Raw genomic sequence first — 111866 nt, 5'->3', positions numbered from 1 at the left:
TTCCATCGTGTCGACCATCCGGTCAGTCGCATGCTCGTGATACTCGTCCACGATTGCGCAGGACGGAGAGGCACCATCGCCGGGATCGCCGATCAGAGGCTCGAACTTCGATCCGTCGCCCAGCCGGTGCACGCTCTTCGCTCCGACCGTAATGCCGAAGTGGTCGAGCAGGGCCGGCGTCTTTATCGCCATCAGCCGGGCCGGCTTGAACACCTCCCATGCCTGCTTTTCGGTCGTCGCGCCGGAATAGACCTCTGCGCCGTGGTCGCCGTCGATCGTCATCATGCCGAGGCCGACGCCGGCCGCCCATGTCGACTTCGCGTTCTTGCGCGGCTCCAGGATCAGCGCCTTGCGGAAGCGCCGGAGCCCGTCCTGCTTGCGCAGCCAGCCAAAGATGCAGATCGTCTTGAAGCACTGCCACGGCTCCAGCCGCAGCTTCTCGCCTTTCCTCGCCCACTCGCCCTTGATGTGCGGCAGCAGTTCGACGAACTGGCACCACTTCTCCGCCGCCTTCGGATCGAACCGATAGGGGAAGTTGTGGCTGGCCGAGGCCTCCAGGTCGTCGAGATGGCGCTTACAGGCGAGAACCACCCATTTGCAGGCCGGGACCTTCCCGGCGGCTACATCCCTTGCATACTGGTTGCCAGCATCGACATGCGGATGATCAGCCGAGCGCCGCGAACGGGTTTTCATTGGTGCTCTTGTTCGCCGACACTTTCGAGCGAGCCGCCGGCGACAGGCCGAATTCGACCAGCAGCGACTGCGCGTGCCTCATCGCCTCGCTGCGCTGCGCCACCGCCGGATGTCCCTTGATCTGCTGGCTGATGACCCGGCCTTGCTCGTCATACTCGGCCGAGCTGACGAACGTGCGCCCGCCGTCCTCGATGATGGCCGTACAGATTTCCACTTCCTCGAGCCTCGACGCCGCCATCGCAAGCATCGCCGTGTCCGACGCAGAGCCCACACCCATAGAGCCGACGATGCCGACGAGCTGATCGAAAATTTCCGCTGCCCGCGCCGACAGCCATTCGGGTGCAGCCGGCAACTCCGACAACGGCACCGGCGCATCCGGGTTCGTTCGGTCGGGCCGGTCCGTGCCGGCGACCACCTTGAGATGGTCGGGCTTGCGCTTCCTGCCGGCCATGGAAAATCTCTTTCATTTTGACGGCGCGAAAATCTGGCGGGGCGCCGGTCTAGCCGGGAGAGGCTCTGGACTTTTGACCCACCCCCCTGGATTGTAGATGCAGCAACCGTTCGATGTGCCAAAGGGTTTGGGGGGAGTGGGGTCGTGATCAGGCATCATCGACGCGCCACAGTTGTGTTGCTGCTCATCTCGGGGCTGTTGGCAGGCTGCCTATCTGCAAGAGACGATCACGACGGGCGGTGGTTGCTTCTCGATGCAGCCGCTCGTGAAGGCGAGGTCATGAAGGCCCGGGGCATGAGGCCCGCGACCGTCAAATGCCGGCTCGATAGCTGGTTTGTCGGGCGACCAATTCCTTCGGTCAAGATCAAGTGGGTTCCTAACAGGCCAGAGGTTGGCTGGATGCTGTCCGTCGGAGACACTGTCTACATCGGAGAGAGAGCGTTACGGGCCAAGCGTGTGGGCGCGCGGAAGGTTTCGTCGTCGTTCTTCAGCACGCTCTATAACCGAACTGGCATCTGCACGATCTGGTACGTGGACCTTCCATAGGCCGCCGGAACGCGGAAGCCTCATGGTCGCAGGTAGGCTGCTTCCTCTCGCTGCTTCTGGCTTGAGTGGCACCGCCACGGCGACTGGTCGCATAACGATTGCAGCGGCTGGTTCCAGAACAGATCGTAGTCGCCTCGGTGGGGGATCGGATGGTCGGCTACCGTTGCCGGCGTGATCCGTCCTTCCTTCAGGCAGTTGGCACAGAGTGGCTCGCGCATGAGTTGGTCTGCTCGGATCGCCTGCCATCTTGCTGTCTTGTACCAGCGGCGCCAGGGCTGCTGGTCGCGCTGCCTATCAAACACTCGGCGCTGGTGTTGGCGGTTGCCCGAGCCGATCGGACGATGAGTGGGTGACTTACTTGGCATCGTTCTTCAGCTGGAACAAATGCTCGTTCTCCAGCTTGGTACCAAGGCAACCCGATGGGAGAACAAAATGAACGGCCTCGGACGTCTCGCGCTCATTGCTCTGGGCGTGCTCGCATATAAGAACCGCGACAAGCTTGGCGAACTAGTCACCGGGGGTGGATCATCCTCGAACTCAGACCCGAACTCGCCAAACCAGGGTGGGCTTCTCGACCAGTTGCGGAGCGGCGGTTTGGGAGAATTGCTAGAACGCTTCAGAGGAGCCGGGAAAGGCTCTGCCGTAGATTCTTGGGTGGGCTCTGGACCGAACGAACCCCTCGACAAGTCGAATGTCGAAGCAGCGATTGATCCCGAAACTCTAGACTCGTTGAGCCGTCAGACCGGATTGTCCAGGGAAGAGATACTGGAAAGACTGGCCATCAACCTTCCCGAGGTTGTCAACGACCTGACCCCGGAAGGACACCTTCCGGAAGAGCGGACGACGGAAGGCGAGCCGGGAAGACCGTCGGAGCCGACGCTCCTCGATCCAGTGCCTCCTCGAAAGGGTTGAGCGGACTGCCTGGGAGCTGTGTGGCTCGATGCTCACAGCGCCCGGGAACTAGGGGGTTCCCAGCCGGTTAGATTTGCTCAATCGGAGACAACTGTCATGCCTCGTTTAACAGCCTATGAAACCGGCGGCCGGGTTCCGAAGCCCAAGTCGCATCCCGACCCGAACGATGAATTCTCTCAAGAGGCTGCCGAGAACAAGAAGCCGCCGCTAGGTATGGGTCTGACCGAGCGAAGCTCTGAGGAACGAAGCGAAACCGACAAGTCCGATCTGACGGATGCGTCAACGCGCGAGAGCCAGGCTGAAGGTGTCGACACGTCGAGCGAAACTCGTCACCAACGCATCAGGCAACGTGCCTACGATTTGTGGGAACGCGAAGGCCGCCAGGACGGTACTCTCGAAAAACGCTGGCACGATGCTGTGCGCGAGATCGACGACGAGGACGGGCGATCGAACGATTGACTGGCAAGCCTCCGGCGATATCCAACCCGATGCTCTGCTGCTATAGAACTGACGTCTGCACTCGGCATCGGGATGTTTCGCTTTTGGCCACCGCAATCACTGTTTCTGCGCTGCTCGCCTTGGTCACCGTCCTTCTGAACTTCGAAGTGTTGAGCATAGTTGGCGCGATGCGCCGACGGTTCTCGCTGCCTATGCGTGTCGAGGTGCTATACCTGATTGTTGCCGCCGTATTCGCGCACCTAGTCAGTATCGGCCTCTATGCGCTGGCGTATGCATGGATGGCACAGCATCCAGAACTCGGGTCATTGTCCGGCGAGACCACCGGCTCGGCGGGAGATTTCTTCTACTTCTCCGTCGCATGCTACACGACATTGGGTTTCGGCGAGATTTTCGCCATCGGCCCGATCAGGATCGTTGCGGCTCTCGAAGGCCTCAACGGACTTGTTTTGATCACGTGGTCCGCTTCCTTCGCCTATGCGGCGACTTCCGGCCTTTGGGATCGTGAGGGAGGTTAGCTCGTTGTCGGGCGCCGACTTCTCGAACAGACCCAGCGCCCCCCAACTAGGCGGTGCACAGGGGGCTTGCTGGGCATTGGTGCTGCTAGTCTTTGCACTGATCCCAAGCCCTCCAAGTTCGTGCTGCATCCCGTGATTGCAGTGCGCCTCGGTGGATGTTTTGATCAGCCGGGCAATGCGAGGGGCAAGATGGATGAGTCCGAGCCGGACGGCGTTTTGGTCGAGGAGATCGGAGGACGATGGACCGTGAAAGTGATTGAGCAAGGGAAGGTAGCCCAGGAGGTCTTCGAGAGCGAAGAAGCTGCCCGAGATTACGCCTGGCGACAACGCCTTCGACTCCATCCCGTGACACGTCCTAGAGGGCGGTGACCGGCACCCGACCAGGGAGTAGCGTCTGTTAAGGATGCATTAATTGCACCGACAATTCGGTCTGGACCAACATACCCTGCCAAGGCAGAGAGCACGCCATGCAACGGATGGCACTTGTTCCAGCTCTCATCGTTTCACTAGTCGCTGGGCTGGGGATAACATCGACCACTGTCTACCTTGCAAACGGATCGTCCCCGTTTGTCGCGGTTGTGATGATTGTCGGAGTGCTGCTGGCGGTTGTCTGTGCTGCCGGGATAGTGGCAAGATAGACGAGTTTGCACGCGCCCGAACGGGCCCTCCTGAATGGGAGTGTCGAACATCCGTCTAAACTGCGAACTATCTCTCTGGGATCTCGCCGATCCATCTGCAGCTGCCCAGGCGGCAATCGAGGTGTATGGGCCGGATGCGGCGACAGCTGCTGCACATTGCGCGCTAGCTGCGCATTTCGATGGACGCGACGCCGACTACCGCTTCTGGTGCAAGGTTTTCGCTCATCTGGAGGGCAGACGGCCTGCGGGTGAGCCGGGAAGATGGTTGCACAGGTCAGATTTGAACTGACGACCTCCAGCTTATGAGGCTGGCGAGCTACCGGACTGCTCCACCGTGCATGAAACTTCTAAGCGGGCATGCGAACCCATTGCACCCAAGCGCTTGCTGGGGCCGGGTCCGCTCCGCTGGCAGCGCCCGAAGGCCTCCAATCAGACGAGCAAGGTCATCCGCAAGCACGTATAGCTGATTTGCGCAGGATCAACAACCCCGCGCACTCGCTGTGCGCACATGATCATCATGCTGCTTTTGTTCCGCTGCGCTGCGGCGCCTTCTCCAGCTGTCCGGGCTCGAACTCGACTGGCGTTTGCCGGTTGAATATGTCGACCAGCGCGCGGACCCGGCCATCATGCGTCAGTTCGTCGACGACGGCGAGGAACGAGGTGAACGGACCATCGGTGACGATGAACTGCTCGCCAGCTCGGAACCGCGCCCCCAATCTGTCCCGATCGGATTCGCCGCGGAAACGTTTCCCGGCCGCTGTGTCGTCATAGGCGCTGCTGAACTCGGCTGCCATCAACGTCTCGATGACAGCCTGGGGGATGCGCAGCGGGCCGTCGGCGCCACCCAGCGGGCCAACCACTTCCTTCAGCGATCGTACCTCATCCCAGTTGTCGACTGCGCAACCAGGCCGGGGATGCACGATGAACATGTATCCGGCAAGAAGCGGTTCGGACCACTCGGCCATAACACGCAGCCGCCGGTTGAAGCGGTCGACCCGGCGGCGGGGCAGATAGCTGTCGTACCCCATTTCGCGAAGGGAGTTGAACGCGATATCAGAGGCACCAGCCTTCTGCCGTAGGTCATAGGTGGGGCGGAGCCGCAATGCGAACCAGCGTCGGTCGTGGATCGCGATGGCGAGGCAGCCGGGAACATTGATCTTCAATCGTCAGCCCTCCAGTAGAGCTTGTATTGCCGGGGTTTTTGGTAGCGACGGCCGCCGCGATACTCATGCGTGCCGTACTCGGCGCGGGCGATCACCGATCGCATGCGATGCTTGGCGATGGTGAAACCGGTCGACCGGTATTCGACCAACGGTTCAAAGCGATGCACGACCTTGGGAGGCTCGATGCGATACCACTTGCCTTCGTGCAGAAAGAACCGGGCCGCCCCCATATCGGCAGCAGCACCGTGATGGCTGACGCGCAGCTCGCAGATCGAGCCGTCTTCCTGAGCCTCGCCTATCGGTAGCCAAGGATTTTTGCGGTCGTACTCTTCGCGAGCACGGCGTTCGGCGATCGTCATGCCTGGCCCCCTGCGAAAATCCAGTCGCGAAGCCCGCGTCGACCTGCTGCGCGCGCCGATCCATGAACATCGTTGACCGTCTTCAAGTCTTCAGTCCTCGATTTTTGATTGCCTTCAGCCACGAGACGGGTGTCGCGGGACACCTTCCATGTCTCTTGAACATGTTTTTCCCTCGTCGTTTGCCCATTTTGGCAGTTGGTGAGGGAGGAGCAGACACACTTCGCCCAGCAGGGGGGGACGAAGCGTGTCTAGCGGACCTTGGCAGTCGGAGCCGGGTATCGCTTTCAACAATCAGGTGCCGGGTTTCCCTTAGCGGGAGCGGACTGGGGTCAGCCTGTCAGTCCTGCCGGCGCTTCATTCTGGCGGCACCGCATCAAAGCCACCTGATCGACAGATGACGCGGCTGCACCTCATTTTCAGGGTGCGTCCTGTGTGGGTAAGGGTGCCTCTGCTATCGGAGCCGGTCTCGTATCCCGGATTGTCTCCGCCACGGCGACCGTGGGCTTGGTGCAGAATATGTTGTCGCTGTTGCCGGCGCAACGAACGGCTTTACCAGACCGCTCCCGGATGCAGCTTCAGGCGATAACGCCATCACTGCATGGACCTTGGCACCTTACGGTCCCGGATCGTCTACATGGCCGCCTCCCGAAGAAATTTCGACACGAGGCGCTGAACGACGAAGATGCCGTCCCGGCAATGCAGGTCGTTGAGATCGTCGCCGAGCTTAGGCGGCATCAGGTAGGGGACACCGGACAGCCTGGCGTAGTGCTCACCGGTTCCCAAGCCGTCGAATTGAGGCAGAGGCTTATCGTTGTCGGTGGCGATGGCACGTCGGCCGTTCGCGGCCCTCGCCATCGCCGCGGCGTTATATGCCGAGAAGCCGCATAGAATGCAGTCCCGCCTGTTCAACGAGTGCAAGGCAATCCGCAGCGACAGACCGGTAGCGAAGCCGTCGCAGAACCACGTGAAGGAACCGCTGGCGAGCCGATGGCAGGCCCGCTCCATCTCGCCGCCGTAAAGGAACTTCTTCGTTCCGTCTTCCCATATCAGCTGGGCGCTGGACACCCGGTCCCCAATGCGGGCCGGGACCACAATCGCGCACTGTGCACCCTGGGGAATGAGGTAGCTATTGGATGGACCGGCAAGCTCGGCAACGATGTCTGCGCCGCAAACCAGCGCCTTTTCAAGTTCAAGGCCTTTTCTGAACAGGTACGGATGCGGCGACAGCTTGGCAGCCGCGACAAGACGCTTCGCGATAGACGCCGCCTTCTCGGCGCGCTGGATCCTCGCCCGGCGCTCGTTCTCGATATCCTTGGCAATCTGCCGCCTCTGACCGAGGGACAATTCCCCTTTGATCCCGACGCTGGCCTTCTCGCCCGTCTGCCAGTTCCAGGCGGTGACGAAGGCATCGTTGACGATCACGCGGCCGTCGCCCTTACCGTTCTTGCCTGATAGAGTGTCGGTCTTCTGCCACTTGCCGACCTTGTACCCGCCCTTTGGCGGGTAGACGCCGACGGATGAACAGGCCTCGCGGATCGCCTCGTCGATCGTCATGCCGCTCTCCTCCGCATCGTCTGGCGGTTCCGGCGGACTTCCCGTTCGATCAGGCTGATTTCGTCAGGTGCGACAATCTTATAGCTGGGGGCGATATCCCACAGGCCGTGCGGCAATTTGCTGTTCGGATAGATGGCCCGCCATATTGCGTAGGCCCACTTGCGGATCGTCTCCGGGTCCTTCCTGCTGTGCTCCCAGCAGTAGCAGAGCGCGGCATTCCAAACGGCGCGGGGATTCTTGATGCAATCGGCCCGAAGGCCGGCGCGCGGCTGGTAGGCCGACAGGATGCTGACCTCGACGTCAACCAACTCGCCCTCGACTGTCTTGATCTCGCCCCGGCGGGGACGCTGCCATCCGCACCCGGCACAGACATCGGATGCGCCTTCCATCTGGAGGCCGCAGTCGCCGCAGAAATATTTCTGCTTGATGCGCTCGACCGGCTCGCGCGTCTCGCTGTCCTTTTTCTGGGCGTCCGACAGGCTGTCGACGCCGTGCTCGAACAGCCAGGCGGTATCTTCGGCGAAGGAGATGCAGTTGCCGGTATGATCAAGCCACAGGCCGAATTGCTTGTCCGGCGCGATCCGCATGACGCGGCCGAGTTCCTGAATGTGAGAGGAAAACGACTTGGCATAGGGCCGGCAGGATATGCCGCAGAGCACGTCCGGAACGTCGAAGCCCTTCGTCAAGACAGCGCACGACACGAGCCCATGGATGGCGCTGTCCGGCTTGCGGAGCTCCTCGATCTTGTCGCGCCTTTCCTTGTCGGAAGCGTCGAGATAGCTGATCTGCTGGAAATTGAAGCCGGCGTCTGCGAACTGCCGGCACAGCTCCTCGCCATGCTTGACAGAGGGCGAAAACACGATCGTCTTGACCGGCCCGCCGAAGAATTTCGCGGTCTGCGATATCCAGGTCTGCACGACGTCGCCGATGATGGTGATACCGCGCTGGCCGGCATCGTCGTCATCGTACTCGCCGGTGAATTTCTTCCTGGCGCCCTTCATGTCGGGCGTGACGCATGCCTTGATCTTCAGGGGTGTCAGGAAGCCCTTATTCAGGAGATGGTTGACGGTCGCGCCGTTGACCACGCCATCCCAATGCTGCGCCATGCCGGCGGTGAATGGCGTCGCGGTCAGGCCGATCACCTTCGACCGGCCGGCAGCCTCTACCATCTCGACGATCTTGCGGAACTCGCAATGCGCCTCGTCTATGACGATCAGGTCAGGGAACGGCAGTCCCTGCCGGTTGATAACCGTTTGCGCCGAGCAGATTTGCACCGGCTTGCGGGGATCGGTCAGCCAGTGATCAGCCTGGATGATGCCGTGATCGATCCCGTATCCGGCGAAGCGCTCGCTGGTCTGATCGAGCAGGGTGATGCGGTCAACGATGAACCAGGCTGTCGCACCCTTCACCTGGCTTTGCTGGATGATGAATGCGGCACATTCAGTTTTGCCAAAAGCAGTCGGGGCGACCAGGATTTGCCTGCGAAGGCCACGACGAATGCCATCGCGCAGCTTCTCGACGGACTCGATCTGATAGTCGCGCAGCTGGATCGGCTTCATGCGGCCCGCCTTTCGACGATCTCAGCCGCCTTGCCGCAGAACCATGTCCAATCGGCCGGGGTTACTCCCCGGGGCGCCGACGCGAGCAAAAGCCGCGCGAAGTCTTCGGCCATCGGTCGGGGCAATCCACCGTCGTATTCGAGGATGGCCGCTCTTTCCTCGAATGCCGCTTCCCGATCGAGGTAGTCGGCGATGGCCCTGGCGTTCGCCCTGATGAAGGCGATGGAGCCGGCGGGCAGCTTATGGCTGTCGACGATCGTCAGCTTGCCGGCGTCGATGGCGACGTTCGCGCCGCGGTCCCGGATTCGGGATATGATCTCGGCGGCATCAGCCATCGACGATCTCGCCGGTGTTGATGTCGATGGATACGGTTCCGAGGCTCTCGGCTTTTTTCTTCCATGCATTGGCGCTGCGGCGCCACGAATCCTTGTCCTCGCTCTCGCGGGCGACGCGTGTTTTCAGAACACGGATTTCCTCGTCCTTGTCGGCGAGTACCTTTTCGAAGCCGCCCTGTTCGAACTGGACCCGCATCTCGCCGTACTTGGCGATCTCTGCCTTCAACTCGGCGTTCTCGGTCTCCAGAGCGCTTACCTGTTCCTCCAGCTCAGTGATCCGGTCCGTCAGCCTGTCGATATCCGCCGGCGCAGTTTTGCGCCGATCGATTGCCTCGGCTTTGGCCGCCTCCATATCGCGGATGGCCTGGGGCTTTTCGGCCACGATCTCGGCTCGGATCGCATCGGCTTCGGTGAGGCCAGAACCGGCATCATCGACGGGCGGCTGGGCGATGGAAGCAGGAGAGGGGACTTCGGCGGGCGCGGCCGGCTTTTTGCCTATGGCCCTCGTGTTCATCTGATAGGTGGTTTCGCAACGTTTGACGGTCCGGCTATCTGGAATTTCTTCCAGATGGTGAGGGGCGTGTTCGGCACGTATCTTTGCGACGAAAGGGTGCCCGACGTTGCATTGACGGGCGATTTCACGGTCGGACCACTTCGACCATTCTTCATCGTTCAGCAGGCGCAGAACTGCGCAGCCTTTGTCCGAATTGGAACGACGGAGCCCATGCGTGTGGTTCGCGCCGACGCTGTACAAGATGGCATCGCGACAGGTTCCACTGAGGACTAGGGCGCCAACCTTCCGCTTGCCGGCCTGCTGGTGAGCCTCGACGCGGTGGAAGCCGTCAGCCAGCCAATAGTGCTTGCCGTCGTGAAACACGGTGACGGCAGGAAACGTCGCACCCGCGGCAATGGCTTCTGCGTACTCCAGCACGGTATCGTGATTGCACTGCCATCGCGACTGAGTTCCGCCGTCGGTGCGGATCTCGGATATGTTGATGGTGGTGGTCTTGCCGATCGGCAACGTCGCTTTGGCGTTTGGCACGCTAGCCGTCACGCGGCTGCCCCGATCTTCATTTGCAGCCCAAGCTTCTTGGCTATCGGTGCAACGGGGACGACGATCCTGCCGCCGATCCGGATCGTATCGAAGTCGCCGCGGCGCGCAGCCTCATACGCACCGTTACGGCTTAGTCCATAAAACAGAGCGCCCGCGTCGGTCACAGAAATGGTCGGTCGTCCCAAGGCATCATCCAATGTCATGTGGTATGTCCTTGCTTTGTTCGATACGGATGTCATACATCGCACTGCCACATAAGTACGTAATCGGACGAGAAGGTCAAGGGGAGCGCACCTGGGTGATCCGGCGTTTTCACCAACAATTTCGCGTTACCGAAGTGACGGATTGCCATGGTTCGCGCGCCGGTGTACCGCTTGAGCATTACTAAGGAGTCTTTGGCATGGCAAAAGAGACGGTGCGAGGCAGCAAAACCGAAACGCTCACCATTCGGCTTGACCCCAAGACTCGATTTGTCTTGGAGTACCTCTCGCGCTTGAAGGGGCAGACCATCACGACCGTGGTAGAACGCGCGATCGTAGCCGCCGCGTCACAAGAGGTGGTGCAGGATCCCAGATATCCCAATCAGCCGGATGGCTGGCAACAGTTCTGGGACGTCAGTGATGGGGTTCGGGCCCTACGAATGGCAGAACGGCCAGAATTCTTCCCGACATATGAAGAGGATCGACGCCTTGCTTTTGCACGTGAGCACTGGCCGTTTTTCTACCAGACTCCCGAGAAGATGCGGTTCATCAACCACTACATAGACGTGCTGTGGCCTCAAATTGATTACTTTGTACAGATGCACGAGGATCAAAGGACATCTGACTATTATGCAGCTGGCAAGGCAATGCAGCAGGCGTTGAGAGCGGCGAAGCTCGGTCCTCCTGAGTGGCCAATCAACTTCGATAAAGACGAAATTCCATTCTAGGGGAAAGTTCCAACTGAAAGGCCGCGTCCGCGAACGCAGCCAAAGCAAATAGATGGATGGCAGGGATGCGAGGCAACATCACGCGACGCGGAAAATCGTCATGGCGCCTGAAATTTGATCTCGGGACCGATCCCGTCACCGGCAAACGCCTGACGCAATACGTGACGGTGCGAGGGACGAAGAAGGAGGCCGAGGCTGAGCTGAGCAAGCGGCTTAACCAAGTCAATGCCGGAGGGTACGTTCCCGTTTCGAAAAAGACAGTCGCCGAGCACGTCCGAAGTTGGCTTGAAGGCAACCTTGATCTGGCGCCGACGACAAAGGAACGGTTCTCCCGATTGATCGAAAAGCAGATCGTCCCGCACCTTGGGAATACCCTGCTTCAGCGGCTCCGGCCGTCTCAGATTACAGAATGGCATTCAACCTTGCGAAAGAGGGGCGGCAAACACGAGCGCCCGCTGTCTCCTGCAACCGTAAGGCAGGCTCACCGCGTGTTGCATCTCGCACTTGGACAAGCTTTCGAGCATGAGGAGGTTACGCGCAATGTCGCGTCAGGAAGAAAGCTCCCCAAATCGAAGGATCCGGATATCCAGATCCTGAAGGAAGGCCAGATATCGCCGGTTCTCACAGCCTTGGCCGGCCATTGGTTGCTGCCGATCGCCACTGTGGCCGTAGGAACTGGTATGCGCCAGGGCGAGATCATGGCGTTGCAGTGGGGAGACGTCGACCTCAAGAAAGGGACGCTGAACGTTCGCCGTACTCTGGAGGAGACAAAGGCCCACGGACTGCGATTCAAGGTTCCGAAGACGAAGAACGGCGTTCGGACGATTTCGCTTCCCGGCAGTGTAATCGAGGTGTTGACCCAGCATCGCAAGCAGCAGCTTGAGCAGCGCCTTGCCTTGGGCATGGGGAAGCCTTCCTCCGATACGCTGGTGTTCTGCGAACCGGATGGAGCACCAATCGCTCCGTCGCGTGTTTCTGGTGCCTGGCGCGACACCGTAGAGCGGCTGAAACTGATCAAGGTCCGCTTCCACGACCTGCGCCACACCCACGCGTCGGCGTTGATCGCCAGCAAACTAGATGTGGTTGCAATCAGCCGCCGGCTCGGGCATGCATCGCCTGTGGTTACGTTGTCGATCTATGCCCACCTGTTCAAGCAGACTGACGACGGCGCGGCCTCAGCGATCGAAGACGCAATGAGAACGGGCGCGGAACGGTAAAGGAACCCCTTCGGTGCCAATCCGGTGCCAAATCGGCACCAGACCCGATTATCTCGTGTCCTAAGCGTTTGAAATATCTATGTGCGGGCGTGGCGGAACCGGTAGACGCAAGGGACTTAAAATCCCTCGGGCTTGCCCGTGCGGGTTCGATCCCCGCCGCCCGCACCATTGTCACGCCTCCTCCTCGACGAACACTTCGTCGCGCTTCTTGCGCACCGACGGAAGCAGCACGACCACCAGCACGGCGACGGCGATGGCGAGCAGCGCGGCGCTCAGCGGCCGCGTGATGAAGGTCGTCGGGTCGCCGCGCGACAGGATCATGGCGCGGCGCAGGTTTTCCTCCAGCAGCGGCCCCAGCACGAAGCCGAGCAGCAGGGGCGCCGGCTCGCAGCGCAGTTTTGTCAGGATGTAGCCGAGCAGGCCGAACAGGGCCACGGCATAGAGGTCGAAGACGTTGGAGTTCACCGAATAGACGCCGATCGAGCAGAACGCCATGATGATCGGGAACAGCACGTAGTAGGGCACCGTCAGCAGCTTCACCCACAGGCCGATCAGCGGCAGGTTGAGCACGATCAGCATCAGATTGCCGATCCACATCGAGGCGATGATGCCCCAGAACAGCGCCGGCTGCTCGCTCGCCACGTTGGGACCGGGCACGATGCCCTGGATGATCATGGCGCCGATCATCAGCGCCATCACCGGATTCGCCGGGATGCCCAGCGTCAGCATCGGGATGAAGGAGGTCTGCGCCCCGGCATTGTTGGCCGATTCCGGACCGGCGACGCCGGCGACGGCGCCCTTGCCGAACTCCTCGGGGTTTTTCGAGACACGCTTCTCCACAGTGTAGGAGGCGAAGGCGGCCAGGATGGCGCCGCCGCCCGGCAGGATGCCGAGGATCGATCCGATCGCCGTTCCGCGCACGATCGGCGCGGCCATGGCGCGAAAATCCTCGCGGGTGGGAAGCAAGCCGGAGACTTTCGCCATCAGCACCTCGCGCGTGCGTTCGTTCTCCAGGTTGCGGAGGATCTCGGCGACGCCGAAGACCCCGACGGCGACTGCGACGAAGTTGAGCCCGTCGGCATATTCGCGGATGCCCAGCGTGAAGCGCGGCGAGCCGGAGATCACGTCGGTGCCGACGAGGCCGAGCAGCAGCCCGAGCACGACCATGGCCAGCGCCTTGACGACCGAGCCATGGGCGAGCGCGATGGCCGAGACGAGGCCGACGATCATCAGCGAGAAATATTCGGCCGCGCCGAATTCCAGCGCGATCGCCGTCAGCGGCGGCGCGAAGATGGCGACCAGGAAGGTCGAGACCGTGCCGGCGAAGAAGGAGCCTATGGCCGCGATGGCGAGCGCCGCGCCGGCGCGGCCCTTGCGGGCCATCTGGTAGCCGTCGATCGCCGTGACGGCGGATGAGGATTCGCCCGGCATGTTGATGAGGATCGCCGTGGTCGAGCCGCCATACTGCGCGCCGTAATAGATGCCGGCGAGCATGATCAGCGAGGACACAGGGTCGCCGATCTGGAAGGTGAGCGGCAGCAGCATGGCGATGGTCGCCGTGGCGCCGATGCCCGGCAGCACGCCGATGAGGGTGCCGAGCAGCACCCCGATCAGGCAGAAGCCGAGGTTCCAGATGGTCGAGGCGGTCGAGAAGCCGAGCGCGAGATTGTCGAGCAGATCCATGGCGAGCCTCAGAAACCGATCCAGGGGCCGAAGCGGCGGAAGGGCAGGCCGAGCGCGTAGCTGAACACGGCGACCGAGAAGATGGTCACCGCGGCAGCCAGGATGAGCGCCGCGGCGGGCTTCATGCGGTGGCTGGCGAAGGCGGCGATCAGGCAGGTGAGGAACAGCGCCGGGACGAAGCCCAGGCCGCGCACCGTGAGCCCGAAGAAGATCGGCGCCGGCAGGATGAACAGCGCGCCGCGCCAGGCGATGGCGCCGATCGGCTCGCCGGCGACGCGTGTCGCCTGGATGACGATGACGACGCCGAGCACGATCAGGATGCCGGCCAGCACCAGTGGGAAATATCCGGGCCCCATGCGGAAGGTCGTGCCGATGTCGAGGCCGAACGACTGGATGGCGAAGAACGCGCCGAAGGCGATGAAGATCGCTCCGCAGGCGCCGTTGGTGGGATCAATCTTGAGCGAGTTCATGGCCTCCCCCTCGTGTTCGAGGCGTGGTTTCCGGGTCGCCTTCCGGCAAGACATTTCCGGCATTGCCGCCGAAGAGCGTCTTGGACCGCCGCCCCCCGGTGGAAGCGCGGGGCGCGTTCGTCGTGGCCGCCCTCTGCCTTTCCTTCGGCCGCGGGTGCAGAAAAGATCCCGCGGCCGCGGCCGTTGCGCAAGCCGAAAGGGCTCAGTCCAGCGAGACGCCCGCCTCCTTGACGATCGGCGCCCACTTGGCGGTCTCGCTCTTGACGTGCTCGGCGAGCTTTTCGGGGCTCGACCCGACGATCTCGGCGCTGAAATCGCCCATGCGCTGCACGACGGTCGGATCGGCGAGCGCCGCCAGCGCCGCCTTGTTGAGCCGCGCCACCACGTCCGGCGGCGTCGCCGCCGGGGCGAACAGGGCGTTCCACGTATAGGTCTCGTAGCCCGGCACCGTCTCGGCCACCGTCGGCATGTCGGGGAAGGAGGCGGCGCGCTTGGCCGTGGTCACCCCCAGCCCTTTCAGCGTGCCGGACTTGATGTGTCCGGACGAAGACGGGAGGTTGTCGAACATGATCGGCACCTGGTTGGCGATCACGTCGTTCAGCGCAGGCCCTGCGCCCTTGTAGGGCACGTGCTGCATCTCGACCCCGGCCATGCTCTTGAACAGTTCGCCCGACAGGTGCAGCGGCGTGCCGTTGCCGGACGAGGCATAGGCATACTGGTCCGGATTGGCTTTCAGCAGGTCGATCAGTTCCTGCACCGTGTTGACCGGAAGCTGCGGGTTGACCACCAGCACGTTCGGCACCACGACCAGCAGCGAGATCGGCGAAAAATCCTTCTCCGGATCGTAGGGCTTGGTCTTCAGCATCAGCGGGTTGAGCGCATGGGTGGCGACGGTGCCCATCAGGATGGTGTAGCCGTCCGCCTCGGCGCGCGCCACCTGGTCGGCACCAAGGTTGCCGCCCGCACCCGCCACGTTCTCGACGATGACCTGCTGGCCGAGGTCCTTGGACATGCTCGCCGCGATCAGGCGCGCCACCAGGTCGGTCGAGCCGCCGGCCGCGAAGGGTACGACCAATGTGACCGGCCGGTCCGGAAAGCCTTGCGCCGAAGCCGGGCCTGCCCAGGCCAGGCCGGCGCCCAGCGCAAGGCCGAGCGCGGTTCTTCTGGTGATTTCCATGGTTTCCTCCTTGGGGTCGTCGATGTCGATCCGGGCGACGCGCCTTGCAACCTGTCTCTGAGCCGGACAGTCTCCCGCGTCGTGTCGGCCTGCAATGGCCGTCCAGCGCGAAACCGCCCGGCGGAAGGCGTCCGCCAGGTGGTTCCGGCGTTGCGTCAGTCGGCGTACTGGCCGGCCGCCTCGATGATCGGCTTCCAGCGGGCGATCTCGCTCTCCAGCTTGGCCTTCAGCGCCGCCGGCGTGGCGTCGGCCTCCGATGAGGGCGCGGTGCCGAGTTCGGCGAAGCGGGCGACCACGTTCGAATCCTTCAGCGCCACCTGCAGCGACTTCGACAGGCGCTCGGTGACCTCCGCCGGCGTGCCCTTCGGCGCGTAGATGCCGTGCCAGATGCCGACCTGCATGCCGGGCAGGCCGGCTTCGTCGGTGGTGGGCAGGTCGGGCAGCGCCTCCAGCCGCTGCGGGGTGGTTACCGCATAGGCCTTGATGGTTCCGCCGGTGATCTGCTTGGCGGTGTTGGTGGTCTGGTCGCACATGATGTCGACCTGGCCGCCGAGCAGGTCGGTCATGGCCGGCCCGGTGCCCTTATAGGGGACGGTGACCAGTGGCGTCTGGATGGCGCTCATGAACAGCATGCCGCACAGATGCGAGGCCGCGCCGATGCCGGCATTGGCAACGGTGACGGTATCCTTGTTGGCCTTGGCGTATTCGACCAGGCCCTTGAGATCCGTCGGCTCAAGGTCCTTGCGCGCCACGATGGTCATCGGCACCTCGGTGACGAGGCCCACATACTCGAAAGCGCCCAACGTGTCGTAGGCGAGCTTGCGGTAGAGCGTGGCCGATGTCGCCATGCCGATGTGGTGGAGCAGCAGCGTGTATCCGTCGGGATCGGCGCTCGCCACCCGTCCGGCGCCGAGCGTGCCGCCGGCCCCGCCGACATTCTCGACCACGATCTGCTGCCCGAGGTCCTTCGACATCGCTTCCGCCACCAGGCGGGTCACGGTATCGGTCGGACCGCCGGCCGCGAACGGCACCACGACGGTGATAGTGCGGTCGGGATAGGTCTGGGCGACGGCGGCATTGGTCGCCATCGCAAACGACGCGGCCACGGCAAGGCTCGCGAGCAGCTTCTTCATCGGGCATCCTCCCTGGACTTTCGGAACACACGCCGGATCGGCCAGCAAAAAACCTCCCTGCGGCCGGCGGCGGATGAGGCATTGCAATGCGCCGAGCCTACAGGAATGCAATCACGCTGGCGAATTTTTGCCGGCTTGCCGCGACACAGGCCGGAGTGGCGGGTGGAAACCGGAACATCGGGCCCAAAAATGGGTGGAATTCCACCCATTGCTCGGGCTGTACCTAGGCCGGCCTTTCCTCGGCGGCGTGGTCGCGGCGGTCGAGACCGTATTTCTGCATCTTTTCGTAGAGCGTCTTTCGGCCGATTCCGAGGCTCTCATAGACGGGCTTCAGGCTGCCGCCATGAGCGGCAAGCGCACTCTCGATCAGCTTGCGCTCATAGGCGGAAACGCGCTCGGCCAGCGTTCCTCCGCCTTCGTTGTCCGGCTCGCCCTGCGGCTGAAGGCCGAGGCCGAGCACGAAGCGGTCGGCTGCGTTGCGCAGCTCGCGCACATTGCCCGGCCAGTCGCGGCGCGCCACTTCCGCGATCACCGCGGGCGGGGCGTCGACCGGTTCGCGCCGATAGCGCGCCGCCGCCTCGTTGACCAGATGCAGGAACAGCAGCGGCACGTCCTCGCGCCGCTGCGTCAGCGACGGTACCCGCAGCGTGACGACGTTCAGCCGGTAGAACAGGTCGGCGCGGAAGCGGCCCGCCGCCACCTCGACCTCAAGGTCGGCCTTGCTGGTGGCGATGAAGCGGATGTCGAGCGGCACCTGCTCGTTGGAGCCTAGCCGGGTGATGGCACGATCCTGGATGACGCGCAGCAGCCGCGCTTGCAGTTCGAGTGGCATCGAGCCGATCTCGTCGAGCAGCACGGTGCCGCCGCGCGCATGCTCGAACTTCCCGTAGCGGGCGCGCAGCGCGCCGGGGAAAGCACCGGCCTCGTGGCCGAACAATTCGCTTTCGATGAGGGCGCCGGGCAGGGCGGCGCAGTTGATGATCAGGAACGGTTTTGTCGCCCGCTGGCTGATGTCGTGCAGCAGGCGCGCCGCGACCTCCTTGCCGGCGCCGGTGTCGCCGATGATCAGCACGTCGGCGTCCGTCGCTCCCACGGCACGGATGCGGTAGCGCAGGTCGACCATGGCGGCGGTGCGGCCGGGCAGCCGCGCCTCGACGTCGTCGCGTTTGCCGGCGACGGCGCGCAACTCGCGGTTCTCCAGCACCAGCCGCCGTCGGTCCATGGCACGGCCGGCCATATCCGCCAGATGCTGCGATGTGAACGGTTTTTCGATGAAGTCGTAGGCGCCCTCGCGCATGGCGCGCACCGCGAGCTGCACGTCGCCATGGCCGGTGGTCAGGATCACCGGTATCTCGGGATCGATGTCGCGGATGCGCCCCATCAGCGTCATGCCGTCCATGCCGGGCATGCGGATGTCGGTGATGACGACACCGTTGAATCCCTGGCTGACGAAGTCGAGGACGCGCTCGGCTGACGGGAAGTCGCGCACGGCGAGGCCGGAAAGGTCGAGCGACTGCGCGGCCGAACGCCTGAGTTCGTCCTCGTCGTCGACGAGCAGGACGGTCGCGGCCTTCATTCGGCGGCTACCGCTGCGGCCGACGCGGCCGCGTCGAGTTCGATCGTGAACACCGCGCCGTCCTCGGGATGGTTTTCGGCCGACAAGCTGCCGCCGAAATCCTTGACGATGTTGTAGGAGATGGAGAGCCCGAGCCCGAGCCCCTTGCCAACGCCCTTGGTGCTGAAGAAGGGATCGAAGATGCGCTCGGTGATTTGCGGGGCTATCCCAGGCCCGCGGTCGCGGATGGCGATTGTCACCTTGCCGCCCTGCTGCCGCGCGGTCAGCGTTATCGTCCGGTCGTCCAATCCCTGCACGGCGTCGGCGGCATTGGAGACGATGTTCACCAGCACCTGCTGCAGGCGCACGGTGCCGGCGATCACCACCGGCGGCACCGCGCCCAGATCAACCTCGAGCGTGGCGCCGGCGCTCTCCAGCCGCCGCCCGATGATCTCCAACGTATCGTCGACCACCTCGGCGAGCGGGACGGGCCCGAGCCTCTGGTTGGGCTTGCGCGCGAAGTTGCGCAGATGGCGGCTGATCGTCGCCATGCGGTCGGCGAGGCTGGATATGCGCGAGACGTTGTCGCGGGCTTCAGGCACGCGCGCGCGGTCGATCAGCACGGCCGCGTTGTCGGCATAGGCTTTCACCGCAGCCAACGGTTGGTTGAATTCGTGGCTAAGCGCCGCTGACATCTGGCCGAGCGCCGCCAGCTTGCCGGCCTGCACCAGGTCCGATTGGGTCTGCCGCAGCCGCTGCTCGGTCGTCCGGCGTTCCGCCACTTCCAGCTCCAGCTGGGCGTTGACGGTGGCGAGGTCGGCGGTGCGCTCCTCGACCCGGCGCTCCAACTCCTCGCGCGCCTGCTTCTGCATGAGCATGCGCTCGGCCTGGCGAGCCCGTCGCTGCAGGATGATGGCGCCGATCAGCGTCGCCAGGCCGAACAGCAGCACCGCCGCCGTCGCGCTGGTCAGCGCCTGGGCGCGTGCCGACGCAGTGTCCATCAGCACGCTCACCGTCCAGCCGGCATCCGCCATGTTCTCGGAGACCTGCAGGAACTCGCGCGTGGCGCCGCCGTCCCTGATGGTTACGAACTCGTGGCCGTCTTCGGGGGCGCCGCGCGTGATCGGCAGCTCGCGCAGCACGGCGTCGGCGTAGCGGCGCGACTGTCTCGTGCGGGCGACGCGCTCCGGCGTCAGCGGCAGCAGGCCGGCATAGAGCCATTGCTCGCGGCCGGCCATGAAGATGATGCCTTCCGGGTCGGCGACGATGATCTCGTTTTCGCCGCCCCGCCAGGACGCCTCGACCGCGTCGATCTCCACCTTGAACACGACGACGCCGCGAATCTCATCGCCGACCAGGACCGGCGATGAGAAGAAGTAGCCGCGCCGCAGCGACGTCGTGCCGATGGCGAAGAACCGGCCGCGCCTCCCAGCTGCCGCCTCCTGGAAATAGGGACGGTAGATGAAGTTCTCGCCGACGAAGGTCAGCGGCAGGTCGTAATTGCTGGCGGCGATGGTGTCGCCGTTCGGAACCATCACATAGATGTCGGACGATTGGAGCAGCGTATTGATTTCCTTGAGGTATTCATTGGCCTGAGCGCGCCGGACCGGGTCGTCCGGATGGCTGACGAGATCCTTGATGTCGTCGTGGTCGGCGATCAGCGCCGGCAGCGGCTCGAAGCGGCTGATGTGGCCGCGCAGTGCCGCCACCGCGAGCCGCAGCGTCGTCTGCCCGCGCGATGCCGCCTCGTCGAAGGCGGTGCGGGTGGCGATCCGGTGGCCGAGCATGGCGATCGCGACGGCGGCGGCCGCAAGCACCAGCGCGATCCAGAATTTTCGCAGGCGCAGGACCCGGAGGGCCATCGAACATCCTCATACGCGACTTGCTATTAGATGGCGGGCGGTAACGAATGCAATGGCCGCGTCGAGGCGGTGCGCATTGGCTTTGCGCCGCGAACCGGGAGCGGTATGGTTGAAAACTCCGAAAGGGAATGGGAAATGTCATGAGAGCCGTCGTCTACGAGCAGTTCGGCGCGCCGCCGGCCGTGAAAACCGTTCCCGACCCCGAGCCGACGCCCGACGGCGTGGTCGTCAAGGTCGAGGCGACGGGGCTCTGCCGCAGTGACTGGCACGGCTGGATGGGACACGATCCCGACATCGTGCTGCCGCATGTGCCGGGCCACGAGCTCGCCGGCACCATCGCGGCAGTGGGCAGCCGGGTCACCGGCTGGCGCGTCGGCGATCGCGTCACGGCGCCCTTCGTCTGCGGCTGCGGCCGCTGCTTCGAATGCCATTCCGGCAATCATCAGGTCTGTGAGAAGCAGTCGCAGCCGGGTTTCACCGCCTGGGGCTCCTTCGCCGAATATGTGGCGCTCGACTTCGCCGACACCAATCTGGTGCGGCTCCCTGACGAACTCGACTTCGCCACCGCGGCCAGCCTCGGCTGCCGTTTCGTCACCTCCTTCCGCGCCATTGTCGACCAGGGACGGGTCAGGCCCGGCGAATGGCTGGCCGTGCACGGCTGCGGCGGCGTCGGCCTTTCCGCCATCATGATCGCCACAGCCATGGGCGCCAATGTCGTCGCCGTCGATCTCACCAAGGAAAAGCTCGATTTCGCCCGCGAGATGGGCGCGGCGGCGACCGTCAATGCCTCCGAGGTGGAAAACGTCCCGCGCGCCGTGAAACAGATCACCAAAGGCGGCGCGCATGTGTCGATCGACGCGCTCGGCCATCCCGTCACCTGCTTCGACTCGATCTCCAACCTGCGCCGGCGCGGCCGCCACGTCCAGGTCGGCCTGATGCTTGGCGAGCACAGCGAGGCGAAGGTGCCGATGGCACGCATCATCGCGCACGAGCTCGAGATCTACGGCAGCCACGGCATGCAGGCGTTCCGCTATTCCGCGATGATGGACATGATCGCGGCGGGCCGGCTGAAGCCGCAGAAATTGGTCGGCCGAACGCTTTCGCTCGACGAAGCGCCGACCGCGTTGATGGCGATGGACCGCTTCGAGGGCACGGGCATTGGGGTGATTACGCGGTTTTGAGCAAACGAGCGCGGCGGGCAGTTACCTTCTTTCGGCAGAAAGGCGCAGCAGTCCAGAAGTCATGCGAGCCGAAAAGGAAACTGTCCCCGCCATGCGCCGTCTCTGTCGCGGACTTCCTGCGCCAATTTCGGGTATCGGGGTAGGCCGGGTAAAACGGTCCCGGCGCTTGATCTGCATGGCGCTGGCCAAATCGCGTGCGCCTTGGCACAGTCTCGCGCAAACAGGAGTCGTCCATGGCCAAGAAGCCGGGTTTCCCGAAACCGAAATCCTGGGCGGAGATGGCTCCGCTGCTGGTCGATGTCGCCACCGGCCGCAGGCCGGCTGACCTGGTGGTGCGCAACGGCCGCTGGGTCAACGTGCATTCCGGCGAGATCATCGCGGGCACCGACCTCGCGATCACCGGCGGCCGCTTCGCCTATTGCGGACCGAATGCCGCCCACGCCATCGGCGAGGGCACAAAGGTGGTGGACGCCGCCGGCCGCTATCTTGTGCCGGGCCTCTGCGATGCGCACATGCATGTCGAAAGCGGCATGGTGACGGTGACCGAGTTCGCTCGCGCCGTTATCCCGCACGGCACCACCTCCATGTTCGTAGACCCCCACGAGATCGCCAACGTGCTCGGGCTCGACGGCGTGCGGCTGATGCATGACGAGGCGATGGCCATGCCGATCAACGTGCATGTGCAGATGCCGAGCTGCGTGCCGTCGGCGCCCGGCCTCGAAAATGCCGGCGCGTCGCTCGCCGTCGCGGACGTCGCCGAGGCGATGACCTGGCCGAACATCATCGGGCTGGGCGAAGTCATGAACTTTCCCGGCGTCATCGCCAACAATGCGGTGATGACCGGCGAGATTGCCGCCACCGTGCGCGCCGGCAAGACCGTCGGCGGCCACTATGCCTCGCCCGATCTCGGCACTGCCTTCCACGGCTATGTCGCGGGTGGGCCGGAGGATGACCACGAGGGCACGCGCGCCGAGGACGCCATCGCTCGGGTTCGCCAGGGCATGAAGGCGATGCTGCGGCTGGGCTCGGCCTGGTACGACGTCGCCAGCCAGATCAAGGCGGTGACGGAGCAGGGGCTCGACCCGCGCAACTTCATCCTGTGCACCGACGACAGCCATTCCGGCACGCTGGTGCATGAGGGTCACATGGACCGCGTCGTGCGCCATGCGATCGCCCAGGGGCTGAAGCCGGTCACCGCCATCCAGATGACGACCGTCAACACCGCCGAGCATTTTCGCCTCGGTCGCGAGCTAGGCTCGATCGCGCCCGGTCGGCTGGCCGATTTTCTGATCGTCTCCGACCTGCCGACGCTGAAGATCGACGAGGTCTATGGACGCGGCGTCAAGCTCGCCAAGGGCGGCAGGCTCACCGTGGACATCCCGGCCTACGACTATCCCCGCAAATCCAGGAACACCGTGCGGCTCGGCCGGAAGCTCAAGGCGGCGGATTTCGACATCGCCGCGCCGGCGGGCGCCAACGAGGTGCGGGTACGCGTCATCGGCGTCATCGAGAACCAGGCGCCGACCCGCGCCCTGCAGGCCGATCTTGCCGTCGAGAACGGGCTGGTGGCGATGGACCGGCCCAACGACGTCTGCCAGATCGCACTGGTCGAGCGCCATCGCGGCACCGGCGCCGTCACCAACGCCTTCGTCTCCGGCTTCGGCTATATGAAGGACTGCGCGATCGCCTCGACCGTGGCGCATGACAGCCACCACATGATCGTCGTCGGCACCAACAAGGCCGACATGGCGAAAGCCGCCAACCGGCTCGGCGAGATAGGCGGCGGCGTGGTGCTGATCGCCGAGGGCCGGGAGCTGGCGCTGGTCGAGATGCCGATCGCCGGCCTGATGTCGGACGAGCGCGCCGAGATCGTCGCCGAAAAGGCCGATCGCCTGACCAGGGCGATGCGCGACATGGGCTGCAGCTTGAACAACGCCTACATGCAGCATTCGCTGCTGGCGCTGGTGGTCATCCCGGAGCTGCGCATCTCCGATGTCGGGCTGGTCGACGTGACGACGTTCCAGAAGGTCGACCTGTTCGTCTGAGCGTGTTGCGCGCTACTGCCCGACCGCGATCCGCAGCACGTTGATCGGCGTGGTGATCACGACCTCCGCCGCCGAGGTGAGCGTGCCGGTGATGCCGCGCGTCAGCGATGCGACGCGCTCGTTGGCCTCTTCCTCGTTCGTGGCCAGTCGGCCGTTCTGCGCCAGCCTCTCGCCGAGAATCTTGATGAGCACCGGGTTCTCGGCGAATTTCGTGTGGTTCAGCCTGTCTTCGGTCTGAACCTTCGACAGGTCGACGGCGACGACGCCCAGCTTGGCGATCTCCTCGGCATTGCTGTAGTCGCCGAGGCGCGGCCGTCTGCCCGCGATCAGGCTGGAAATCTGCAAGGCCCGGTCGTCGCTCGACAGGAACAGGATGAACGGCTTTTCCGGCACGCCGTAGCGGGCCATCTGCGCCTTGAACACGTCGACGTCGATGTCGGGCGAGGCCAGCACCACGTCGCCGAGCTTGCCGCCCAGCGTGCGGTCGCCGGAGATGGCCAATTGCCGCAACGCCTCCACCGTCACCCAATTGCCCATCGAATGGGCGATGATGTCGACACGCTTGGCGCCGGACTTGGCGACCAGCCGCAGCGTCGCCTCGAGCGCGTCACGGGCGGCGCTGGCGCTGTTGCTGTCGTAGACATAGTCGACCGTGCTGCCACCTGACGCCCAGGTGAACAGCACCGGCGTTCCCTTGTAGCCGGCGTCGTGCACGATCTGCGTCATCCGGTAGACGGCGCCGTCGAAGGCGGTGTTGTAGCCGTGGATGAACACCAGGGCGCGGCCCTCGTGGCTGGCGATGTCCTTGCGTAGCGCTGCGCCGAACGCGTCCTCCCCGCCATAGGCGGTGACGGCCTCGGCGACGAAGAACTTGGCCGGATCGGCCGGCTGGCGCGCCTTGCGGCGCTCGATCGCGCCGGTCTTGTGGATGGCCGGAACGGTGATGTCGACCTTGGCGTAGCTGGTGTCGGGCGAGCGCCGCCCGTCGAACACCTCGGCGGCTTTGTCGGATTTGTGCCGGGTGGTGGCGACGAAAATCTCGTGCCGCCCGGCGATGGCGCTGGCCGGAGCCGCGACGACCTTCTGCGCCAGCAGGTCGCGCGTCTGCTGTCCGGCGCAGCCGGCAAGGGCGAGCGCGCAGGCGATCACCGCCAGTCTCGCCAGACGTCCCCCGAACATGTCCCTCGGCATCGACCCTACGCTCTGCCCTCTCCAGACTTCTGTATCCCGCCGCGAAGCCGCGGTCCAGCCGCGCGCCGCGCATGCCGCGCATTGCCGGTCAGCGAATCCAGAAGGCCGGCGAGAACAGCACCAGCACGGCAAGGATCTCCAGGCGCCCGAGCAGCATCAGGAAGGACAGGATCCATTTCGACGTGTCCGGCAGCGAGGAGAAGTTACCGACCGGGCCGATGATCGGTCCCAGCCCGGGGCCGACATTGGTCAGCGCCGTCAGCGCCCCCGTCGTGGCGGTAATGAAGTCGAGCCCGGTCGCGCCGAGCAGGATCGTGCCGATCGCCCAGATGACGAAGAAGGAGGCGATGAACAGGATCACCGTGCGCTGCATGTCGGGGTCGACCGAGCGGTCGCCGTAGCGCACCGGCAGCACCGTGTGCGGATAGATCAGGCGCTGGATGCCGTTGGCCATGAGCTCGAACAGGATGAGGAAGCGGTAGGCCTTGATGCCGCCGGTGGTCGACCCCGAGCAGCCGCCGAGGAAGGTTGCGACGAAGATGCAGGCGACGGCGAACGGCCCCCACAGGGTATAGTCGTCGCTGGCGAAGCCCGCCGTGGTGATGATCGACACCAGGTTGAAGGTCGAATGGGTGAGCGCGTCGAAGAACGGCATGTCGAGTCTGACCCGCAGGTAGATGGCGATCGCCAGCGAGAAGACGATGCAGTAGCCGGCGAACACGCGGATCTGCGGGTCGCGCAAGGCGTCCAGCCGGCCGCGCACGGCGAACAGGATCATGATCGAGAAGGGCAGGGCGCCGATGAACATGAAGATGCTGCCGGTCCACAGGATCGCCGGCATGTCGGCATAGCGCAGGAAGGAAGTGTCGTGGGTGGAGAAGCCGCCGGTCGCCACCGTCGACATGGCGTGGTTGACCGCGTGGAAGGGCTCCATGCCGCCTGCCGCGTAGGAGATCGCACAGGCGGTCACCAGCGTACCGTAGATGCCGATCAGGCTTATGGTGAAGGTCTGGAAGCGCTCGAACGGGCGATCCTCGATGTCGGAGGATTCGATCTTGAAATAGGAGACGCCGCCGATGTTGAGGAACGGCAGCAGGAACAGGCCGAGCACGATCACCCCGAGACCGCCCATGAAGGAGAGCAGCGAGCGCCACAGAAGCAGGCCTGGCGGTGCCTGGTCGAGCCCGTTGATCACGGTGCCGCCGGTGGTGGTCACCCCCGAGACCGACTCGAAGAAGGCGTCCGTGAAGCTCAGTTCGAGCGAGGAGGCCATGAAGGGCACTGCGCCGGCGACGGCCATGGTCAGCCACAGCAGGTTGACCAAAAGAAAGCCGAAGCGCGTGTTCACCTGCGGCGCGCGGCCCTGTGTGGCGAGCGCCACGGCCAGCGCCAGCCCGCCCAGGAACAGCGCCGAGAAGGCGAAGGCCTTCCAGTCGTCATTGCCGTAGTAGAGGTCGACAAGCGCCGGCAGCAGCATGGCGACCGACAGGTAGATCGCGAAAACCGCTGCGACGTGGACGGCTGCGCGGACGGCAGATCTGTTCACGGAAAAGCGGACCCCACTCGCGATCGGACGGCATACCCGCCGCCTTGCAGGGGCGGACAGTGGCTTCGACAAAGCGAATATGCAATAGCGCCGAGCAGCACTCCAAAGGAAATGAGCTTGGGCGGAACGATGCAATGACCGACTTTGCCGAAGGCGTCGCAGCGGCGGCTATCGCGCTGCGCGACCTTTTCCCGGAGACGCCGCTGCAGGAGAACGTCTACCTGTCGCACAAGACCGGCGCACGCATCTTCCTGAAGCGCGAGGATCTGTCGCCGGTGCGCTCCTACAAGATCCGTGGCGCCTTCAACTTCTTCCGCAAGGCGCTGGAGGCGGGCAGCAGCGCCGAGCTGTTCGTCTGCGCCTCGGCCGGCAACCATGCGCAGGGTTTTGCCTTCGTCTGCCGCCATTTCGGCAAGCGCGGCGTCGTCTTCATGCCGACCACCACGCCGCAGCAGAAGATCGACAAGACGAGACATTTCGGCGGCGGCTTCGTCGAGATAAGGCTGATCGGCGACTTCTTCGACGATTGCCTGCGGGCCGCGCTCGCCTTCGCGGACGAAGCCGGCGGCCACATGGTGCCGCCTTTCGACCACAGGGACATCGTCGAGGGCCAGGCGACGGTCGCGCTGGAGATCGCGGCGCAGATGCCGGAGGCACCCGACATGGTGGTGCTGCCGGTCGGCGGCGGCGGGCTGGCCGCCGGCGTAACCCGCTACCTGACCGGCCTGGGGCAGACGCCGCGTTTCGTCTTCTGCGAACCGGCCGGCGCTCCGAGCTTCAAGGAGACGCTGCGCACCGGCAAGCGCGTGAAGCTTGCAAAGGTCGACAACTTCGTCGACGGCGCGGCGGTGGCCGAGATCGGCCGCGAGCCCTTGCGGCATCTGAAGGACTTTCCGGAGGATGCGGTGCGGCTGATCCCGGAGAACCGGCTCTGCGCCACCATGATCGAGATGCTCAACGTCGAGGGCGTGGTGCTGGAGCCGGCCGGCGCGCTCGCCATCGACGCGCTCAAGGATTTTTCCAGGCGCGAGCTCAAAAACAAGACCATCGTGTTGGTCGTCTCCGGCGGTAATTTCGACTTCGAACGGCTGCCCGACGTCAAGGAGCGGGCGTTGCGCTTCGAAGGGCTTAAGAAGTATTTCGTGTTCCGCTTCCCGCAGCGCCCGGGCGCGCTGCGGGATTTTCTCGCGCTGCTCGGCCCCGACGACGATATCGTGCGCTTCGAGTATCTTAAGAAGTCGGCGCGCAACTTCGGCTCCGTGCTCATCGGCCTGGAAACGAAGGATTCCAGGAACTTCGGCGTTCTAGCGAAACGGTTCCACGAAGCCGGCTGGGCCTATCAGGACATCACCGACAACGAGACGCTGGCGGGGTTCATCATATGAGCGGCAAGGTCAGGATGCGATCGCTCGATCACGTCGTGCTTTGCGTGACGGACGTGGCGGCCACGATTGCCTTCTATCGACGGGTACTCGGAATGGAGGCGCGCCAGGAGCGGCCGGGAAAATGGTCGCTGCATTTCGGCTCGAACAAGATCAGCCTGCAGGACGCGGGCACGTCGCCATCGATTGCCGCTGTGACGGTGCCGGGAAGCGGCAATTTTTGCCTGCTCACTGACATGCCGATAGGCGAATTTGTGGCCCATCTGGAGCGGGAGGGCGTCATGATACTGGAAGGGCCTGCCCAGCGGCATGGTGCGGTCGGGCCGATCCTGTCGGTCTATTTCAACGATCCGGACGGCAATCTCGTCGAGGTCAGCAATCAGCTATGATGGGCGCTTCTGCTTTTCCGAACGGAGACTTGGTGCCGTGACCGTCTACATCCTCTTGTTCCGTGGCGTCGGCGGCGCGACGCAGCTGCCGACCGCGCCGCTGCGCGAAGCCCTCAGCGCGGCGGGTTTCGAGAATGTCGCGACCTACATCAACAGCGGCAACGCAATCGTGCGGACCAGCCTGTCGCGCGACAAAACCGTTGCCAAGGTTGCTGAGATCTGCCGCGAAAAGTTCGGCTTCACCAAGGCGATCCATGCGCCGACCCTGCAGGAATGGTCGGAGCTGATCGCCAAAAATCCGTTTCCGGATGCGGTCTCGGTGCCGAAATTCCTGCACGCCGCCGTGCTGGCCGAGGAGCCGGACGAGAAGAATGTCGAGGCGATTCGTGCCCTTGCCGGGGACGGCGAGCGCATCGCGGTTGTTGGCAAGGTCGCCTATATCCACACGCCGGGCGGCTTCGGCGTCTCCAGGATGGCGGAAAAGTTCGACAAGCTCATCGGCGTCGAGAACACCGCCCGCAACTGGAACTCGGTGCTGAAGCTCGAGGAGCTGGCGAAGAAGGCGGCGGCCTGACTTGTTCATGCGCAGCCCCTCGGCGACGCTCGCAGCGTCTCGCCATGGCCGGCGCCATGCGCGGGCCCCGAAACCCGCGCGAAGCGCCGGTGGCTGTTGCACCCACGGCGCCCTGCCGGTATAGCCGCAGAAACGCCCTGCCGGTCTGCCGGAGTTTCAACATGTCCGTGGATACCACCACCGTGAAGCGCGTCGCGCGCCTTGCCCGCATCGCCGTCACCGACGAGGATGCCGAGCGCATGACCGGCGAGCTCAATGCCATCCTCGGCTTCGTCGAGCAGCTCAACGAGGTGGATGTGACGGGTGTCGAGCCGATGACCTCGGTGACGCCGATGGCGATGAAGAAGCGGCGGGATGCCGTCACCGACGGCGGCAAGGCGGCCGACATCGTCGCCAATGCGCCGGCCACGGCCGAGCACTTCTTCCTCGTGCCGAAGGTCGTGGAATGACGACGGCCGTCGAGATCGCCGTCGAAAGCCCGCTGCAGGACGAGGTGAGGGCGCTGATCGCCGAGCTCAATGCCGCGCTGCTGGAGCTGACGCCGCCGGAACACTGCTACCACATGACCGCCGAGCAGATGGCGGAACCGGACACGACCGTGTTCATCGCGCGCGAAGACGGCCAGGCGGTCGCCTGCGGCGCGCTGAAGCGCCATGCGGGTGGAATCGGCGAGGTGAAGCGCATGTATACCCGCCCGGCATTCCGCGGCCGTCGCGTCGGCGCCGGCATCGTGTCGCGCATCGAGCGCCTTGCGCGTGACGAAGGGCTGACGCGGCTGGTGCTGGAAACCTGCGACCGCCACCCGGCCGCCTGGGCCGTCTACGAGCGGGCCGGCTTCACCCGCTGCGGGCCGGTGCTCGACTACCCCGCTTCTTCCTATTCGGTCTTCTACGAGAAGACCCTGGCCAACTGAGCGCGACGACCATGACCGACCTGACCAGACTGACGATCGCGGACGCCCGCGACAAACTGCGCGGCAAGGAGATCACCTCGGCCGAGCTGACCGACGCCTATCTCGATGCGATCGACGCGGCGAATGCCACCCTCAACGCCTATGTCGCGGTGACCCACGACAAGGCCCGCGACATGGCGAAAGCCTCCGACGCGAAGATGGCGAAGGGCGAGGGTGGCGCGCTGGAGGGCATTCCGCTCGGCATCAAGGACCTGTTTTCGACCGAGGGCGTGCACACGCAGGCCTGCAGCCACATCCTCGATGGGTTCAAGCCGCGCTATGAATCGACCGTCACATCCAACCTTTGGGCCGACGGCGCCGTCATGCTGGGCAAGCTCAACATGGACGAGTTCGCCATGGGCTCCTCCAACGAGACCTCGCATTACGGCCCGGTCGTCAATCCGTGGCGGCGCCAGCGCCTCGAGCAGAGCGTGACGCCGACGATCCATCTGGACGAAGGTGGGTTCGTCCCGGCCGGCGGCGGGGTGCGGGAAGCGCGCACGCTGGACAATGCGCGGCTGGTGCCGGGCGGCTCCTCGGGCGGCTCGGCAGCGGCGGTCGCCGCCTTCCTGTGCGCCGGCGCGACCGCGACCGACACCGGCGGCTCGATCCGCCAGCCGGCAGCCTTCACCGGCACGATCGGCATCAAGCCGACCTACGGGCGCGTGTCGCGCTGGGGCGTGGTGGCCTTCGCCTCGTCGCTCGACCAGGCCGGACCCATCGCCCGCGACGTGCGCGACGCGGCGATCCTGCTGAAATCGATGGCCTCCGTCGATGCGAAGGATACGACGTCCGTCGACATGCCCGTGCCCGACTACGAGGCGGCCATCGGTCGCCCGATCAAGGGCATGAGGGTCGGCATCCCCAAAGAATACCGCGTCGACGGCATGCCCGAGGAGATCGAGGCGCTGTGGCAGAAGGGCATCGCCTGGCTGAAGGATGCCGGCGCGACAATCGTCGACATCTCGCTGCCGCACACGAAATACGCGCTGCCGGCCTATTATATCGTCGCCCCGGCGGAAGCCTCGTCCAACCTCGCCCGCTACGACGGCGTGCGTTACGGGTTGCGCGTGCCGGGCAAGGACATCGTCGACATGTACGAGAAGACGCGCGCCGCCGGTTTCGGCCGCGAGGTCAAGCGCCGCGTCATGATCGGCACCTATGTGCTGTCTGCCGGATATTACGACGCCTATTACCTGCAGGCGCAGAAGGTGCGCACGCTGATCAAGCGCGACTTCGAGGCGGTGTTTGACGCCGGCGTCGACGTCATCCTGACGCCGGCGACACCGTCCGCGGCCTTTGGCATCGCCGACGAGGACATGGCCTCCGACCCGGTGAAGATGTACCTCAATGACATTTTCACGGTCACCGTGAACATGGCCGGCCTGCCGGGCATCGCCGTTCCCGCGGGCCTCGACGCGCGCGGCCTGCCGCTCGGTCTCCAGCTCATCGGCAAGCCGTTCGACGAGGAGACGCTGTTCCAGACCGCCCATGTCATCGAGCAGGCGGCCGGGCGGTTCCAGCCGGAGAAGTGGTGGTAGGCCAATCCGGCATTGGCAGGAAAGGTTCGCGCGAAGCAGCGTGGCCTTTCGACAGATGCTGTCCGGCGGTCTGAGCCATGTTCTTCTACCTCTCCAAAATCTTCTGGTTCTTCGCCCAACCCCTCAATCTCGTTATCTTTCTGCTGGCGGCGGGGCTCGTCTTCGGCTTTTTCCGACGTAAGCGGCTGATGCAGGCAGGCATGGCGGCCGCCTTGGTCATCCTGGCGATTGCCACCTGGACCTCATTTGGCCAGACCTTGCTCAATCCGCTAGAGGAACGCTTCCAGCGCCCGAACCCGGTACCAGAAAAGGTCGACGGCATCGTCGTGCTCGGCGGCGGGCTGGAAGGGGCGATCAATCTTGTGCGCGGCGGCTACGAGCTCAATGCCGGCGGCGACCGCTACGTCGAGGCGGCCATCCTGGCGCGACGCTATCCCAAGGCACGGATCGTGGTGACCGGCGGTGCCGGCACGCTCGTGCTCGAAGGCGAGGGCGATGGCGCCACCGCGCCGCGGCTGCTGACGGCGCTCGGCGTCGATCCCGCCCGGCTGGTGCTGGAGAATGAATCGCGCAACACCTATGAGAACGCGGTCTTCACCAAGCGCCTGGTTTCACCGGCTCCAGGCGAGACCTGGCTGTTGGTGACCTCGGCCTTCCACATGCCGCGCTCGATGGCGCTGTTCGAAAAAGCCGGCTTCGCCATACTGCCCTGGCCGGTCGACTACCGCACCAGCGGCCGCGAAAGCCTGTTCTTCGCCGACAATGCCATCGATTCGGTTCAGGCCACCACGCTTGGCATCCGCGAATGGATCGGGCTTCTCGCTTATTGGCTGTCGGGGCGCATCGATTCACCGTTTCCTGAAGCGAGGCAAGTAGGGCAGTAGGGCGACCGTACTCAGCCGCCCCGAAACTCATGTAAAATGGAAAACTGTAACGCGACCCATTGACTGTACGGCAAGGTCGCGTTCCCCTCCTACTGCCCTACTGCCCTACTGCCCTACTGCCCTACTGCCCTACTGCCCTACTGCCCTACTGCCTGATCCCTACTGCCTTCCCCCAACGCTACCCGTCGCGCCTCGGAGAAGAACTGCCGGTGCAGGAGCACGGCGAACAGCAGGCAGGTGGTGAGCGCCAGGGCCGCCGGATTGATGAACCAGCCGAGATAGGCGATCGAAAAGAAGATGGCGCGCAGCCCGGCGTTGAAATGCGCGCCGGCCAGCATGTTCATGCACGCGGCGCGCTCGATGCCCGCCTCCAACTCGGCCGGATCGTGGGCGGCGTCCTTGTGCATGGGCACGGCGCCGACCAGGATCGAGCAGTAGTTGAACAGCCGGTAGGACCAGCCGAACTTGAAGAAGGCGTGGGCGAGGATGGCGATCAGGCCCAGCACTTTGAACTCGAAGGCCTGGCGCGACGGCTGCGCTGCCAGCGGCACGTCGGCGACGATCATCAGCACATGATCCGAGGCGTTGAGCAGGGCGAAGCAGCCGCCGATGGCGATCAGCGCGCTGGACGCGAAGAAGGCCGTACCCTGCTGCAGGCCGACCATGATGCTGGTGTCGATCATGCGCAACTCGCGCCGGCCCATGGTGCGCATCCAGGCAAGCCGCTGCGCATTCATGGCGGTGGTGAGCGATACGCGCCTGGTTATGTGGCCGCCGGCCGCCAGCCCGTGCACCACCCAGACCGCCAGGAAGAAGGCGAGGGCGACGAGATCCCCGAGCGTGAGAGGCAGCGATTCGGCCATGCCGCCAGCGTAATGCGGCGAATGCCGGAAAGGGAGCGGGCATTGCCGGGATTTCCAGCGCATGGCCATCCGGACCGGACACGCCTCGAATCCGCCTCACCAGTAAAGGCATGGTTTACCGCGAGGTGCCGGTAAATCGCTGATTTTGTTAAAATGCATAGTGCTTGAGACACAATGGCCCGCCTGCCTGCCACGGTTTCGCCGTTTTTCCCGTTGCGAAAGTGGCGCCGAAGGCGTATTGAGCCGGCTGATCGGGGCCCGCCAGGCGATGCGTCGGCGGGACCAGCAACAACAGGAATATCATGGACGACGGAATTCAGAAGTCCTGCTGGGGCCTCACCGCCAAGGCGGTCATCGGCTTCGCGGGCATCGTGCTTCTCGCTTGGTTGGTCGGAGGCAACGCGCTTCTCGCTACAGGTTGACCGGCGGCCGAATACTCCTCTCCGAAGGCGCGGGCGACCGCGCCTTTTTCTTTGCCGAAAGACGCTTCTGCGCTGGCCATGTCGCGGCCGGAGAAGCGGATTTCGGCCTGAGCCTAGTCCCAGCCTAGCAAAAGCCCGATATGTAGCCAAAGGGCGTCGGCACGCCCTCAGCCAGGGAGCGCCGCTTGTTTCTGTCCGTGTTCGACCTGTTCAAGATCGGGATCGGCCCTTCGAGCTCGCACACGATGGGGCCGATGACGGCGGCGCGGCGCTTTCTCGACGAGGTCGCCGGCAGCGACTGGCCGCGCCCGGCCGGCACCAGGGTCGGCCGCCTCGGCGCCAGCCTGCACGGCTCTCTCGCCTATACCGGGATAGGGCATGGGTCCGATCGCGCGGTCATTCTCGGGCTCGCGGGCGAGACGCCGACGACGGTCGACCCCGACAAGGCTGATGCGCAGATCGAGGCGATCAAGGCGGCGAAACGCATTTCGCCGCCCGGCCATCCCTCCTATCGCTTCGACCCGGCCGTCGATCTGGTGCTCGACAGGAAAACGGCGCTGCCCGGGCACGCCAACGGCATGACTTTCTACGCTTATGACACGGATGACCATCTGGTGCTGCGCCGTGTCTTCTATTCCATCGGCGGCGGCTTCGTCGTGTCGGAGGAGGAGTTGCAGCGCATGAAGGGCGGGACGGCGAAGGCCGCCGGACCGGACGTGCCATATCCCTTCGCCGATGCGGCCGAAATGCTGTCCATGGCCGATGCCAGCGGCCTCTCCATCGCCGAGATGAAGCGCGCCAACGAGGAAACGGTGACCTCACGCGAAAAGCTCGACGAAGGGCTGGACGCCATTTGGTCTGCCATGCGCGGCTGTATCGAGCGGGGCCTTAGCCAGGAGGGCATCATGCCGGGCGGCCTGAAAGTGCGCCGCCGCGCCAAGATGCTGCACCAGAAGCTCGACGAGGAGTGGCGACAGAACCGGCCGAACCCGCTGCTCGCCAATGACTGGCTGTCCGTCTACGCCATGGCCGTCAACGAGGAGAACGCCGCCGGCGGCCGCGTGGTGACTGCGCCGACCAACGGCGCGGCCGGCACGCTGCCGGCGGTGCTGCGCTACTGGCTGCATTTTCATCCCGATTCGGATCACCACGGCATCCGCGACTTTCTGCTCACCGCCGCTGCCATCGGCGGCATCATCAAGACCAACGCCTCGATCTCCGGCGCCGAGGTCGGCTGCCAGGGCGAGGTGGGCTCCGCCTCGGCGATGGCGGCGGCGGGGCTGGCGGCAGTCATGGGCGGTAGCCCGCGGCAGATCGAGAACGCTGCCGAGATCGCGCTGGAGCATCATCTCGGCATGACCTGCGATCCCGTGGCCGGGCTGGTGCAAGTGCCGTGCATAGAACGCAACGCCCTGGGTGCGGTGAAGGCGGTGACGGCGGCCTCGCTCGCCATAAAGGGCGACGGCACGCATTTCGTGCCGCTCGACGCGGCGATCGAGACCATGCGCCAGACCGGCCTCGACATGAACGAGCGCTATAAGGAGACCAGTCTCGGCGGGTTGGCCGTCAACGTGGTGGAGTGCTGAGCGCCTCACGGTGCCGCGTGCCCGCGGACCGCGTCGCTCTCCTGTCGGCTCGACGTGAGACGGGCCCCTCTTAGGCGTTGGCCGCTGGTTTTCGATCCGAAGTGGAGCGCACCGAGTGGCAGCCGCGCCTTCCGGGGCCGACGCGGGCCGATCTCGGCCAGCCGGGCCGGAGCTGATGGAGATTCCGCCGAAGCTGCGGCGGGAACTGGCCGAGCTCGGCCTTCTTAGACCGGTTGCGCGAGGCTCACGCCGCCGCTGGCAGAATACCGGCAAGTGTCGGTCCAAGGTCGCCGGCGGGCAATACCTCGACGCGCTCCAGACCCAGCCAGTCGCGCATCAACTCCAGCTCTTTCGCGAGTTCGGCGCCCGTGTGCGACGGTGCTCCCGGTTCCGAATAAGCGGCCATCACACGCAGCACGCCGGCCGGCCGGTCGGCCTTGAGGTCGACGCGGCCGACGATGGTGTCGCCGAGCAGGAAGGGCAGGACGTAATAGCCGTACTGGCGCTTCTCGGCGGGCGTGTAGATCTCGATGCGATAGTGGAAGTCGAACAGCCTCTCGGCCCGCGAGCGCTCCCACACCAGCGGATCGAACGGGGCAAGCAGGGCGCGCGCCTCTACCTTGCGAGGCATGCGCGCGCCGGCGAAGAGATAGGCCGGGTTCCGCCAACCCTCGACGGCGACCGGCAAGAGGTCGCCCGTCTCGACCAGTTCCTCGACACGGCCCTTAATGTCGGCCGGCGACAGGCGAAAATAGTCGCGCAGGTCGCTCGCGGTGGCAATGCCGAGGGCGCGCGCGGAGCGCCGCAGCAATTCGCGATGCGCGTCCTCCGGCGCCGGCTCCGGCAAGGCGAGCACCTCCTTCGGCAGCACACGCTCGGGGATGTCGTACAGGCGTTGGAAGCCGCGGCGGGCCGCCGTGGTTATCCTGCCGGCCCAGAACAGCCATTCGAAGGCGTGCTTCTCGTCGCTCCAGCCCCACCAGCCGCCCTTGCCCTTCGCTCCGTCTATGTCGGAGGCGGCGATCGGGCCCTCCTCGGCGACGCGCCGGTAGATCAACTCGATCAGCGGGCGGTTGGCGTCGGCCCAGCGGGCCAGGCCCTTGTAGATTTCCCGGTCGTCATTGTCGCGCGCTCGCTCCATGCGCCAGCGCATCAGCGGCCAGGACTCGAGCGGCAGCAGCGACGCCTCGTGCGCCCAGTATTCGAACAGCATGCGCTTGCGGCCCGGTGCGGCCGCGTCGTCGAGCAGCGCCATCGGGTAGGCTCCGAGCCGCGAGAACAGCGGCATGTAGTGGGCGCGCACCACGGCGCTGACGGAATCGATTTGCAGCAGGCCGAGGCGTTCCAGCACCCTTGCCAGATGGCGGCGGGTGATTGGGCCAACCGGCCGCGGCTCGGAGAGCCCCTGCGCCGCGATGGCGATGCGGCGGGCGAGGGGCAGCGAGATTCGATCCTTCATGCGCGATTCACCAGCATTCGTCGGTGTTTGTTGCCGCAACCATATGGCCGACCCGCCCGGCACCCGTCCACCCGCTTTGCGGGGACCTCCTGACAAGGACTGTCGGGACGTCCGCCATGTTTTAGCCAAGGATCGGCTTGCGTCGCTTCCGAGCCTGCGCTAACGCTCTGCCGCATCGCAGCAAGGTTTCGGGCAGGTGGCCGGCGGGTCAGACTGTCGCGCTCCCAGCCTCCCGTTCCGTGCTATGATTTGAAGTCAGGATCGCCAACGGAAGGTCGGAGCATGGACGGGCTACTCGGTTCATATCTTCCCGTCATCATCTTCCTCGGTGTGTCGATCGTCATCCCTGTGGTGCTGGTGGTTGCACCCTATCTGGTGGCGTATCGCAACCCCGATCCGGAGAAGCTGTCCGCCTACGAGTGCGGCTTCAACTCCTTCGACGACGCACGCATGAAGTTCGATGTCCGCTTCTATCTGGTGTCGATCCTGTTCATCATCTTCGATCTCGAAGTGGCCTTCCTGTTCCCGTGGGCAGTGTCCTTCGGCGAGATCGGCATGTTCGGCTTCTGGTCGATGATGGTGTTTTTGGCCGTGCTGACGATCGGCTTCGTCTATGAGTGGAAGAAGGGTGCGCTGGAATGGAACTGAGCACGACCACGCTCGTCGCGCCGCAGCCGAGGGGCATTCTCGATCCGCGGACTGGCAAGCCGGTCGGCGCCGACGACCCGTTCTTCGGTGATCTGAACAACGAATTGTCCGACAAGGGTTTTCTGGTCACGTCGTCCGAGGCGCTGATCAACTGGGCCCGCAGCGGCTCGCTGATGTTCATGACTTTCGGCCTCGCCTGCTGCGCGGTCGAGATGATCCACACCTCGATGCCGCGTTACGACAGCGAGCGTTTCGGCGTCGCGCCGCGCGCCAGCCCGCGCCAGTCCGACATCATGATCGTGGCAGGCACGCTGACCAACAAGATGGCGCCGGCGCTGCGCAAGGTCTACGACCAGATGCCGGAGCCGCGCTACGTCATCTCTATGGGCTCCTGCGCCAATGGCGGCGGCTACTACCACTATTCCTATTCGGTGGTGCGCGGCTGCGACCGCATCGTGCCGGTCGACATCTACGTGCCGGGCTGCCCGCCGACGGCGGAAGCGCTGCTCTACGGCATTTTGCTGCTGCAGAAGAAGATCCGCCGCACCGGCACGATCGAGCGGTGACGGCATGGCTGAGCCCAAGGATCTTGTCTTGCCTCTGCTCCGCGAAATCCAGGCGGACTTGGCAGCGTTTCGAAAGGAAACCGGCGAGCGGCTGAGCAGGCTGGAAACGGGTCAGCGGAATATCCGGTCTGCGCTGGGCGGGGAAAGAGTTCGCGAACTGGAGTCGCACAAGTGAGCGAAGCTCTCAACGATCTCTCGGCCTACCTCACGGAGAAGCTTGGCCGGCGGCTGGGCGGCGCCGTCGTCGCCTATGGCGAACTGACGCTGTCGGTCGAGGCAAGCGACATCGTCGACGTGCTGACGTTTCTGAAAAACGACGTGCAGTGCCAGTTCGTGTCGTTCATCGATATTTCCGGCGTCGACTATCCGGCGCGGGCCAAGCGCTTCGACGTCGTCTACCATCTCCTGTCGCCGCGCCAGAACCTGCGCGTGCGCATCAAGGTGGAGGCCGATGAGCAGACGATGGTCCCTTCCGCCACCGCCGTCTATCCCGGTGCCGACTGGTTCGAGCGCGAGACCTACGACCTCTACGGCATCCTGTTCTCCGGCCACCCGGACCTGCGCCGCATCCTCACCGACTACGGCTTCGAGGGGCATCCGCTGCGCAAGGATTTTCCGCTGACCGGCTTCGTCGAGGTGCGCTACGACGACGAGGCCAAGCGCGTGGTCTACGAGCCGGTCGAGCTCAAGCAGGAATTCCGCAATTTCGATTTCCTCTCGCCCTGGGAAGGCACGGACTACGTGCTGCCGGGCGATGAAAAGGCGAAGCAGTGAATGGTGAATAGTGAATGGTGAATGGACAAGAAGTCCGAGCCGATACGCGACTACCGCGATCTGATCGTCTGGCAGGAGGCGATGGACATTGCGGAGGACGTTTATCGTCTGACGAAGCAGCTTCCGCGGGACGAACTGTTCGGCATGGCGTCACAACTGCGTCGCTGCGCGGCCTCCATTCCGGCCAATATCGCGGAGGGGTGGGGGCGCGGGCAAAGACGCCCTTTCATTCAATTCCTGCGAATCGCCCAAGGCTCCCTGAAGGAACTCGAAACGCATCTCGCGCTCTGTGTGCGAGTGAGTTTGTTGGAGTCTTCGGAGGTCAGCAGGGTGAACGAGCGCTGTTCCCGACTGGGAAAGCGGCTGGTTCAGTACGTGCGGTCGCTCGATATCGGGCCGGAGCCATGACCATTCACTATTCACCATTCACCATTCACTGCGCGGAACGCGCCCATGCCTGAAATCGACGTCCGCAACTTCAACATCAACTTCGGGCCGCAACATCCTGCGGCGCACGGCGTTTTGCGCCTCGTGCTGGAGCTCGACGGCGAGGTGGTCGACCGGGTCGATCCGCATATCGGGCTGCTGCACCGCGGCACCGAGAAGCTGATGGAGGCCAAGACCTACCTGCAGGCCGTGCCCTATCTCGACCGGCTCGACTATTGCGCACCGATGAACCAGGAGCACGCCTTCGCGCTCGCCGTGGAGCGGCTGCTGGGCATCGAGGTACCGAAGCGCGGGCAGATCGTGCGCGTGTTGTGCTGCGAGATCGGCCGCATCATGTCGCACATCCTCAACGTCACCACCCAGGCGATGGACGTCGGTGCGCTCACCCCGCCACTGTGGGGTTTTGTCGACCGCGAGAAGCTGATGGTCTTCTACGAGCGCATGAGCGGCTCGCGCATGCATGCGGCTTACATCCGCCCGGGCGGCGTGCACCAGGACCTGCCGCCGGAGTTGATCGAGGACATCGGCCGCTGGATCGACCCGTTTCTCAAGACGCTCGACGACCTCGACAATTTGCTCACCCCCAACCGCATCTTCAAGCAGCGCAACGTCGACATCGGTGTGGTGTCGCTCGACGACGCCTGGGCCTGGGGGTTTTCGGGCGTGATGGTGCGCGGCTCGGGCGCTGCCTGGGACCTGCGCAAGAGCCAGCCCTACGAGTGCTACGCCGAGATGGAGTTCGACGTGCCGATCGGCAAGAACGGCGACTGCTTCGACCGCTATCTCATCCGCATGGAGGAGATGCGCCAGTCGGCGAAGATCATGCGCCAGTGCATCGACCTGCTGCTCGGCAAGGAGCGCGTCGGGCCGGTCTCCAACATGGACGGCAAGGTCGTGCCGCCGAAGCGCGCCGCCATGAAGCGCTCGATGGAAGCGCTCATCCACCACTTCAAGCTCTATACCGAGGGCTTTCATGTGCCGGCCGGCGAGGTATACGCGGCGGTCGAGGCGCCGAAGGGCGAGTTCGGCGTCTACCTCGTCTCCGACGGCACCAACAAGCCCTATCGCTGCAAGCTGCGCGCGCCCGGATTCGCGCATCTACAGGCTATGGACTTCCTCTGCCGCGGCCACATGCTCGCCGACGTCTCGGCGGTGCTGGGCTCACTCGACATCGTGTTCGGCGAGGTGGATCGATGATGGTGGCGCTGCCGAAGACGAAACTGGCCGTTCAGGACTATCTGCGCTGGTCCCAGTCCCAGGCCGAGGGCCGGTTTGAGCTCGTGGGCGGCGAGGTGATCATGATGTCGCCGGAAACGGTTCGTCACGTCCAGATCAAGAACGAGGCCTGGCTGGCCTTGCGCAATGCAATAAAGCGGGCCGGGCTACAGTGCACCGCCTTTGGCGACGGCGTCGGTATTCGGATTGACGATGCAACGGTCCGCGAGCCCGACGTTTCGGTGCAATGCAAGCCAGCCGATCCGGACTCGTTGCTGATCGATGAGCCGATCATCGTGCTGGAGGTCGTTTCGCTCTCCAGTGTTCGCAGCGACACCGGCGCCAAAGTGGCCGAGTACTTTCGTGTACCGAGCATCCTTCACTATCTAATCGTCGATCCTTTTAGCCGTTCGCTCATTCATCACAGCCGCGGCGACGAAAAGTATCCGATTTCTACCCGAATCATTACCTCGGGTGAGGTCGAGCTATCGCCGCCCGGCCTTATCGTGGCGGTGTCCGATTTTTTGACCGAAGGTGACACTGAAGATGCGGGTTGACTCTCATCTACGGCGAGGCGTCCCGGCGAAAGCATCGCTTCTTGGTCTTGCCCTTTCGCTGCTCGCCGTACCGGCGATGGCGCAGGACAAGCCCACAGTCGAAAGCCTGCTAAAGCAGGGCTACGACGTGGTCGGGGTGTTTCCGTCCGATGCCGGGCCGGGAATCCTGCTGGAGGACGACGACGGCGACCGGCTGATGATGTGCTTCGTTGCCGAGACGCCGCAATCCGCCGAGATCGTCACCCAATATTGCAAGCCAGTACGCTAGGGTTCGTCCGTAAATGTCCGTTCGCCGTCTTGCCGAGCCAGCCGTCCAGCCTGCCACCTTCGCCTTCGCCGGCGAGATGGTGGGCGAGGCGCAGCGCTGGATCGCCAAATATCCCGAGGGCCGCCAGCAGTCGGCCGTCATCCCGCTGCTGATGCTCGCGCAGGAGCAGGAAGGCTGGGTGACCAAGGCCGCCATCGAGCATGTCGCCGGCATGCTCGACATGCCGCTGATCCGCGTGCTGGAGGTCGCCACCTTCTACACCCAGTTCCAGCTCAAGCCGGTCGGCCGCCAAGCCCACATCCAGGTCTGCGGCACGACGCCCTGCATGATCATGGGCGCCGAGAAGCTGATGGATGTGTGCCGCTCGAAGATCCATCACGACCAGTTCCACCCCAATGCCGAAGGCACGCTGTCGTGGGAGGAGGTCGAGTGCCTCGGCGCCTGCGTCAATGCGCCGATGGTGATGATCTTCAAGGACACCTACGAGGACCTGACACCGGAACGGCTTGCCGAGATCATCGACGCCTTCGAGACAGGCAAGGGCGACACGGTGATACCTGGCCCGCAGACGGCGCGCAGCGTTTCGGCGCCGATCGGGGGCCTGACCAGCCTGACCGAGGAGAAGGCGGTGCTGAAGGCGACCCGCGACCGCGAGGCGCGGGAGGCGGCGATGGCTGACGCCGGTGAGGCGGCGAGCGTGCCGCCGTCCAAGTCGGCCAAGCCCAAGACTGACGCGCCGGAGACGAACCCGGCGATCAAGACGCCGTCGCCCGAGAAGGCCAGCCAGAACGGCGAGAAGGCTGCGAGCGTCGGCGCGCCGGTCCATTCGGCCGCTGCCGCCAACAAGGCGGCGGAGGCCGTCGAGAAGGTGGAGAAGCAGCGCAGCGGACGGGCCCCGCACGACGAGCCCGTCACCGCCTTCAAGGCGCCGGAGACCAGGCAGGGCGCGGCTCGTGCCAAGGCCCAGGTTGCCAGGCCATCGCTCGGGGACAGGAACCGTCCGGCCGGCATCGAGAAGCCGGCGGTGGTCGACGACCTCAAGCTGATCTCGGGCGTCGGGCCGAAGATCGAGGGCATCCTGCATTCGCTCGGCATCTACACCTTCGCCCAGGTGGCCGCGTGGAAGACAGCGGAGCGCGAATGGGTCGACGGCTACCTGAATTTCAAGGGCCGCATCGAACGTGACGACTGGGTGAAGCAGGCCAAGGCGCTCGCCAAGGGCGGCGTGGCCGAATACATCCGCGTGTTCGGCAAGAAGCCGGTCTGAGGGACGATCAATGCTTCAGGACAAAGACCGCATCTTCACCAACATCTACGGCCTGTTCGACAGGTCGCTGAAGGGCGCGATGGCGCGCGGCCAGTGGGACGGCACCAAAGCGATCATCGACAAGGGGCGCGACTGGATCATCAACGAGATGAAGGCGTCCGGCCTGCGCGGCCGCGGCGGCGCCGGCTTTCCGACCGGCCTGAAATGGTCGTTCATGCCCAAGCAGAGCGACGGCCGCCCCTCCTACCTGGTCGTCAACGCCGACGAATCGGAGCCGGGAACCTGCAAGGATCGCGACATCTTGCGGCACGATCCTCACACGCTGGTGGAAGGCTGCCTGGTGGCTGGCTTCGCCATGGGCGCGGTCGCCGCCTACATCTATGTGCGCGGCGAGTTCATCCGCGAGCGCGAGGCGCTGCAGCGGGCGATCGACGAAGCCTACGACGCCCGCCTGATCGGCAAGGACAACATCAACGGCTACGATTTCGACATCTACGTCCATCACGGCGCCGGGGCCTATATCTGCGGCGAGGAGACGGCGCTGCTGGAAAGCCTGGAGGGCAAGAAGGGCCAGCCGCGGCTGAAGCCGCCTTTCCCCGCCAATATGGGCCTCTACGGCTGCCCGACGACGGTCAACAACGTCGAGTCGATCGCGGTGGCGCCCACCATCCTGCGGCGCGGCGCCGCCTGGTTCTCCTCCATAGGCCGGCCCAACAATGTCGGCACGAAACTGTTCATGTTGGTCGGCCATGTGAACACGCCCTGCACGGTCGAGGAGGCGATGGGCATCACCTTCCGCGAGCTGGTGGAGAAACACGGCGGCGGCATCCGCGGCGGCTGGGACAATCTGCTCGCCGTCATCCCCGGCGGCGCTTCGTGCCCGGTGGTCAAGGCCGAGGACATCATCGACTGCCCGATGGATTTCGACGGGCTGCGGGAGCGCAAATCCTCCTTCGGCACGGCTGCTGTCATCGTCATGGACAAGTCCACGGATATCGTGAAGGCGATCGCCAGGCTCAGCTATTTCTTCAAGCACGAGAGCTGCGGCCAGTGCACGCCGTGCCGCGAGGGCACGGGCTGGATGTGGCGGGTGATGGAACGGCTGGTGCGCGGCGAGGCGCAGAAGCGCGAGATCGACATGCTGCTCGACGTCACCAAGCAGATCGAGGGGCATACGATCTGCGCATTGGGCGACGCGGCGGCATGGCCGATCCAGGGTCTGATCCGCAACTTCCGGCCTGAGATCGAACGGCGTATCGACGAATTCACCCGCAACGCTCATCGCGCCGAGCCGGTGCTGGTTGCGGCCGAGTAGCGGATCGGAGACGAGCAGAACGTACGACAGGTTGGAGGCGGTCAACGCGGGCGACGGAACAGACGACAAGGAAGCATGCCATGTCGATGTTTTCCATTCCCGATGGACTATTGCCGAGTGAGACGATGCTGGACGATGCGATGAAGCAGATGGGGGTTCCGATGCCGGCCGAGATGGCCGGCGCCGTAAACCTCATGGCGCATCCGCTTGCGGGCGCGGCGGCGATGTCGGCGCTTGGCGTCGGTCTCGCCAGCCAGGCGATGGGCGCGTGGCTCGGCTCGATGGCCGGCGCCGCGACCGCGTCGCGCCGGCTGTTCTTGCCGATGTTCGAGGAAGCCGCCGCCGATGCGCACGAGTTCCGCGATACCGCGCGCACGCCGCAGGCGCGGGCGAAGATGGCCGCCTCGACGCTGATCGCCGAGGCCGGGATGCTTCCCGGCAAGCCGCAGGCCGGGAAGGTCGAGAGCAGGGCCGGGAAGGCGGCCCAATCCGCACCGAAAGTTGCTCGGATCAAGGTGGCCCCGGCAGAAAAATCCGGGACCGGCGCCGGGCCGAAAGCCGCCGGCTCCGCGCCGGTGCAACCCGCTGCAACTGGAAAGGCGGCGGTCGAGGCGACACCGCAGGCTGGTGCCGCGCCTGCCGCCCCTCCATCCGGGGAACTCCGAAAGCCGGCGGCGATCGGCAAGCCGGCGCGGCCGGACGATCTCAAGGCGATCGCCGGCGTCGGCCCGAAGCTGGAGCAGGTTCTGAACGGCCTCGGCGTGTGGACCTATGCGCAGATCGCCGCCTGGTCCAAGGACGAGATCGCCTGGGTCGAGGATTCGCTCGGTTTCTCCGGCCGCATCGACCGCGACGACTGGATCGGCCAGGCGACGAAGCTCGCCGGCGTGAAGACCTAAGGACCGGCGATGGAAATCCACGACACCCGCGACGTCCTCGACGTGAAGAACGCCACGATGGCGAATTCGCGTTTCGACGACGTCAACCTGTCGAACACGCGTTTCCACAACGCCAACCTGTCGGCGGCGGCGTTCGACAAGGTGCTGCTCAGCAATGCGAGCGTCGTCGACGCCAACCTCTCCAACGCCCTGTTCCGCGACGTGAACATGAGCAATGTGAAGATCGAGAAGGCACAGATCGCCGGAATGACGATCAACGGCATCAGCGTCAACGACATGATGCAGGCATACGAGGCGGCGCAGGCCGCCGGGGGTAAGTGATGGCAAAACTCAAGGTCGACGGGAACGAGATCGACGTACCCGACCACTACACGCTGCTGCAGGCGGCGGAGGCGGGCGGCGCCGAAGTGCCGCGTTTCTGCTTCCACGAGCGGCTGTCGATCGCCGGCAACTGCCGCATGTGCCTGATCGAGGTGAAGGGCGGGCCGCCCAAGCCGGCCGCATCCTGCGCCATGGGCGTGCGCGACCTGCGCCCCGGCCCGAACGGCGAGGCGCCGGAGATCTTCACCAACACGCCGATGGTCAAGAAGGCGCGCGAAGGGGTGATGGAGTTCCTGCTCATCAACCACCCGCTCGACTGCCCGATCTGCGACCAGGGCGGCGAATGCGACCTGCAGGACCAGGCGATGGCGTTCGGCGTCGATTCCTCGCGCTACCAGGAGAACAAGCGCGCGGTCGAGGACAAGTATATCGGCCCGCTGGTCAAGACGATCATGAACCGCTGCATCCACTGCACGCGGTGCGTCCGCTTCACCACCGAGGTTGCCGGCATCTCAGAGCTCGGCCTGATCGGCCGCGGCGAGGACGCCGAGATCACCACCTATCTTGAGCAGGCGATGACCTCGGAGCTGCAGGGCAATGTCGTCGACCTCTGCCCGGTCGGCGCGCTGACCTCAAAGCCGTTCGCCTTCACGGCGCGGCCGTGGGAGCTCACCAAGACCGAATCGATCGACGTGATGGACGCCGTCGGCTCCGCGATCCGCGTCGATTCACGCGGCCGCGAGGTGATGCGCATCATGCCGCGCGTCAACGACCAGGTGAACGAGGAGTGGATATCCGACAAGACCCGCTTCATCTGGGACGGGCTGCGCACGCAGCGGCTCGACCGGCCATATGTCCGCAGGAATGGTAGTCTCGCGCCGGCAACCTGGCCGGAGGCTTTTGCCGCCATCAAGGATGCGGTGGCCAAGTCGGCCCCGGACCAGATCGGCGCCATCGCCGGCGATCTCGCGGCGGTCGAGGAGATGTATGCGCTGAAGCTCTTGATCCAGTCGCTCGGTTCGCAGAACGTCGACTGCCGGCAGGACGGCGCGGCGCTTGATCCTTCACTCGGTCGCGGCAGCTACATCTTCAACCCGACCATCGAGGGCATCGAGCAGGCCGACGCCATCCTGATCGTCGGCGCCAATCCGCGCTTCGAGGCCTCGGTGCTCAACGCCCGCATCCGCAAGCGCTACCGCATGACCGAGCCGCTGGCGGTGGGCGTCGTCGGCGAGGCCGTCGACCTGCGCTATCCCTATGAGCCGCTGGGTGCCGGACCGGAGACGCTGAAGGAGCTGGCGGCGGGACGCGGCGGCTTCTTCGACGTGCTGAAGAACGCCAAGCATCCGATGATCATCGTCGGCCAGGGCGCGCTGGCGCGGCCGGACGGCGCCGCGGTGCTCGGCCTGGCCGCGAAGCTCGCGGAAGCCGCCGGCGTGGTCAAGGACGGCTGGAACGGCTTTGCCGTGCTGCACACGGCGGCGGCGCGCGTCGGCGGCCTCGACATCGGCTTCGTGCCGGGCGAGGGCGGCAGGGACGTCGCTGGCATGCTGGGCGGCAGCGACGTGCTGTTCCTGCTCGGCGCCGACGAGCTCGACCTCGCCAAGGCGGAAGGCGCCTTCGTCGTCTATATCGGCACCCATGGCGACCGCGGCGCGCACCGCGCCGACGTCATCCTGCCGGCGGCCGCCTACACCGAGAAGTCGGGAACCTACGTCAACACCGAGGGCAGGGTGCAGCAGACCAGCCGCGCCGGCTTCGCGCCCGGCGACGCGCGCGAGGACTGGGCGATTCTCAGGGCGCTGTCCGACGTGCTCGGCAAGCGGCTGCCGTTCGATTCGCTGGCGCAGCTCAGGGCATCGCTCCACCAGGCCCATCCGCATCTCGCCGAGATCGACGAGATCCTGCCGGGCAGCGTGGCCGATATCGGCAAGGCTGCGCAACTCGGCGGCGCCCTGACGAAAACCGCGTTTGCATCGCCGGTCGAAGACTTCTATCTGACGAACCCAATCGCCCGGGCGTCGGCCGTGATGGCGGAATGCTCGGCCCTGGCCAGGGGCGGGTTCAAGCAGGCAGCCGAGTAGAGACGCAGCATGGAATCCTTTCTCACAGTCTACGTGCTGCCGGCGCTGATCATCCTGATCAAGTCGGTCGTGCTGCTTGTTGTGCTGCTGATCTTCGTCGCCTACCTGCTCTATGCCGACCGCAAGATCTGGGCGGCCGTGCAGCTCCGCCGCGGCCCGAACGTCGTAGGGCCATGGGGTCTGCTGCAGTCTTTCGCCGACCTGTTCAAGTTCGTGTTCAAGGAGCCGGTGATCCCGTCGGGCGCCAACAAGGGCGTGTTCCTGCTCGCCCCGGTGGTGTCGGCCGCCCTTGCGCTGGCGACCTGGGCGGTCATCCCGGTCGACGAGGGCTGGGCGGTCGCCAACATCAATGTCGGCATCCTCTACGTCTTCGCCATCTCGTCGCTGGAAGTCTATGGCGTCATCATGGGCGGCTGGGCGTCGAACTCGAAATATCCGTTCCTTGGCGCGTTGCGGTCGGCGGCGCAGATGGTGTCCTACGAGGTGTCGATCGGCTTCGTCATCGTCACCGTGCTCTTGTGCGTCGGCTCGCTCAACCTCACAGACATCGTGCTGTCGCAGAGCGACGGCCTCGGCACCCATCTCGGCCTGCCCAACACCTTCCTCGACTGGCATTGGCTGGCGCTGTTCCCGATGTTCGTCGTGTTCTTCATCTCGGCGCTGGCCGAGACGAACCGGCCGCCCTTCGACCTGGTGGAAGCCGAATCTGAGCTCGTCGCCGGCCACATGATCGAATATTCGTCGACGCCGTTCCTGCTGTTCTTCCTCGGCGAGTATGTGGCGATCGTGCTGATGTGCGCGCTCACCACCATCCTGTTCCTCGGTGGGTGGCTGCCGCCCTTCGACTTCGCGCCGTTCACCTGGGTGCCGGGCGTCATCTGGTTCGTGCTCAAGGTCTGCCTGGTGTTCTTCATGTTCGCCATGGTGAAGGCATTCGTGCCGCGCTACCGCTACGACCAGCTGATGCGGCTCGGCTGGAAGGTGTTTCTGCCGATCTCGCTGGCGATGGTCGTCATCACCGCCGCCTTCCTGAAGCTGACGGGGCTGGCGTGATGGCAGGGACGGGCGGCGACAGCGTGCGGGTCGAGACGGGCGCCTGTTTCTGCGGCGACATCGCCGCGGAAATGCATGGCGAGCCGTTCTGGGTCGTCAGCGACCACGACGCCGACTGCCGCCGCGCCATAGGCGGGCCGCTGATGCTCTGGGTCGGCTATCGTCCGGCGGAGGTGCGCTTCAGCCGCGGCACGCCGAGAACGTTTTCGAAGACGCCCGGCGTGACCCGCAGCTTCTGCGGCCGTTGCGGCACGTCGATCGGCTATGTCGACGACGGCCTGGCCGACGAGCACTATCTGGCGATCGGCTTCTTCGATCACCCGGAGCGCTTTACGCCGCAGGCGCATGGCTATTGGCAGGAACGGCTGCCTTGGGTGGCCTTTGCCGATGACTTGCCGCGCCAGTCGGGTTATACGCGCGGCCGCGACGCCGCGTTCGGCACGCCCGCCGACAGGCAGAAGGCGGGAGCCAAACCATGAGCGCGAGCCTGATCGGCGCCTTGGTCGGCCTGGTCGTCGCGGCGGCGGATTTCTACCTGCTGCGGCTCTTGGCCTCACGGGTGGACCTGCCCGAGACCAAGAAGGTTCTGAACATAACCGGCCTCAGCCAGTTCGTGTTGATGCCGCTGGTGGGCTGGTTCGTCGGCCCGCTGTTTGCTGGAGAATGAGAAGATGTCAGCGCTAGCCCAGGCCGCCAAGTCGCTGCTGCTCAAGGAATTCGTCGGCGCCTTCGTGCTGTCGATGCGGCAGTTCTTCGCGCCGAAGGAGACCATCAACTACCCGCACGAGAAGGGGCCGCTCAGCCCGCGCTTCCGCGGCGAGCACGCGCTGCGCCGCTATCCCAACGGCGAGGAGCGCTGCATCGCCTGCAAGCTGTGCGAGGCGATCTGCCCGGCGCAGGCCATCACCATTGAGGCCGGTCCGCGCCGCAACGACGGCACGCGCCGCACCGTGCGCTACGACATCGACATGGTGAAGTGCATCTATTGCGGCTTCTGCCAGGAGGCCTGCCCGGTCGACGCCATCGTCGAGGGACCGAATTTCGAATTCGCGACGGAGACGCGCGAGGAACTCTACTACGACAAGGACAAGCTGCTCGCCAACGGCGACCGGTGGGAGCGCGAGCTCGCGCGCAACCTCGCGCTCGACGCGCCGTATCGGTGAACAGGCACCGGGGACAGTTTACTTAATTCCGTGTTCGGGGCTGCGCCCGGCGAACCGGGCGAGAGCGGAATTAAGTAAACTGTCCCCCAGTGGCAACATGGACGGACCGCAACGGCTCGTCTAAGGAACACGCGTTTCGTGCCGGAGGCGGCGGCGGAGCGGCAGGACGGACGGCGTGCAAGGCGCCCGGCCGTAAGGACAGGAACCCGGGGGAACCCATGCTCAACGGACTCGAGGCGATCTTCTTCTATCTCTTCGCCTTCGTCGCGGTGGCGGCGGCCTTCATGGTCATCTCCGCGCGCAACCCGGTGCATTCGGTGCTCTACCTGATCCTCACCTTCTTCAACGCCGCCGCGCTGTTCCTGCTCACCGGCGCCGAGTTCCTGGCGATGATCCTGCTCGTCGTCTATGTCGGCGCGGTGGCGGTGCTGTTCCTGTTCGTCGTCATGATGCTCGACGTCGACTTCGCCGAACTGAAGAGCGGTGCCCTGCAATACGCCCCGGTCGGCGCGCTGGTCGGCATCGTGCTTGCCGCCGAGCTGATCATCGTGCTCGGCGGCTATGCCTTCGCGCCGCAGCTCGCCTCGACCGTTTCCAAGCCCACGCCGGACATCGTCACCCGCACCAACACGGCCGCGCTCGGCGACATCCTCTACACGGACTACGTCTATTTCTTTCAGATCGCCGGCCTGATCCTGCTGGTCGCCATGATCGGGGCGATCGTGCTGACGCTGCGCCGCCGCGAGCATGTGAAGCGCCAGGACGTGTCGGTCCAGGTGGCGCGTACGCCGGCCACCGCGATCGAGATCAAGAAAGTTGAAACGGGGAAGGGTATCTGACGATGGCCGTCGGCATCGCGCATTATCTCACGGTTTCGGCTGTCCTGTTCACGCTCGGCGTGTTCGGCATCTTCCTGAACCGCAAGAACGTCATCGTCATCCTGATGTCGATCGAGCTCATCCTGCTTGCCGTCAACCTGAACTTCGTCGCCTTCTCGGCGGCGCTCGGCGATCTCGTCGGCCAGGTGTTCGCGCTGTTCGTGCTCACCGTCGCGGCGGCCGAGGCGGCGATCGGCCTTGCCATTCTCGTCGTCTTCTACCGCAACCGCGGCTCGATCGCGGTCGAAGACGTCAACATGATGAAGGGCTGAGCGAAGGTTTCCTATGTACCAGGCCATCGTCTTCCTTCCGCTCCTCGGCTTCCTGATCGTCGGGCTGTTCGGCACCTCGCTGGGCGCCAAGGCGTCGGAATACATCACCTCCGGCCTGCTGGTCGTCTCGGCGGTGCTGTCGTGGGTCGCCTTCTTCACCGTGGCCATGGGCGACGTCGAGACCTTCACCGTGCCGGTGCTGCGCTTCATCGATTCCGGCACGATGCAGGCCGACTGGGCGCTCAGGATCGACACGCTCACCGTCGTCATGCTGGTGGTGGTCAACACCGTCTCGGCCCTGGTCCACATCTATTCGATCGGCTACATGCACCACGACCCGCATCGGCCGCGCTTCTTCGCCTATCTGTCGCTGTTCACCTTCGCCATGCTGATGCTGGTGACGTCGGACAACCTCGTACAGATGTTCTTCGGCTGGGAGGGCGTTGGCCTCGCCTCCTACCTGCTGATCGGCTTCTGGTACAAGAAGCCGTCGGCCAACGCCGCGGCGATCAAGGCCTTCGTGGTCAACCGCGTCGGCGACTTCGGCTTCATCCTTGGCATCCTCGGCGTCTACGTGCTGTTCGGCTCGGTCGATTTCGGCACCATCTTCGCCAACGCGGCCACCTACCTGCCGGCCGGCGGCCACGGCGCCGAAGCGGCGGCGGGCGAGGCGGCTGCGCATGGCGAGACAGTGCTGAATTTCCTCGGCTACCACCTCGACAAGGCGGGCGCGCTGACCGCCGTCTGCCTGCTGCTGTTCATGGGCGCCATGGGCAAGTCGGCGCAGGTGCCGCTGCACACCTGGCTGCCGGACGCCATGGAAGGCCCGACCCCGGTGTCGGCGCTGATCCATGCCGCCACCATGGTGACGGCCGGCGTGTTCATGCTGGCTAGGCTCTCGCCGATCTTCGAATTGTCGCACACAGCGCTGCTGGTGGTGACGATCATCGGCGCCATCACCGCCTTCTTCGCCGCCACCGTCGGCCTGGTGCAGAACGACATCAAGCGCGTCATCGCCTATTCGACCTGTTCGCAGCTCGGCTACATGTTCGTGGCGCTGGGCATGGGCTTCTATTCGGCGGCGATCTTCCACCTGTTCACGCACGCCTTCTTCAAGGCGCTGCTGTTCCTCGGCTCGGGCTCGGTCATCCACGCCGTCTCCGACGAGCAGGACATGCGCAGGATGGGGGGGCTGCGCCGGCTGATCCCCAAAACCTACTGGATGATGGTCATCGGCACGATCGCGCTGACCGGCGTCGGCATCCCGGCGACCGTCATCGGCACGGCCGGCTTCTTTTCCAAGGACGCCATCATCGAGGGCGCCTTCGTCGGCCACAACGCCTTCGCCGGCGCGGCCTTCGTGCTCCTGGTCGTGGCGGCCGCCTTCACCAGCTTCTATTCGTGGCGGCTGATCTTCATGACCTTCCACGGAACGCCGCGCGCCACTGCCGACGTCATGCACCACGTGCATGAATCGCCGCCGGTCATGCTGGTACCGCTCTATTTGCTCGCCGTCGGCGCGCTGTTCGCCGGCTTCGTCTTCCACGACTACTTCATCGGCGAGCATTACGAGGCGTTCTGGAAGACGGCGCTGTTCACGCTGCCCGACAACCACATCCTGCACGACTTCCACGACGTGCCGATGCTGGTGAAGCTGGCGCCGTTCCTGGCGATGCTGGGCGGCTTCCTCGTCGCCTACCACTTCTACATCCGCAGCCCGGAGACGCCACGGCAGGTCGCGCAGCGCCACCGCCTGCTCTACCAGTTCCTGCTCAACAAGTGGTACTTCGACGAGCTCTACGACTTCCTGTTCGTCAGGCCTGCGAAGCGTCTCGGCTATTTCCTGTGGAAGCGCGGCGACGGCTGGCTGATCGACGGTTTCGGTCCCGACGGGGTGTCGGCCCGGGTGATGGATCTCACCAACCGCGTGGTCAAGCTGCAGACCGGTTATCTCTATCACTATGCCTTTGCCATGCTGATCGGCGTCGCGGCGCTCGTCACCTGGATGATGCTCGGGAGCTCGTTCTAGACCATGACCGACTGGCCGATCCTCTCCACGGTCACGTTCCTGCCGCTGGTCGGAGCGTTCCTGATTTTGCTCATCCGCGACGACGGCGAGATCGCGCGGCGCAACATCCGCAATGTCGCCCTGCTGACGACCGTCTTCACCTTCATCCTGTCGCTGTTCATCTGGATCGGGTTCGACAATTCGGAACCCGGCTTCCAGATGGTCGAGGAAGTCGCCTGGCTCGGCGGCGGCATCGCCTACAAGATGGGCGTCGACGGCATCTCCATGCTGTTCGTCATCCTGACGACCTTCCTGATGCCGCTCTGCATCCTCGCCTCCTGGGTGTCGGTGGAGAAGCGCGTCAAGGAATACATGATCGCCTTCCTGCTGCTCGAGACGCTGATGATCGGCGTGTTCTGCGCGCTCGACCTGGTGCTGTTCTACGTGTTCTTCGAGGCCGGCCTCATCCCGATGTTCATCATCATCGGCGTGTGGGGCGGCAAGCGGCGCGTCTATGCCAGCTTCAAGTTCTTCCTCTACACGCTGCTCGGCTCGGTGCTGATGCTGCTCGCCATCATGGCGATGTACTGGCAGGCCGGCACGATGGACATCCCGACGCTGCTGACCCACGCCTTCCCGGCCGGCATGCAGCCATGGCTGTGGCTCGCCTTCTTCGCCTCCTTCGCGGTGAAGATGCCGATGTGGCCGGTGCATACCTGGTTGCCCGATGCCCACGTCGAGGCGCCGACGGCCGGTTCGGTCATCCTGGCGGCGATCCTCCTGAAGATGGGCGGCTACGGCTTCCTGCGCTTCTCGCTGCCGATGTTCCCGCTCGCCTCGGCCGATTTCGCGCCGCTGGTGTTCGCGCTGTCGGTCGTGGCCATCATCTACACCTCGCTGGTGGCGCTGATGCAGGAGGACATCAAGAAGCTGATCGCCTATTCGTCAGTGGCGCATATGGGCTACGTGACCATGGGCATCTTCGCGATGAACCAGGCCGGCATACAGGGCGCGCTGTTTCAGATGCTGTCGCACGGCCTGGTCTCCGGCGCGCTGTTCCTGTGCGTCGGCGTCATCTACGACCGCATGCATACCCGTGAGATCGCCGCCTATGGCGGACTGGTCAACAACATGCCGAAATATGCCGTGGTGTTCCTGATCTTCACCATGGCCAATGTCGGCCTACCGGGCACCAGCGGCTTCGTCGGCGAGTTCCTGACGCTGGTCGGCATCTTCCAGGTCAACACCTGGGTGGCGCTGTTCGCCGCCACCGGCGTGATCCTGTCGGCGGCCTACGCGCTGTGGCTCTACCGCAAGGTGGTCTTCGGCGTGCTGTCGAAGGAAAGCCTGAAGGGCCTGCTGGACCTGTCGCCGCGCGAAAAGACGGTGATCTACCCGCTGGTGGTGCTCACCATCTTCTTCGGCGTCTATCCGGCGCCGGTCTTCGACGCGACGGCGGCTTCCGTGCAGGCGCTCGTCAATCAGGTTTCCGCATCCATCGAGGCAGCGCCGCAGGCGGCGGCGGCCGAACCGGCGGCGGCGGCAGCGCCCGCCGCCGCGCACTGACAGGACCACGGCAGATGACGCCAGACCTCTCCCTCAGCCTTTCGCTCGCAGCGCCCGAGCTGATCATCGCGCTCGGCGCGATGGCGCTGCTCATGGTCGGCGTCTTTTCAGGCGAGCGGGCGAACACCACGGTGACCGGCCTGGCGGTGGCGGTGCTGATCGCCGCCGGTGCCTGGATGCTGCTCTTCACCGGCGACGGCACGGCCTTCGGCGGCGCCTTCGTTAGCGACGCCTTCGGCCGCTTCATGAAGATTCTGACGCTCATCGGCTCGGTGGTGACGCTGATCATGTCGGTCGGCTTCGCCAAGGCCGAGAAATTCGACAAGTTCGAGTATCCGGTGCTGATCCTGCTGGCCACCCTCGGCATGCTGCTGATGGTCGCGGCCAACGACATGATCTCGCTCTATCTCGGCCTCGAGCTGCAGTCGCTGTCGCTCTACGTGGTCGCCGCGATCAACCGCGACAGCGCCCGCTCGACGGAGGCCGGCCTCAAGTACTTCGTGCTCGGCGCGCTGTCGTCAGGCATGCTGCTCTACGGTATCAGCCTCGTCTACGGCTACACCGGCAACACCAGCTTCGAGGCGATCGCCGCGGCGCTCGGGCAGGGCGAGCGCCAGCTCGGCCTCGTCTTCGGCCTGGTCTTCGTGCTGGCCGGCCTTGCTTTCAAGATCTCGGCCGTGCCCTTCCACATGTGGACGCCCGACGTCTACGAAGGGGCGCCGACACCGGTCACCGCCTTCTTCGCGGCGGCACCGAAGATGGCGGCGATGGCGCTGCTCGTGCGCGTCACCATGGGCGCGTTCGAGCCGATCGCGCCGGACTGGCAGCAGATCGTCGTGTTCATCGCCATCGCCTCGATGATCCTCGGCTCCGTGGCGGCGATCGGCCAGAAGAACATCAAGCGGCTGATGGCTTATTCCTCGATCGGCCACATGGGTTTTGCCCTGGTCGGGCTCGCCGCCAACACTGAGGCCGGCGTGCGCGGCGTCGCCATCTACATGCTGATCTATCTGGTGATGACGCTCGGCACCTTCGCCTTCATACTGGCGATGCGCCGCAAGGACGGCAACGTCGAGCAGATCGGAGACCTGGCGGGCCTGTCGACCACCAATCCCGGCATGGCGACGATCATGACCATCCTGATGTTCTCGCTGGCCGGCATCCCGCCGCTCGCCGGCTTCTGGGCGAAGTGGTACGTCTTCCTCGCCGCCATCGATGCCGAACTCTATGCGCTCGCCGTCATCGGCGTGCTGGCTTCGGTGGTGGGCGCCTACTACTATCTCCGCATCATCAAGATCATGTGGTTCGACGAGCCGGTCGGCGGCTTCCTGCCGATGGCCGGCGAGCTTCGGCTGGTGCTCGGCGTGTCCGGCGCCTTCGTGCTGTTCTACGTGCTGATCGGCGCGCCGATCGGCAGCATGGCCGAGGCCGCCGCGAAATCGTTCTTCTGACGCGATGGCGTTCCAGCTCGCCCCGACCGCGATCGCCGACGGCTACCGGCTCGACGCGCACGAAACGGTCGGCTCCACCAACGCGCTGGCGATCGAGCATGCCCGCGCCGGCGATCCCGGAAAGCTCTGGGTGGTGGCAAGCCGGCAGGAGAGCGGGCGCGGGCGGCGCGGACGCGCCTGGGCGACGCCGCAAGGCAATCTCGCGGCCACGCTGCTGCTGATTGTCGGGCGTGACCTGCGGGTGGCGGCGACGCTCGGCTTCGTCGCCGGCCTCGCTCTGTCGGACGCGCTCGACGCGGTTGCGCCGGGAGCCCGCATCGCGGTCGGGCTGGACGGCGGTCAATCCATGCAAGGCGGGCGCTTCGAGCTCAAATGGCCGAACGACGTGCTTGCCGGTGGGGCCAAGCTCGCCGGCATCCTGCTGGAATCGACGATGATCTCGGACGAGCGGGCGGCCATCGCCGTGGGCATCGGCGTCAATGTCGCGGCCTATCCCGAAGGCCTGCCCTATCCGGCGACGTCGCTCATGGCGCTCGGCGCGCGCGCCGACGCGGCGACGTTGTTTCTGGCGCTGTCCGACGCCTGGAGCGTGGCGATGCGTGACTGGGACGAGGGCAGGGGGCTGGCGCGCATCCGCAAGCGCTGGCTGGCGCGCGCTGCCGGCCTCGGCAGCGAGGTCGCCGTGCGAGCCGACGACAGGATCGTGCGCGGCGTGTTCGAGACGATCGATGAGGAATGCCGTTTCGTCATCCGCGAGGAGGACGGCGGCAGGATCGCGATCGCCGCGGGCGACGTGCATTTCGGCGCGGTCGCCTCGGCGGGCGCGGTGTGAATTCGTTCAAGGACAGCTTACTTTTTTCCGCCCGTGCGACATGAAGCGCCACCGCTTTCTGCGGAAAGAACGTAAACTGTCCCCGGCATCCACGAGGTAGATATGGCAAGATATTCAGGTCCCGAATTCGTCTTCGCCCCGCTCGGCGGCGTCGGCGAGATCGGCATGAACTTCGCCCTTTATGGCTTCGGGCCTGCGGACCGACGCGAATGGCTGGTGGTCGATGTTGGCGTGACCTTCCCGGACGCCACGCTTCCCGGCGTCGATTTGGTGCTTCCCGACATCCGCTTCATCGAGGCTCAGGCCGACCGGCTGCGCGGCATCGTCATCACCCACGCGCATGAAGACCATTACGGCGCGCTGCTGGAATTGTGGCCGAAGCTGAAGGCGCCGGTGTGGATGACGCCCTTCGCCGCCGGGCTGCTGGAGGCCAAGCGGCAGTCGGACGGCGGCGGGCCGAAAATACCGGTCAACATCTTTCGCGCCGGCGAAAAGTTCACGGCCGGCCCGTTCGGCATCGAGGCGGTCGCCGTCACCCATTCCATCCCCGAGCCGGTGTCGCTCGCCATCACCACGCCGCTCGGCACTGTCGTCCACACTGCCGACTGGAAGATCGACCCGGCGCCGGAGATCGGACCGCTCACCAACGAGGCACGCTTCCGCGAGATCGGCGACGCTGGCGTGCTGGCTCTGGTCTGCGATTCCACCAACGCGCTGCGCGACGGCGAATCGCCGTCGGAGCAGGCGGTGGGGCAGGGGCTGCGCAGCGTCATCGAGACGGCGCCCGGCCGCGTCGCCGTCACCACCTTTTCCTCCAATGTCGGCCGCATCCGCTCGATCGCCGAAGCGGCGCGCGACGCCGGCCGGCAGTGCCTGCTGCTCGGCCGCTCGCTGAAGCGCGTCGTCAATGTGGCGGGCGAGCTCGGCTACATGGACGGGCTGCCGGAGTTCATCGCCGAAGAGGATTTCGGCTATATCCCGCGCGAGAATCTTGTCGTGATCTGCACCGGCAGCCAGGGCGAGGCGCGCGCCGCGTTGGCAAAGCTCGCCCGCGACGAGATGAAGACGGTGGCGCTGACGGCGGGCGACGTCGTGGTGTTCTCCTCGCGCACCATTCCCGGCAACGAGAAGGCGATCCTCGAGATCAAGAACCTTCTGATCGACCAGGGCGTGAAGATCATCGAGGACGGCGACGCGCTGGTGCACGTCTCCGGTCATCCGCGCCGCAACGAACTCAGGCGCATGTATGAGTGGACGCGCCCGAAGATCGGCATTCCCGTGCACGGCGAGGCGGCGCACCTGGTCGCCCAGGGCGCGCTGATGGCCGAAGCCGGCATTGCGGAAGTAGCGCAGGTGCGCGACGGCGACATGATACGACTGGCGCCGGGCGCGGCCGAGATCGTCGACCGAGTGCCGTTCGGCCGCTTCTACAAGGATGGCAAGCTCGTCGGCGACGACGAGGCGATGGGTATCCGCGAACGGCGCAAGCTCTCCTTCGCCGGCCATGTCGCCGTCAATGTCGTGCTCGACGACAAATACGAGCTCGCTGGCGAACCCGACATCGTGTCGATCGGCGTAGCAAAACTCGACGCCAGGGGCGAGGAGATCGAGGACATCATGCTCGATGCGGCAATCGGCGCGGTGGACTCCATCCCTCGTCAGCGCCGAAAAGACCTCGACCTCGTGCAGGAGGCGGTGCGCCGCGCCGTGCGCGGCTCCGCCAACGAAGCCTGGGGTAAGAAGCCGCTGGTGACGGTGTTTGTTACGAGGTGAGACGAGCGAATAGGGAGTAGCGAATAGCGAATAGCTCTCGCGTCGGTTCTTCCTCTATTCGCTATTCCCTATTCGCTATTCGCTTGGGTTTGCATCAATGCTTGGCCGCCTGAACCACGTCGCCATCGCCGTGCCGGATCTGCAAGCCGCGGCAGCGGTTTACCGCGACACGCTCGGCGCCAGGGTGAGCGCGGCGCAGGCCCTGCCGGAGCACGGCGTAACCGTCGTCTTCATCGACACCGGCAACACCAAGATCGAGCTCCTGGAGCCTTTGGGCGAAGCCTCACCGATCACTGCCTTCCTGGAGAAGAATCCGTCCGGCGGCATGCACCACGTCTGCTACGAGGTCGACGACATCCTCGCCGCCCGCGACCGGCTGCAGGCTTCCGGCGCGCGCGTGCTCGGCGACGGCAATCCCAGGATCGGCGCGCACGGCAAGCCGGTGCTGTTCCTGCATCCCAAGGATTTTTTGGGGACGCTGGTGGAACTGGAGCAGGCGTGAGCCCATGACCTACATCTCGGCCTTCGCCGTCTATCTCATCATCTGGTGGACAGTGCTGTTCGCTGTGCTGCCCTTCGGCCTGAAGACGCAGGACGACGACGGCGAGACGGTGCTCGGCACCGTCTCCAGCGCGCCGCGCGGACCGCACATGCTGCGCGCCGTCATCTGGACGACGATCGTCTCGGCTCTGATCTTCGGCTTCCTGCTGCTGTTGACGCGCTATTTCGGCCTCAGCATCGACGATATCCCGCGGGTGATCCCCGACATCCGATAACGGGCGCCAACGACATCGCCCCGCTTGTGAGCAGCGGGCAATATGTCTGGCATCGCTCCCGCGGTTGCGCGACAATAGGCGTGAGCCCCCGAGTCTCCAGCCGAGTTGCCATGTCCGCCGACCGACCCCCGCGCGATCCCATCCTGCGCGCCGCCATGCAGTCCGGCGGCGCTGCCGTCGCAGAGGCGGCGGTGTTCGCGCCGGGCCTGGCCGAATCCGCGCCGGAAGTCGACGGCAAACCGGAAATGCGCGGCCAGACGCCCGGCATCTTCATTCATTTGCGCGTGCATTCCGCCTATTCGCTGCTGGAAGGCGCGCTGCCGATCGGCAAGATCGTCGCGCATGCGATGAAGGACCGGGCTCCGGCGATCGCCATCGCCGACACCAACAATTTGTTCGGGGCGCTGGAATTCGCCAACAAGATGGTGAAGGACGGCGTCCAGCCGCTGATCGGCTGCCAGCTCGACCTCTCCTTCAGCGGCGAGCCGAGCGATGGCCGCAGCGGCGCCCAGCGGCGCGCCGGCGTCGAGCACAATCCGGTCGTGCTGATCGCCGCGACCGTAGACGGTTATGCCAATCTGGTGCGCCTGGTCAGCCGCGCCTATCTCGACGACCCGGCGGGGGAGGCGATCAAGATCTCGACCGAATGGCTGGAGGAGCTTTCCGCAGGTCTGATCTGCCTGACCGGCGGGCCGCGCGGGCCGGTCGGCATGGCGCTGAAATTCGACCATGCGGATCTTGCCGAGAACCGCCTGCTCAAACTCAAGGAGATTTTCGGCGACAGGCTCTATGTCGAGCTGGAGCGGGTGGGCAATTGGGATCGCCGCATCGAGGCGGCGACCATCGACCTAGCCTACCGCCACGAGTTGCCGCTGGTCGCCACCAACGAGGCCTTCTTTCCGGCGCGCGACGATTTCGAGGCGCATGACGCGCTGATCGCCATCGCCGAGGGTTCGGTCGTCGCCTCCGATGACCGCCGCCGGCTGACGCCCGACAACTACCTGAAGACCCAGGCCGAGATGGCGGCGCTGTTCGCGGACCTGCCCGAGGCGATCGACAACACCGTCGAGATCGCCAGGCGCTGCTCCTATTATCCGAAGAAACGCTCGCCGATCCTGCCGCGCTTCACCGGCAGCGGCGACGACGCCGAGAAGGCGGAGGTCGAGGAACTGCGCCGGCAGGCGCGCGAAGGCCTGGTTCACCGCTTCGAGACGGTTGGCATGACGCAGGGCTTCACCGAGGAGCAGTATCGCGAACGCCTGGAATTCGAACTCGGCATCATCGAGCGCATGAAATTCCCCGGCTACTTCCTGATCGTCGCGGACTTCATCAAATGGGCCAAGGCGCACGGCATTCCGGTGGGGCCGGGCCGCGGCTCGGGCGCCGGCTCGCTGGTCGCCTATGCGCTCACCATCACCGACATCGATCCGCTTCGCTTCTCGCTGCTGTTCGAGCGCTTCCTCAATCCTGACCGCGTGTCGATGCCGGATTTCGACATCGACTTCTGCCAGGACCGTCGCGAGGAGGTGATCCGCTACGTTCAGGAGAAATACGGCCGTGACCAGGTCGGCCAGATCATCACCTTCGGCTCGCTGCAGGCACGCGCGGTGCTGCGCGACGTCGGGCGCGTGCTGCAGATGCCGTACGGCCAGGTCGACCGGCTGTGCAAGATGGTGCCGGCCAACCCGGCCAACCCGGTCAAGCTGGCCGATGCCATCGCCGCCGAGCCGCGCTTCGCCGAAGAGGTCGAGAAGGAGCCGATCGTCCAGACCCTGCTCGACATGGCCCAGAAGCTGGAGGGCCTCTACCGCCACGCCTCGACGCATGCCGCCGGCATCGTCATCGGCGACCGGCCGCTGTCCGAGCTGGTGCCGATGTACCGCGACCCGCGCTCCGACATGCCGGTCACCCAGTTCAACATGAAGCTGGTGGAGGAGGCGGGGCTGGTGAAGTTCGACTTCCTCGGCCTGAAGACCCTCACCGTGCTGGAGACGGCGGTGAAGCTGATCCGGCGGCGCGGCGTCGACATCGACCTGGCAAAACTGCCGCTGGACGACCAGAAGACCTACCAGATGCTGTCGCGCGGCGAGGTGGTCGGAGTGTTCCAGGTGGAATCGGCCGGCATGCGCAAGGCCCTCATTGGCATGAAGCCGGACCGTATCGAGGACATCATCGCACTGGTGGCGCTCTACCGGCCGGGCCCGATGGAGAACATCCCGACCTACAACGCCCGCAAGCACAAGGAAGAGGAGATCGCGTCGATCCATCCGATGATCGACCATCTCGTGGCGGAGACGCAGGGCGTCATCGTCTACCAGGAGCAGGTGATGCAGATCGCGCAGGAGCTTTCCGGCTATTCGCTCGGCGAAGCCGACCTCTTGCGCCGCGCCATGGGCAAGAAGATCCGCGCCGAGATGGACGCGCAGCGCGTGCGCTTCGTCGAAGGCGCGGTGAAGAACGGGCTGACCAAGCAGCAGGCCGACTTCATCTTCGACCTGCTGGCGAAATTCGCCGACTACGGCTTCAACAAGTCGCACGCCGCCGCCTATGCGGTGGTCTCCTACCAGACCGCCTACCTGAAGGCGCACTACCCGGTCGAGTTCTTGGCCGCGTCGATGACGCTCGACATGGGCAACACTGACAAGCTGGCGGATTTCCGCCAGGACGCGCTCAGGCTCGGCATCGATGTGGTGCCGCCATCCGTGAAGACCTCGTATCGCGACTTCGAGGTGGAGGAGAACCGCATCTTCTATGCGCTGGCCGCGATCAAGGGCGTCGGCGACGCGGCGGTCGAGCACATCGTGGCGAAGCGCAGGGAGAAACCCTTCGCCGATCTCGAGGATTTCTGCGAGCGGGTCGACCCGAAGGTCGTCGGCAAGCGCGTTTTCGAAAGCCTGATTCTCGCCGGCGCCATGGATTGCTTCGGCCACGACCGGGCTGCCATGATGGCTGGCATCGAGCGCATGATGGGCCTGGCGTCGCGCGCCCACGAGGATGCGGCGCTCGGCATCGTCGACATGTTCGGCTCGGGCTCGGCCGGTCGCCAGCAGAAGCTGATCCTTCCGGCCGCCGAGCCCTGGCTGCCGGCGGAGCGCCTGCACAAGGAGTTTCTGGCCGTCGGCTTCTATCTCTCGGCGCATCCGCTCGACGAGTACAAGGTGGCACTCGAGAAGATGCGGGTGCAGAACTGGGCCGATTTCTCCATCGCCGTGAAGCGCGGCGCCACGGCTGGCCGGCTGGCCGGCACGGTGACGTCCAAGCAGGAGCGCAAGACCCGCACCGGCAACAAGATGGGCGTCGTTATGTTCTCGGACCAGACAGGCCAGTACGAGGCGGTGATGTTTTCCGAGACGCTGGCGCAGTACCGCGATCTGCTGGAGCCCGGCCGCTCGGTCGTGCTGACGGTGGCGGCGGAGGACCGGCCGGAGGGCGTCAGTTTGCGCATCCAGACCGTGCAGTCGCTCGAGGACGAGGCGAGCCGCGTGCAGAAGGCGCTGCGCATCTACGTGCGCGACGCCACGCCCCTCAACGCGCTGGCGGGCCAGCTCACGGTCAAGGGCGACGGCCAGGTCAGCTTCATCGTGCTCAAGGAGGAGGCGCGCGGCGAGGTCGAGATCGCGCTGCCGGAGCGCTATCGGCTCTCGCCGCTGCTGGCATCGGCCATGAAGGCCGTGCCCGGTGTGGTCGAGGTGGAGTTGGTTTGAACGGCCTTCGGACGAAGACCGGAGCGAAGGTCAGGAAAAGTCCTGCCGTCTCTATCGCCGATCGCCGGCGCCGAAACCCTGGCCGCGCTTGCTGCGGTTCTCTACCTTTATGCGCTCCGCCTCTCCGTGGAGGCTGAAAGCGGTGCCGATCAGCATGGCGAGGGTCATTGCAATGGCGAGCATGTAGATCATCATGGCGGGTTCTCCTGCGGCTGTAACGCGCTTTCCTTCCCTTTGGTTTCAATATGGGGATCAACTTGGCCGGTTGCCGGTGAACCTTTCGTGATCACTGTGTTCATTCCTGGTTCACGGTCGTCCGCCGGTTCCGGGGCGTGCGACGCAATTGCGTTTGCCTCCGGCTGCCGCTAGAAGCTGCGGCCATGACAGAGCGCATCGCCATCTATGCCGGCTCGTTCGACCCGCTGACCAACGGGCATCTCGACGTGCTGAAGGCCTCGCTCGCCGTGGCCGACATCGTGCACGCGGCGATCGGCATCCATCCCGGCAAGAAGCCGCTGTTTTCCTTCGAGGACCGCGTCGGCCTGATCGAGGCGGCGAGCATGACCGAGTTCGGAGAGGATGCCTCGCGCATCAAGGTGGTCTCCTTCGACGGTCTGGTGATCGACGCCGCGCGAACGGTCGGCGCCTCGATCATGATCCGCGGCCTGCGCGACGGCACCGATCTCGACTACGAGATGCAGATGGCCGGCATGAACGAGACCATGGCGCCCGACCTGCAGACCGTGTTCCTGCCGGCCAGCCCCTCGGTCAGGACCATTACCGCCACACTCGTGCGCCAGATCGCGTCGATGGGCGGCAACATCCGTCCCTTCGTTCCCGCCGTCGTCGCCGACGCGCTGGAGAAGAAATTCGAGACGTAACGGGAATTTGGAGAGTTTCTCTGATGAAGTTCACGAGACTTGCCGCGTCGCTCGTCCTTGCCGTCGCCTTGCTCGGTTTCGGTCCCGCACTGGCGGCCGAGCCCGAGAACACCATGATCGTCACTCTGAAGGACGGCGACGTGACGGTTGCGTTGCGACCCGACCTCGCGCCCAAGCATGTCGAGCAGATCAAGGCGCTGGTGCGTGAGGGCGCCTATGACAACGTCGCCTTCCATCGCGTCATCGATGGCTTCATGGCGCAGACCGGCGACGTGCAGTACGGCGACACGGCGAACGGGTACGACCCGGCCCAGGCCGGGACGGGCGGCTCCGAGCGCCCGGACCTGCCGGCGGAATTCTCCAGCGAGCCCTATGTGCGGGGCATAGTCGGCATGGCGCGCGCGCAGGACCCCGATTCCGCCAATTCGCAGTTCTTCATCATGCTCGCGCCCAATCCGGGCCTTAATGGCCAGTACACCGTCGTCGGCCAGGTGGAGAGCGGCATGGATCTGGTCGACAAGATCAAGAAGGGCGATGCCAATCAGAACGGCGTCGTCAGCGATCCCGACCGCATGGTGAAGGTCCGTATCGCCGCGGATGGCAATTAGGCCGCGATCCGCACCCCTCGGCCGAGAGGTCGGTCGAAAAAACCTCGAACGCAAAGGAAACAAGCATGGCCGAGATCAAGGATCGCGAGCAGGCGCTCATCATGGAGACGACCAAGGGCAAGGTGGTGATCGAGCTCTTCCCCGACCTCGCTCCTGGCCACGTCCAGCGCATCAAGGAGCTGGCGCGCGAGGGCGCGTATGACGGCGTGGTCTTCCATCGCGTCATCGACGGCTTCATGGCGCAGACCGGCGACGTCAAGTTCGGTAATTCCTCCAAGCCGAGCTTCAATCCGGGCCGCGCCGGCATGGGTGGCTCCGACAAGCCCGACCTGAAGGCCGAGTTCTCCAACGTCAATCACGGCCGCGGCACCTGCTCGATGGCGCGGGCCCAGAACCCGAATTCCGCCAACTCGCAGTTCTTCATCTGCTTCGGGGACGCCGGCTTCCTCAACCGCCAGTACACGGTCTGGGGCCAGGTGATCGAGGGCATGGAGAACGTCGACAAGGTCAAGCGCGGCGAGCCGGTGCAGGATCCCGACAAGATCGTGTCGCTGAAGGTCGCCGCGGACGTCAAGTGATGGAGCGGACGCTCGCCGCAATCTGCCTGGTGGCCCCGGCGCTGCTATCGGCGCCGGCATACGCCACGGGCGAGCTCACTTGCGGCAACGGCAAGGACGTCTCGATCGACCTGCTCGTCGGCCATGTCGACGTGCTGTCGATCTCGCGTCTTGTCGTGCGTGTCGGCGACAAGACCTGGTCGAGCACCCCCGACAGCTTTCCCGGCCAGCCGATTCTGATCGGGCAGGCTTTCGAGGACGACAAGCACCTGCTGCTCGACATCACCGACGAAGCGGTGAACGAGGTCGTCGGACGGCTGCGCGTGGTCAAGCTGCAGGAAGGCGAGTCTCGCGTCTCCGCCGGCGTGCTCGGCATGAAGGGCGTCGGCGCCTGGGCCGTGGAGTGCTCGGAAGGCGAATGAAGGTCGACCTGTTCGACTTCGAGCTGCCGGAAGACCGGATCGCGCTGCGCCCCGCGGTGCCGCGCGATTCCGCAAAACTGCTGGTCGTGCGGCCGGACAGCGGTCTCGAGGACCGCACCGTCCGCGACCTGCCGGACCTGCTGAAAGCGGGCGACGCGCTGGTCTTTAACGACACAAAAGTCATCCCGGCGCAGCTTCGCGGCATCCGCCGCCGCGGCGACAACCAGGCACATGTCGAGGCGACGCTGCATATGCGCGTCGCGCCGGACCGCTGGCTCGCCTTCCTGCGGCCGGCCAAGCGCGTCGCCCAAGGCGACCGCATCAGTTTCGGCCATGACGGCAATACCTGTTTCCTCGGCGCGCTCGACGCCACGGTCGTGGAGAAGCGCGGGGCCGGCGAAGCGCTGCTCGCCTTCGACCTCTCCGGCCCGGTGCTCGACGAGGCGCTGCATCAGGTCGGCCATATCCCGCTGCCACCCTACATCGCCTCGAAGCGCGACGACGACGCCCGCGATCTGGTCGACTACCAGACCGTCTACGCGCGTGAAGAGGGCGCGGTGGCCGCGCCCACGGCGGGGCTGCATTTCACGCCAAAACTTTTCGCCGCGCTGGATGCCGCCGGCATCGAGCGGCATTTCGTGACCCTGCATGTCGGCGCCGGCACTTTTCTTCCCGTCAAGGCGGAGGACACGGCCGACCACAGGATGCATGCCGAGCGCGGAGAGGTTTCGGCCGACACAGCCGCGGCGCTCAATGCGGCGCGGGCGCGGGGCGGGCGCGTCGTCGCCGTCGGCACCACGTCGCTGCGCCTGCTCGAAAGCGCCGCGGACGAGGCCGGCATCGTCCAGCCGTGGTCCGGGGAGACATCGATCTTCATTACGCCGGGCTACCGTTTCCGGGCGGTGGAGGTGCTGATGACCAATTTCCACCTGCCCCGCTCGACCCTGTTCATGCTGGTCTCGGCTTTTAGCGGCCTCGACACCATGCGCGCGGCCTACCGGCATGCCATCGAAAACGGCTATCGTTTCTATTCCTACGGCGATGCGGGGCTTCTCTTTCGCCGGGAGCCGTGACATCGATCACGGCGCCGCGCTGGCCAAAACTATAATGTACGGCTGCATTCGCTCCCGGACCTCGCTCGACCGGCAGGCGGCCGATGCGGCCGTCCACGACAAGGAATACGATGACTGAGACGTTCGGCTTCAGGGTGCTCGCGACAGACGGACTGGCCCGGCGCGGGGAGGTTTCCATGCCGCGCGGAAAAATTCGCACGCCGGCCTTCATGCCGGTCGGCACCGGCGGAACGGTCAAGACCATGTATATGGACCAGGTGCGGGCGCTGGGGTCCGACATCATCCTCGGCAACACCTACCACCTGATGCTGCGGCCGGGCGCCGAACGCGTCGCTCGGCTGGGCGGACTGCATCATTTTTCGCGCTGGCCGCATCCAATTCTCACCGATTCCGGCGGGTTTCAGGTGATGTCGCTGGCAAAATTGCGCAAGCTCGACGAAAAAGGGGTCACTTTTCGCTCGCATATCGACGGCGCCGCCTACGAAATGTCGCCGGAACGCTCGATCGAGATCCAGGGCCTGCTCGGCTCCGACATTCAGATGCAGCTCGACGAATGCATTGCCCTGCCGGGCGAGGAGAAGGATATCGAGCGCGCCATGGAGCTGTCGCTGCGCTGGGCCGAGCGCTGCAAGGCGGCTTTCGGCGATCAGCCGGGCAGGGCGATGTTCGGCATCGTCCAGGGCGGCGACAAGGCGCGGCTGCGCGAGCGCTCGGCCACGGCGCTGAGCGAACTCGGCCTGAAAGGCTATGCCGTCGGCGGGCTTGCTGTCGGCGAGCCGCAGGCGGTCATGCTCGACATGCTGGAGGCGACCTGCCCGGAGTTGCCGGCCGACAAGCCACGCTACCTGATGGGCGTCGGCACACCCGACGATATCCTGAAGTCGGTGGCGCGTGGCATCGACATGTTCGACTGCGTGATGCCGACCCGTGCCGGCCGCCACGGCCTGGCCTACACCCGGCGCGGCAAGGTCAATCTGCGCAACGCCCGCCACGCCGACGATCCGCGCCCGCTCGATGAGGAGAGCGACTGCCCGGCCTCGCGCGACTATTCGCGCGCCTACCTGCACCATCTGGTGCGCTCGCAGGAGGCGCTCGGCGCGATGCTGCTCACCTGGAACAATCTTGCCTACTATCAGCGGCTGATGCAGGATATTCGGGCAGCCATCGAGGCGGGCGAACTCGCGGAACGGTCCGCGCTGATCAGCGAGGGCTGGGCGAGGGGCGACCTGCCGCCGGTGTGAAAAGGCGCACGCGGGCGAGCCTTGAAGGACGCGCGGCAAGCAGGCCGTCAGCGCGCCTTCTTTGCCAACCGCTCGAGCGTCTTCGGGCTCTTCAGCTCCCTTACTGCGTCCTTGCCGTTCCAGCGGGCGGTCTTGTCGGGCGAGGCCGCCAGCCTTTCGGCGAGTTCCAGAGCAGCGGCATGGAGCCTCGCTGAACGTTTGCCGATCGAGCGCAATGCCCAGTTGGCGGCCTTTTTGACGAAGTTGCGCGGGTCGGTGGCATGCTGCTCGATCAGCCTGAGGAAGCCGAGGAAAGTCTCTTCCGGCTCCTGCTTCCGGTGCACCACCGACCAGGCGATCATGGCGAAGGCGGTGCGGCGCACGAACTCGCGCTCGTCGGCGGCAAACTCCTCGATCAGCGTGCGCCAGTGGTCGGTGTCGACGAACAGGTCGGAAACGCCGTCGACGATGTCCCAGGAATCAAAGGACGCGGCCCAAGACCTTGCATCGTCGGCGGAAAAGCGCCTGGGATCGGCCGTGACGGAGGCGATGAACTGCGCCTCCATGATGCCGCTCGCCCACAGCGCGAAGGCGCGCTCATGGTTGCGCTTGATCCTTTTGGCGATCTGCCGCTGCACGCCGTGGGAGATGCCGAGCGCCCGCTCGATACGGATGCCGTAGCGCAGCATGCCCTGCCGGTTCGCTTCCGAACCGATCGATTTCAGGTAGGAAATGACCTCGTCGGCGGTGGACGCCGGCGACAGCTCGGCGACTGCCGAGCCGGTCATTTCTTCTCCAGCCTGGCCAGCAGCGAGGAGGTGTCCCAGCGCCGGCCACCCATCTGCTGGACTTCCTTGTAGAACTGGTCGACCAGCGCGGTCACCGGTAACCTGGCGCCGTTGCGGTCCGCTTCTTCAAGGCAGATCTTGAGATCCTTGCGCATCCAGTCGACAGCGAAGCCGAAATCGTATTTGCCGGCGTTCATGGTCTTGTGGCGGCTCTCCATCTGCCAGGAGCCGGCCGCACCCTTGGAGATCACTTCGACGACCTTTTCCACGTCCAGCCCGGCCTTCTTGCCGAAATGGATGCCTTCAGCGAGGCCCTGCACAAGGCCGGCGATACAAATCTGGTTGATCATTTTGGTGAGCTGGCCGGCGCCGGCAGGCCCCATCAGCCCGACCATGCGCGCATAGGCGTCGATGACCGGCCTGGCTTTTTCGAAATCCTTCTCGTCGCCGCCGACCATGACGGTCAGCACGCCGTTCTCGGCGCCGGCCTGGCCGCCGGAGACGGGCGCGTCAAGGAAACCGAAGCCACCGGCGGTTGCCTTCTCCGACAGCTCGCGCGCTACCTCGGCCGAGGCAGTGGTGTTGTCGATGAAGATCGAGCCCTTTTTCATCGCCTGGAAGGCGCCGCTCTCGCCGGTCGTCACCTCGCGCAGGTCGTCGTCATTGCCGACGCAGGAGAAGACGAAATCCTTGCCGGTGGCCGCCTCCCTGGGGGTGGGCGCCAGCGCGCCGCCGTGCTCTGCCACCCATTTCTCGGCTTTCGCACTGGTACGGTTATACACCGTCACGTCATGCCCGCCCTTGTGCTTCAGGTGGGCGGCCATCGGGTAGCCCATCACGCCGAGACCGAGAAATGCGACTGAAGCCATGCCAAATCCTTTCGTCCGAGAACCGATTCCCGACCCTTATGGCAGAAAATCGGCGTCAGCGCTTCAGGTGACGCGTGATCCGGCGCTCGATCCATTCGGTGCCGTGCCGCAACACCTCGACCATGGCGAGATAGATCACCCCGGCCCAGATATAGGTCTGGTAGTCGAAGCTGCGCGAGAAGGCGAGGCGGGTTTGCCCCATCAGGTCGAGAACGGTGATGAGCGCCACTACCGCGGAACTCTTGATCATCAACACGACCTCGTTGCCGTAGGGACGCAGCGCCACGATCAGCGCCTGCGGCAGGACGACCTTCCAGAGTGTCTGCAGCTTGTGCAGTCCGAGCGAGGCGGCGCCCTCCCACTGGCCGCGCGGCACCGCCTGGATAGCGCCGCGCAGGATTTCGGCCTGGTAGGCGGCGGTATTCAGGGTGAAGGCGAGGATGGCGCAGTACCAGGCTTCCCGGAAGAAACTCCAGAGGCCGACCATTTCCAGTTGCGGCCGGAAGGAGCCGAGCCCGTAATAGATGAGGAAGGTCTGGGCGATCAGCGGCGTGCCGCGGAAGAAATAGACGAAACCGTACGCAAGGGACGACAGCAGCCGGTTGCCGGACATGCGGCCATAGGCGACGGGCACGGACAGCACAGCGCCGAGCACGAGCGAGATCGCGCACAAGGACAGCGTAGTCCAGAGGCCGGCGAGATAGGCCGGCGCCCAGCGCCAGAACAGTTCCGGGTTCCAGGCGGCGACCAGATAGGCCACGAGGCAGAGCCCGGCCACCGCCCAAAGCGCAACGAGAATGGTGCCGACGATGCGCTCGCGCGGCCACCCGCGGTTTACGCGAGGCGGAAGGTCGAGATCAACGGCTTCCCGCGCAGCGGTGCTCATCGCGGGCTCCGCTCATCGACGGCACGTTCGATCGCCCTGATGCCGTAAGACGACAGGACGGCCAACGCCAGGTAGAACAACACGGCGACCCCGAAGAAGAGGAACGGCTCGCGCGTCACGCGCGCCGCTATGCCGGCCTGGCGCAGGATGTCGGACAGGCCGATCGCCGAGACGAGAGCCGTGTTCAGGAGCAGGACCAGCCAGAGATTGGCCAGGCCGGGCAGGGCGATGCGGATCAGCTGCGGCAGCACGACGAGGCGCATCGTCTGGCCCTTCGACAGGCCGATCGAATAGCCGCCTTCATACTGGCCATGCGGGATGGCCCGGAACGCAGAAAGGAACACTTCGCTGGCATAGGAGGAAAGCACCACGCCCAGCGCCACCATGCCGGCGATGAAGCTGTTGACATCCATGGCCGCGTCCGGCCGGAAAAGTTTTATGAGGCTCTGAAACCCGATCTGCGCGCCGAAATAGACCAGAAACAGGGTCAGCAGTTCGGGCAGGCCGCGGAAGATGGTGGTGTAGATGTTGCCGGCGAGCCGCAGCGTCGGCTCGCTCGATTGCTTGGCAAGCGCGACGAAGAAGCCGACGAGAAGCCCCAGCGGAAGCGTCGCCAGGGCAAGCGAGACGGTGATGAACGCACCATAGGCAATGTCGTCCAGCCAGCCTTCGGGACCCCAACTGAGCAGCGTCCAGGTGCTCTGCATCGGCAACGGTTCTCAGTTTCCGTCGGGCTGCCCGGCAAGCGGCGGGAATGCCCGCCGCCTGCCGACTTGCTATCAGGATTCGGCGCCGTAGACGTCGAAGCCGAAATACTTGTCGTTGATTTCCTTGTATTTTCCGTTGGCACGGATCGCCTTGATGGCAGCGTTGAACTTTTCGACCAGGCCGGTCTCGCCCTTGCGCACGGCGATGCCGGCGCCTTCGCCGAAGATCTCGACGGGCTGCGGCGCAGGCTGGCCGATGATCTTGCAGCAGGCGCCGTCGGAGGTCTTCAGCCATTCCTCGAGCACGCTGACGTCGTCCTCGACGGCGTCGAGACGACCGTTGGCGAGATCGAGCAGGAACTCCTGGCTCGTCGGATAGCCCTTGATCTCGGAGTCGGTGAAGGTCTGCGTGGCATAGTTGAAGTGGGTGGTCGAGGTGGCGACGCCGATGGTCTTGCCGGCCAGATCTTCCTTGGTCACGCCCTTGAGATCGGAATCCTTCGGGCCGGCAATGGCCGACGGCGTGTTGTAGTATTTCTGGGTGAAGTCGACCTTCTGCTTGCGCTCGTCGGTGATCGACATCGAGGCGATGATGGCGTCGAACTTGCCCGCCTGCAGCGCCGGGATGATGCCGTCCCAATCCTGGGTGACGAACTCGCACTTGACCTTCATCTCGTCACAGAGCGCGTTGGCGATGTCGATGTCGAAGCCTTCCAGCTTGCCGTCGGCGGTCAGGTTGTTGAAGGGCGGATAGGCGCCTTCGGTGCCGATCTTCAGGGTCTCCTGCGCGTTTGCCGCGCCAAGGGACGCCGCCAGCGCGGCTGCCGATACCGCCAGGGCGATACGTGTCATGATACGCATGTCGTTCCTCTCTGTTTCGGCCCGCCCGTTCCCTTAGGCGTGGCCAGCGGCGCAAGAAAGCGCCTGCATCGACGGATATTCCCACTGTTTTTGCTTAAAAAGCAATCGCAAACCACTCGCGACCTTAGTGCATGCGACGCGACGCAACGTCAGTTTCGGACAAGACCGGTCACGTTTTCCACAAAATCGGCTATCGCCGTCACATCGTCCAGGGCGAACACCGGCAGGCCGGTTCCGGTGACGGCGTGGTCGGCGGCGATGGCGACGATCGCCGGGTCGCCGGGCGCCAGCGGCTCTCGGCTCCTGGCCTCGAGCCGCCGCACCTCGATCTTCTTGTGCCGTTCGCGCTTGTATCCCTCGACCAGGACGAGGTCGCAGGGCGACAGCCTGGCCAGGATAGCGTCGAGATCGGGCTCGGCGTCGCCGCGCAGCTCGTGCATCAGCGCCCAGCGCACGCCCGACACGATGGCGACCTCGCCGGCGCCGGCGGCGCGATGGCGGAAACTGTCGGTTCCGGGCTGGTCGATGTCGAAGGCGTGATGAGCATGCTTGACCGTCGACACCGTCCAGCCGCGGCGGGCGAACTCCGCCACCAGCCGTTCGGTCAGGGTGGTCTTGCCGGAATTCTTCCAGCCGGTGATGCCGAACACGCGCTGCGTCAAGGGCCAAAAATCTCCGCGAGCCGCCGGGCCTCGGCAAGATCGTCCGGCGTGTTGACGTTGAAGAAGGGATCGAGCTCGACGCCCGCACCGACGACCGGCGCAAACGCCACGTCGATGCCTCCGTGCCGATCGATGAAGGTGTTGACGCGGCCGCTGCCCTCTTGCGTCAGGAAGCGTTCAAGGTCGTCGGCGAGAGCGACCGGCCAGAGCGCGAAGACCGGATGGCGGCGCCCGCCGCTTGTCGCCACGGCGATGCGGTCGGGCGTTTGCGAAGTTGCCGCAGCGAGCCGTTGCGCAAGATCGGCCGGAAAGAAGGGCGTGTCGCCCGCGACCGTCAGCACGCTTTCGCAGCCGGGCCGGTGCGCCGCCCAGCGGATGGCGGCGAGCACGCCGGCCAGCGGGCCGGCAAAGCCGGGCACCGTATCCGGCAGCATGGGAAGGGCGTAGTCCGCGAAACGCGCCGGGTCGCCATTGGCGCTGATCGCCAGCGCATCCACTTGCGGGCGAAGCCGGTCGACGACGAGGCGCAGCATCGTCCTTCCGTCGAGCCGCAGCAGCGGCTTGTCGCCGCCGCCCAGGCGGCTGGAGCGTCCGCCGCACAACACCACGCCTGAGATGCCGTCCTCGTGCCTCATCCTGTCCCGCGTGCGTCCTGCGGCTGCGACGGCTCAGAGCCCGTCGGGCGCCATCTGCGGCGCGGTGCTGCGGGCCGCAGGCAGCCGCGCGCCGACCACACGCTCGCGATACAGCATGTAGAGCCCGGACGCCACGATGATGGAGGAGCCGACGATCATCGGCAGGTCGGGAACCTCGCCGAACATCAGAAAGCCCAGCAGGATCGCCCACAGCAGCGATGTGTATCGGAACGGCGCGATGAAGGAGATGTCGCCGGTGCGCATGGAGCGGATGATGAACTGGTAGCCGACGAAGAGCAGGACGGCGGCGGCGGCGAGGGTGACGATCTCCCAGGTCTCGACCGGCTTCCAGCCGCCGAAGGATGGCACCAGCGCGGCGCCCGCGACAGCGACGACCGCCGCCGTCATCATCGAGACGAGCAGCGTCGGCACATGATCTGGCACGGCGCGGGTGGTGAAGTCGCGGACGGTCGCGCACAGCACGGCGGCGAGCACCAGCAGCGAATAGACGCTGAAGCCGGCGAAGCCCGGGCGGATGACGATGAGCACGCCGACAAAGCCGCAGGCGACCGACAGCCAGCGCCGCCAGCCGACCGGCTCGCCGAGAAACAGAGCCGCGCCGACCGTGACGGCGAGCGGCAGCGCCTGCAGGATCGCCGAGACGTCTCCGATCGGCAGATGAGCGAGGGCGACCAGGAAGAAGACGGTCGCGCCGAGTTCGCACAAAGACCGCAGCAGCACCAGCGGATGAAAGAGCAGGCGGGACATCCGCAGAGCGCCCTGGTGCCAGGCGAACAAGGTGATCAGCAAGGTGGCGAAGGCGCCGCGGATGAGCATGATCTGGGCGACGTTCATGCCCTCGGACACATATTTGACGAGCGCGTCGTTGAGCGTGAAGCCGGCCATGGAGACCACCATGAACAGCGCGCCGGCAAGGTTGGGGGACAGGGCCACGAGGCAGGATTCCAATGTGCGGGTGAGGGCGGCTTAGCGTCCTGGCGCCGGGGCGGCAATGTGCATGCCGTCCTCACATGCTGATCCAAGGCGGCGCCGCCGCGGATTGCCTCAGCCGGGCAGGATCCACACGTCCACCGAAGCGTCGCGGCCGCGCACCGAGACCGCCTCGACCTGCACGAGGCCGGCGAGTGGGTTGTCGCCGCCGGCCGGCGCGACGCGCCGCACCAGCGCATCGCCGACGCAGATCGAGGCGTCCAGTTCGCGGCACGCCACCTGCAGGCGGCTCGCCACGTTGCACGTGTCGCCGATGACGGCGAAGGACAGGTTGCGCTCGCTGCCGATGGCGCCGAGTACCACCGGTCCATACTGGCAGCCGATACGCACGTCGACCGGCGCGAAGCCGGCGCGCTGCCGCTCGTGGTTCCAGAGGTCGAGCGCGTCGCGCATGGCGCGGGCGCAGCGCAGCGCATGGGTGGCGTCGTCGTCGCTGGGGCGCGGAATGCCGAAGGTCGCCATGATGCAGTCGCCGATATAGTTGTCGACGGTGCCGCCATTGTCGAACACCACCTGCTCCATGCGCCGGTGGAACTCGCGCAGCATCTCGAACACCTGCTCGGCCGGGTGTTCCTCGGCGTAGTTGGTGAAGCCGACGATGTCGGCGAACAGCACCGCCACCTCCTGGCGGCGCACCGGGCCGAATGGCTCGTCGGCGGCGGCCAGCGCGTCGACGACATTGGGCGAGAAATGGCGGGCGAGGTTGAAGCGGGCGCGCTCGGCGCGGGTGTAGTCCTCGGCGAGCGCGCGCGTGCGCGCCACCACCGCGGCGATGATGCCGGCGATGATCAGGATGACGGCGATGTTGGTCGCCTGTTCGACGATGTCGACGAAATGCGGATTGAGGTGGAGGCGCAGGCGCTCGCCGACGCTGATCCCGGCCATCGGCCGCGCCGCGACGATGGTGCCCGGCTGCGCGATCACCCACAGGATCGCCGCCGTCCAGCAGAGCGCTGCCGCCGTGCCGAGCCAGGCGGCCAGCCGCGGCGACAGCGTCAGCGCGCCCAGGCAGACGAAGATCAGCAGATATTTGAAGCCGCCCTCGCGCAGCATCATGGCCTGCGGCAGCGCGTCGTGGTGGAACGGATTGGGCGCCACCACCACGACGGTCAGCACCACGATGTTGAGCGTCCCGAGCACGAGCCCCAGCCAGATCGGCTGCAGGCCGCGGCGGACGAGCAGGTAGTTGAGCAGGTTCACCAGCAGGAAGAATGCCAGGATCGAGAGGGAATAGCCGAAGGCGGCGTCCCATTTGCTCAGCGCCGCGAACAGGATGGCGACCCCGAGGATGGCTCCGGAGGTGACCCAGAACTGCCAGCGCGCACCCTGCCGCTCGGCGCGCGACAGCAGCGAGACGAGGCGCTCCCGGCGCCGTTCGGCGAGATTGCTCTTTTGCGGCTTCATCGTGGTGTCATACGGCGTCGCTACCCGTTGCGGGCCGCGATCCGTCTGCATGATTCATTGATCTGAAAATTGGAAGATGCCGCTAGCGCCGCAGCGGCACCGAAGTCCAGTCAAAACTTCTGATGGAAATGCGCGTTCAGCCGCCGGTCACGCTCATGTGGCGGGAAACGGCGGGTTTGCGCGTGCGCCGGTCGATCACGAAGTCGTGACCCTTCGGCTTGCGGCCGATGGCGTCGTCGATCGCCGCCGCGACACGCTCGTTGCCTTCCGAGGCGCGCAGCGGGATGCGCAGGTCGGCCGCGTCCTCCTGGCCAAGGCACATATAGAGCGTGCCGGTGCAGGTCAGCCGGACGCGGTTGCAGCTCTCGCAGAAATTGTGGGTCATCGGCGTGATGAAGCCGAGCCGGCCGCCCGTCTCGGCGACCTCGACATAGCGGGCGGGGCCGCCGGTCTTGTAGGGGATGTCGGTCAGCGTGAACTGCCGCTCGAGTTCGGCGCGCAGCAGCGACAGCGGCAGGTACTGGTCGGTGCGATCGGCGTCGATCTCGCCCATCGGCATGGTCTCGATGACGGTCAGGTCCATGCCGCGCCCATGCGCGAAGCGTAAAAGCTCGGGGATTTCGCGGTCGTTGAAGTCCTTCAGCGCCACCGCGTTGAGCTTGACGTGGAGGCCGGCGGCCTGGGCGGCGTCGATGCCGGCCATGACGCGGTCGAGATTGCCCCAGCGGGTGATCGTGTGGAACTTGTCCGCATCGAGCGTGTCGAGCGAGACGTTGATGCGTTTGACGCCGCAATCGGCGAGCTCGGCGGCGAAGCGGGCGAGCTGCGAGCCGTTGGTGGTGAGCGTCAGCTCCTCCAGCGCGCCGCTGTCGAGATGGCGCGAGATCTGGCGCACCAGATGCATGATGTTCTTGCGCACCAGCGGCTCTCCGCCGGTGAGCCTGAGCTTGCGCACGCCCTTCTCGATGAAGACCGTGGTCAGCCGGTCGAGCTCTTCCAGCGACAGCAGGTCCTTCTTCGGCAGGAAGGTCATGTCCTCCGCCATGCAATAGGTGCAGCGGAAGTCGCAGCGGTCGGTGACCGACACGCGCAAATAGGTGATGGCGCGGCCGAACGGGTCGATCATGTCCGCTTGCATCACTCTCGCATTCCTCCAGGTCATGGACCGCTATATACCACTATGTCGTACGAGTGCATGCGACAATCAAGACATGTCTGCCGTTGCATTGGTCGTGAAATTCGTCCGGGGTGCTGGGAGTGGTCTGCGTCTTGGCATAAGAAGTCGGGCAGACGTAGGAGAAAGCACACCGAAAATGACAGCCCCCTCCGAACTCCGGGTTTCCAAGGACCGCAGGCTGCTGACGGTCACTTACCCCAATCATGCGCCCTTCGCGCTGCCTGCCGAGCTTTTGCGTGTGCTGTCGCCCTCTGCCGAGGTGCAGGGTCATTCGCCCGAGCAGCGCGTCACGGTGCCGGGCAAGCGCAACGTCGCCATCCTCAAGGTCGAGCCGGTCGGCAACTACGCTGTGCGCATCACCTTCGACGATTTTCACGATACCGGCATCTTCACCTGGCAATACTTGCACACGCTGGGACATGAGAAGGACGAGCGCTGGCAGGACTACCTCGCCGAGCTCGAGGAAAAGGGACTTTCGCGGGATTGAACATGCCGATCATCGAAAGCGTGGAGCAACTGGAAACCCTGTACGGCCGGCCAGGCGAGACCTCGCTGGTGAAGGAGCTCGACCGGCTCATTCCCGAATACGCGGCCCTGATCGAGGCCTCGCCTTTCGCGGCGCTGGCAACCAGCGGCCCGGAAGGGCTCGACTGCAGCCCGCGCGGCGATCTCAGCGGTTTCGTGCGCATCCGCGACGAGAAGACGCTGCTGATGCCCGACCGGCACGGCAACAACCGGGTCGATTCGCTGCGCAACATCGTGCGCGACGGCAGGGTGGGGCTGCTGTTCCTCATTCCCGGTTCCGGCACCACGCTGCGCGTCAACGGACGGGCGGTGGTCGACGTCGATCCGGAGCTTTGCGCCAGCCTTGCGGTGGATGGCAAGCCGGCGCGATCGGTTGTCGTGATAACCATCGAGGCCGTCTATTTTCAGTGTGCGCGGGCGATCCACCGGTCGGATCTGTGGAACCCGCGGAAGCACGTCGATGCCGATAGCCTGCCGACCCCGGGAAAGATCCTGGCTAGGACCAGCGCGGCGCGGATCGACGGCGACGCCTACGACCGCGAATGGCCGGAGCGGGCGAAGAAGACAATGTGGTGAGGGGGCTTGTCTCCGGCGGACGGCTTCACCCACTCGTGATGAAGCCGTCCGGTAACAGTTCCGCCGCCATCGGCGTATAGGCTGTCGTGATGGCAGCTTCGGCAAAAATGCCCTGGAACGACCGTGCGGGCCGGTTCTCGGCCTTGAAGGCGGTGGTGTTTGCCGGACTGTTCGTGCCGGCTGTCCTGCTCGCCTGGTCTTGGGTCGCGGGAGCGCTGGGGCCGCGCCCTGTGACGGAGGCGATCCACGAGACCGGCGACTGGGCGATCCGCCTGCTGTTCATCTCGCTCGCCGTGACGCCGCTGAGGCGCATCGCCGACTGGCCTAAGCTGATCGTGGTGCGCCGCATGATCGGCGTCGCTGCGCTATTTTATGGGCTCGCGCATCTCGGGCTCTATGTGATCGACCAGAATCTCGACCTTGCCCGCGTCGCCTCCGAGATCACGCTGAGGATCTATCTCACCATCGGCTTCGTGGCACTGACGGGGCTGGTGATCCTGGGCGCAACCTCGACGGACGCGGCCATCAAGAAGCTCGGGCGCAAATGGAACCGCCTGCACAAGGTGGTTTACGCGATCGGCATTCTGGCGGCCCTGCACTTCTTCATGCAGACCAAGGCCGACGTCTACGAGGCGACGCTGATGAGCGGCCTGTTCGTGCTGCTGATGGGGTACCGTCTCGCGCATTGGCGCGGCTTCAGCCTGGCGTCGCCGATCGTGCTGATCTCGGCCGCGGTGCTGTCGGCCCTTGCCACCGCCGCGCTCGAATATGCCTGGTACGGCTTTGCCACCGGTATCCCGCCGTTGCGGGTGCTCGCCGCCAATCTGCAATTCGCTTTCTCGGTGCGGCCGGCCTGGTGGGTGCTGGCGATCGGTGCGGCCATTGCAGTCGTACCGATATTGCGGCCGATGATCGGCGGCAGCGCGTCCAGCCGGCGCCCTGCGCGGGCGCCGGCGGAGTAGGGCGCTCAGTCGATCTTCAGCACTTCGACGATGCGGCGCATGTGCTCGCCGACGAGGTCGCATTCGCTGGGCGAAAAGGCCGCCATCACCTTCTCTATGAGTGCGGTGTGCACCTTGAGCGCCTCCTGCAGGAGCGCCTCGCCCGCCTCCGTGAGCGTCAACCGCAGCACACGGCGGTCCTTCTCGTCGCCCTCGCGCCGCAGCAGTCCACGGCTTTCGAGCTGCGGCAGCAGCATGGTGATGTTCGAGCGGCCGACCAGCAGCCGCCGGGCGAGCTCGTGCTGCGACATTCCGGGATGGCGGTGGAGATTCATCAGCACGTCGAGCTGCGCCGGCTTGAGATCGAGCGGCTGCAGCGCCGCTCCCAGCGCCCGCTCCACGGCATGACAGGCACGCGCCACCGATACCCAGTTGCGGAAGCGCGGATTGTCCCAGGGAAGGTCTTGCGTATTGTTCATTCTTGAACTAATCTGTTCACACTTGAACTGATTGATGGATGCGGATTATGGCATCTTTGGGTTTTCGGGTCACCCGCACGCTTTTCCGTCTCGGCGACACGGTGGCGCCCGGCCTAGCCGGCAGGGCCGCCTTTGCGCTGTTCGCGCGCACGCCCCATCCGCGCAGGCAGACCGAGGGCGAGCGCAAGGCGGTCATGCGGGGCGCCGCCTTCATGCAGACGGCGCGGCATCACAGGCTCAAGGCCGGGCCGGATTGCTTTGTCGTGCACGAGTTCCGGCCGCAGCCGGGCACCGAAATCGGGCGGGCGCTGGTGATCCATGGCTGGCGCTCGCGCACCGAATACATGCAGGCGGTGATCGAGGGCCTGAACAAGGCGGGATTTCGCGTCTATGCGGTCGACCTGCCCGGCCATGGAGCTTCAACGGGGCGGCGCCTGACGATGATGAAGGCGGTGGCCGCGGTGGGCCAGGCGGGCCAATGGTTCGGTCCGTTCGACGTCGTCGCCGGGCATTCCTTCGGCGGCGCCGTCGCGGTCAATGCCGTCGCCGGGGTGCTCCCCGGCGTGCCGCCGCTGCAAGCCGGGCGGCTTGTGCTGATCGCCGCTCCGAATTCGATGGCCGAACTGCTCGACGATTTTTGCCGGTCGGTCGGGCTTGGCGGCCGCTCGCGCGAGGCCATGGTCGGGTGCATCGAACGGATCGCGCAGTGCCGGCTCGACGCGTTCACCGGATCGCGGCAGCTTGCCGCCGCAAACGCGCCGGCGCTGGTCGTCCATGCGCCTGAAGATCGGGAGGTGCCGGCAGCCGATGCGCGTGCTTATGCAAGTGCCGGCTCCCACGTGGCGCTGCATTGGGCGCCGGGGCTCGGTCATCGTCGAATCCTTTCGGATCCAGGCGTGGTGGCGCGAATCGTATCGTTCGCGCGGCAGCCATTGGCGCTCGCGCTGGCCGGCTGAGCGCAGGTCCGCGCTTTTTTCCCGGGCCTGGTGTCGGCTACGGGAAGACGTCCGCCATGGGGCCCAGGCGCCCGGCGCAGCCGCTACGTCGATGCCTGCTTGGTCGAATGCTCGTAGAGCATGGCGCCGGTTTCGGCATCGACGCCGGCGAGGCTGACGTCGTAGCCCCACAGTTCCTTGATGTGCCGCAGGGTCGCCTCGCGGCTCTCCTTCTCCAGCAACACGCCGTTCTTGACCGTCTGCTGCAGCCGCAGCAGCCTGTCGCCCAGCAGATCGACATCCACCACCTGGATGTCCGGCCGCGTCATCCCGATGTCGTAGCCGTTGGCGAGCGCGCTGCGCACCTTCTCGTAGCCGCGCTCGTTGTGGATCGAGGCGACTTCGAAATGCTGCTCCTGCGCGCTGTCGTCCAGCACGAAAAGCCGCCATTTGCGGATCAGTGCCGGACTCAGATACTGCCGGATGAAGGATTCGTCGCGGTGATTGGCCCAGGCCTCCAGCAGCGTCTCGCGCCAGTCGCCATTGCCGGCGATGTCCGGGAACCAGTCGCGGTCCTCCGCGGTCGGCTCCATCGAGATGCGCTGGATGTCCTGCATCATGGAAAAGCCCAGGGCGTAGGGATTTATGCCGGAAAAGCGCGGATCGTCGAAGCCGGGCTGGAAGACGACATTGGAGTGGTTGCGCAGGATCTCCAGCATCGCGCCTTCGCCGATGCGGCCCTGGTCGAACAGCGTGTTCATGATGGTGTAGTGGACGAAGGTGGCGCAGCCCTCGTTCATCACCTGCGTCTGCCGCTGCGGGTAGAAATATTGCGCGATCACGCGCACGATGCGCAGCAGCTCGCGCTGCCAGGGCTCCAGCACGAGGCTGTTCTTCTCGAGGAAATAGAGCAGGTTTTCCTCGGGCAGGTTGAGCGACTTCTTGCGCTCTGAGACGCTGCGATCCTCGTCGCGCTCGCCCCCGTCGCCCTTGGAGCGCGGCAGGGTGCGCCACAGGTCGTTGAAGGTGCGCTCCTCATATTCCAGCCGCTCGCGCAGCCCCTCGCGTTCCTTCTCGGACGACAGCCGGGGAGGGCGCCGATAGCGGAACACGCCTTGCTCCATCAGCGCATGGGCGGCGTCGAGGACGCGCTCGACGGCGGCGAGCCCGTGCTTTTCCTCGCAGCGGACGATGTAGCTCTTGGCGAAATCGAGATAGCTCAGGATCGCCGCGGCATCGGTCCATTGCTGGAATAGATAGTTGTTCTTGAAGAAGTGATTGTGGCCGAAGGCGGCATGCGCGGTCACCAGCGCTTGCAGCGCCATGGTGTTTTCTTCCATCAAATAGACGATGCAAGGGTCGGAATTGATGACGATCTCATAGGCGAGGCCGCGCAGGCCCTTGCGGTACAACTGCTCGTGATAGAGGAAATGCTTGCCGAAGGACCAGTGCCGGTACATCAGCGGCATGCCGACCGAGGAATAGGCGTCGAGCATCTGCTCCGACGAGATGATCTCGAGCTGGTTGGGGTAGACGTCGAGGCCGAGATCGTCGAGGGCGATGGTCTCGATGGCGTCATAGGCGCGCGACAGCTTCTCGAAGCTCCAGTCGGAGTCGGAAAACAGCAGTCGGGATCTCTCTCCCCGCCTTGGCGTCGGGTTCATTCAGCCGCCCTTCTGCGTCTGTTGCTTGGCGAAAAGCTGGCGGAAGACCGGATAGATATCGGCCGGACGGGCGATGCGGGTCATCTGGAAGTTCGGACAGCTGTCGCCGATCGAACGGTAGGCGCGCCACAGCGATGTGCCGTTGTCGGTGGCACCGAAGATGTGGCGCTCGCGCTCGTCGATGATCTCCACATAGGCGAAATACTGGCACAGCTTCATGATCTCGCCTTCGAGAAGCGAGATGCAGCGCTCCGAATCGGTCGCGAAATTGTCGCCGTCCGAGGCCTGGGCGGCGTAGATGTTCCATTCCCGCGGCGGGTAACGCTCGGCGATGATGCGGCGCATCTCCTCCAGCGCGGTCGAGACCACCGTGCCACCACTCTGGGTGCTGTAGAAGAAGGTTTCTTCGTCCACCTCATGCGCCTCGTGGGTATGGCGGATGAAGACGATCTCGGTGCGGTCGTAGCGGCGCTTGAGGAACAGATGCAGCAGCACGAAGAAGCGCTTGGCGAGGTCCTTCTCGCGCTCGCCCATCGAGCCCGAGACGTCCATGAGGCAGAACATGACGGCCTTGGCGGTCGGGATCGGCTGCGGGTCGAAGCGGTTGAAGCGGATGTCGACGGGATCGACATAGCCGATCAGCTTGCGCCGCCGTGTCAGCCTGTCGAGCTCTTCGCGCAGTTCCGCGATGCGTTGCCGCATGGCCTGGCCCGGCACGGGATTCGCCTCGAGTGCCTCGATCTCCGCCGCCAGCGCGTCCAGTTCGGCCTGGCGCGGCCGCTTCAGCGCGATGCGGCGGCCGTGGCTGTTGCGCATGGTGCGCCCGACATTGATATTGGTCGGCGCGCCGGTCCTGGCGAAGCCGGCGCGGCGCGGCTTGTAGGCGAGAACCTCCTTGAGGTTGAGCTTGACCATGTCGGGCAGTTCGAGATCTTCGAAGAACAGGTCCAGCACCTCCTCGCGCGACAGCACGAAGCGGAAGTCGTCCTCGAACTCGCGCTGGGACAGGCCGGGGCCGGGCGAGCCGCCCTGGCCGCCGCCCGGCTTCGGCAGGCGATCGCCGGGCATGAACTCCTTGTTGCCGGGAAGGATGTGGTGGCGGCGGCCGCTGTCGCGGGCGTTCTCGAAGGTCGGCTCACCGGTGCCCTTCGCCGGCATGGAAACGCTGTGGTCGGCGTCGACGTCGGCGATCTTGCCTGTCCTGATCTGGTCGCGGATGGTGCGCTTCAGCTCCTCGCGCGCACGTCGCAGGAAGCGCTGCCGATTGCCGAGGCTCTTGTCCTTCGGATTGAGCCGGCGGTCGATAACATTCGGCATGAAGCCCGCCTTACGCCGGGCGGGCGTCAACCCGCCTTGTTTACCCGCATGTACCAGTCCACCAGCCGCCGCACCTGACGCTGGGTGTAGCCGCGCTCGACCATGCGCTGCACGAACTCGGAATGCTGCTTCTCCGTCACGCTATCCTTCTTGGAGCCGAAGCTGATGACCGGAAGCAGATCTTCCACCTGACCGAACATGCGCTTCTCGATCACCTCGCGCAGCTTCTCGTAGCTGGTCCATGACGGATTGCGGCCGTTGTTGCGGGCACGGGCACGCAGCGTGAACTTCACCACCTCGTTGCGGAAGTCCTTCGGGTTGGCGATGCCGGCCGGCTTCTCGATCTGCGACAGCTCGCTGTCCAACACCTCGCGGTTGAATATCTGGCCGGTGTCCGGATCCTTGTAGTCCTGGTCCTCGACCCAGGCGTCGGCATAGGCGATGTAACGGTCGAACAGGTTCTGGCCGTATTCGCTGTAGGATTCCAGATAGGCCTTCTGTATCTCGTGGCCGATGAACTCGGCATAGCGGGAGGCAAGCTCCGACTTGATGTAGTCGAGATAGGTCTGCTCGGTCTCCTTCGGGAACTGCTCGCGCCGGATCGCCTGCTCGAGGATGTACATCAGATGCACCGGATCGGCGGCGACCTCCTTGGTGTCGTAGTTGAAGGTCTGCGACAGGATCTTAAAGGCAAAGCGCGTGCTGATGCCGGTCATGCCCTCGTCGACGCCGGCGGCGTCGCGATACTCCTGCACCGACTTCGCCTTGGGATCGATCTCCTTCAGGTTCTCGCCGTCATAGACCCGCATCTTGGTGTAGAGCGGCGAGTTCTCGTGCGGCGTGAGGCGGGTCGACACGGTGAAACGGCTGAGGATGTCGAGCACCTCCGGCGCGCACGGGCTGCTGGCCAGCTCGCTCTCGCGTAAGAGCTTCTCGTAGATGTATTTCTCCTCGGTGACGCGCAGGCAATAGGGCACTTTGACCACCAGGATGCGGTCGAGGAAGGCCTCGTTGTTCTTGTTGTTCTTGAACTGCAACCATTCCGACTCGTTGGAATGCGCGAGCACGATGCCCTGATAGGGGAACGAGCCGAAGTTCTCGGTGCCGTTGTAGCTGCCTTCCTGGGTCGCCGTCAGCAGGGGGTGCAGCACCTTGATCGGCGCCTTGAACATCTCGACGAACTCGAGCAGGCCCTGCGTCGTGCGGTTGAGGCCGCCGCTGTAGGAATAGGCGTCGGGGTCGGACTGGCTGAAATTCTCGAGCTGGCGGATGTCGACCTTGCCGACCAGGGCGGAAACGTCCTGGTTGTTCTCGTCGCCGGGTTCGGTCTTGGCGATGCCGATCTGGCGCAGCCTGGACGGCATGAGCTTGACGACACTGAATTTCGAGATGTCGCCGTTGATCTCGTCGAGGCGCTTGGCCGCCCAGGGCGAGATCAGGCCGTTCAGCCGTCGCCGCGCGATGCCGTACTTGTCTTCGAGCAGGTCGGCCATCCGCTCCGGATGGAACAGGCCGAGGGGCGATTCGAAAACCGGGCTGATCTCGTTGCCGATCTTCAGCGTGTAGATCGGCCGTGCCTCCATCAGCTTCTTGAGGCGCTCGGCGAGCGACGACTTGCCGCCGCCGACCGGACCGAGCAGATAGAGGATCTGCTTGCGCTCCTCCAGCCCCTGCGAGGCGTAGCGGAAATAGCCGACGATCCGCTCGATCGTATCCTCCATGCCGTAGAATTCGGCGAAGGACGGATACATCTTGATGGTGCGGTTGGCGAAGATTCGCCCCAGCCGCTCATCGGAGCTGGTGTCGATCAGCGTCGGCTCGCCGATGGCGTCCACCATCCGCTCCGCCGCCGTGGCGTACATCGACTTGTCCTCGCGGCAGGCCAGGAGATATTCCTGGAGGCTCATCTCCTCCCGCGCAGCGTGGGTGTAAATCTCCGAAAAGAGATCGAAGACATCGGAATCTTTGCCGCCCATGGCAACCTCGCAAAGTACCCGTCTCGTCGCCTGGTGATTGTACCCGAGATCAACTGATTCGCGACCCTATAGTTCCTTCACATTGCGGCGAGAATCGTGCAGCCGCGAAGGACCGTTCGACAACCGGCAAATTGTATCGCCGCCGCCATTTCGGCGGTGATGGTAAACGCCGGCCTTTCGAGCTAGACGGGAGGAACATGCGTCTTATCAACAATTTGGCATCACGCGTTCTTCCCTGGATTGCAAGGAGGGCTTGCAGCACGGTCGGAGGCCCCGACAAGGCTCGCATAAAGTCTTGCGGATGCCCGCGATGCGATGGATAGTCGCAGAAGCAGGTGAATCGCCGTTTGCCAGGCGTTTGCGGGGGGAAATTCTCGGATGCGTTCGACACTCATTCTCGTCGGCTTGCTGTTGACGGTCGTCGGTCTGTCGGCCTGCCAGGGCAGCACCGGAGCGCAGATACACAACCCGCCGATCTGCACGCCGCGCGCGCAGGACGCCGGCCACTGCTACGGCTTCGCGCTTCCCTCCAATCCCGGCGTATAGCTGCGCTTGGCAGCGGTTTTCTCGTGGAAGAGATTCCGCCCGGCCTGCTGCCGACATTCCCGGGCTGCCGCTCCGTGAGGGGTCTACGAGAACGAGCCAGCCCGACCAGCCGAACCTCTCTTCCTGAGGACGTGCGTCACCGGCGTCCGCCGACCTCGTCGATATGCTCGAGCAGGTCGGCCGGATCCTCGTAGACGCGGATGGCTCCGGACTGCCTGAGTTCGTCGGAACCATAGCCGCCGCTGAGCAGGCCGACGCCCAGCGCCCGGCAGCGGGTCGCCGCAAGCATGTCCCAGATGCTGTCGCCCACCACCATGGCGGTCTCGATCGGCGCGCCGAGCCGTTCGGCGGCGGCGGTGAACAGGTCCGGATCGGGCTTTGCGTAACGGACCTGGTCGCGGGTCACCACCGGGACCTTGTCGGGATCGACGCCGAGTGCCGCCAGGTTGACGGCGGCCGTCTCCATGCGGCCGCTGGTGGCAATGGCCCAGGGAATGCCTTCCTCCGTCAGCCAGGACAGCAGCTCGCGTGCACCCGGCAGCGGACGGATGGAGCCGGCATAGCGCCGGTAGGCCTCGGCGTGGTTGTGCCGCAGCCGCTCGACGCGCACCTCGTTGATCTCCAGATCGGTCTCGCGCAGGAGTTGATTGGTGAACAGGCCGCCGCTCATGCCGATCTTGCGATGGATGCGCCAGACCGACAGGTCGATGCCTTCGGCGTCGAGCGCCTCCTTCCAGGCGAGCACGTGCTGATAGACGCTGTCGACCAGCGTCCCGTCGAGGTCGAAGAGGAACACCGGTTCGATACGCATGCTGAGATCCTCGCTGTCGTCGGGCGAATCGCGGGGCGGCCGCAACCGCTCCGTGTCGATAAATAGAGTATGCGCCAACGGTTGGAGTCCCGGCAGGGGAAAATTGATGTGCCGGTTTGTCTTGTGGCGAAGCGCTGATGGAGCCGGCGGCGCAGGGAACGAAGTTGAACCTTGGCGGTTTGGCGCGCAGGATGAGCTTGCCATGATCCAACCCGAAGTCCTGCAACTCGGCCGCAACGGCTGGATGCCGAACAATCCGCGGCTGCCGGTGCTGCTCTACCGCGGCGCCGTGGCCGCTTCCGACAATGATCCAGCGGCCGTGTTCGAAGCCATGTTCGAACGCAATGGCTGGCCGCCGTCCTGGCGCAACGGCGTCTTTGCCTATCACCACTATCACTCGACGGCGCATGAGGTGCTGGGCTTTGCCCGGGGCGGCGCGCGGCTGATGCTGGGCGGACCCGGCGGCCGGGAAGTCGATGTGGTAGCCGGCGACGTGGCGCTGCTTCCCGCCGGCACCGGGCACTGCCGGCTCGACGCCAGCAGCGGTTTTCTCGTTGTCGGCGCCTATCCGCCCGGCCAAAGTCCCGATCTTCTCCGCGAAGCGCCGAGCGAGGCGATGGTCGAGCGCATTGCCGGCCTGGGCTTTCCCGATACCGACCCGGTCACCGGCGGAGCGCTCGCCGCCCACTGGCGCAAGCACTGAAGGTTCTCTCGCGGTCGCGGCCCCTTCAGCGGCGTGCCGGCGCGCAGGAGTTTCGGATCATCAGGCGCCCACGCAGGGTGACGACCCGCGGCTCGGCCGGCGCCTTGCCGCCCAGGCGATCGAGCATCAGCCGCGCCGCCTGCTCGCCGATTGCCTGGACCGGCTGGGCGATGGTCGTCATCTGCGGCTGGAACACGTCGGCCCAGGCGAAGTCGTCGAAGCAGGCGACGGAAATATCATCGGGGCAGGTCAGGCCGAGATCGCGGAGGGCCTTCATGGCGCCCACCACCATCGGGTTGTTGGCGGAGAAGATCGCAGTCGGCCGGTCGGGCAGCATCAGGAGCTGCATGGCGGCCCTGTAACCATCGGCCTCGTGGAAATCGCCCAACCGCACCAGCTCGTCCGAAACGGCAAGCCCCGCCGCCTCCATCGCCCGGCGATAGCCTTCGCCGCGCTCGCGGATGGTGGAGACGTCGACGTCTCCCGAGATGTAGCCAATGCGGCGATGGCCGAGACCGATCATGTAGCTGATCGCCTCGAAGACGGCCTGCCTGTTATCGAGCACGACGGCGTCGGTCTCGACACCCCGGCAGAGGCGGTCGATCAGCACGACCGGCACGCTGGCGCCGCCGATGATCTCCCTGAATTTTGCGTCGTCGCCGACCCGCGCCACGATGAGACCGTCGACCATGCGGTCAAGCAGCAGCCCGATCTGGTCGTCCTGATTATGCAGATGCTCGTCCGTGCAGAACAGCATCACCGCATAGCCCGCGCGGTCGAAGGCCTGCTGGATCACCGACACGACCTCGGTGAAGAACGGGTTAGTGATGTGCGGGACAGTGAGCCCGATGGTGTGCGTGGTGCCCATCTTGAGGCTGCGGGCGATGGCGTTGCGCTTGTAGCCGATGTCGCGGATGGCCGTCTCGATGCGCTGCCTGAGCTCGGCGCTGACGTTGGCCGAGCCGTTGACGAAGGCCGAGACGGTGGCGATCGAAACGCCGGCGGACTGCGCCACGTCGATCATCGTCGGTGCGCTCGATTTCCTGGTACGCCGCCTGATCTCGTCCATTATTCCGAAACGTTTTGGAACTCTTCCCGCAGCAGGACTAGGAGAAATTCACGGAAAACGCAAGGGAAGGGTGGTGTGTGGCGTAGCGCGGCCATTCTCCGGGCGGGGTTCCTGTTGACATCTCCGAAACGTTTAGATTAGCGTGAGCGAGCATTCAGCAACGTGGAAGGGAGGCCACTGTTGCCATGATCGAATCCGGCATTGCGCCTTTTGCGCCACACCGCCATCCCTCGGCCGGCCCGCTGCTTCGCGCTGCGAATGTCAGCAAGCGGTTCGGCGGCATCGCGGCGCTGACCGACGTTTCGTTCGAGCTCCGCCCCGGCGAGATCCATGCGCTGATGGGCGAGAATGGCGCCGGCAAGTCGACGCTGATGAAGATCGTCTCGGGGGTCTATGCCGAGTATGAGGGCCGGCTGGAGCTCGACGGCAGCACCGTCTCCTTCGCCAGCATCCGCCAGGCCGAGGCTGCAGGCATCGCCATCATCCACCAGGAGCTCAACCTCGTTCCCGAGCTGACCGTCGCCGACAACATCTTCCTCGGCCGCGAGAAGCGCATCGCCGGCGTGGTGATCGACAGGAAGGCGGCGCGCGCGGCGGCGCGGGACCTGCTCGGGCGGCTCGGCATCGAACTCGATCCTGACCAGCGCGTCGGCAGCCTTCGGGTCGGCGAGCAGCAACTGGTCGAGATCGCCAAGGCCTTGTCGCTGAACGCCCGCATGCTGATCATGGACGAGCCGACCTCGGCGCTGTCGCTGGCCGAATGCGAGCGGCTGTTCAAGATCGTGCGGCAGCTGGCCGGCGAGGGCGTGGCGATCGTCTACATCTCGCACCGCCTCGACGAGGTGACGCACCTGGCCGACCGCGTCACCGTTTTCAGGGACGGGCGGCATGTGCTGACAAGGCCGATCGGCGAGCTCGACCAAGACAAGATCATCGCCGCCATGGTCGGCCGCGCGCTTCTCTCCGCCGATCACGGCGACACCGGCAAGCGCGGCCCCGTCGTGCTGTCGGTGCGCGACCTCGTGCTGTCGAAGCCGCACCGGCGCGGCTGGCGCCAGGTTCTGAATGGCGTTGGCTTCGATCTGCATGCGGGCGAGGTGCTGGGCATCGGCGGGCTGCTCGGCTCCGGGCGCAGCGAGATCCTGGAAACCCTGTTCGGAGCGTCCGGCGGCCAGGCCGAGGGCGAGATCAGGCTGCACGGGAGCAGGGCCGACATCCGCTCGCCGCGAGACGCCAGGCGGCTAGGCCTTGCGCTCGTCACCGAGGACCGCAAGACCCAGGGCCTGCATCTCGGCGCATCGATCACCGACAATGTCGCGCTGCCGCTGGTGTCGCGGCTTTCGCGTTTCGGCATCCGCTCTTTTGCCGGAGAGGCCGCCCTGGCGCGCGCGGCCGTGAAATCGCTGGCGATCCGCTGCAGCGGTGTCGACCAGGCGGCGGGAACCCTGTCGGGCGGCAACCAGCAGAAGGTCGTCATGGGCAAATGGCTGGGCACGCGTCCAAAGGTGCTGCTGCTCGACGAGCCGACGCGCGGCATCGACGTCGGGGCCAAGCGCGAGATCTACGACCTGATCTTCCGGCTGGCTCGCGAGGAAGGGCTGGCGATCATGGTCGTCAGCTCGGAGCTGCCGGAGCTGCTGCTGTTGTCCGACCGGATCCTCGTCATGTCGGAGGGCCGGCAGCGCGGCATCGTGGCGCGCGCCGACGCCACCGAGGAGCGCATCATGCAGCTTGCCGCACCGCTCGCCGCGAAGGCCGCGGCATGAGCGGCGTGTTTCGCATCATCGCCCGTACTAAGCTTTATTGGGGGCTGATCGCCATCTTCCTGCTCGGCGTGCTCTCCTCGCCGGTCAGCTCGAAGGGCAACAACATCTTCCTGTCCTATGGCAACCTGCTCGACGTGCTCCGGCAGGTGTCGATAACCGGGCTGATCGCCACCGGCATGACGGCCGTCATCATCACCGGCGGCATCGACCTGTCGGTCGGCTCGCTGATGGCGATCGCCACCGTCGTCTGCGCCATGCTGCTCACCGTCGAAGGCGATACGCCCGCAGCCGCCATGGGCCTGCCGATGGCCGGCATCGTGGCGCTGGTCATCGGTTTCTCGGTCGTGCGCTTCGTCTTCGCCAATCTTGAGAAGGCGCGTCACGGCGGCGACATCGGCCGCGATGTCACGCTCGACCGGACGCGCGGCCTGCTCATCCCGCTCGCCGCCGGGGCGGCGCTGGCGGCGCTGCTGCTCTGGTACCTCGTCCCGCAGGTCTCGACCAAGTTCGGCGTGCTCGGCGTCCTCATCGTCGCCCCCTGCGTCGGTCTGTGCTTCGGCGCCATCAACGGCCTGCTGATCGTCGGCGGGCGGCTGCAGCCCTTCATAGTGACGCTCGCCATGATGGTGACGGCACTCGGCATCGCGCGGCTCACCGCCGGCCAGAACAACGCGGTGCTGCCGGTCTATACCGGCTCCAACGCGGTCGCCGAGTTCGACAGGCTGCGCTCGCTGGTGTTCGGGGTGATTCCGATGCCCGGCATCTTCTTCATTGCGGCCATCGTCATCTACGCCGCCGTGCTGCGGTTCACGCCGTTCGGCCGCTACGTCTATGCCATCGGCGGCAACGAGGAGGCGGCGCGGCTCTCCGGCATCGAGGCCGGCAAGGTCAAGATCGTCACCTATGCGGTCTCCGGTCTGCTCGCCGGCATCGCCGCGGTGCTCTACGTGGCGCAGTACCGCCAGGGCAAGCCGGACGCCGGCGCCGGGCTGGAGCTCGACGCCATCGCCGCGGTCGTCATCGGCGGCACCAGCCTGATGGGCGGGCGCGGCTCCATGGCCGGCACCTTCTGCGGCGTGCTGATCTTCGGGCTGCTCTCCAACATTTTGCAGCTCCACAACATCAACTCGAACCTTCAGCTCGTGCTGAAGGGCCTGATCATCGTCGGCACCGTGCTCGTCCAGGAGCGCAACGCCGCCGATCTCCTGAGCTTTGTGCGCCTGCCCGCGTTCCGGCCGGCGCAAAAGGATGCGTCCGCGGACAGGCGGCCGCAGCAACAAGCAGCACATAACAGTGGAGGAAATGTCGAATGAAACGGCGTGGTTTCCTGGGGCTTTCGGCCCTGACGGTTGCATTCATCGCCAGCACCGCGCTCACCGGCGCGGATGCGGTGGCGCAAGAGAAGAAATGGACGATCGGCTTCAGCCAGGCGACGACGATCGAGCCGTGGCGCGCGCAGTTCAACAAGGACATCATCGCGGAAGCCGCCAAGCATCCCGAGGTCGAGCTGATCGTCACCGACGGCGAGGACAAGACCGAGAAGCAGGTGGCAGACGTCGAGAACCTGATCCGCCAGGAGGTCGACGCGCTGCTGATCTCGCCGAAGGAGTCGGCGGGCCTCACCGGCGTCGTCCAGCAGGCGATCGAGGCGAACATCCCGGTGTTCGTGCTCGACCGCAACGTCGAGACCGACAAGTACACGCAGTTCGTCGGCGGCGACAACGTGCTGATCGGCCGGGCAGCGGGCGAATATGCGGTGGAGCTGCTCGGCGGGCCGGGCAAGGCGCAGGGCACCATCGTCGAGATCTGGGGCGGCATGGGCACGCAGCCGGCGCATGACCGCCACAACGGTTTTCACGAGTTCACCGACAAGGAGCCGGGAATCAAGAACCTGCTCGACAAGCAGTCCGGCGACTGGAAGCAGGATCAGGCCTACAACATCATGGCCAATGCGCTGAAGAGCAACGAGAAGATCGACCTGGTCTACGGCCACAACGATCCGATGGCCTACGGCGCCTATCTTGCCGCCAAGGACGCCGGCCGCGAGAAGGAGATAAAGTTCATCGGCATCGACGCCCTGCCGGGCGAGGGCGTGACCTGGGTGAAGAACGGCGAGCTGACCGCCACCTTCCTCTACGCCACGCCGGGCGCCGAAGGCCTGCGCCAGGCGGTCAAGCACCTCAACGGCGAGAAGGTCGAGAAGGCGATCGTGCTGCCGACGGAGAAGGTCACGGCGGAGAACGCCGAGGCCGTGCTCAAGGAAAAGGGCATGTGATTTCGGCCGGCCGGGCGCGGCGAGCGCCCGGCTTTCCCGATATTTCAGTCGCGCTGGCGTCGTGCCGCGCGTTCCTCGCGCGAGCGGCGGCGCGGGCTGCCGTCGCCGCCCGGCTGCTCGACCACCTTGCGCGGCGGCAGCTTCACCTGCTCCGCCAGCTTCGGGAAGGCGTCGACCTTGTTGGGCAACGCCATGGCGTTGACGAAGATCTGCTGGAAGCTGGGCTCCAGCGCCGTCTCGATCTTCTCGATCCGCGACACCTGCGTCTCGATCTCGCGGCGGTGGTCGCGGTTGAGCAGGGCCATCAGCGCGCCGGTGCCGGCGGCGTTGCCCACCGCCTTGACCTGCGACAGGTCGCAATCCGGGATCAGGCCGAGCACCATGGCGTATTTCGGATCGATGAAGGAGCCGAAGGCGCCGGCGAAGCGGATGGTGTCGACCGCCTCGACGCCCTGCTTTTCCATTAGCAGTTTCACGCCGGCATAGAGCGCGGCCTTGGCGAGCTGGATGGCGCGGATGTCGTTCTGCGTCACGGTGATGCGCGGCTCGCCCTGGCGGCCCTCGCGCAGCAGGTATGAGAAGGTGCGGCCGTTCGGCACGATGCGCGGGCTGCGCTCGGCCATGGCGCCGTCGATGACGCCGTCCTCGGAGATGATGCCGGTGAGGTACATCTCGGCGACGACCTCGATGATCGCCGAGCCGCAGATGCCGGTGACGCCTGTCGCCCAGGAGGCTTCTTCGAAACCCTCTTCGTCCGACCACTTGTCGGTTCCGATGACGCGATATCTGGGCTCCAGCGTCTCGGGATCGATGCGCACCCGCTCGATGGCACCGGGTGCCGCGCGCTGGCCGGACGAAATCTCGGCGCCCTCGAAAGCGGGGCCGGTCGGCGACGAGGCGGCGACGACGCGGGTGCGGTTGCCGAGCACGATCTCGGCATTGGTGCCGACGTCGACCAGCAGCATCATCCCGTCCTGCCGATAAGGCCCTTCCGACAGCGTGGCGCCGGCGGCATCGGCGCCGACATGGCCGGCGATGCAAGGCAGCGTGTAGAGCCTGGCGCCCGGCGCCACCTCGATGTCGATCTCATGCGCCCAGAACTGCAGGGCGCCCGACACGGCCAGCGCGAACGGCGCCTGGCCGAGCTCGGTCGGGTCGATGCCGAGGAACAGATGGTGCATGATCGGGTTGCCGACGAACACGCAGTCGAAAATGTCGTGGCGGTCGACGCCGCCTTCCTCGCACACTTTTCCGATCAGCGTATTGACCGCCTCGCGCACCGCCCTGGTCATCGCCTCGCGGCCATCGGGGTTCATCATCACGTAGGAGACGCGGCTCATCAGATCCTCGCCGAAGCGGATCTGCGGGTTCGACGTTCCCGACGAGGCGACGATGCGGCCCGACAGCAGCGACACCAGATGCATGGCGATGGTGGTCGAGCCGATGTCGCAGGCGATGCCGTAGGCCTCGTTCTTCAAACCGGGATAGAGGTCGATGATGAAGGGACGCGAAGAGTCCATGTCGCGGTGAACGACCGCGGTGACGCCCCATTTGCCCTCGCTGACCTCGGGCTGGTCGGGCAGCTTCGTGCGCAAAATCTTCTGGATCTTCGGGATCAGGTGGGGGGCGACCAGAAGGTCCTTCCAACCCCAGTCCTTTTCCAGCGACACTTTCAGCCGGTCGAGGTCGCCGAGCGGCTTGTGCATGTCAGGCTCCTCAACCTCGACATAGCAGAGCTGCACGGCCGCGTTGCGCTCGATCACCCGGTCGGTGGCGGCTTTTCGCACCACCTGGGCGTTGATGACGGTGTCCTGCGGCACGTCGATGACGAGATCGCCCTGCACGGTGGCCGAGCAGGAGAGGCGGCGATGCTCGGGCAGGCCGCGCACCCGCTCGTAGCGCTCCTCCTTCGGGCCCTTTGGCGAGATGTGGTCGAGCGTCGAGACGATCTTGTGTTTGGCGAAATTGCCTTCCTGCACCTCGATCTGGCAGCGGCCGCAGGTCGCGCGCCCGCCGCACACGCTCTCCACATAGACGCCAAGCGAGCGCGCGGCGTCGAGCAGCGGCGTGCCGACCGGAAACCGCCCGCGCTTGCCGGACGGCATGAACAGGACGAGGGGGTCGGTGATGTTGGGGGGCGGGTTCATTGGTGGCCGCTTATTTCTTGTCCGAGCAATTTGCCAAGGAGATGCTCAAGCGACTGAACCTTGGTAAATTTATTGGCGGGTATGTCCCGGTGGTTCTGACGTTGGGGCTTCAAACCGTCTGACTTGGGCGTGGTTCTTTTCGTGGTCTTGAAGTCATCCAATGCCGGCAGAGGTAATCCAGGCTCATTGGCGCCGAAAAACCAATACCTCTCCATATCGAGATTGTCAGAGATTTCGATAAAAATGGCGCATCCACTGGGGCGCCTAGCTAGCATGTTAGACACGCTGATCTTCTTGAGCGTCAAACCAGACTTCAGTTGGATGTGCCTAACGATTTGGCCTTTGCTGAGAACCAGATCGTAGCCATAACCGTCGAACTCCGACCGCAGAATCTCTGCGTCCACAATTCCAGCGTTCCAGAGAACTTTAAGAGCGGCGCCAATAAACTGGTGCTCGATTATGTTCTCTCGAAGCGACGAGTTGTGAGAATGTTGCTCTTTGGCAACCATAGCGGCGCCTACCCCCGCGCCATCCGTGCCTCGCGGCCGCCGCGCCGTCTGCCGCCCCCCGCAGCCGCGCCCTCGGCGCCCGGCGTGACCACGGCGACCGGCGGCGGCGCGGCGTGCTCGCCCGGCTTGAAATCCTTGTAGGTCTTGATCCAGGTCATGCAGTCCCTGTCGGTGCCGTTGAGCACGTTGGCGGCGCGAACCGCCTCCATTTCCTGCGGGCGGACCGGGTTCATGATCGCCGAGGTCATGCCGGCGCCGATCACCATCGGGATGAAGCCGGCGTTGATGCCGTGGCGGTGCGGCAGGCCGAAGGAGATGTTGGAGAGGCCGCAGGTGGTGTTGACCTTGAGTTCCTCGCGCAGGCGGCGCAGCAGCGCGAACACCTGGCGGCCGGCATCGCCCAGCGCGCCGATCGGCATGACCAGCGGGTCGACCACCACGTCATGCGCCGGAATGCCGAAATCCGCGCAGCGCTCGACAATCTTCTTGGCGACCGCGAAGCGCACGTCCGGGTCCATCGAGATGCCGGTCTCGTCGTTGGAGATGGCGACGACCGGAACGTTGTATTTCTTCACCAGCGGCAGGATCGCTTCCAGCTTCTCCTCCTCGCCTGTCACCGAATTCACCAGCGGCCGGCCCTTTGCCACCTTCAGCGCGGCCTCGATGGCGGCGCTGACGGAGGAGTCGATCGACAGCGGCAGGTCGACCGTCTGCTGGACGATCTCCAGCGTCTGCACGAGCAGCGCCGGCTCCGTGGCGTTCGGGTCGACCGCGGTGACGCCGGCATTGACGTCGAGCATGGTGGCGCCGGCGGCGGCCTGCGCGATCGCGTCCTTGATGACCGTCTCGAAATTGCCGGCTGACATTTCGGCCGCCAGCTTCTTGCGGCCGGTCGGATTGATGCGCTCGCCGATGACGCAGAAGGGCTGATCGAAGCCGATGACGATTTCGCGGGTCGCCGAGGCGACGATCGTGCGGGTCATGGAGTTCTCCGTTCGGGGATATAAAGAGTTGGTTATATCGTTAGTGGTGAATGGTGAATAGTGAACGGTGATTATGGAAGCGGTCGGTGCGGAGGCTCACTTGCCGTCGCTGCAAATCCAAGCTTCCGCCCATTCACCATTCACCATTCACCATTAGTGGGCCGTCTTCACCATATCGACCTGAGTTTCGGTGACGTCGTCGTGCAGGATGTGGCCGAGTCGCTCGGCGACCCTCTGGTCGTCGGCACGGGCTTCGCGCTTCCAGGGCTGGCGACCTTTCAGCACGCCGCTCTCGTCGACGATCTCGGCGACATATTCCTCCTGGCGGTAGGCCATCACATGGACTCCGGAGACGCCGGGGATTTCCTTTACCTCGTTGATGATGTCGATGCAGAGCTTCTTGCCCTCGGCCTTCTGGTCCTGGGCGCCTTCCAGCCGCGTGATGATGGCATCAGGGATGTGGATGCCCGGCACGTTGGAGCGGATCCATTTCGCCGTCTTGGCGGAGGCCAGCGGGCCGACCCCGACGAGGATAAAAACCTTCTCGTCGAAGCCGAGATCGCGCACCCGCTGCATGAAGTCCCTGAACATCGGCACGTCGAAGCAGTACTGGCTCTGCACGAACTGCGCTCCGGCGGCGATCTTCTTGCCGAGGTGCAGCGGGCGGAAATCGTAGGGCGGGGCGAACGGATTGACGGCCGCGCCGAGGAAGAGCTGCGGCGGGGTGGTCAGCTTGCGCCCCGACAGGAATTTCCCATTGTCGCGCATGATGCGCACGGTTTCGAGCAGCGACATGGAATCGAGGTCGAACACCGGCTTGGCGCCGGGCTGGTCGCCGGCCTGCACGCCGTCGCCGGTGAGGCACAGGATGTTGGAGACGCCCATCGCGGCGGCGCCCAGCACGTCGCCCTGGATGGCGATGCGGTTCCTGTCGCGGCAGGCGATCTGCATGATCGGGGCATAGCCCATGCGGGTCAGCAGCGCGCAGATGCCGACCGACGACATGTGGCAGTTGGCGCCCGACGCGTCGACCGCATTGATGCCGTCGACCCAGCCATCGAAGATTTTCGCGCGGTTGTAGACGTCTTCCGGATCGGCGCTGTCCGGCGGGTTGAGTTCGGTAGTGACGGCGAACTCGCCACGCCGCAGCACCCGCTCCAGCCGGCCGCGCGAAGAATGGCCGGGCAGCGGCTCCAGCGGCAGGTGGATGCCGGCCGGGTTCTCGTCGCGCTGCACGGAACGGCGCTCGATCATGCGGCTACCTTCGCCTGTTCCCGCTCGGCCGCGGCGCGAGCCGTGACGCGCAACCAGGCCGAGGTCTCGCGCAGCGACTGGTCGACCGGCTTCTGCACGGCGAGGATGGCGTCGCCCTTGACCATGTTGCGCGAGCCTTCCCAGGCCTTCACCCAGACGCAGGGCATGTCGGGCTCGACCTCGCAATTGCCGTTGGCGCGCACCCCGCCACAGGGGCCGTTGCGCAACTGCTTCGGGCAGTTCATCGGACAGGACATGCCGGTGGAGGACAGGATGCACTGGCCGCACATGCGGCAGTCGAACATGAAACCCTTGACCCGCTTCTCGACGAATTTAACCGGCGCTTCAACGCGGCCGTAGCCAAGACCCTTCCACAGCGGATGGAGGAGCAGGAAGACGTCGGCGAAGCGGGCATAAAACCATTCGAGCAGGCGCGAATGGCGGATCGCCCACAGCCGCACCGAATAGGAGCGCTGCACGCGCCGCTGCGGCGATACGTCGGCGGGCTTGTAATCGCTCTTCGGCGCCGCCTTCTTGACGATGGTCGCCTGGGTGACACCGCCGCCTGCCGGCGGTGTCACGACGGGCGTGCCGTTGGCCGGCCCCTTGGCCGTCGTGGAGTTCGGGTGGGGCTCAGACATTTTCCTTGCCGCCGGATTTCGCGAGAGCGACCAGCCGCTCCCGGCCATACTTGGCGTCGATCTCGACCGCCGCCTTGTCGGCTTCCGCTTCGAGGTCGTCGCCGACGGGCACCGGATCGGCCTTGCGCCACTCCGCCAGATAGGCGTCGGTCTCGGCCGCGCCCGAGCGCATCGCCGCCATGTCGATCGCCTCGGTGAAGCGCAGCGGCAACTTGCGCTTGGCGCTCTGCCGGCCTCGTTTCACGATGACCTGGGCGGGGATGTCGCGCCAGTAGACGACGATGAGATCGGCCATTCGCAACTCGCGTGTTTCTGTTGCGCGAGCATTGCCGGAAGGGGGAGGGGCCCGCTTCTCATCCGGCGACGCGCGGGCCTTCAAAAGCGACGCGCACCGACATCGCGGACAGGGCGTATCCGGCTTACCGGAACAGGTGCCGCTTCAGGTCGGCGGCCAGCTTGCGATGGAAACGGACGTAACCCTTTTCGGTGCTGCGCAAGTGCTCGGCGGCGATCCGATGAAATCGCGGCAATTGGTGGAACGGCACGGTCGGATAGGAATGATGCTCGGCGTGGTAGGGCATGTTCCAGGCGAAGAACCGGACGAGCCCCGTGGTGAAGATCGTGCGGGTGTTTTCGAGCATGTTGGCGACATGCGGGCAGCGCGTGTGCTCGGCCAGCAGATAGGCGCGCAGGAATGGCTGGCCGACCAGGGCAGGCACGATCCAGACCCACAGAAGGATGCTCGACCCGGCGACCAGGGAACTCGCCAGGAGCACGGCATAAAGCGCGAGAAAAACGCGGGCTTCCCATCGGATTTTCGGCCGGCCCTTCTCCGGAACGAAGCTGTCGCGGTTTTTCCCGGCCGCATTCGCGAAAACAACCCGCACCATGGCGATCCAGTACGGAATGCCGGAGAGATAGAGCAGGTACTGGCCCAGCGTCTCCGGCTTCGGCGTCATGAGCTCGGGATCGTTGTCCGGATCGTGCGTGTGGCGGTGATGGGCGAAATGAAAATAACGGAACCAGTCCGGCGGAAGCAGGATCATGAAACCCGAGGTGAAGGCGGCGGCACGGTTCAGCCAGGGCGTCTCGAAAGCGGTGTCGTGGATCGTTTCGTGCAGCAGGGTGAACAGGAAGACGACGAGCACGCCCTGCGGCAGCATCAGCAGCGGCCAGAACGGAATTTCCAGAATGATCGGGATGGCGAGCAGAACGATCAGGCCGCCATGAACGGCGAGGCGAAACAGGCCCGGCCGGTCGGCCTTCGCGGTGATGAGCCGGCGCTGCTCGGGCGACAGTTGCGCGATGACCGCGCGGTGATCGATGTCCGACATGGGCGGACATCTAACGGCAAAATCGCCGGCCGGTAAATGCCGGCTGCCTATGCGGCCTACGGTGCGGTTGCCTTCCGACGAATGCAAGAAAGCCCGCCGGCCAGCGTGCTGCCCGGCGGGAATGCTTTCAAGACGGCACGCTATTTCGCCGCCTTGGCCGCGCGCTTTGCCGGTGCACCGGAAACATCGAGCAGCGCCGCGAGCTGGTCGAGGGTTTCCTTGACGCCGAGCACGCGCGGCCGACCGTCAACCGTATCGCCAAGCAGATAAACCGAAGAGCCGCCCGACTCCCGCGCAGTCACATGCGTTACCTTGTCGACCGCAAGCAGTACGGTCTCATCCCTTACACTGGTCAGCTTGATCCACATGCGTCCTCTCCCATTTACCCCGGCAGCTTAGCGCAGCCGCAGGTTGGAAGGGAACGGCCTGGACAATCGATTTCCATCTCGGCAAGTCTTACGAATGGCATGTTGACATAAAGATGTCTTTATGTGATTGCATGAATGTCGCATCGGAAATGAAGAGTGTCGCAAATGCCCTCTGTCGAAGAACTCTTCGGGCCGGTGGCAGCCAAGCCGGACGGTTCCGAAATCCTCGCCGCCTTGCAGGCGGCCGCGCGTGAGCGCATCCTCGTCCTCGACGGCGCCATGGGCACCCAGATCCAAGGGCTCGGCCTCGACGAGGACCATTTCCGCGGCGACCGGTTCGCCGGCTGCGCCTGCCACCAGCAGGGCAACAACGACTTGCTGATCCTCACCCAGCCGAAGGCGATCGAGGAGATCCACTACAAGTATGCCAAGGCCGGCGCCGACATCATCGAGACCAACACCTTCTCCTCGACCCGCATCGCGCAGGCCGACTATGCGATGGAGGACGCGGTCTACGAGCTCAATCGCGACGGCGCGCGGCTGGTGCGCCGCGCCGCCATCCGGGCCGAGCAGGAGGACGGCAGGCGCCGCTTCGTCGCCGGCGCGCTCGGGCCCACCAACCGCACGGCGTCGATCTCGCCCGACGTCAACAATCCGGGCTACCGCGCCGTCACCTTCGACGATCTCAGGCTCGCTTATGGCGAGCAGCTGCGCGGCCTGATCGACGGCGGCTCCGACATCATCCTGATCGAGACCATTTTCGACACGCTGAACGCCAAGGCGGCGATCTTCGCCTGCGAGGAGATTTTTGGCGAAAAGGGCGTGCGGCTGCCGATCATGATTTCCGGCACCATCACCGACCTGTCCGGCCGCACGCTGTCCGGCCAGACGCCGACCGCCTTCTGGCATTCCGTGCGCCACGCGAAGCCGTTCACCATCGGGCTGAACTGCGCGCTCGGCGCCAATGCCATGCGGCCGCATCTCGCCGAACTGTCGGACGTGGCGGAGACCTTCACCTGCGCCTATCCCAATGCCGGCCTGCCCAACGCCTTCGGCCAGTATGATGAGAGCCCCGACTTCATGGCCGCCCAGGTCGAGGAGTTTGCGCGCGAGGGGCTGATCAACGTCGCCGGCGGCTGCTGCGGCTCGACGCCGGAGCATATCCGCGCCATCGCCGAGGCGGTCGGCCGGCATGCGCCGCGCCAGCCGGCCAAGCGGCCGGTGCAGATGCGGCTGTCGGGCCTGGAGCCGTTCACGCTCACCGAGGAAATCCCCTTCGTCAATGTCGGCGAGCGCACCAACGTCACCGGCTCGGCGAAGTTCAGGAAGCTGATCACCGCCGGGGACTACGCGACCGCGCTCGATGTTGCCCGCGACCAGGTGGAAAACGGCGCGCAGATCATCGATGTCAACATGGACGAAGGCCTGATCGATTCGAAGAAGGCGATGGTCGAATATCTCAACCTGATCGCCGCCGAACCGGACATCGCCAAGGTCCCGGTCATGATCGACTCGTCCAAATGGGAGGTGATCGAGGCCGGCCTGAAATGCGTGCAGGGCAAGCCGATCGTCAACTCGATCTCGATGAAGGAAGGCGAGGAGGCATTCCTGCACCATGCCAGGCTGTGCCGGGCCTACGGCGCGGCGGTGGTCGTCATGGCCTTCGACGAGGTGGGGCAGGCCGACACCAGGGCGCGAAAAGTCGAGATATGCAGCCGCGCCTACAAGCTTCTGACGGAAAAGGCCGGCTTCGCGCCCGAAGACATCATTTTCGACCCCAACGTGTTCGCGGTCGCCACCGGCATCGAGGAGCACGACAATTACGGCGTCGACTTCATCGAGGCGACCGGCGAGATCATCGACACGCTGCCGCATGTGCATATCTCCGGCGGCGTCTCGAACCTCTCCTTCTCCTTCCGCGGCAACGAGCCGGTGCGCGAGGCCATGCACGCGGTCTTCCTCTACCACGCCATCCAGCGCGGGATGGACATGGGCATCGTCAATGCCGGCCAGCTCGCCGTCTACGAATCGATCGATCCGGAGCTGCGCGAGGCCTGCGAGGACGTCGTGCTGAACCGCCAGCCGAAGGCCGGCGGCACGGCGACGGAGCGGATGCTGGAGATCGCCGAGCGCTTCAAGGGTGCCGGCGGCGGACAGGCGAAGGAGAAAGATCTCGCCTGGCGCGAACGGTCGGTCGAGAAGCGGCTGGAGCACGCGCTGGTCAACGGCATCACCGAGTTCATCGAGGCCGACACCGAGGAGGCGCGGCAAAAGGCGGAACGTCCGCTGCACGTCATCGAAGGACCGCTGATGGCCGGCATGAACGTCGTCGGCGACTTGTTCGGGTCCGGAAAAATGTTCCTGCCGCAGGTGGTGAAGTCGGCCCGCGTGATGAAGCAGGCGGTGGCGGTGCTGTTGCCCTATATGGAGGCCGAAAAGGCGGCCAATGGGGGAACGGAGCGCCGGAGCGCCGGAAAAATCCTGATGGCGACGGTGAAGGGCGACGTCCACGACATCGGCAAGAACATCGTCGGCGTCGTGCTCGCCTGCAACAATTACGAGATCATCGACCTCGGCGTCATGGTGCCGGCGACGAAAATCCTGCAGACGGCGCGCGACGAGAAGGTGGACGTGATTGGCCTGTCCGGCCTGATCACGCCGTCGCTCGACGAGATGGTGCATGTCGCCTCCGAGATGGAGCGCGAGGGATTCGACATCCCGCTGCTGATCGGCGGCGCCACCACCAGCCGCGTGCATACGGCCGTGAAGATCCATCCGCGCTACGATCGCGGCCAGGCCGTCTACGTCACCGACGCCAGCCGCGCCGTCGGCGTGGTGTCGAGCCTGCTGTCGCCGGAGATGAAGCCCGGCTATGTCGGAACCGTTCAGGCCGAGTACCGCAAGGTCGCCGAGGCGCACGAGCGCTCCGAGCGCGAGAAGCAGCGGCTGCCGCTGGCGCGCGCCCGCGCCAACGCCCACAGGATCGACTGGGCGGGCTACACGCCGCCGAAGCCGTCCTTCCTCGGCACGAAGGTGTTCGAGAGCTGGGACCTTGCCGAGCTGGCGCGCTACATCGACTGGACGCCGTTCTTCCAGACCTGGGAGCTGAAGGGGCGTTATCCCAAAATCCTCGAGGACGAGAAGCAGGGCGCGGCGGCGCGCCAGCTCTTCGACGACGCCCAGGCGATGCTGAAGAAGATCATCGACGAAAAGTGGTTCGCGCCGAAGGCCGTCATCGGCTTCTGGCCGGCCAACGCCGTCGGCGACGACGTCAGGCTGTTCACCGACGAGGGCAGGGCGCAGGATCTCGCCACCTTCTTCACGCTCCGCCAGCAGCTGCAAAAACGCGACGGCAAGGCGAATGTGGCGCTCTCCGACTTCGTCGCGCCGCTGGCCAGCGGCAAGCCGGACTATGTCGGCGGCTTCGTAGTGACGGCCGGCATCGAGGAGGTGGCGATCGCCGAGCGCTTCGAGCGCGCCAACGACGACTATTCCTCCATCCTGGTGAAGGCGCTGGCCGACCGTTTCGCGGAAGCCTTCGCCGAGCGCATGCACGAGAAGGTACGCAAGGAGTTCTGGGGCTATGCCGCGCAGGAGGATTTTTCGTCCGACGAACTGATCGGCGAGGGTTATCAGGGCATCCGGCCGGCGCCGGGCTATCCCGCCCAGCCCGACCACACGGAGAAGGTCACGCTGTTCCGGCTGCTCGACGCCGAGAAGAACGCCGGCGTCAGCCTGACCGAGAGCATGGCGATGTGGCCGGGCTCGTCGGTCTCCGGCATCTACCTGTCGCATCCCGAGAGCTACTATTTCGGCGTCGCCAAGGTCGAGCGCGACCAGGTCGAGGACTACGCCGCCCGCAAGGACATGGGCGTGGCCGAGGTCGAGCGCTGGCTCGGGCCGATCCTCAACTACGTGCCGGGACCGGTCGCCGCGGCCGCGGAATAGGACCGGGCGACTTCCGGGCATCGAGCGTGCCGTGACGTGCCTGAGAAGCGCGCGCAGGCTGGCGCGTTCCGCGGCGAACGACCCCGCATTCACGCATTCCGCTTTCGGCAGCCATCAGATACGACCGATTCTTGGCAGGGTCTCGGATCAAATTTCTGCTATGTAGGAAGCAGATCGCCCGCGATGTCGCCAACAGCCAAAGTGCGAGGGGCACAACGGGCCTCTCGTTCATGGGGTTAGGGAGGAGCGCCGGGATGAGCACCGACCGGGATACCGTGCGGTCCTATGATACGGTCGCGGCGGAGTACGCTGCCGAGGCAGCGGCGGTGCCCGAATGGGTCGCGACGGAGATCGATGCGTTCGTGGCCGAGCTGGGTGGCTCGGGCAGGGTGCTGGAGATCGGAAGCGGCGGCGGGCGAGATGCACTTGAGCTTGAGAAGCGGGGAATCAGCGTCCGGCGCACCGACATTTCAAATGGTTTCGTCGAACTGCTCCGCGAGGCCGGCTTCGAGGCCGACCTGTTGGACCCTCTGACCGATGACCTGGCCGACCCGCGGCGTCCCGGTATGCCGTACAACGGAATCTGGGCCTGTGCCTCTCTTATTCACGTCGCGCGCGAGGATTTCAGCACGGTGCTTGGACGGCTTGCCGAGGCGACCCGGACCGATGGCCGATTGCACGTCTCTGTCAGAGAGGGCGATGGCGAGGATGTTTCCACATACGGCGGCGCTGCGGCGCCTCGGCGCTACGTCGAGACGTACTGGCGCGAGGCTGCCCTGCGGTCCGCACTCACGAAGGCCGGCTGGATCGTCAGCCAGATACGTCCGTGCATCGGAAGGCCCGATGATCGGTGGCTGAGCGTTCGGGCGAGACGGGCACGACGCACGCAGACTCTGGGCCTGGATTGGCCTTCCGGTTCGGGTCGAGAGTCGAAACTCAAACCGAGATAATATTCGGTTCTTCGCCGGCTTGGCTTCGCCGCTGCGAGGCGTGAGACCGTGCTTTTGCCACCGATACGGGTTCCGGCGCGAGCCGACCGCGACGCAACTCAGTCGCCGGCCTGCTCGTGGTGATCCGCTTGCAGGCAAGCATCAGCCTCGTCGCAGGTGAAGCGCGACGCCCTGTCCCCCTCTCTTTCCTGTGTCGGGTCGTCTCGGACGCCGTCCGGCTCGCCGGCCGGATGGCAGGCGCAGGGCGGACGAGCCGCCGCGCTGCCGGCCACCTTGCGCAAAAAACGCAGCATCATGCCGCCCGCTCCCATGAGGGGAACGGATCGGGCAGGCCGCGCCAGCGGGCCGGCATGAAGCCGGTTTCGGCGACGAGGCAGGCGTCCAGCTCTGCCCTGATCGCCTTCTCGTCCATCGGGTCGCAGCCAATGAAGACGATCTCCTGGCGCCGGTCGCCCCATACCGGATCGAGATAGGGCCGCATCGCGGCGCGCCATTCGGGATGGTCGGGCCATTGGTCCTTCGGCACGGCGGCCCACCACAGTCCGCGCTTGCCCGTCCGCACCAGCGCGCCGGCCTGGCTGAGCTCGCCGACATGGTGCGGACGGGTCGCCAGCCAGAAAAAACCCTAGGCGCGCACCACCCCCGGCCAGGGCCGGTTGACGAAAGCCTTCAAGCTAACCGGGTCGAAAGGCTGGCGCGCGCGGTAGACGAAGGAGCGGATGCCGTATTCCTCCGTCTCCGGGACGTGGTCGCCGAAACCGTTCAACTCCTTGAACCACAGCGGATGCTGCTGCGCCTTTTCGAGGTCGAAGCGGCCAGTGTCGAGCACCTGATCGAGCCCGACTCTGCCGAAATCGGTTTCGGCCAGCGCGGCATCCGGGTTCAGCGCGCGGACGATCTTGCGCGCAAGGTCGAGATCGTGCGGGGCGGCTTCCGAGACCTTGTTGAGCACGACGACGTCGGCGAATTCGATCTGCTCCACCAGGAGATCGACCAGCGCGCGGTCGTCCCCCTCTCCGGCCGTCTCGCCGCGATCGCGCAAAAAATCCTGCGAGGAATAGTCCTTAAGCAGGCTCGCCGCGTCGACGACCGTGACCATGGTGTCGAGCCGGGCGACGTCCGACAGGCTGTCGCCGCTGTCGTCGCGGAAATCGAAGGTGGTGGCGACCGGCAGAGGCTCGGCGATTCCTGTGCCCTCGATCAGCAGATAGTCGAAGCGGTCTTGCTCGCACAGCCGGCGCACCTCCTTCAAAAGGTCGTCGCGCAGCGTGCAGCAGATGTAGCCATTGGTCATCTCCACCAGCTGCTCTTCCGTGCGCGAAAGATTCGCGCCGCCGTCGCGCACCAGCGCGGCGTCGATGTTCACCTCGCTCATGTCGTTGACGATGACGGCGACGCGCCGGCCCTCGCGGTTGTTGAGCACGTGGTTGAGCAGCGTCGTCTTGCCGGCGCCGAGGAAGCCGGAGAGGACGGTGACGGGAAGGCGTTTTGTCGGCTTGGCTGCGTCGGGCATGTTTTGGAATCCGTTCGGAGCTGGGGGATGCATCCGGCCCGAGTGCCCGGGCCGGATGCGGACGATCGCTTGGGAGGAACGACCATTCGTCCCGGCGAGGTATTCGCATTCACCGGAGCTGTAACGTAATAACATAACAAATCGGGAGAGCAAGCCCCGCTATTTTTCCGGCGTCGCTGGAGACGCAGCCGAAGTCGCATTCTCGCGGGACGCCGGCCGCGCCCTCTGGTCTGATGATCCCCGTTCAAGGTGCCCTTCGGCGACAGGCCGCGGGGAGAATTGGGAAGCCGGTTTGATGCCGGCGCTGCCCCCGCAACGGTATCGAAGTTTTCGTCTCGACGGGAGACCACTGGGCAAATGCCCGGGAAGGTGTCGGGACGGGCCTGCCAAGGCCAGCTTCGGAGCCCGGAAACCAGCCTTGAAGCATCGGAACCCGACTGATCGCGGTGGGCGGTCAAGAGGCGGAAGCGCTCGGCCGGTCGCAGCCCGACTGCCGTCGCCGATCCTCCTTTCATCACCACCAGTTCAGTCCTTGCACCGTGAGGACAGGACATGGACGCACGCACCGAAATGCTGAGGATGATCCGCCGCCGTCGCGACGGCTTCAGCCTGGAGCAGCCCTTCTACATCGACCCGGACTTCTTCAGGCTGGACATGGAGCTGGTCTGGTATCGCGACTGGCTGTTCGTCGGCCATGACTGCGAGATCGCCAAGCCGGGCAGCTTCTTCACCGTGCAGGTCGGCGACTATCCGGTGGTGATCGTGCGTGACCGTGAGGGGCGCATCCGCGCCTTCCACAATTCCTGCCGCCATCGCGGCAGCCGCGTCTGCAACGCCGAGCGCGGCATGTCGGCGCGGCTCGTCTGCCCCTACCACCAGTGGACCTACGACCTCGACGGAAAACTGCTGTTCGCGCGCCAGATGGCCGAGGGTTTCGACAAGGGCGCTTTCGGCCTCAAGCCGGTCGCCTGCGAAAGCGTCGGCGGCTACGTCTTCATCTGCCTCGCCGACGAGCCTGCCGATTTTGCGCCGTTCCGGGCGCTGATGCAGCCCTATTTCGCGCCGCACCGGCTGACCGAGGCGAAGATCGCCCACGAATCGACCATCGTCGAAAAAGGCAATTGGAAGCTCGTCTGGGAGAACAACCGCGAGTGCTATCACTGCGCCGGCAACCATCCGGAGCTGTGCAAGACCTTTCCGGAAGCCCCGACGGTCACCGGGGTCAACGGCGCCGAGAGCGACCCGGAGATGCTGGATCATTGGGCGAAATGCGAGGCGGCCGGCCTGCCGGCGCGCTTCCGCATCGACGCCGCCGGCCAGTATCGCGCCACCCGCGCGCCGCTGCTGCGCGACGCCGTCAGCTACACCATGACCGGCAAGCGGGCGGTGAGGAAGAGCCTGTCGGCCCAGGTGGCGGTCGAGCGCATCGGCACGCTAATGCTCTATCACTACCCGACGACCTGGAACCACATTCTCGACGACCACGCCGTCACTTTCCGGGTGCTGCCGATCAGCGCCACGGAAACGGCGGTTACCACCAAATGGCTGGTGCACAAGGACGCGATCGAGGGCGTCGACTACGACCTGGCCGAACTCATCCATGTGTGGACCGAGACCAACGACCAGGACCGCCGCATCGTCGAGGAGAACGCCTTCGGCATCAAGTCGCCGGCTTACGAGCCGGGGCCGTATTCTGAGCTGCACGAGGGCGGCGTCATCCAGTTCGTCGACTGGTACGCGCGCTTCATCGAGTCGCGGCTGGCCGAGGGCGGTAAGCCGGCGCTGCGCAGCGTCGCCTGACGGGAGGGGGAGATGAACGCCATGACCGATCTCGGCCTCTACCGCCACCTCGACGAGATGGCGCCGTGGAACGACCGGCTGCAGGTGCTGGAGGTGGTCGCCGTCGCCGACGAGGCGCCGGACGTCAAGACCTTCACCTTCCGCTCCGACGCGCAGACCTGGTTCCGCTACAAGCCCGGCCAGTTCGTGACGCTGGAGCTGCCGGTGCCGGACGGCCCGCTGATGCGCACCTATACGCTGTCGTCGTCGCCGTCGCGGCCGTTCTCGATCGCCGTCACGGTCAAGGCGCAGGCCGGCAGCCTCGGCACGCGCTGGATGTTCGACCATCTCCTCCCCGGCATGCGCGTCAGGGCCTTCGGTCCCGCCGGGGATTTCTCGCACCACAACCATCCGGCGGCGAAATATCTGTTCGTCTCCGCCGGGTCGGGCGTCACCCCGATGATGTCGATGCTGCGCTGGCTGAACGACTGCGCCCCATGGACCGACGTCGCCTTCGTCAACTGCGCCAGGCGGCCGGAGGAGATCATTTTTCGCAAGGAGCTGGAGCTGCTCGGCAGCCGCATGCCGGGCCTGTCGCTCGGCTTCCTCATCGAGGAGCGCTCCAGCCGCGAGAGCTGGTTCGGCCATATGGGCCGCATCGACGCGGTGCGGCTGCCGCTGCTTTCGCCCGACTTCCGCGAGCGCGAGGTGTTCTGCTGCGGCCCCGAGCCGTTCATGCGCGCGGTGCGCGACATGCTGGAAACCGCCGGCTTCGACATGGCCCGCTACCACCAGGAGAGTTTTGGCGTGCCACCGGTCGAAGCCCTGCCGGCGCCCTTCGCCGACACGGCCGAAGGCGCTTCGGAAGGCGAGGCGGGGGCCTCGATACCCGTCCGCTTCAGCGTCTCCGGGGTGGAGGGCCGGTGCCTATCCGGCCAGACGGTGCTGCAGGCAGCCCGCGCCGCCGGCGTGCGCATCGCCGCCGCCTGCGAGTTTGGCCTGTGTGGCACCTGCCGGGTCAGGAAGGTGTCGGGCGAGGTCGAGATGCAGCACAATGGCGGCATCCTCGACGACGAGATCGCAGAAGGTTTTATCCTCGCCTGCTGCTCCAGGCCGCTGTCGGCCCTGGAGATCGAGGCGTGAGCGCGGGCGAAATATTTGGCCGTGCGCTCCGGTCGGCACCGCTGCCGGAACCCGAGGACGTCTTCATGGAATGGCTGGTCTCTCTTCCGCGCGGCGCCGATCTGGAAGCCGCGGCGCTGCGGCAGATCGGGCTGATCGACCGGCGGGCTCCGCTCGGCCCGCAAGGTCTGCGGCTGCGCGCGCTGTTCGCCGCCGTGGCGGTTCCGGAGATCGGGCCGAAGCCGGCGGCCGTCCCCGGGGCGGGCGCCCGGCTTCCTTGCTAAGCACGGCGATCCCTCTATCCTGTCGCGGGTGATGCCCGTGCGGGAGGTAGACGATGCTGCGAATCCACAAAGTTCCCGTCGACGACATCTACGTGCCGGTGGGACGGCGCAAGACGCTCCACCCGCAGACGGTGCGGCTGCTCGCCGAGGACATCCTAGAAAACGGCCTGAAGGTGCCGATCCAGGTGCGCCATGACGGCAAGCGGCACATTTTGGTCGAGGGCCTGCACCGGCTGGAGGCGGCGAAGTGGCTCGGCGAGACCGAGATCAACGCCTATTTGGTGCAGGCGCGCCGGCATTGACCGGACTGTCCGGCCCCGGCGCCGATGGCGGAACGCGCCGGGCTTTCGATCCGGGTGGTGTGGGATTTGTTGATCGACTTCGACGTCCCGAAGCCAAAGCCGGTGAAGACGCACCCGGATGGTTGGGGAGGCACAGCCAAATCCGAGATGCGCTAGGACATCGGCATCACGGGGCGAAGTTTTTTGCCAACCCATGTCGGCACCAGGCCTATCCGCGCGTCCTCGAGACATCACGAGAACGACAGCCCATTCCGAGGAGCCAGACATGCTGAAGTCCACCCTGATCGCGCTTTTCGCCTCGGCCGCGGCCGTGCTGGCCATGCCGGCCGTCGCGGCCGCCGAGGAAGCCAAGGCGCAGCACGCCGAAACGGTGACCACGCCGGCGCCGGCCAGGAGCGGCCGCATCGCGGTGAACGGCATCGACTATTATTACGAGGTGCATGGCGCGGGCGAGCCGCTGCTGCTGCTGCATGGCGGGTTGGGCTCGACCGGCATGTTCGGACCCGTGCTGCCGGCCCTGGCGCAAGGCCGCACCGTCATCGGCGTCGACCTGCAGGGCCATGGCCGCACCACGCTGGGCGACCGGCCGATCGACTTGAAAGCCATCGGCGACGACCTGGCGGTGATCGTCAGGGAGCTCGGCTACGACAAGCTCGACGTGCTCGGCTATTCCTTCGGCGGCGGCGCCGGCTTGCGGCTGGCGGTCCAGCACCCCGATCTGGTGCGGCGCCTGGCTGTTGTCTCGGCCGGTTTTGCACAGGACGGTTTTTATCCGGAGATGCTGCCGCAGCAGGCCGCCGTCGGCGCCGCGATGGCCGATATGATGAAGGACACGCCGATGTACCAGTCCTACGTCGCGATCGCGCCGAAGCCGGAGGATTTTCCGAGGCTGCTCGACCGCATGGGCGAGTATATGCGCAAGCCCTATGACTGGTCGGAGGACGTGAAGACGCTGAAGATGCCGGTCATGCTGGTCTATGGCGACAGCGACATGTACCGGCCCGAGCACATCGTGAAATTCTACCAGCTGCTCGGCGGCGGCCAGAGGGACGCGGGCTGGATGCGCGAGACCATGTCGCAGAACCGGCTGGCGATCATCCCCAACCGCACCCATTACGACGTCTTCTTCGCGCCGGAGCTGGCGAGCACGGTCCGGCCATTTCTCGACGGCGAGACCAGGGTGAAGAGCTGGGACGAACTGGTGAAGGAATCGCAGTGAGGACGGCTTCGCTGCCCGCTTCATGAAAGGCGCTGGTCGCGTACAAGCCGTTTGACGGCAGGGCGGGAAACGTTACCCTGTCGCCAAATCCGGCGGCAGGTGGCGGGGATGGCGAGGTACGAAGGCGGGTGTCTGTGCGGCGCGGTGCGCTATTGCGCCGAGGCGGCGCCGATCAACCAGCGCGTCTGCCACTGCCGGCTCTGTCAGAAGGCGATCGGCGCCGCATTCAACGCCCGCCTGCTGTTCCGCATCGAGGATGTCGCCTTCGACGGGCTGGTGGCGACCGTGCATTCCTCGCCCGACCTGAAGCGCGGTTTCTGCGCCAACTGCGGCACCACCATCTTCTCGCGCCGCGACGCCGCCGGCATTCTGGGTCTCACCAGCGGCTCGCTCGACGACCCGTCGCTGTTCAGGCCGCAGATGCACATCTTCACCGCCTCCAGGCAGCCCTGGGTGAGGATCGACGACGGCCTGCCGCAATACGAGCAGGGCCCGCCGCCGGGCTGAGCGGATCTGCCGAAGCATCTCGCGTTTCACGCGGCGTTGCGGGCCAAGGTCGGCTGATTCGCGCATTCCGCTGGCCTGCATCGGCCCGCGGGTGTACTCTTCGCTCTCGGATGGGTCGGCCGACAGGGCTGGCCACGCGACCAGCCGGCGATGTGGCGAGGAGCCGGTCACCGGCGCGCCGCGGTTGTCGCTCCGCAGGCGCGCCAAACCTCCCGCCGCTTGCCCCGCGCCGGGCGCCACGGCAGCGACGCGAAAGGAGACGGCGATGGGTATCGCGCTCACCATGCAGGAATATCTGGAAGACAACCACGTCCCTTACGACGTCGGGCGTCACAGCAAGACCGGGTCGTCGGCGATGACGGCGCAGGCCAGCCACGTGCCCGGCGGGGCGCTGGCCAAGGGTGTCGTGCTTCGCTGGGACGGCAGCTACCTGCTGGCGGTGGTTCCGGCCTCGCGCCATGTCGACCTCGACAAGGTCTCCGCCCTGGTCGGCGAGCCCGTCGAGCTCGCCAACGAGGACGAGGCGAGCGCGCTGTTCCCGGACTGCGACACCGGCGCCGTGCCGATCTTCGGCGCGCCCTACCGGGTGCCATGCGTGGTCGACGACCGGCTGGAGCGCCGCGACGACGTCTGGTTCGAAGGCGGCGACCACCGCACGCTCGTGCACGTCTTGGGCGACGGATTCGGCCGGCTGATGTACGGCGTGCCGCACGGGCGGATCAGCGGGTGAACGGGTTCGCTGCTGGCGCAAGGCTACGTGATCGCCGCCGCGCGGCCGATGTTCCGTGGATTGAGATCAGGCAGCTTTGCGCACCTATAGTTGCGTGGCATTCGGGAGCACTTGGTCTTCGTCGAGCGGGGGATCGTGTGGGGTGATCTCAATCCCAAGTTCGTTTGCCACCTTCAATAACGTCGAATAAATTGCAGAATCTTCATTCCAGATGTATGCGGGGCCCTTGTCCTCCAGCATTGGCATTGGCTGGCCCCGATACCACTCAGCAATCTTACCTCCGGGCCCACGCCGCGACGCCTTTTCGAATATGTCTCGATACCGCCGAGGCGAGATGCCAACGAAGTGATCGAACATTACCCGCTGATCATGCTTCTCATCGAGCACCGCAGAATCTTCATGGAAGTCGAGAGCTTTGCTTTTCGGATAGGGCTCAATGAAAACGACCCGTCGAATACCGGAAGCTATTATGTGCTTTGCGCAGTTGTGGCACGGGAACGTTGTAACAAAAATGGTAGCTCCAGCTGTGGCGCGGCCTAGGCGGGCAGCATCACAAAGGGCGGTCATTTCGGCGTGGGTCATTCGGCCGAATTCGGTGATGTCCGAAACTGAAGCGGTTCGTATGCGATTTTTGATCTCCTCGTCCGCGAAAAGCGATGCTGCCGTTGCTCCTTGTTTTAGAGCTGACGCTTCTTCGAGAGTCCTCAGAAAATCGTAAATAATTCGATTCTTCTCGGTTCGATTAGCGTCCACGCCATCTTCAAAGTCACGGTGCGGATCGGGGTCGTCTGTCCAGTAGGTTCCACCTGAAAACTTC

The 111866-nt window shown here is 65.2% G+C and carries 111 protein-coding genes, 2 tRNA genes, 2 pseudogenes and 1 riboswitch (2 of these 116 running past the window's edge); of the genes and pseudogenes, 67 read left to right on the top strand and 48 right to left on the bottom strand.

Translation table 11 applies throughout. From position 1 onward, the window contains the following. Both C7I84_RS06010 and C7I84_RS06005 read right to left on the bottom strand, forming a co-directional pair. On the bottom strand, positions 1-693 hold the beginning of the coding sequence (locus C7I84_RS06010) for a terminase large subunit (protein WP_106771243.1). It extends 1020 nt beyond the left edge of the window; 693 of the gene's 1713 nt are visible here — the first part of the coding sequence; the start codon lies at positions 691-693; the stop codon falls past the left edge of the window. Continuing rightward, the gene (locus C7I84_RS06005; protein WP_106771242.1) at positions 665-1144 is read right to left on the bottom strand and encodes a P27 family phage terminase small subunit; all 480 of its coding nucleotides are present in this window, start codon (positions 1142-1144) and stop codon (positions 665-667) included. Before C7I84_RS06005 ends, C7I84_RS06010 begins: the two co-directional genes overlap by 29 nt. Before the next feature lie 978 nt (positions 1145-2122). Here C7I84_RS06005 and C7I84_RS05995 point away from each other — a divergent pair. The 3 genes from C7I84_RS05995 (at position 2123) to C7I84_RS05985 (ending at position 3576) form a co-directional block, all read left to right on the top strand. Continuing rightward, entirely contained in the window at positions 2123-2602 is a 480-nt protein-coding gene (locus tag C7I84_RS05995; RefSeq protein ID WP_106771240.1) for a YidB family protein, read from the top strand. A 96-nt stretch (positions 2603-2698) separates the two neighbouring features. Next, positions 2699-3061 (top strand): DUF2934 domain-containing protein, encoded by a 363-nt coding sequence (locus tag C7I84_RS05990; RefSeq protein ID WP_245428323.1) that lies wholly within the window; start codon positions 2699-2701, stop codon positions 3059-3061. An 83-nt stretch (positions 3062-3144) separates the two neighbouring features. Continuing rightward, positions 3145-3576, top strand: coding sequence for an ion channel (locus C7I84_RS05985; RefSeq protein ID WP_245428322.1), 432 nt, complete (start codon positions 3145-3147; stop codon positions 3574-3576). A gap of 900 nt (positions 3577-4476) precedes the next feature. Here the strand turns inward: C7I84_RS05985 and C7I84_RS05975 are convergent. The 8 genes from C7I84_RS05975 to C7I84_RS05940 form a co-directional block, all read right to left on the bottom strand. Then, positions 4477-4553, bottom strand: a tRNA-Met gene (locus C7I84_RS05975). Between the two features lie 176 nt (positions 4554-4729). Next, positions 4730-5377 carry a transcription termination/antitermination protein NusG gene (gene nusG, locus C7I84_RS05970; RefSeq protein ID WP_106771237.1) on the bottom strand — a complete coding sequence of 216 codons (648 nt, stop codon included), beginning with the start codon at positions 5375-5377 and terminating at the stop codon, positions 4730-4732. Beyond that, positions 5374-5736: a hypothetical protein gene (locus tag C7I84_RS05965; protein WP_106771236.1), complete on the bottom strand. Its 363-nt coding sequence runs from the start codon at positions 5734-5736 to the stop codon at positions 5374-5376. Before C7I84_RS05965 ends, nusG begins: the two co-directional genes overlap by 4 nt. Before the next feature lie 630 nt (positions 5737-6366). Then, positions 6367-7290: a primase/helicase family protein gene (locus tag C7I84_RS05960; RefSeq protein ID WP_106771235.1), complete on the bottom strand. Its 924-nt coding sequence runs from the start codon at positions 7288-7290 to the stop codon at positions 6367-6369. After that, the gene (locus C7I84_RS05955; RefSeq protein ID WP_106771234.1) at positions 7287-8849 is read right to left on the bottom strand and encodes a DEAD/DEAH box helicase; all 1563 of its coding nucleotides are present in this window, start codon (positions 8847-8849) and stop codon (positions 7287-7289) included. Before C7I84_RS05955 ends, C7I84_RS05960 begins: the two co-directional genes overlap by 4 nt. After that, the gene (locus tag C7I84_RS05950; RefSeq protein ID WP_106771233.1) at positions 8846-9184 is read right to left on the bottom strand and encodes a hypothetical protein; all 339 of its coding nucleotides are present in this window, start codon (positions 9182-9184) and stop codon (positions 8846-8848) included. Before C7I84_RS05950 ends, C7I84_RS05955 begins: the two co-directional genes overlap by 4 nt. Next, positions 9177-10226 carry a ParB N-terminal domain-containing protein gene (locus tag C7I84_RS05945; RefSeq protein ID WP_106771232.1) on the bottom strand — a complete coding sequence of 350 codons (1050 nt, stop codon included), beginning with the start codon at positions 10224-10226 and terminating at the stop codon, positions 9177-9179. Before C7I84_RS05945 ends, C7I84_RS05950 begins: the two co-directional genes overlap by 8 nt. Before the next feature lie 8 nt (positions 10227-10234). After that, positions 10235-10441: a MerR family transcriptional regulator gene (locus C7I84_RS05940; protein ID WP_165815993.1), complete on the bottom strand. Its 207-nt coding sequence runs from the start codon at positions 10439-10441 to the stop codon at positions 10235-10237. A gap of 197 nt (positions 10442-10638) precedes the next feature. Here C7I84_RS05940 and C7I84_RS05935 point away from each other — a divergent pair, with 197 nt between their 5' ends. The 3 genes from C7I84_RS05935 to C7I84_RS05925 all read left to right on the top strand — a co-directional run bounded on the left by C7I84_RS05935 (position 10639) and on the right by C7I84_RS05925 (position 12551). Continuing rightward, a complete protein-coding gene (locus C7I84_RS05935) occupies positions 10639-11166 on the top strand; it encodes a hypothetical protein (protein ID WP_106771230.1) in 528 nt (175 codons plus the stop codon). 65 nt (positions 11167-11231) lie between these two features. Continuing rightward, on the top strand, positions 11232-12383 hold the full coding sequence (locus C7I84_RS05930) for a tyrosine-type recombinase/integrase (protein ID WP_165815992.1): 1152 nt from the start codon (positions 11232-11234) through the stop codon (positions 12381-12383). A gap of 83 nt (positions 12384-12466) precedes the next feature. Next, positions 12467-12551 (top strand) — tRNA-Leu (locus C7I84_RS05925). A 3-nt stretch (positions 12552-12554) separates the two neighbouring features. Here C7I84_RS05925 and C7I84_RS05920 read toward each other — a convergent pair. The 6 genes from C7I84_RS05920 to C7I84_RS05895 all read right to left on the bottom strand — a co-directional run bounded on the left by C7I84_RS05920 (position 12555) and on the right by C7I84_RS05895 (position 20263). After that, positions 12555-14066, bottom strand: coding sequence for a tripartite tricarboxylate transporter permease (locus C7I84_RS05920; RefSeq protein ID WP_106771228.1), 1512 nt, complete (start codon positions 14064-14066; stop codon positions 12555-12557). 8 nt (positions 14067-14074) lie between these two features. After that, positions 14075-14536 (bottom strand): tripartite tricarboxylate transporter TctB family protein, encoded by a 462-nt coding sequence (locus C7I84_RS05915; RefSeq protein WP_106771227.1) that lies wholly within the window; start codon positions 14534-14536, stop codon positions 14075-14077. A 202-nt stretch (positions 14537-14738) separates the two neighbouring features. After that, a complete protein-coding gene (locus C7I84_RS05910; RefSeq protein WP_106771226.1) occupies positions 14739-15713 on the bottom strand; it encodes a Bug family tripartite tricarboxylate transporter substrate binding protein in 975 nt (324 codons plus the stop codon). Between the two features lie 155 nt (positions 15714-15868). Then, positions 15869-16846 carry a tripartite tricarboxylate transporter substrate-binding protein gene (locus tag C7I84_RS05905; protein WP_106771225.1) on the bottom strand — a complete coding sequence of 326 codons (978 nt, stop codon included), beginning with the start codon at positions 16844-16846 and terminating at the stop codon, positions 15869-15871. Positions 16847-17069: 223 nt separating this feature from the next. Then, a complete protein-coding gene (locus C7I84_RS05900) occupies positions 17070-18422 on the bottom strand; it encodes a sigma-54-dependent transcriptional regulator (protein WP_106771224.1) in 1353 nt (450 codons plus the stop codon). Further along, positions 18419-20263, bottom strand: a complete 1845-nt coding sequence (locus tag C7I84_RS05895) for an ATP-binding protein (protein ID WP_106771223.1) — start codon at positions 20261-20263, stop codon at positions 18419-18421. Before C7I84_RS05895 ends, C7I84_RS05900 begins: the two co-directional genes overlap by 4 nt. Before the next feature lie 140 nt (positions 20264-20403). Here C7I84_RS05895 and C7I84_RS05890 point away from each other — a divergent pair, with 140 nt between their 5' ends. Both C7I84_RS05890 and ade read left to right on the top strand, forming a co-directional pair. Next, complete coding sequence (locus C7I84_RS05890; RefSeq protein ID WP_106771287.1) at positions 20404-21444, top strand: zinc-dependent alcohol dehydrogenase family protein; 1041 nt, start codon at positions 20404-20406, stop codon at positions 21442-21444. Between the two features lie 233 nt (positions 21445-21677). Continuing rightward, the gene (ade, locus tag C7I84_RS05885) at positions 21678-23489 is read left to right on the top strand and encodes an adenine deaminase (RefSeq protein ID WP_106771222.1); all 1812 of its coding nucleotides are present in this window, start codon (positions 21678-21680) and stop codon (positions 23487-23489) included. 12 nt (positions 23490-23501) lie between these two features. On the opposite strand, the gene C7I84_RS05880 is transcribed toward ade, so the two are convergent. Continuing rightward, a complete protein-coding gene (locus tag C7I84_RS05880) occupies positions 23502-24668 on the bottom strand; it encodes an alpha/beta hydrolase (protein WP_106771221.1) in 1167 nt (388 codons plus the stop codon). Positions 24669-24768: 100 nt separating this feature from the next. After that, the gene (locus C7I84_RS05875; RefSeq protein ID WP_106771220.1) at positions 24769-26226 is read right to left on the bottom strand and encodes a TrkH family potassium uptake protein; all 1458 of its coding nucleotides are present in this window, start codon (positions 26224-26226) and stop codon (positions 24769-24771) included. Between the two features lie 134 nt (positions 26227-26360). On the opposite strand from C7I84_RS05875, the gene ilvA reads away from it, so the two are divergent. From ilvA to C7I84_RS05840, 7 genes are all read left to right on the top strand, one after another. Continuing rightward, a complete protein-coding gene (ilvA, locus tag C7I84_RS05870; RefSeq protein WP_106771219.1) occupies positions 26361-27611 on the top strand; it encodes a threonine ammonia-lyase IlvA in 1251 nt (416 codons plus the stop codon). Then, entirely contained in the window at positions 27608-27997 is a 390-nt protein-coding gene (locus C7I84_RS05865; RefSeq protein ID WP_106771218.1) for a VOC family protein, read from the top strand. Before ilvA ends, C7I84_RS05865 begins: the two co-directional genes overlap by 4 nt. Before the next feature lie 37 nt (positions 27998-28034). Beyond that, positions 28035-28571 (top strand): DUF1697 domain-containing protein, encoded by a 537-nt coding sequence (locus C7I84_RS05860; RefSeq protein WP_106771217.1) that lies wholly within the window; start codon positions 28035-28037, stop codon positions 28569-28571. A gap of 161 nt (positions 28572-28732) precedes the next feature. Continuing rightward, the gene (gene gatC / locus C7I84_RS05855; protein ID WP_106771216.1) at positions 28733-29020 is read left to right on the top strand and encodes an Asp-tRNA(Asn)/Glu-tRNA(Gln) amidotransferase subunit GatC; all 288 of its coding nucleotides are present in this window, start codon (positions 28733-28735) and stop codon (positions 29018-29020) included. Next, the gene (locus tag C7I84_RS05850) at positions 29017-29484 is read left to right on the top strand and encodes a GNAT family N-acetyltransferase (protein ID WP_106771215.1); all 468 of its coding nucleotides are present in this window, start codon (positions 29017-29019) and stop codon (positions 29482-29484) included. Before gatC ends, C7I84_RS05850 begins: the two co-directional genes overlap by 4 nt. Before the next feature lie 11 nt (positions 29485-29495). After that, positions 29496-31064: an amidase gene (locus C7I84_RS05845; protein WP_106771214.1), complete on the top strand. Its 1569-nt coding sequence runs from the start codon at positions 29496-29498 to the stop codon at positions 31062-31064. 77 nt (positions 31065-31141) lie between these two features. Beyond that, positions 31142-31948: a YdcF family protein gene (locus C7I84_RS05840; RefSeq protein ID WP_106771213.1), complete on the top strand. Its 807-nt coding sequence runs from the start codon at positions 31142-31144 to the stop codon at positions 31946-31948. A gap of 137 nt (positions 31949-32085) precedes the next feature. Here C7I84_RS05840 and C7I84_RS05835 read toward each other — a convergent pair whose 3' ends face one another. Next, entirely contained in the window at positions 32086-32811 is a 726-nt protein-coding gene (locus tag C7I84_RS05835; protein ID WP_106771286.1) for a DUF599 domain-containing protein, read from the bottom strand. 607 nt (positions 32812-33418) lie between these two features. Between C7I84_RS05835 and C7I84_RS05830 the strand changes: the two genes are divergently transcribed. Beyond that, positions 33419-34819: an L-serine ammonia-lyase gene (locus tag C7I84_RS05830; protein WP_106771212.1), complete on the top strand. Its 1401-nt coding sequence runs from the start codon at positions 33419-33421 to the stop codon at positions 34817-34819. Positions 34820-35063: 244 nt separating this feature from the next. Here the strand turns inward: C7I84_RS05830 and C7I84_RS05825 are convergent, their stop codons facing one another. Further along, positions 35064-36278: a winged helix-turn-helix domain-containing protein gene (locus tag C7I84_RS05825; protein WP_106771211.1), complete on the bottom strand. Its 1215-nt coding sequence runs from the start codon at positions 36276-36278 to the stop codon at positions 35064-35066. 282 nt (positions 36279-36560) lie between these two features. Between C7I84_RS05825 and C7I84_RS05820 the strand changes: the two genes are divergently transcribed. The 27 genes from C7I84_RS05820 (at position 36561) to dnaE (ending at position 62115) form a co-directional block, all read left to right on the top strand. Beyond that, a complete protein-coding gene (locus C7I84_RS05820) occupies positions 36561-36926 on the top strand; it encodes an NADH-quinone oxidoreductase subunit A (protein WP_106771210.1) in 366 nt (121 codons plus the stop codon). Next, on the top strand, positions 36917-37492 hold the full coding sequence (locus C7I84_RS05815) for a NuoB/complex I 20 kDa subunit family protein (RefSeq protein ID WP_106771209.1): 576 nt from the start codon (positions 36917-36919) through the stop codon (positions 37490-37492). The genes C7I84_RS05820 and C7I84_RS05815 overlap by 10 nt, the downstream gene beginning before the upstream one ends. A gap of 4 nt (positions 37493-37496) precedes the next feature. Next, complete coding sequence (locus C7I84_RS29930; protein WP_165815991.1) at positions 37497-37667, top strand: hypothetical protein; 171 nt, start codon at positions 37497-37499, stop codon at positions 37665-37667. After that, positions 37664-38266, top strand: a complete 603-nt coding sequence (locus tag C7I84_RS05810) for an NADH-quinone oxidoreductase subunit C (RefSeq protein ID WP_106771208.1) — start codon at positions 37664-37666, stop codon at positions 38264-38266. Before C7I84_RS29930 ends, C7I84_RS05810 begins: the two co-directional genes overlap by 4 nt. 21 nt (positions 38267-38287) lie before the next feature. Next, positions 38288-38674, top strand: coding sequence for a four helix bundle protein (locus C7I84_RS05805; RefSeq protein WP_106771207.1), 387 nt, complete (start codon positions 38288-38290; stop codon positions 38672-38674). A 45-nt stretch (positions 38675-38719) separates the two neighbouring features. Further along, on the top strand, positions 38720-39910 hold the full coding sequence (locus tag C7I84_RS05800) for an NADH-quinone oxidoreductase subunit D (protein WP_106771206.1): 1191 nt from the start codon (positions 38720-38722) through the stop codon (positions 39908-39910). Further along, entirely contained in the window at positions 39907-40485 is a 579-nt protein-coding gene (locus tag C7I84_RS05795) for a Uma2 family endonuclease (protein ID WP_106771205.1), read from the top strand. Before C7I84_RS05800 ends, C7I84_RS05795 begins: the two co-directional genes overlap by 4 nt. Continuing rightward, positions 40475-40753 (top strand): hypothetical protein, encoded by a 279-nt coding sequence (locus tag C7I84_RS05790; protein ID WP_133170062.1) that lies wholly within the window; start codon positions 40475-40477, stop codon positions 40751-40753. Before C7I84_RS05795 ends, C7I84_RS05790 begins: the two co-directional genes overlap by 11 nt. A 13-nt stretch (positions 40754-40766) precedes the next feature. Then, complete coding sequence (locus C7I84_RS05785; RefSeq protein WP_106771203.1) at positions 40767-42020, top strand: NADH-quinone oxidoreductase subunit E; 1254 nt, start codon at positions 40767-40769, stop codon at positions 42018-42020. A gap of 10 nt (positions 42021-42030) precedes the next feature. Then, positions 42031-43335 carry an NADH-quinone oxidoreductase subunit NuoF gene (gene nuoF / locus C7I84_RS05780; protein ID WP_106771202.1) on the top strand — a complete coding sequence of 435 codons (1305 nt, stop codon included), beginning with the start codon at positions 42031-42033 and terminating at the stop codon, positions 43333-43335. An 80-nt stretch (positions 43336-43415) separates the two neighbouring features. Then, entirely contained in the window at positions 43416-44234 is an 819-nt protein-coding gene (locus C7I84_RS05775; RefSeq protein ID WP_106771201.1) for an NADH-quinone oxidoreductase subunit E, read from the top strand. Positions 44235-44243: 9 nt separating this feature from the next. After that, positions 44244-44555 (top strand): pentapeptide repeat-containing protein, encoded by a 312-nt coding sequence (locus C7I84_RS05770; RefSeq protein WP_106771200.1) that lies wholly within the window; start codon positions 44244-44246, stop codon positions 44553-44555. Beyond that, positions 44555-46639 (top strand): NADH-quinone oxidoreductase subunit NuoG, encoded by a 2085-nt coding sequence (nuoG, locus tag C7I84_RS05765; protein ID WP_106771199.1) that lies wholly within the window; start codon positions 44555-44557, stop codon positions 46637-46639. The genes C7I84_RS05770 and nuoG overlap by 1 nt, the downstream gene beginning before the upstream one ends. Positions 46640-46648: 9 nt before the next feature. Next, positions 46649-47692, top strand: coding sequence for an NADH-quinone oxidoreductase subunit NuoH (gene nuoH / locus C7I84_RS05760; RefSeq protein ID WP_106771198.1), 1044 nt, complete (start codon positions 46649-46651; stop codon positions 47690-47692). Beyond that, positions 47692-48171, top strand: a complete 480-nt coding sequence (locus C7I84_RS05755; RefSeq protein WP_106771197.1) for a GFA family protein — start codon at positions 47692-47694, stop codon at positions 48169-48171. Before nuoH ends, C7I84_RS05755 begins: the two co-directional genes overlap by 1 nt. Further along, the gene (locus tag C7I84_RS05750) at positions 48168-48359 is read left to right on the top strand and encodes a hypothetical protein (RefSeq protein ID WP_106771196.1); all 192 of its coding nucleotides are present in this window, start codon (positions 48168-48170) and stop codon (positions 48357-48359) included. The genes C7I84_RS05755 and C7I84_RS05750 overlap by 4 nt, the downstream gene beginning before the upstream one ends. Before the next feature lie 4 nt (positions 48360-48363). Further along, positions 48364-48855 (top strand): NADH-quinone oxidoreductase subunit NuoI, encoded by a 492-nt coding sequence (gene nuoI / locus C7I84_RS05745; RefSeq protein WP_106771195.1) that lies wholly within the window; start codon positions 48364-48366, stop codon positions 48853-48855. A gap of 218 nt (positions 48856-49073) precedes the next feature. Next, positions 49074-49694, top strand: a complete 621-nt coding sequence (locus C7I84_RS05740; RefSeq protein WP_106771194.1) for an NADH-quinone oxidoreductase subunit J — start codon at positions 49074-49076, stop codon at positions 49692-49694. A gap of 2 nt (positions 49695-49696) precedes the next feature. Beyond that, entirely contained in the window at positions 49697-50005 is a 309-nt protein-coding gene (gene nuoK, locus C7I84_RS05735; RefSeq protein ID WP_106771193.1) for an NADH-quinone oxidoreductase subunit NuoK, read from the top strand. Positions 50006-50018: 13 nt separating this feature from the next. After that, the gene (gene nuoL, locus C7I84_RS05730; protein ID WP_106771192.1) at positions 50019-52034 is read left to right on the top strand and encodes an NADH-quinone oxidoreductase subunit L; all 2016 of its coding nucleotides are present in this window, start codon (positions 50019-50021) and stop codon (positions 52032-52034) included. Between the two features lie 3 nt (positions 52035-52037). Then, a complete protein-coding gene (locus C7I84_RS05725; protein WP_106771191.1) occupies positions 52038-53579 on the top strand; it encodes an NADH-quinone oxidoreductase subunit M in 1542 nt (513 codons plus the stop codon). A gap of 14 nt (positions 53580-53593) precedes the next feature. Then, complete coding sequence (gene nuoN, locus C7I84_RS05720) at positions 53594-55030, top strand: NADH-quinone oxidoreductase subunit NuoN (protein WP_106771190.1); 1437 nt, start codon at positions 53594-53596, stop codon at positions 55028-55030. A 4-nt stretch (positions 55031-55034) separates the two neighbouring features. After that, positions 55035-55862, top strand: coding sequence for a biotin--[acetyl-CoA-carboxylase] ligase (locus tag C7I84_RS05715; protein WP_106771189.1), 828 nt, complete (start codon positions 55035-55037; stop codon positions 55860-55862). Between the two features lie 102 nt (positions 55863-55964). Continuing rightward, a complete protein-coding gene (locus C7I84_RS05710; RefSeq protein WP_106771188.1) occupies positions 55965-57635 on the top strand; it encodes a ribonuclease J in 1671 nt (556 codons plus the stop codon). A 97-nt stretch (positions 57636-57732) separates the two neighbouring features. Beyond that, positions 57733-58137, top strand: coding sequence for a methylmalonyl-CoA epimerase (gene mce, locus C7I84_RS05705; RefSeq protein WP_106771187.1), 405 nt, complete (start codon positions 57733-57735; stop codon positions 58135-58137). Positions 58138-58141: 4 nt separating this feature from the next. Beyond that, positions 58142-58411 carry a DUF1467 family protein gene (locus C7I84_RS05700; RefSeq protein ID WP_106771186.1) on the top strand — a complete coding sequence of 90 codons (270 nt, stop codon included), beginning with the start codon at positions 58142-58144 and terminating at the stop codon, positions 58409-58411. Positions 58412-58656: 245 nt separating this feature from the next. Continuing rightward, positions 58657-62115, top strand: coding sequence for a DNA polymerase III subunit alpha (gene dnaE, locus C7I84_RS05695; protein ID WP_245428328.1), 3459 nt, complete (start codon positions 58657-58659; stop codon positions 62113-62115). Between the two features lie 51 nt (positions 62116-62166). Here the strand turns inward: dnaE and C7I84_RS29925 are convergent, their stop codons facing one another. Continuing rightward, the gene (locus C7I84_RS29925; protein WP_165815990.1) at positions 62167-62310 is read right to left on the bottom strand and encodes a hypothetical protein; all 144 of its coding nucleotides are present in this window, start codon (positions 62308-62310) and stop codon (positions 62167-62169) included. A 185-nt stretch (positions 62311-62495) separates the two neighbouring features. Between C7I84_RS29925 and coaD the strand changes: the two genes are divergently transcribed. The 6 genes from coaD (at position 62496) to tgt (ending at position 66897) form a co-directional block, all read left to right on the top strand. Beyond that, entirely contained in the window at positions 62496-62996 is a 501-nt protein-coding gene (gene coaD / locus C7I84_RS05690) for a pantetheine-phosphate adenylyltransferase (RefSeq protein ID WP_106771184.1), read from the top strand. 23 nt (positions 62997-63019) lie between these two features. Beyond that, on the top strand, positions 63020-63604 hold the full coding sequence (locus tag C7I84_RS05685) for a peptidylprolyl isomerase (RefSeq protein WP_106771183.1): 585 nt from the start codon (positions 63020-63022) through the stop codon (positions 63602-63604). A 65-nt stretch (positions 63605-63669) separates the two neighbouring features. Beyond that, positions 63670-64182 (top strand): peptidylprolyl isomerase, encoded by a 513-nt coding sequence (locus C7I84_RS05680; RefSeq protein WP_106771182.1) that lies wholly within the window; start codon positions 63670-63672, stop codon positions 64180-64182. Then, positions 64182-64583: a hypothetical protein gene (locus C7I84_RS05675; protein WP_106771181.1), complete on the top strand. Its 402-nt coding sequence runs from the start codon at positions 64182-64184 to the stop codon at positions 64581-64583. The genes C7I84_RS05680 and C7I84_RS05675 overlap by 1 nt, the downstream gene beginning before the upstream one ends. Then, entirely contained in the window at positions 64580-65656 is a 1077-nt protein-coding gene (queA, locus tag C7I84_RS05670) for a tRNA preQ1(34) S-adenosylmethionine ribosyltransferase-isomerase QueA (protein WP_106771180.1), read from the top strand. Before C7I84_RS05675 ends, queA begins: the two co-directional genes overlap by 4 nt. Positions 65657-65766: 110 nt before the next feature. Then, positions 65767-66897: a tRNA guanosine(34) transglycosylase Tgt gene (tgt, locus tag C7I84_RS05665; protein ID WP_106771179.1), complete on the top strand. Its 1131-nt coding sequence runs from the start codon at positions 65767-65769 to the stop codon at positions 66895-66897. 47 nt (positions 66898-66944) lie between these two features. Here tgt and C7I84_RS05660 read toward each other — a convergent pair whose 3' ends face one another. The 10 genes from C7I84_RS05660 to moaA all read right to left on the bottom strand — a co-directional run bounded on the left by C7I84_RS05660 (position 66945) and on the right by moaA (position 75837). Beyond that, entirely contained in the window at positions 66945-67664 is a 720-nt protein-coding gene (locus C7I84_RS05660) for a DNA alkylation repair protein (RefSeq protein ID WP_106771178.1), read from the bottom strand. After that, positions 67661-68533, bottom strand: coding sequence for an NAD(P)-dependent oxidoreductase (locus C7I84_RS05655; RefSeq protein WP_106771177.1), 873 nt, complete (start codon positions 68531-68533; stop codon positions 67661-67663). Before C7I84_RS05655 ends, C7I84_RS05660 begins: the two co-directional genes overlap by 4 nt. Positions 68534-68588: 55 nt before the next feature. Beyond that, the gene (locus C7I84_RS05650; protein WP_106771176.1) at positions 68589-69419 is read right to left on the bottom strand and encodes an ABC transporter permease; all 831 of its coding nucleotides are present in this window, start codon (positions 69417-69419) and stop codon (positions 68589-68591) included. Continuing rightward, positions 69416-70126, bottom strand: a complete 711-nt coding sequence (locus C7I84_RS05645; RefSeq protein ID WP_106771175.1) for an ABC transporter permease — start codon at positions 70124-70126, stop codon at positions 69416-69418. Before C7I84_RS05645 ends, C7I84_RS05650 begins: the two co-directional genes overlap by 4 nt. Before the next feature lie 72 nt (positions 70127-70198). Continuing rightward, a complete protein-coding gene (locus tag C7I84_RS05640; RefSeq protein ID WP_106771174.1) occupies positions 70199-70987 on the bottom strand; it encodes an ABC transporter substrate-binding protein in 789 nt (262 codons plus the stop codon). Positions 70988-71136: 149 nt separating this feature from the next. Beyond that, positions 71137-71649, bottom strand: coding sequence for a molybdopterin-guanine dinucleotide biosynthesis protein B (gene mobB / locus C7I84_RS05635; RefSeq protein WP_106771173.1), 513 nt, complete (start codon positions 71647-71649; stop codon positions 71137-71139). After that, positions 71646-72284: a molybdenum cofactor guanylyltransferase MobA gene (gene mobA, locus C7I84_RS05630; RefSeq protein WP_106771172.1), complete on the bottom strand. Its 639-nt coding sequence runs from the start codon at positions 72282-72284 to the stop codon at positions 71646-71648. The genes mobB and mobA overlap by 4 nt, the downstream gene beginning before the upstream one ends. 33 nt (positions 72285-72317) lie before the next feature. Further along, a complete protein-coding gene (locus C7I84_RS05625) occupies positions 72318-73238 on the bottom strand; it encodes a DMT family transporter (protein ID WP_106771171.1) in 921 nt (306 codons plus the stop codon). A gap of 111 nt (positions 73239-73349) precedes the next feature. Beyond that, complete coding sequence (locus C7I84_RS05620) at positions 73350-74699, bottom strand: adenylate/guanylate cyclase domain-containing protein (RefSeq protein WP_106771170.1); 1350 nt, start codon at positions 74697-74699, stop codon at positions 73350-73352. A 136-nt stretch (positions 74700-74835) separates the two neighbouring features. Next, positions 74836-75837, bottom strand: a complete 1002-nt coding sequence (gene moaA / locus C7I84_RS05615) for a GTP 3',8-cyclase MoaA (protein WP_106771169.1) — start codon at positions 75835-75837, stop codon at positions 74836-74838. A 175-nt stretch (positions 75838-76012) separates the two neighbouring features. Here moaA and C7I84_RS05610 point away from each other — a divergent pair, with 175 nt between their 5' ends. From C7I84_RS05610 to C7I84_RS05600, 3 genes are all read left to right on the top strand, one after another. Next, a complete protein-coding gene (locus tag C7I84_RS05610) occupies positions 76013-76363 on the top strand; it encodes a gamma-butyrobetaine hydroxylase family protein (RefSeq protein WP_106771168.1) in 351 nt (116 codons plus the stop codon). 2 nt (positions 76364-76365) lie between these two features. Beyond that, on the top strand, positions 76366-76977 hold the full coding sequence (locus C7I84_RS05605; protein ID WP_106771167.1) for a pyridoxamine 5'-phosphate oxidase family protein: 612 nt from the start codon (positions 76366-76368) through the stop codon (positions 76975-76977). Between the two features lie 89 nt (positions 76978-77066). Beyond that, on the top strand, positions 77067-77939 hold the full coding sequence (locus C7I84_RS05600; protein ID WP_245428321.1) for a protein-methionine-sulfoxide reductase heme-binding subunit MsrQ: 873 nt from the start codon (positions 77067-77069) through the stop codon (positions 77937-77939). A 5-nt stretch (positions 77940-77944) separates the two neighbouring features. Here the strand turns inward: C7I84_RS05600 and C7I84_RS05595 are convergent, their stop codons facing one another. Beyond that, entirely contained in the window at positions 77945-78397 is a 453-nt protein-coding gene (locus C7I84_RS05595) for a MarR family winged helix-turn-helix transcriptional regulator (RefSeq protein ID WP_106771165.1), read from the bottom strand. Between the two features lie 47 nt (positions 78398-78444). Here C7I84_RS05595 and C7I84_RS05590 point away from each other — a divergent pair, with 47 nt between their 5' ends. Further along, the gene (locus C7I84_RS05590; protein ID WP_106771164.1) at positions 78445-79353 is read left to right on the top strand and encodes an alpha/beta fold hydrolase; all 909 of its coding nucleotides are present in this window, start codon (positions 78445-78447) and stop codon (positions 79351-79353) included. Between the two features lie 83 nt (positions 79354-79436). Here C7I84_RS05590 and C7I84_RS05585 read toward each other — a convergent pair whose 3' ends face one another. The 3 genes from C7I84_RS05585 to C7I84_RS05575 are packed head-to-tail and all read right to left on the bottom strand — an operon-like array spanning position 79437 to position 84289. Next, positions 79437-80996, bottom strand: a complete 1560-nt coding sequence (locus C7I84_RS05585) for a SpoVR family protein (protein WP_106771163.1) — start codon at positions 80994-80996, stop codon at positions 79437-79439. Further along, positions 80997-82313 (bottom strand): YeaH/YhbH family protein, encoded by a 1317-nt coding sequence (locus C7I84_RS05580; protein WP_106771162.1) that lies wholly within the window; start codon positions 82311-82313, stop codon positions 80997-80999. Between the two features lie 26 nt (positions 82314-82339). Then, a complete protein-coding gene (locus C7I84_RS05575) occupies positions 82340-84289 on the bottom strand; it encodes a PrkA family serine protein kinase (protein ID WP_106771161.1) in 1950 nt (649 codons plus the stop codon). Between the two features lie 378 nt (positions 84290-84667). On the opposite strand from C7I84_RS05575, the gene C7I84_RS29920 reads away from it, so the two are divergent. Next, a complete protein-coding gene (locus tag C7I84_RS29920) occupies positions 84668-84835 on the top strand; it encodes a hypothetical protein (protein ID WP_165815988.1) in 168 nt (55 codons plus the stop codon). A 136-nt stretch (positions 84836-84971) separates the two neighbouring features. On the opposite strand, the gene C7I84_RS05570 is transcribed toward C7I84_RS29920, so the two are convergent. Beyond that, positions 84972-85646, bottom strand: a complete 675-nt coding sequence (locus C7I84_RS05570; RefSeq protein WP_106771285.1) for an HAD family hydrolase — start codon at positions 85644-85646, stop codon at positions 84972-84974. A 202-nt stretch (positions 85647-85848) separates the two neighbouring features. On the opposite strand from C7I84_RS05570, the gene C7I84_RS05565 reads away from it, so the two are divergent. Then, entirely contained in the window at positions 85849-86349 is a 501-nt protein-coding gene (locus tag C7I84_RS05565) for a cupin (protein WP_106771160.1), read from the top strand. A gap of 25 nt (positions 86350-86374) precedes the next feature. Here the strand turns inward: C7I84_RS05565 and C7I84_RS05560 are convergent, their stop codons facing one another. Then, positions 86375-87373 carry a LacI family DNA-binding transcriptional regulator gene (locus C7I84_RS05560; protein WP_106771284.1) on the bottom strand — a complete coding sequence of 333 codons (999 nt, stop codon included), beginning with the start codon at positions 87371-87373 and terminating at the stop codon, positions 86375-86377. 230 nt (positions 87374-87603) lie between these two features. Here C7I84_RS05560 and C7I84_RS05555 point away from each other — a divergent pair, with 230 nt between their 5' ends. From C7I84_RS05555 to C7I84_RS05545, 3 genes are read left to right on the top strand one after another with little or no spacing between them, the layout of a single operon-like run. Then, positions 87604-89184, top strand: a complete 1581-nt coding sequence (locus C7I84_RS05555) for a sugar ABC transporter ATP-binding protein (RefSeq protein ID WP_106771159.1) — start codon at positions 87604-87606, stop codon at positions 89182-89184. Further along, the gene (locus tag C7I84_RS05550) at positions 89181-90497 is read left to right on the top strand and encodes an ABC transporter permease (RefSeq protein WP_106771158.1); all 1317 of its coding nucleotides are present in this window, start codon (positions 89181-89183) and stop codon (positions 90495-90497) included. The genes C7I84_RS05555 and C7I84_RS05550 overlap by 4 nt, the downstream gene beginning before the upstream one ends. Continuing rightward, a complete protein-coding gene (locus tag C7I84_RS05545; RefSeq protein ID WP_106771157.1) occupies positions 90494-91459 on the top strand; it encodes a substrate-binding domain-containing protein in 966 nt (321 codons plus the stop codon). Before C7I84_RS05550 ends, C7I84_RS05545 begins: the two co-directional genes overlap by 4 nt. Positions 91460-91503: 44 nt before the next feature. Here C7I84_RS05545 and C7I84_RS05540 read toward each other — a convergent pair whose 3' ends face one another. The 8 genes from C7I84_RS05540 to C7I84_RS05505 form a co-directional block, all read right to left on the bottom strand. After that, complete coding sequence (locus C7I84_RS05540) at positions 91504-93606, bottom strand: ASKHA domain-containing protein (RefSeq protein WP_106771156.1); 2103 nt, start codon at positions 93604-93606, stop codon at positions 91504-91506. Next, entirely contained in the window at positions 93603-94115 is a 513-nt protein-coding gene (locus C7I84_RS05535; RefSeq protein ID WP_106771155.1) for a hypothetical protein, read from the bottom strand. The genes C7I84_RS05540 and C7I84_RS05535 overlap by 4 nt, the downstream gene beginning before the upstream one ends. Positions 94116-94123: 8 nt before the next feature. Then, positions 94124-95098 carry a methyltetrahydrofolate cobalamin methyltransferase gene (locus C7I84_RS05530; protein ID WP_106771154.1) on the bottom strand — a complete coding sequence of 325 codons (975 nt, stop codon included), beginning with the start codon at positions 95096-95098 and terminating at the stop codon, positions 94124-94126. Between the two features lie 153 nt (positions 95099-95251). Beyond that, positions 95252-96352, bottom strand: coding sequence for a methylenetetrahydrofolate reductase (locus tag C7I84_RS05525; protein ID WP_106771153.1), 1101 nt, complete (start codon positions 96350-96352; stop codon positions 95252-95254). Beyond that, positions 96349-96993 (bottom strand): methylenetetrahydrofolate reductase C-terminal domain-containing protein, encoded by a 645-nt coding sequence (locus C7I84_RS05520; RefSeq protein ID WP_245428320.1) that lies wholly within the window; start codon positions 96991-96993, stop codon positions 96349-96351. Before C7I84_RS05520 ends, C7I84_RS05525 begins: the two co-directional genes overlap by 4 nt. After that, a complete protein-coding gene (locus C7I84_RS05515) occupies positions 96986-97288 on the bottom strand; it encodes a virulence factor (RefSeq protein WP_106771152.1) in 303 nt (100 codons plus the stop codon). The genes C7I84_RS05520 and C7I84_RS05515 overlap by 8 nt, the downstream gene beginning before the upstream one ends. Positions 97289-97412: 124 nt before the next feature. Next, complete coding sequence (locus C7I84_RS05510; RefSeq protein WP_245428319.1) at positions 97413-98327, bottom strand: fatty acid desaturase family protein; 915 nt, start codon at positions 98325-98327, stop codon at positions 97413-97415. A gap of 140 nt (positions 98328-98467) precedes the next feature. Then, positions 98468-98695 carry a hypothetical protein gene (locus C7I84_RS05505; protein WP_106771151.1) on the bottom strand — a complete coding sequence of 76 codons (228 nt, stop codon included), beginning with the start codon at positions 98693-98695 and terminating at the stop codon, positions 98468-98470. Positions 98696-98860: 165 nt separating this feature from the next. Between C7I84_RS05505 and metH the strand changes: the two genes are divergently transcribed. Both metH and C7I84_RS05495 read left to right on the top strand, forming a co-directional pair. Next, complete coding sequence (gene metH / locus C7I84_RS05500) at positions 98861-102643, top strand: methionine synthase (RefSeq protein ID WP_207770970.1); 3783 nt, start codon at positions 98861-98863, stop codon at positions 102641-102643. Between the two features lie 254 nt (positions 102644-102897). Then, a pseudogene (locus C7I84_RS05495) lies at positions 102898-103521 on the top strand (class I SAM-dependent methyltransferase); the annotation flags it as partial. Positions 103522-103691: 170 nt separating this feature from the next. On the opposite strand, the gene C7I84_RS05490 reads toward C7I84_RS05495, so the two are convergent. Next, the gene (locus C7I84_RS05490; RefSeq protein ID WP_106771148.1) at positions 103692-103889 is read right to left on the bottom strand and encodes a hypothetical protein; all 198 of its coding nucleotides are present in this window, start codon (positions 103887-103889) and stop codon (positions 103692-103694) included. Beyond that, a pseudogene (locus C7I84_RS05485) lies at positions 103886-105106 on the bottom strand (GTP-binding protein). Before C7I84_RS05485 ends, C7I84_RS05490 begins: the two are co-directional and overlap by 4 nt. A gap of 230 nt (positions 105107-105336) precedes the next feature. Beyond that, positions 105337-105541: riboswitch (cobalamin riboswitch) on the top strand. A gap of 117 nt (positions 105542-105658) precedes the next feature. On the opposite strand from C7I84_RS05485, the gene C7I84_RS05480 reads away from it, so the two are divergent. The 7 genes from C7I84_RS05480 (at position 105659) to C7I84_RS05450 (ending at position 111049) form a co-directional block, all read left to right on the top strand. Then, complete coding sequence (locus C7I84_RS05480; protein WP_106771147.1) at positions 105659-106906, top strand: aromatic ring-hydroxylating oxygenase subunit alpha; 1248 nt, start codon at positions 105659-105661, stop codon at positions 106904-106906. A gap of 21 nt (positions 106907-106927) precedes the next feature. Beyond that, the gene (locus C7I84_RS05475) at positions 106928-108028 is read left to right on the top strand and encodes an FAD-binding oxidoreductase (RefSeq protein WP_106771281.1); all 1101 of its coding nucleotides are present in this window, start codon (positions 106928-106930) and stop codon (positions 108026-108028) included. Then, entirely contained in the window at positions 108025-108291 is a 267-nt protein-coding gene (locus tag C7I84_RS05470) for a hypothetical protein (protein WP_106771146.1), read from the top strand. The genes C7I84_RS05475 and C7I84_RS05470 overlap by 4 nt, the downstream gene beginning before the upstream one ends. 53 nt (positions 108292-108344) lie before the next feature. Next, positions 108345-108593, top strand: a complete 249-nt coding sequence (locus tag C7I84_RS05465) for a ParB N-terminal domain-containing protein (protein WP_106771145.1) — start codon at positions 108345-108347, stop codon at positions 108591-108593. Positions 108594-108858: 265 nt separating this feature from the next. Further along, positions 108859-109812 (top strand): alpha/beta fold hydrolase, encoded by a 954-nt coding sequence (locus C7I84_RS05460; protein ID WP_106771144.1) that lies wholly within the window; start codon positions 108859-108861, stop codon positions 109810-109812. A gap of 108 nt (positions 109813-109920) precedes the next feature. Continuing rightward, positions 109921-110319 (top strand): GFA family protein, encoded by a 399-nt coding sequence (locus C7I84_RS05455; protein WP_106771143.1) that lies wholly within the window; start codon positions 109921-109923, stop codon positions 110317-110319. A 265-nt stretch (positions 110320-110584) separates the two neighbouring features. Next, positions 110585-111049, top strand: coding sequence for an aminoacyl-tRNA deacylase (locus C7I84_RS05450; RefSeq protein WP_106771142.1), 465 nt, complete (start codon positions 110585-110587; stop codon positions 111047-111049). A gap of 84 nt (positions 111050-111133) precedes the next feature. Here C7I84_RS05450 and C7I84_RS05445 read toward each other — a convergent pair whose 3' ends face one another. Then, positions 111134-111866 carry the end of an anti-phage dCTP deaminase gene (locus C7I84_RS05445; protein WP_245428318.1) on the bottom strand. 869 nt of this gene lie beyond the right edge of the window, so 733 of the gene's 1602 nt are visible here — the last part of the coding sequence; its start codon lies off the right edge, out of view — the gene reads right to left on this strand; the stop codon is at positions 111134-111136.

The sequence above is a fragment of the Kumtagia ephedrae genome, assembly GCF_003012745.1.
Classification (GTDB): domain Bacteria; phylum Pseudomonadota; class Alphaproteobacteria; order Rhizobiales; family Rhizobiaceae; genus Kumtagia; species Kumtagia ephedrae.
Note: the sequence above shows the minus strand (reverse complement) of the source record. Positions and strands in the feature narration are given on the sequence as shown.

Coding starts and splice junctions, on each gene's coding strand:
- C7I84_RS06005 (WP_106771242.1), bottom strand. CDS start 1,144: ATGGCCGGCAGGAAGCGCAAGCCCGACCATCTCAAGGTGGTCGCCGGC.
- C7I84_RS05995 (WP_106771240.1), top strand. CDS start 2,123: ATGAACGGCCTCGGACGTCTCGCGCTCATTGCTCTGGGCGTGCTCGCA.
- C7I84_RS05990 (WP_245428323.1), top strand. CDS start 2,699: ATGCCTCGTTTAACAGCCTATGAAACCGGCGGCCGGGTTCCGAAGCCC.
- C7I84_RS05965 (WP_106771236.1), bottom strand. CDS start 5,736: ATGACGATCGCCGAACGCCGTGCTCGCGAAGAGTACGACCGCAAAAAT.
- C7I84_RS05960 (WP_106771235.1), bottom strand. CDS start 7,290: ATGACGATCGACGAGGCGATCCGCGAGGCCTGTTCATCCGTCGGCGTC.
- C7I84_RS05955 (WP_106771234.1), bottom strand. CDS start 8,849: ATGAAGCCGATCCAGCTGCGCGACTATCAGATCGAGTCCGTCGAGAAG.
- C7I84_RS05950 (WP_106771233.1), bottom strand. CDS start 9,184: ATGGCTGATGCCGCCGAGATCATATCCCGAATCCGGGACCGCGGCGCG.
- C7I84_RS05940 (WP_165815993.1), bottom strand. CDS start 10,441: ATGACATTGGATGATGCCTTGGGACGACCGACCATTTCTGTGACCGAC.
- C7I84_RS05935 (WP_106771230.1), top strand. CDS start 10,639: ATGGCAAAAGAGACGGTGCGAGGCAGCAAAACCGAAACGCTCACCATT.
- C7I84_RS05930 (WP_165815992.1), top strand. CDS start 11,232: ATGCGAGGCAACATCACGCGACGCGGAAAATCGTCATGGCGCCTGAAA.
- C7I84_RS05920 (WP_106771228.1), bottom strand. CDS start 14,066: ATGGATCTGCTCGACAATCTCGCGCTCGGCTTCTCGACCGCCTCGACC.
- C7I84_RS05915 (WP_106771227.1), bottom strand. CDS start 14,536: ATGAACTCGCTCAAGATTGATCCCACCAACGGCGCCTGCGGAGCGATC.
- C7I84_RS05910 (WP_106771226.1), bottom strand. CDS start 15,713: ATGGAAATCACCAGAAGAACCGCGCTCGGCCTTGCGCTGGGCGCCGGC.
- C7I84_RS05905 (WP_106771225.1), bottom strand. CDS start 16,846: ATGAAGAAGCTGCTCGCGAGCCTTGCCGTGGCCGCGTCGTTTGCGATG.
- C7I84_RS05900 (WP_106771224.1), bottom strand. CDS start 18,422: ATGAAGGCCGCGACCGTCCTGCTCGTCGACGACGAGGACGAACTCAGG.
- C7I84_RS05895 (WP_106771223.1), bottom strand. CDS start 20,263: ATGGCCCTCCGGGTCCTGCGCCTGCGAAAATTCTGGATCGCGCTGGTG.
- C7I84_RS05890 (WP_106771287.1), top strand. CDS start 20,404: ATGAGAGCCGTCGTCTACGAGCAGTTCGGCGCGCCGCCGGCCGTGAAA.
- ade (WP_106771222.1), top strand. CDS start 21,678: ATGGCCAAGAAGCCGGGTTTCCCGAAACCGAAATCCTGGGCGGAGATG.
- C7I84_RS05880 (WP_106771221.1), bottom strand. CDS start 24,668: ATGTTCGGGGGACGTCTGGCGAGACTGGCGGTGATCGCCTGCGCGCTC.
- ilvA (WP_106771219.1), top strand. CDS start 26,361: ATGACCGACTTTGCCGAAGGCGTCGCAGCGGCGGCTATCGCGCTGCGC.
- C7I84_RS05865 (WP_106771218.1), top strand. CDS start 27,608: ATGAGCGGCAAGGTCAGGATGCGATCGCTCGATCACGTCGTGCTTTGC.
- gatC (WP_106771216.1), top strand. CDS start 28,733: ATGTCCGTGGATACCACCACCGTGAAGCGCGTCGCGCGCCTTGCCCGC.
- C7I84_RS05850 (WP_106771215.1), top strand. CDS start 29,017: ATGACGACGGCCGTCGAGATCGCCGTCGAAAGCCCGCTGCAGGACGAG.
- C7I84_RS05845 (WP_106771214.1), top strand. CDS start 29,496: ATGACCGACCTGACCAGACTGACGATCGCGGACGCCCGCGACAAACTG.
- C7I84_RS05840 (WP_106771213.1), top strand. CDS start 31,142: ATGTTCTTCTACCTCTCCAAAATCTTCTGGTTCTTCGCCCAACCCCTC.
- C7I84_RS05835 (WP_106771286.1), bottom strand. CDS start 32,811: ATGGCCGAATCGCTGCCTCTCACGCTCGGGGATCTCGTCGCCCTCGCC.
- C7I84_RS05825 (WP_106771211.1), bottom strand. CDS start 36,278: ATGAAGGATCGAATCTCGCTGCCCCTCGCCCGCCGCATCGCCATCGCG.
- C7I84_RS05820 (WP_106771210.1), top strand. CDS start 36,561: ATGGACGGGCTACTCGGTTCATATCTTCCCGTCATCATCTTCCTCGGT.
- C7I84_RS05815 (WP_106771209.1), top strand. CDS start 36,917: ATGGAACTGAGCACGACCACGCTCGTCGCGCCGCAGCCGAGGGGCATT.
- C7I84_RS29930 (WP_165815991.1), top strand. CDS start 37,497: ATGGCTGAGCCCAAGGATCTTGTCTTGCCTCTGCTCCGCGAAATCCAG.
- C7I84_RS05805 (WP_106771207.1), top strand. CDS start 38,288: ATGGACAAGAAGTCCGAGCCGATACGCGACTACCGCGATCTGATCGTC.
- C7I84_RS05800 (WP_106771206.1), top strand. CDS start 38,720: ATGCCTGAAATCGACGTCCGCAACTTCAACATCAACTTCGGGCCGCAA.
- C7I84_RS05795 (WP_106771205.1), top strand. CDS start 39,907: ATGATGGTGGCGCTGCCGAAGACGAAACTGGCCGTTCAGGACTATCTG.
- C7I84_RS05790 (WP_133170062.1), top strand. CDS start 40,475: ATGCGGGTTGACTCTCATCTACGGCGAGGCGTCCCGGCGAAAGCATCG.
- C7I84_RS05785 (WP_106771203.1), top strand. CDS start 40,767: ATGTCCGTTCGCCGTCTTGCCGAGCCAGCCGTCCAGCCTGCCACCTTC.
- nuoF (WP_106771202.1), top strand. CDS start 42,031: ATGCTTCAGGACAAAGACCGCATCTTCACCAACATCTACGGCCTGTTC.
- C7I84_RS05775 (WP_106771201.1), top strand. CDS start 43,416: ATGTCGATGTTTTCCATTCCCGATGGACTATTGCCGAGTGAGACGATG.
- C7I84_RS05770 (WP_106771200.1), top strand. CDS start 44,244: ATGGAAATCCACGACACCCGCGACGTCCTCGACGTGAAGAACGCCACG.
- nuoG (WP_106771199.1), top strand. CDS start 44,555: ATGGCAAAACTCAAGGTCGACGGGAACGAGATCGACGTACCCGACCAC.
- nuoH (WP_106771198.1), top strand. CDS start 46,649: ATGGAATCCTTTCTCACAGTCTACGTGCTGCCGGCGCTGATCATCCTG.
- C7I84_RS05755 (WP_106771197.1), top strand. CDS start 47,692: ATGGCAGGGACGGGCGGCGACAGCGTGCGGGTCGAGACGGGCGCCTGT.
- C7I84_RS05750 (WP_106771196.1), top strand. CDS start 48,168: ATGAGCGCGAGCCTGATCGGCGCCTTGGTCGGCCTGGTCGTCGCGGCG.
- nuoI (WP_106771195.1), top strand. CDS start 48,364: ATGTCAGCGCTAGCCCAGGCCGCCAAGTCGCTGCTGCTCAAGGAATTC.
- C7I84_RS05740 (WP_106771194.1), top strand. CDS start 49,074: ATGCTCAACGGACTCGAGGCGATCTTCTTCTATCTCTTCGCCTTCGTC.
- nuoK (WP_106771193.1), top strand. CDS start 49,697: ATGGCCGTCGGCATCGCGCATTATCTCACGGTTTCGGCTGTCCTGTTC.
- nuoL (WP_106771192.1), top strand. CDS start 50,019: ATGTACCAGGCCATCGTCTTCCTTCCGCTCCTCGGCTTCCTGATCGTC.
- C7I84_RS05725 (WP_106771191.1), top strand. CDS start 52,038: ATGACCGACTGGCCGATCCTCTCCACGGTCACGTTCCTGCCGCTGGTC.
- nuoN (WP_106771190.1), top strand. CDS start 53,594: ATGACGCCAGACCTCTCCCTCAGCCTTTCGCTCGCAGCGCCCGAGCTG.
- C7I84_RS05715 (WP_106771189.1), top strand. CDS start 55,035: ATGGCGTTCCAGCTCGCCCCGACCGCGATCGCCGACGGCTACCGGCTC.
- C7I84_RS05710 (WP_106771188.1), top strand. CDS start 55,965: ATGGCAAGATATTCAGGTCCCGAATTCGTCTTCGCCCCGCTCGGCGGC.
- mce (WP_106771187.1), top strand. CDS start 57,733: ATGCTTGGCCGCCTGAACCACGTCGCCATCGCCGTGCCGGATCTGCAA.
- C7I84_RS05700 (WP_106771186.1), top strand. CDS start 58,142: ATGACCTACATCTCGGCCTTCGCCGTCTATCTCATCATCTGGTGGACA.
- dnaE (WP_245428328.1), top strand. CDS start 58,657: ATGCGCGGCCAGACGCCCGGCATCTTCATTCATTTGCGCGTGCATTCC.
- C7I84_RS29925 (WP_165815990.1), bottom strand. CDS start 62,310: ATGATGATCTACATGCTCGCCATTGCAATGACCCTCGCCATGCTGATC.
- coaD (WP_106771184.1), top strand. CDS start 62,496: ATGACAGAGCGCATCGCCATCTATGCCGGCTCGTTCGACCCGCTGACC.
- C7I84_RS05685 (WP_106771183.1), top strand. CDS start 63,020: ATGAAGTTCACGAGACTTGCCGCGTCGCTCGTCCTTGCCGTCGCCTTG.
- C7I84_RS05680 (WP_106771182.1), top strand. CDS start 63,670: ATGGCCGAGATCAAGGATCGCGAGCAGGCGCTCATCATGGAGACGACC.
- C7I84_RS05675 (WP_106771181.1), top strand. CDS start 64,182: ATGGAGCGGACGCTCGCCGCAATCTGCCTGGTGGCCCCGGCGCTGCTA.
- queA (WP_106771180.1), top strand. CDS start 64,580: ATGAAGGTCGACCTGTTCGACTTCGAGCTGCCGGAAGACCGGATCGCG.
- tgt (WP_106771179.1), top strand. CDS start 65,767: ATGACTGAGACGTTCGGCTTCAGGGTGCTCGCGACAGACGGACTGGCC.
- C7I84_RS05660 (WP_106771178.1), bottom strand. CDS start 67,664: ATGACCGGCTCGGCAGTCGCCGAGCTGTCGCCGGCGTCCACCGCCGAC.
- C7I84_RS05655 (WP_106771177.1), bottom strand. CDS start 68,533: ATGGCTTCAGTCGCATTTCTCGGTCTCGGCGTGATGGGCTACCCGATG.
- C7I84_RS05650 (WP_106771176.1), bottom strand. CDS start 69,419: ATGAGCACCGCTGCGCGGGAAGCCGTTGATCTCGACCTTCCGCCTCGC.
- C7I84_RS05645 (WP_106771175.1), bottom strand. CDS start 70,126: ATGCAGAGCACCTGGACGCTGCTCAGTTGGGGTCCCGAAGGCTGGCTG.
- C7I84_RS05640 (WP_106771174.1), bottom strand. CDS start 70,987: ATGCGTATCATGACACGTATCGCCCTGGCGGTATCGGCAGCCGCGCTG.
- mobA (WP_106771172.1), bottom strand. CDS start 72,284: ATGAGGCACGAGGACGGCATCTCAGGCGTGGTGTTGTGCGGCGGACGC.
- C7I84_RS05620 (WP_106771170.1), bottom strand. CDS start 74,699: ATGAAGCCGCAAAAGAGCAATCTCGCCGAACGGCGCCGGGAGCGCCTC.
- moaA (WP_106771169.1), bottom strand. CDS start 75,837: ATGCAAGCGGACATGATCGACCCGTTCGGCCGCGCCATCACCTATTTG.
- C7I84_RS05610 (WP_106771168.1), top strand. CDS start 76,013: ATGACAGCCCCCTCCGAACTCCGGGTTTCCAAGGACCGCAGGCTGCTG.
- C7I84_RS05605 (WP_106771167.1), top strand. CDS start 76,366: ATGCCGATCATCGAAAGCGTGGAGCAACTGGAAACCCTGTACGGCCGG.
- C7I84_RS05600 (WP_245428321.1), top strand. CDS start 77,067: ATGGCAGCTTCGGCAAAAATGCCCTGGAACGACCGTGCGGGCCGGTTC.
- C7I84_RS05595 (WP_106771165.1), bottom strand. CDS start 78,397: ATGAACAATACGCAAGACCTTCCCTGGGACAATCCGCGCTTCCGCAAC.
- C7I84_RS05590 (WP_106771164.1), top strand. CDS start 78,445: ATGGCATCTTTGGGTTTTCGGGTCACCCGCACGCTTTTCCGTCTCGGC.
- C7I84_RS05585 (WP_106771163.1), bottom strand. CDS start 80,996: ATGAACCCGACGCCAAGGCGGGGAGAGAGATCCCGACTGCTGTTTTCC.
- C7I84_RS05580 (WP_106771162.1), bottom strand. CDS start 82,313: ATGCCGAATGTTATCGACCGCCGGCTCAATCCGAAGGACAAGAGCCTC.
- C7I84_RS05575 (WP_106771161.1), bottom strand. CDS start 84,289: ATGGGCGGCAAAGATTCCGATGTCTTCGATCTCTTTTCGGAGATTTAC.
- C7I84_RS29920 (WP_165815988.1), top strand. CDS start 84,668: ATGCGTTCGACACTCATTCTCGTCGGCTTGCTGTTGACGGTCGTCGGT.
- C7I84_RS05570 (WP_106771285.1), bottom strand. CDS start 85,646: ATGCGTATCGAACCGGTGTTCCTCTTCGACCTCGACGGGACGCTGGTC.
- C7I84_RS05565 (WP_106771160.1), top strand. CDS start 85,849: ATGATCCAACCCGAAGTCCTGCAACTCGGCCGCAACGGCTGGATGCCG.
- C7I84_RS05560 (WP_106771284.1), bottom strand. CDS start 87,373: ATGATCGACGTGGCGCAGTCCGCCGGCGTTTCGATCGCCACCGTCTCG.
- C7I84_RS05555 (WP_106771159.1), top strand. CDS start 87,604: ATGATCGAATCCGGCATTGCGCCTTTTGCGCCACACCGCCATCCCTCG.
- C7I84_RS05550 (WP_106771158.1), top strand. CDS start 89,181: ATGAGCGGCGTGTTTCGCATCATCGCCCGTACTAAGCTTTATTGGGGG.
- C7I84_RS05545 (WP_106771157.1), top strand. CDS start 90,494: ATGAAACGGCGTGGTTTCCTGGGGCTTTCGGCCCTGACGGTTGCATTC.
- C7I84_RS05540 (WP_106771156.1), bottom strand. CDS start 93,606: ATGAACCCGCCCCCCAACATCACCGACCCCCTCGTCCTGTTCATGCCG.
- C7I84_RS05535 (WP_106771155.1), bottom strand. CDS start 94,115: ATGGTTGCCAAAGAGCAACATTCTCACAACTCGTCGCTTCGAGAGAAC.
- C7I84_RS05530 (WP_106771154.1), bottom strand. CDS start 95,098: ATGACCCGCACGATCGTCGCCTCGGCGACCCGCGAAATCGTCATCGGC.
- C7I84_RS05525 (WP_106771153.1), bottom strand. CDS start 96,352: ATGATCGAGCGCCGTTCCGTGCAGCGCGACGAGAACCCGGCCGGCATC.
- C7I84_RS05520 (WP_245428320.1), bottom strand. CDS start 96,993: ATGTCTGAGCCCCACCCGAACTCCACGACGGCCAAGGGGCCGGCCAAC.
- C7I84_RS05515 (WP_106771152.1), bottom strand. CDS start 97,288: ATGGCCGATCTCATCGTCGTCTACTGGCGCGACATCCCCGCCCAGGTC.
- C7I84_RS05510 (WP_245428319.1), bottom strand. CDS start 98,327: ATGTCGGACATCGATCACCGCGCGGTCATCGCGCAACTGTCGCCCGAG.
- C7I84_RS05505 (WP_106771151.1), bottom strand. CDS start 98,695: ATGTGGATCAAGCTGACCAGTGTAAGGGATGAGACCGTACTGCTTGCG.
- metH (WP_207770970.1), top strand. CDS start 98,861: ATGCCCTCTGTCGAAGAACTCTTCGGGCCGGTGGCAGCCAAGCCGGAC.
- C7I84_RS05490 (WP_106771148.1), bottom strand. CDS start 103,889: ATGATGCTGCGTTTTTTGCGCAAGGTGGCCGGCAGCGCGGCGGCTCGT.
- C7I84_RS05480 (WP_106771147.1), top strand. CDS start 105,659: ATGGACGCACGCACCGAAATGCTGAGGATGATCCGCCGCCGTCGCGAC.
- C7I84_RS05475 (WP_106771281.1), top strand. CDS start 106,928: ATGACCGATCTCGGCCTCTACCGCCACCTCGACGAGATGGCGCCGTGG.
- C7I84_RS05465 (WP_106771145.1), top strand. CDS start 108,345: ATGCTGCGAATCCACAAAGTTCCCGTCGACGACATCTACGTGCCGGTG.
- C7I84_RS05460 (WP_106771144.1), top strand. CDS start 108,859: ATGCTGAAGTCCACCCTGATCGCGCTTTTCGCCTCGGCCGCGGCCGTG.
- C7I84_RS05455 (WP_106771143.1), top strand. CDS start 109,921: ATGGCGAGGTACGAAGGCGGGTGTCTGTGCGGCGCGGTGCGCTATTGC.
- C7I84_RS05450 (WP_106771142.1), top strand. CDS start 110,585: ATGGGTATCGCGCTCACCATGCAGGAATATCTGGAAGACAACCACGTC.